The organism is Pseudomonas trutticola BRTCR10 (assembly GCF_056155105.1).
Map to the genome: position 1 here is coordinate 4,535,255 of NZ_CM149552.1, position 111,848 is coordinate 4,647,102.

Consider the following 111,848-nt stretch of genomic DNA (forward strand, 5'->3'; position numbering starts at 1 on the left):
GCGAAGAATTCCTCCGTCCGGCGATTACCGGCGAGCAGGTCGGCTGTATCGGCGTCTCCGAAGTCGGCGCCGGCTCGGACGTCGCCGGGCTGAAAACCACCGCACGCAAGGACGGCGACGACTACGTGATCAACGGCAGCAAGATGTGGATCACCAACTCGCCGAGCGCCGACTTCATCTGCCTGCTGGCCAACACCTCCGACGACAAGCCACACATCAACAAGTCGCTGATCATGGTGCCGATGAACACACCCGGCATCAGCCTCAGCTCGAATCTGGACAAGCTCGGCATGCGCAGTTCGGAAACCGCCCAGGTGTTTTTCGACAACGTGCGCGTGCCACAACGCAATCGCATCGGCCACGAAGGCGCGGGTTTCATGATGCAGATGCTGCAGTTTCAGGAGGAACGCCTGTTCGGTGCGGCGAACATGATCAAGGGCCTGGAATACTGCATCGACAGCACCATCGAGTACTGCAAGGAGCGCAAGACCTTCGGCAATGCGCTGATCGACAATCAGGTGATCCACTTCCGCCTCGCCGAATTACAGACCGAAATCGAATGCCTGCGGGCGCTGGTCTATCAGGCCACCGAGCAGTACGTGAAAGGTCAGGACGTCACCCGCCTGGCGTCGATGGCCAAACTCAAGGCCGGGCGCCTTGGCCGTGAGGTCAGCGACAGTTGTCTGCAATATTGGGGCGGCATGGGCTTCATGTGGGACAACCCGGTGGCCCGCGCCTATCGCGATGTGCGGCTGGTGTCGATTGGTGGCGGCGCCGACGAAATCATGCTGGGGATCATCTGCAAACTGATGGGCATCCTGCCGGGGAAAAAGAAATGAGCAGGCTGCCCGATTGCCAGACGCTGTTGCTGGAACTGCATGGCGGCGTGCTGCACATCACCCTCAATCGCCCGCAAAGCCGTAATGCGATGAGCCTGCAGATGGTCGGCGAGTTGCGCGCCGTGTTGGCCGCCGTTCGCGATGACCGCGCCGTGCGGGCCTTGGTGCTCAGCGGCAGTGGCGGCCATTTCTGCGCCGGTGGCGACATCAAGGACATGGCCAACGCCCGCGCCCAAGGGGCCGAGGCTTACCGTGATTTGAACCGGACGTTCGGCGCGCTTCTGCAAGAAGCCCAGCACACGCCGCAAGTGCTGATCTGTCTGATGCAAGGTGCGGTGATGGGCGGCGGGTTTGGTTTGGCCTGCGTCAGCGACATTGCGATTGCCGATCACCAGGCGCAATTCGGTCTGCCGGAAACCAGTCTCGGCCTGTTGCCGGCGCAGATCACGCCATTTGTAGTGCAGCGTATCGGCCTCACCGAAACCCGCCGACTGGCCCTGACCGCCGCACGTTTCGACGGCCATCAGGCGCGGCGTCTGGGGCTGGTGCATTTTGTCGAGCAGGACGCGCAGGCGCTGGCCGAACGGCTGGATGAAGTGCTGCAACATGTCCTGTGTTGCGCGCCACAGGCGAATGCGCTGACCAAGCAGTTGCTGCTGGCGAGTGCCGGGCAGCCGTCGAGTGAGCTGCTCGATGAGGCAGCGCAATGGTTCAGCGAAGCGGTGACCGGTGCGGAGGGCATCGAGGGGACCCTGGCGTTCATGCAAAAACGCAAACCCGGGTGGGCCACCTGACCCTGTGGGAGCGGGCTTGCCCGCGATGAGGCCAGCACATTCACCGTTAAAACTTCAGGAAGATCACCATGCCCGCCATCCACAAAATCCTGATCGCCAACCGCGGTGAAATCGCCTGCCGCATCCAGCGCACCGCCCAGGCTTTGGGCTACCGCACCGTCGCCGTTTTCAGCGACGCCGATGCCGATGCTCTGCACGTACAAATGGCCGATCAAGCCGTGCACATCGGCGCCGCGCCGGTGCAGCAGTCCTACCTGAGTATCCCGAATATCCTCGACGCCGCCTGCCGCAGCGGCGCCGATGCAATCCATCCCGGCTACGGCTTTCTTTCGGAAAACGCCGAGTTTGCCCGCGCCTGCGAACAGGCCGGCCTGACCTTCATTGGCCCGAGCCCCGACGCGATCGAACTGATGGGCAGCAAACGCCTGTCGAAAATCGCCATGCTCGACGCCGGCGTGCCCTGCATCGCCGGCTATCAAGGTGCAGCGCAGGACGACGCGACATTGCTGCGCGAGGCCGAACGCATCGGTTATCCGTTGATGATCAAGGCCAGCGCCGGGGGCGGCGGTCGCGGCATGCGTCTGGTGCACAACGCGGCTGAATTGCCAGCGCAGTTGCGCACCGCACGTTCTGAAGCACTGAACGGCTTTGGCAGTGACGAATTGATCCTCGAACAGGCACTGGTCGAGCCGCGCCATGTCGAAGTGCAGTTGTTCGGCGACCACCACGGCCACCTGATCTACCTCGGCGAACGCGACTGCTCGATCCAGCGCCGCCATCAGAAAGTCATCGAAGAGGCGCCCTGCCCGGTGATGACGGCCGAGTTGCGCCAAGCCATGGGTGAAGCCGCGCTCAAGGCCGGGCGCGCGGTGAATTACGTCGGCGCCGGCACCGTGGAGTTTCTGCTCGATGCGCGTGGGCAGTTCTACTTTCTGGAGATGAATACCCGCCTGCAAGTGGAGCATCCGGTGACCGAGCTGATTACCGGGCTCGATCTGGTCGCGTGGCAAATATCGGTTGCCGAGGGCTTGCCTCTGCCCCTGACCCAGGAGCAAGTCCAGCTCACCGGTCATGCCATGGAGGTGCGGCTGTATGCCGAAGATCCGACGCACGACTTTCTGCCGCAAACCGGCCGCATCGAGGCCTGGGAACCGGCGTTCGCGCACGGTGCGCGTATCGATCATGGCCTGTGCGAAGGTCAATCGGTCAGCCCGTTTTACGACCCGATGCTCGGCAAACTGATCGCCCACGGTGCCACCCGTGAAGAGGCGCGGCGCAAACTGCTGCGCGCGGTGCAAGACACCGTGTTGCTTGGTGTGCAAAGCAATCAGCGACTACTCGAAAGCCTGCTGCAACATCCGCAGTTCATCAGCGGCGATTTCAACACCGGGTTCATCGCCCAGCATTTCAGCGATCACCCGTGCCTGCACACCTACACGCCGAGCGCTGAAGAGCTGGCCATCGCCGCTGCGCTGTTTTATCTGGCCTCCGCGCAACAGCATCGCGCGCCGTTGAGCCACTGGCGCAACAACGCCAGCGTGCCGCTGCACTATCGGCTTGGTGTTGATGAACAAAACTGGAGTGTGCAACTGCTCAAGTGCCCGGGCGATCTGATTCAGGTGCAAATCGCTGGCCGCACCTTCGAATTGAAGCTCATCGATCACAACGCCACCTCGGTAACGCTGGAAATAGACAGCCTGCGCCAACGTCATGCCTATCGCCACGACGGCGGGCACCTGTGGCTGTTTACCCATCCCGGCAGCCTGCGCCTGGAGGATCGAACTCATGCCGTGATCGGCAGTCAGACCAGCGTCAGCTCCGGCACCTTGAAGGCGCCGATGGACGGTGCCATCGTTGATGTACTGGTCAGCGAAGGCAGTCCGGTCAGCAAAGGTCAGTTGCTGGTGGTGCTGGAGGCAATGAAAATGGAGCACCCGCTCAAGGCCGGCATCGACGGCGTACTCAAGCGGGTGCAGGTCAAGGTCGGCGATCAGGTAAAAAATCGTCAGGTTCTGTTGCAGGTCGAGTAGTCATCCAGGCGCAAACGCAGGGTTTGACTACGCTCTGAATAATCAGAACGCGGAAATCAGGAACCCTGCGATGCCCCACTGGCTGGTCATTGATCTGGAAGCCACCACCGACGAGGGTGGCTGGCCGGTCACGGAAATGGAAATTATCGAGATCGGTGCCACGCTGGTCGATCGCGCCGGACGCGAGCAGGACCACTTTCAACGTTTCGTCAAACCGACACGACGGCCGTTGCTGACGCCCTTCTGTCGCGAGCTGACGCACATTACCCAGGCCAATATCGATACGGCGCAGCCCTTGAGCGAAGTCTGGCCGGCATTCGAGCGCTGGCTCGCTCAACATCAGACGCGCCTTGAGGGCTGGGCCAGTTGGGGCGATTACGACCGCAGGCAGTTACTTCAGGAATGGCAGCGGCTGCAACTCGACAGCGCACTGAGTCGAGTGCCCCACATGAACCTCAAGCAACGTTTCGCCAAGGCCCGGCGCCTGGAGCGGCCGCTGGGGCTCAACGGCGCACTGCAACTGGCGGGGATGCAGTTCAGCGGTCAGCAACATCGAGCGCTGGAGGATGCCCGCAATACCGCGCGGTTGCTGCCGCTGGTTCTGCCGCTTTAGGGGCGTGACGGCGCCAAAAGCCTTGTGCATACTGGCCGCCCCACTTTTTAGCCCTTTTCGAGGAATCGCCCATGTTTAAAGTCAACGAGTACTTCGACGGCACCGTCAAGTCGATCGCCTTTGGCACGCCTGAAGGTCCGGCAACCATCGGCGTCATGGCCCCGGGCGAATACGAATTCGGCACCAGCCAGCGTGAAATCATGCATGTGGTGTCCGGCGCCCTGACCGTCAAACTGCCGGACAGCAGCGACTGGGAAACCTTCGCCGCCGGCAGCCAGTTCAACGTCCCGGCCAACAGCAAGTTTCAGCTGAAAGTCGCCGTCGACACCGCTTACCTGTGCGAGTACCGCGGCTAAACCCACGGCTTTCATCGCACCAAAAAAAATGCCCGTGTCCAACGACACGGGCATTTTTTGTTTGAGCGACGGCTTACTCGAGAATTTCTACCGGCATCCCGACCTCAAGACGACCGTTGCGGTCGTTCACCAGGTTCTGCCCGAACATCGCCCCGTCCGCTTGGGCGCGCGTCTTCTGCAACGTCGCCAGCGGTTCGCGATCCGCACTGCGCTCACCGGTTTGCGGGTCGATGGTGGTGAGAATGCAGCGTGAGCACGACTTGACCACGCGGAACTCGACATCGCCAATGCGAATACGCTTCCAGCCATCCTCGGCGTAGGCCTCGCTGCCCTCTATGACCAGATTCGGGCGGAAACGCAGCATTTCCAAAGGACGTCCGACCTTTTGCGAAAGATCCTGTAGCGACGCCTCACCAATCAACAGCAATGGGAACCCATCGGCGAACGCGACCTGATCGTCATCGTTTCCGTAACCCGCTTGAGTCATACGCGCACGATCCAGCGGCACTTGCACCAGGCGGGTCGGTTTACCGATGAAGTCGCTGACCCAACGGGCCGCTTCATCGCCAGCGTCAGGGACACGCAAGGTGTCACGCCAAATGGTCACGCCACGCAGTTCGGCATCGTCGCCGGGCAAGGCGATTTCGATTGAAGCCTGTTCCGGTGCGCTCAGAGTCAAACCGCCCTGAGCATTCCACAGCGCCGATAACTGGCTCATTTTCGCTTCGGCGCGTTGGGTCAGAAAACGGCCACTGGCTTCATCCACCAGCATCCAGCGTCGATCGCCCTCAAGCCCCAGCTTGTCCAGGCCGATGCCTTGCAGAACCTCGCCTTTGCCGGATTTCAACGGGTAACGATAAAGCGCGCTCAGACGCAGCATGGCCAGCTCCCTGACGGACAAAAACGCCACCCTATACGAGCTTTATCGGCGAATCAAAGGCTGAGTGAATCCACTAGAAGATGAACACCCGTGGCGAGGGGATTTAACCCCCAATGGGTTGCGGAGCAGCCCCTCTTTCGATTTCAAGAAAGGGACCACTCCGTAGCGCATCGGGGATAAATCCCCTCACCACAAGGTAATTGCAGCAGGTATCAGGCCGGCACTTCGTCGAGCATCAGACGCTGACGCACCACGTCGACCAGTTTGTCCGGCTGGAATTTGGAGAGGAAGTTGTCACAACCGACCTTCTTCACCATCGAGTCGTTGAAGCTGCCGGACAACGAAGTGTGCAGTACCACGTACAAACCACGCAGGCGCGGGTCGTTACGGATTTCGGTGGTCAGGCGGTAGCCATCCATTTCCGGCATTTCCGCGTCGGTGAACACCATCAGCAGTTTGTCGGTCATGTTCACGCCGGTGTCGGCCCAGGCCTTGAGCATGTTCAGCGCCTTCAGACCATCGCTGGCAATGTGCATTTTCACGCCGAGCTGGCCGAGGGTGTCGCGCAATTGCGACAGTGCCACATTGGAGTCATCCACCAGCAACACCTCGCGACCACGGGCGCGCTCCAGCACCGGATCATCCAGCTTGTCGCGCGAGACCTTGGCGTTGTACGGGACGATTTCGGCGAGGACTTTCTCGACGTCGATGATTTCCACCAATTGATCGTCGACTTTGCTGATGGCCGTCAGGTAGTGCTGGCGGCCAGCGCTGGTCGGCGGCGGCAGAATGGCTTCCCAGTTCATGTTGACGATGCGGTCTACGCCGCCGACGAGGAATGCCTGCACCGAACGGTTGTATTCAGTGACGATGATGGTGCTGTTCGGGCCCGGCACCAGCGGACGCATGCCGATTGCCTGGGACAGATCGATCACCGGCAAGGTCTGCCCGCGCAAATTGACCACACCGCAGACAAACGGGTGACGCTGAGGCATCAGGGTCAACTTCGGCAGTTGCAGCACTTCCTGAACCTTGAACACGTTGATCGCGAACAATTGGCGCCCGGCCAGTCGGAACATGAGAATTTCCAGGCGATTCTCACCCACCAGTTGCGTGCGTTGGTCTACCGTGTCGAGAATGCCGGCCATCAATGACTCCTGGGCTTGTTCTGATGAATTCACTAGAAAGGGTTATCGGCTGCGCGTAGCGAATCTTGATCCCCGCAAAGTTCGCGATCAAAATGCCATATGCGGGCATTGATGTCACATTAACATCATGCTTTACTGGCCCCGTGATTTTCATCTGCTACAGTCTTTGCGGCGCGACCTCGGTTTGCACGGTAGGTTCCCGCGTCTAAGGGATTCCCCTAGTAACAATCAGGCCCAACCTGATATTCGCAATATCCAATAGCCATTAATGTGACGCCATTCTCATTGCATGAACGGAGTCAGGCTATTGTGTGCGATCGCAGTTCAGCGGAACCAAACCCTCTGCAACCCCTCAGCCTGTGCACCTGCACGCCTGGGCGCGATCTCCCGTCGATCCATGATCGTCGCCACACACGGCATTCCCTCATCAGACATGACGGTGTGGAGATAAGCATGCCAATCGACCGTAAAGAGTGGGCGCAACGCTTCCCCGAATTTCTTGTCGAGGCTGAAACGCTCCTGGCGAAGTCCGAAGAATGCCTCAGCCATCTGCAGTTGATCAGCAACGACAAGGACGCCATCGACTGCATGCTCAGCACCCTCCTCAAGCTTGCAAGCCGGGCTGAAGCCCTGGCGCTGGAGGCGATTTCCGAGTTCTCCCTGCACATTTACGGCTTGCTCAATCTGGCACAGGATCACGTCGACCTGCATGAACAGGCCCTGACTGCCTTGAAGGACTGCTTCACACTGATGGCCTGGCAACTTGAGCTGGTGGATCAGAGCACCGGACAATTAAGCCTGGATGACAGTGAACAGACCTCGCTGATCGAAGCCTTCGCCTTTCAGGTTGGTCAGCCTCAGTTTCAGCCTGCGCTCACACCCAAACGTTTGCCACTGCTGTCCTACCCTTCGGAACGGCAGGCCTGAATCGGCACGTATCGAGGGGCGCGAAACACCACCACTGCATGTCGTATTTGAATAGTTCATACCTGCCAGCGACAAATCGAATTAAATAATCTCACCTGACAGCAACGGATATTTCCAGCCGGGCTCAGGGTTTGCCTGTGTCCAAAGAGTACAACTTCAGGCAATGTCGATATCTGTCGAACACAATAAATCGACTTTTTTCCATTATGGAACTCACGTCCAATATGGCTTGAGTCCTGACCCACTGGACATATATAGCAAACGCGACCAACGGTATCTTAAGTGGTATTATGCCGCCCACTAATTGCTCTCATATTAATGGCACAGTGATTTCAGACATAGGCATCGGTTGAAGTTGGCGGTGGAATACATTCACTGAACCACGTTGAAACCAATAACATAATTGACAGCATTTTCAGACAGAGACTCGCCTGCCACCGGCCGGTCTGCCCGCAGCGAACATCCATTGGCTCCATCCGTTATGTACGCCAGCCTCAAGTCAATCACTACATGGCCACCCTCCCGGGAAAACGCACGCCGGTTCACACTCATAATGTGTGTCGCGGCAACGCTTGGCAGCTTGCTGACCTATGGTTTTTCCGCGCAGCTTTGCCTCGGGTTGCTGCTGTTGAACATCGCCGCCACTGCCTGCGTCTGGGTGCAATATCGGTTGTCGCGCAAATCGATCAAGTTCCAGCCACAGGAACTCGCTGACCGTTTGCTGGAAGTTCAGGAAAACGAGCGCCATCGACTCAGCCGCGAGTTGCACGACGATATCGGTCAATTGCTGACGGCGGCCAAGCTGCAGAGCGACTGGCTCAAGCGACGCATGCCGGAAGATCTGCAGGAACACTGCACGGCGCTGTGCGAAACACTTGAAGAAACGCTGAACAAGGTGCGCGACGTTTCAGCCATCCTCAATCCACGCCAGTTGACCAGCCTGGGTCTTGAAGCCAGCCTGCGTGCGCATCTGCTCAAGACATTGACCAACACCAGCGTGCACTGGAGCCTCGATTGCCAGCAGCGCCTCAACGGCCTCCCGGAAGAAATGGCGGTCGCCGCCTTTCGTATTACTCAGGAGGCCGTTACCAATATCCTGCGTCACGCGCAGGCGAAGAATCTGCTGATACGCGTGCAACGCCTGCCAAAGGGCCTGACATTGCTCATCAGCGACGACGGGCAGGGATTTGCCCCGGCGGCTAATCCGGGTCGCGAAGGACAACGTGGCATGGCCGGGATGGCTGAACGAATCGAACAATTGGGCGGCACCCTGAGCGTTATCAGCGAGCCGGGCAAAGGCACACAAATCGAAGCACTTTTCCCCTGGGCGCCCCGTGCACTCGAGCGGGCCAGTACGAATAAGGTTATGCGTTGACTTGTAACTTACTCCTGGTGGATGACCACTCGCTGATCAGGGCCGGCGTGCGCGCTCTGGTACTGGATATTCCCGGTTACGCGGTGATTGGCGAGGCCAATGACGGCTCGCAGCTGCTCGAAATGGTCGAGCAACTGAACCCCGACATCGTGCTGCTGGATATTTCCATGAAAGAAACCGGCGGCCTCGAAGCGCTGCAACGTCTCAAGCGCGTACGTCCGCAGAGCAAAGTACTGATCCTGTCGATGCACACCGACCCGGCGCTGATCATGCAAGCGCTGGAGTCCGGCGCGCACGGTTATCTGCTCAAGGACACCACAGCCACCGAACTCGAACACGCACTCGAAGCCCTGCGCAACAACGAGCGCTACTTGAGTCCGGCCATCGCCCACACAGTGATCAACCAGGCACTGACGCGTAACCAGAAGCAGCAGCCGGAAATCGCCGACTCGCACAACCTGACCGCACGCCAGCTGGAAATCCTGCGCTTGATCGTGCGCGGGAAATCCACCCGGGAAATCGCCAATGGCCTGGGCTTGAGCATCAAGACCGTCGAGACCCACCGCTCGCAGATCATGAAACGTCTACAGATCTACGATGTGGCGGGCCTGGTGCTGTTCGCCGTGCGCGAACAGATCATCAGTCTGGACGATTGACAGCCGATTTAACGCTCAACAGTGGCGAGTCTTTCGGCAGATGGATCTGCAGCGCCGCCGGCCTCGCCTCAAACCGCATGCTGTCGCCTTCCAGCGGTTCACCATCAAGATTGATATAAAGCCCCTCCGCGACTTTGATTTCGACCCAAGGCAAACGGGTCCGGACAAACATGTTGTCGATGCCAAAACCATCGCTCAGCAGACTCTTCAAGGTGCCGACCAGCTCCTGGGGCGCCGGCAGGATACTGATATCCAGCAAACCGTCGTCAGCCAGTGCCTGCGGACACAAAACATGCCCGCCGCCAGCCTGACGGCCATTGCCAATGCCCAATGCCAGCAGCTCGCCGCGCCAGTGGAAATCCGGCCCTTGCAACTCGCCATAAGCGGCATGCAGTTCGCTGAATCGGGACAGGCCAGTGAACAGATAGGCCGCACCGCCCAAAACCTTTTTCAGATCCTCCGACGTATTGGCCGTGACCTGACTGCCGAAGCCGCCGGTGGCCATGTTGAGGAAAATCTGCCCGCCTACCTCACCCAAATCAATGTCACACGCAGGTACGTCCAGCAGCTCGAGCGCTGCTGCCGGTTCCAGCGGCACTCCCGCCGCGCGGGAAAAATCGTTAGCGGTTCCCAATGGCAAAAGGATCAGACTGGCTTTCCTCGGATGTGCCGCGAGGGCTTCGGCGATATCGCGCAAAGTACCGTCGCCGCCGCCGGCAATAATCTTCGTATAGCCATCCGCCAACGCTTGCTCCACCCAACGCTGAGCATCTCCCGCCTCCCAGGTCAGGCGCACCGCCAGCTCCCAGCCTTGCTTGCGTTTGTCCTCGACCGCAGTGCGAACCTCCTCGTTCGCGGCTTGCTTGCCATGCAGAATCAACAGCGCTCGGCGCTCACTCATAGCGTCACTCCCTGAATTGAATCGGTTGATTCATCTTGACCACTGCGGCACGCAAAAAAGCCGCAAAAAATGACAATTAATTCAAGCGCCTGATCGACGCGTCCTACACACCGGTATTTTTTCTTACAAAACATGCGGAATCGGCTTAATTGACCCTGCACGATCATTGGGTCACCGTGCGCTGGCGGTATCAATCATCAATCCAACACCACAAGGACGTGCATGTAATGAGTGGATACACCCCGAAGGCTTTTAAAAGCCCAAAAGATGCAACAGGTCACCAACGTACTTTGGAAAATACCGGTGGGTACTTCCATGCAAAGCCATGAAGCCAGAATGCCAGTGAGTCCGGTTGCCCCTCTCGCCGAGAATCGTGCGAATCACAAGTCCGAATTCAGGAACAGCGCCAAGACCACTGGAGAAGTTGATATGGAACCTCGTGTTATCGAATTGGAGGCTCACCTCAAATACATTCGAAGAGACATGGATGAAGTCCGAAGTGACGTCAAGACGATCAAACACCGCCTCGCCTATTCGGCGGGTGCAACAGCGGTAGTGCTGGTTCTGCTGGGTTGGGTAGCCAACAGCCGATTCGACCAGTTGGTAGCGCTGATCAGCAACTGATCGAATGAAACCGCGCAGGCATCGACCGGATCAGCCGACGCCTGCGTTTGCAAGACAGGACTCAGCCCAGAAGATCACTCAGAGGAATGAAAACCACCTCCTCACCTTCAAGCAGCGTCCTGCCCTCCAGCACTTCCACCAGACCGTCAGCCCACGCAGCACTGCGCAGCACACCCGAGCTCTGGTTGCGGTAGATCGTCGCCCGCCCTTGCTCAAGACGTCCGCGCAAGTATTCACGCCGATTTCCGGCAACAGGCCAGGTGAATCCTGCCGGCACCCTGAACCTCAGAGGTTCGACGTCCTTTACGCCCTGACGGCGCAACAGGTAAGGCCGGGTCAGCAAGGCAAAGGTCACCAATGTTGAAGCCGGATTACCTGGCAAGCCAATGACCGGTACATTGCGGAAATGGCCGAATGTCAGCGGCTTTCCGGGTTTGATAGCCAGTTTCCACAGCGCCAGTTCGCCCTCTTCGCGCAGAGCGATACCGAGGAAATCCGCTTCACCCACCGATACGCCACCGGTGGAAAGAATCAGGTCAACATCCTGCAAGTCACCCAAACGGGCGCGAGTGGTGGCCAGGTCGTCCGGAAGAATACCGGCATCGATCACTTCACAGCCCAGACGCTGCAACCAACTGCACAACACCACCCGATTGCTGTTGTAAATCTGCCCCGGGCCCAGAGCCTGACCTGGCTCGACCAATTCGTCGCCGGTGGAAATCACTGCCACTCGTACCCTGCGAACAACATTCAGCCCGGCGCAGCCCAGCGATGCGGACAAGCCTTGCTCAATCGGACCAAGTCGGGTGCCGGCCGGCAGAATCAGCTCGCCGACCTTTGTTTCCTGGCCTTGCGGGCGAATGTTCTGACCGATCTTCATCGGTTCGATGAAGCGCACACGCCCATCGGCCTGAACATCGGCGTTTTCCTGCATTTCCACGCAATCGGCGCCCGCTGGCACCGGCGCTCCCGTGAAAATCCGCGCACAGGTACTCGGTTGCAAGGGCTCGGGCGATTGCCCGGCGAACACCTTTTGACTGACTGGCAGCGGTTCGCCCTTCCAGTCAGACAAGTTCAGGGCATATCCATCCATGGCGCTATTGGGCCATGGCGGCAGATCCAGAGTCGAAATCAGATCTTCTGCCAGCACTCGGCCCTCGACTTGAGCCAGCGGCAAATACTCGCGCTCGACAATGGGCGTGGCTTCGGCCATTTCCAGCAGACGCGCGAGCGCAACTTCTACCGGCATCAGCGAGCCTGTCTTGCCCGGCTTACCCACGGGATTCACAAGGCGCCGCCTGTTTCAGATGAGGCACGAAATTGCACGGGCGGTGGCGTGCGTCCAGTTGCTCTCCAAGAATGCCATCCCAACCGGTGCGCACGGCGTTGGTCGAGCCCGGCAAACAGCAAACCAGCGTGCCATTGGCCAAACCGGCCAGCGCACGGGATTGCACAGTCGAAGTACCGATATCGGCCACCGAAATCTGCCGGAACAACTCGCCAAACCCATCCACTTGCTTGTCGAGCAGACAGGCCACCGCTTCCGGCGTGCTGTCGCGACCGGTGAACCCGGTGCCACCGGTGATCAGCACAACCTGCACGACATCGTCGGCGATCCAGTTGGCGACTTGCGCACGAATTTTGTAGAGATCATCTTTGAGCAGTACCCGCGCCGCCAGATGGTGGCCGGCAGCCGCCAAACGGTCGACGAAGACCTGGCCTGAGGTATCGGTTTCCAGGGTTCGGGTATCACTGACAGTCAGCACCGCAATATTCAGCGGCACGAAAGGTACATCAGCCTTGGCTTTCATAGGCTCGTCCAGTTGTAGGAGAAACAGCCCGGTGTTATATCACAGCGCCCCATTTTTTCGCCGCCCCTCTGGAGAGTGCCATGACCTTGAATACGCAATTGCCGCCCTGCTCCATTCTGCTTTTGGCAGGCGGACGCGGCCAACGCATGGGCGGTCAGGACAAAGGTCTGGTGGAATGGCAGGGCGAACCGCTGATTGCACATTTACAGCGCAAGGCGCGCCCTCTGACCGATGACTTGATCATCTCGTGCAATCGCAATCGAGAGCGTTACGCGCCGTATGCCGATCAGTTGGTAGTGGATGACCAGGACGATTTTCCAGGGCCGTTGGCCGGCATTCGTGCAGGCCTGAAAGCCGCTCGCCATGGGCATCTGCTGGTATTGCCCTGCGACGTCCCGCGAATCGACGGCGCCCTGCTGCAGGACATGCGTGAAGCCGCCCGACAGAATCCTGAAAAACCTTTAATGTTGCGTCATGACGGGCATTGGGAACCTCTGTTGTGCGTGATTCCGGTCGCCCTGCTTGCGGCATTCGAAGACGCCTGGAACGCCGGTGAGCGCAGCCCCGGACGGATCATGCGCAACCTCGGCGCCACGGCACTGCAATGTCCCGACAATGACCCGCGACTGGCCAACCTCAACACCCCCGAACTGTTAAATTCGCATAACACTGTGTCAGACTGACACCATTCAAGGAACTCTCACGCCTTGTATACGTCTCAAGCTCAGTAACCAAAAGAATTCCCATTCGGAGACACACTCATGACTCAACGGACCCTCGCCACTTTCATGCTCGCACTGGGCCTGGCTACCCTCGCTGGTTGCTCCTCGCCAACAGTGATCACCTTGAATGATGGTCGCGAAATCCAGGCCGTCGACACCCCGAAATACGATGACGATTCGGGCTTCTACGAGTTCAAACAGCTGGACGGCAAAGAAACTCGCATCAACAAGGATCAGGTTCGTACCGTTAAAGAGCTGTAAGCTCTGGGTCGACGCCAGATACAGAAAAGCCCGCATTAATGCGGGCTTTTTCATGGGCATTCCAAAAGGCTGCAATGTCACCACTGCAAGGTGATGCGGCTTTCGAATTCGCGCGCCTCGCCGGTGACCGGGTCGATAAAACGCAGTCCCTGTGCGAGCAGTTTCAGCGGATTGGCGTAATCATCCTCGACGTCTTTCAGCGCATCCGGATAAAACGGATCGTTGCAGATACTCGCCCCCAACGCAGTCATATGGACACGCAGTTGATGCTTCTTGCCGGTCACCGGATAGAGGCCATAGCGCCAGAGATCGCCGTTCTTCTCTCGAACCTCCACGGCCGTTTCGGTATTGCTGACACCCGGGCCTTCCTGCATGCGGAAAAACGGCTCGCCATCGACCAGACGACTCTTGTGGACCAAAGGGAATTCCAGCCCAGGCAATGCCGGGGCAATCGCTTCATAGCGCTTGTCGATCTGCCGCGTCGGAAACAGCGACTGATAGGCGGAACGGGTTTGCGGATTGGCCGAGAAAATCACCAGCCCCGCCGTATGCCGGTCAATTCGGTGCAGGGGCACCAGATGGGGATTGTCGAGGCGACGGATAAGTCTGCGCAGCAAGGTCTGCTCGACATATTCGCCGGCCGGCGTCACCGGCAGGAAATGCGGTTTGTCCGCCACCACCAGATGCTCATCGGCATAGAGGATCGACTCGACCACCGGAATCGGTTTTTCATCCGGCACTTCACGAAAATAGTGAATCCGCAGGCCTTCCTTGTAGGCCAGGTCCAGCGCAATCGGCTGCCCCTGACCATCCAGCACCCGGCCCCGAGCGATTCGGTCCAGCCATTGTTCGCGGCCAATGGCACTGAAATGCTCGCACAGGCAGTCGAGTACGGTCAGCCAAGGCCCCGGCGGCAGATAAAGCGTACTGGCCTGACTCTGTGCAGCAGAAAATGTTGATATGGACATACGGAAATTCGAACCCTCAAGGCAGGCCGGCATTATCCAACACTGCCGAGAACGAACCTAGTCTTCAGGCAGGAATCGATTTGAGCGCCGCCGCTTCAGTGAATTCCTTGAGCCAGCGCAAGACGTCGACAGCCTCCCAGCGGCCCGGGTCATACAAGGCGTAAAGCAGCCCCTGATAACCGACCACATCCAGTTGCCGGTGATAGCCGGCGCGCTGAAACAAGGCTTCGATCTCGGCAAAGCAGGTGTTGAAATGCAGTTTGTTGAATGGCGTCTTGCCTTCCGTGACCAGCCCGTCCAGGCGCAATTCGAGAACGGCCTCGCGCACCACGTCAACCGACATCCGGTTCACGCTGTTCTTCAACTGTTCGACATTGACCACGGTTCATCCCTCTGACCCAATTACTGTATGAACATACAGTAACCGAATAAACCGCAAAGTGCCAAGGGATGGATTGGCAGTGGCGACCAGCGGAATGAGGCAGAAATCGCATCAACCAAGAAATGCCACAACCTGATCGGCACTGAACGGCCAACCCAGTTCCGCCCCGGTATCGACTCGGCGCAGGACTGGAATCCGCAGGCTGTAAGCCTCGTACCAGGACTCGTCATCAGCGATATCCACCAGCTCGACGAGCAAGCCGCGCTCGACGAACTCCATCAGCATGGCTTCCGCGACTTCACACAGATGACACCCCAAAGTACCGAACAACTGACATTCAGGCAGCATGATTGCTCGACCAAAAAAATAGTGCGCCTATTCTAGGCCGCCGCAGAAAACCCGTCGAGCCAGCGCCGCCAAAAGGCTGCAGCGCATTTGTGGCGTCTCACTCGCAAAACCCTGACGCAAATCAGTCCGGTCAAATACCAATTACGCGATGCTCCCCGACTTTTTGCCTCTACGCTTGAGAAGCCAGAGCCTGACATCGGAGTGTCTAGTGTTTGCCAACCTGTTGATCATCCTCGCCTCGTCCCTTGTGGTGATTGCCCTGTTCCGTCGCCTGCGACTGCCACCGGTATTGGGTTACCTGTGCGTGGGATTGCTGGTCGGGCCAAGTGCATTCGATTGGGTCAACGAGAGCGAACATCTGCCCGATGTGGCTGAACTGGGCGTGGTGTTCCTGCTGTTTTCGCTGGGTCTGGAGTTTTCCCTGTCGAAAATGATTGCGCTGCGCCAGGTGGTGTTTCGCCTGGGCAGTCAGCAGGTACTGATCACAGCGGTGCTGTTGGGTCTGCTGTTGATGCTGCTGGGGATGCCGATGACGCCCGCTCTTTTGCTCGGTGCCGGACTGTCGTTGTCGTCCACGGCGATCGTCACCAAAGAGTTGGGCAGCCTCGGTGAGGTGTTCAGCAGCCACGGCCAGAATGCCGTCGGCGTTTTGCTGTTCCAGGACGTGGTTGCGGTACTGCTGCTGACCCTGGTGCCGGTGTTCGCCGGAAGCAGTGATCAGGCCTGGTACTGGGCACTGCCACTGACCCTGGCGAAAACCGTGGTGCTGTTTGTCGGGCTGCTGCTCGCCAGTCGCTGGCTGTTGCCTCGGCTGTTCCATGAAGTCGCCGCCTCGCGCTCGGCAGAACTGTTTGTGCTATTGGCGCTGGTGATTGTGCTGCTGACCGCATGGCTCACCCACCTGCTCGGCTTGTCCCCTGCACTGGGCGCATTTCTCGCTGGGATGCTGCTTGGCGAAAGCCATTACCGGCATCAGATCGAAGCCGATATCCGGCCCTTCCGCGACATTCTGCTCGGGGTGTTTTTTGTCAGCATTGGCATGCTGATCGACCTGCAATTGTTCGTCAGTCACAGCCTCTTGATCCTCGGCCTCACCCTCGGTCTGATGGTGATAAAGGGCATCATGGTGGCGCTGCTGGTGAAGTGGCGCGGCAGTGACAGTGAAACGGCATGGCGCAGCGGTCTGGCCTTGGCTCAGGGTGGCGAATTCTGTTTTGCGCTGATGGCGCAGATGCAGCAAAACAATCTGATGCCTGCCGAGTTGGGCGCTCTGTTGCTCGCGGCGACATTCTGCTCGATGCTGCTGACACCGCTATTACTGCGCGCGGCGCCACGCATTGCTTTGGCCCTGCACCGCAAGCCCAATCAGGAAGCACAGATCGAGGAGATCAGCGCGCTGAACGCCGACCTCGACAAGCATGTGGTGATTTGCGGATACGGGCGCGTCGGTCAATCCATCGGGCGCTTCATGCGTAACGCGAAGCAGCCTTATATCGCCCTGGACAACGACCCGGTGCGAGTTCAGGAAGCGGCCGCCGGGGAAAGTGACGTGCATTACGGCGACTCTTCACGCGCCGATCTGCTCACCGCCGTCGGCCTCTTGCGCGCACGTTTGCTGGTGATCGCCGTGGACCAGAGCGACATCGCCTTGCGCATCCTCAAGGAAGCCCGCCGCCTCAATGCGCATGTGCCGATCCTGGTGCGCACCCGCGACGACAGCCAATGGGCCGAACTGAAAGCCGCCGGCGCCACCGAAGTGGTACCGGAGCTGTTGGAATCGAGTCTGATGCTCGCCTCGCACGCGCTGATCATGCTCGGTCTGCCGGCGCATCAAGTGCAGGAGAAAGTCGATCAGGTGCGCATCGATCGCTATCGTCTGCTGCACGGTTTTTATCCGGGGGCCGACGATGAGGAAACCTAATCCTGACTCACGGCGCCGATCTTGTGCAGCGAAAGGTCAGCGCCGTAATACTCTTGTTCCTGACTCAGGCGCAGCCCATGCAGCGCCTTGATCACACCGTAAACCACAAAGCCACCGATCAGCGCTACCGCGACGCCGAGCGCGGTGCCGATCAACTGGCTGATCAGGCTGACGCCGCCGAGGCCGCCAAGTGCGGTCTTGCCGAAAATACCGCAGGCGATCCCGCCCCACACACCGCACAAGCCGTGCAACGGCCACACACCCAATACATCATCGATGCGCCATTTGACCTGCGCCGCGGTGAAGCACCAGACAAACAGCGCACCGGCGATGCTCCCGGTCACCAGAGCGCCGACAGGATGCATCAGATCGGAACCGGCGCAGATCGCCACCAGACCGGCCAAGGGGCCGTTATGCAGAAACCCCGGGTCGTTGCGCCCGACGATCAACGCCGCCACCGTGCCGCCAACCATCGCCATCAACGAGTTGACCGCTACCAGGCCGCTGACACCTTGCAAGGTCTGCGCGCTCATGACGTTGAAGCCAAACCAGCCGACAATCAGAATCCACGAACCCAGCGCCAGAAAAGGAATACTCGACGGCGCGAAGGCCACCAACCGGCCATCGCGATAACGCCCGTTACGCGGGCCGAGCAACAACACCGCCGCCAGCGCCAGCCAGCCGCCCATGGCGTGTACCACTACGGAACCGGCGAAGTCATGGAACGCCGCCCCGAACTGCGCCGTCAGCCAGGCTTGCAGGCCGAAGTTGCCGTTCCAGATGATCCCTTCGAAAAACGGATAGATGAATGCCACGATCAATGCCGTCGCGCACAACTGCGGAACGAAACGCGCACGTTCGGCAATGCCGCCGGAAATGATCGCCGGGATCGCTGCGGCAAAAGTCAGCAGGAAGAAAAACTTCACCAGACCATAGCCATGATCGGCGCTCAGGACGGCAGCCGGCTGCATGAAGGTCACGCCGTAGGAGATCCAGTAGCCTATAAAGAAATAGGCCAGGGTCGAGACGGCAAAATCGCTGAGGATTTTCGACAACGCGTTGACCTGATTTTTCTGCCGAACCGTGCCGACTTCGAGGAAGGCGAAGCCGGCGTGCATCGCCAGCACCATCACCGCGCCGATCAAGATGAACAACGTATTGGAGCTGTGAACCAGAGTCTCCACAGCGCTTTGCAGATTTTCCATAAAGAGGCAGACCTGAAAGGTAAAAAAGCACCAAAGCAGTTCATGCGGGCATTTCATGCACCAAGATGCGACCAAGCAGTCACGGATCCGCAGGTCCGATGAACCGCTTTGGCGCACAAGGTCGATGTCCTGACACGAACCGGGATTATTTGAGTTAAGGTTTTGCGGCTTGCACGCCCGGCAACAGCGCACGACTACCGGGCAACGCACCACGACATAGCAAAAGCTGTACCAGTCATTTGTACTGAACCTTCGCACAAGGCTCATACTCGAACGCTTCAGACGCCACTTACGGAGATCCAAACATGGCCAGCATCAAGGCAAAGACTGCTCAAGACATTCTGATGAACGATTTCCAGACACTGGTTGCCGACACCGAACGGTTGCTCGAACACACCGCCACTCTGGCCGGTGATCAGGCGGATGAGCTGCGTGAGCAGATCCACGAAAGCCTGTTGCGGGCACGGGAAACCCTGAAGCTGACCGAAGAAACCGTACGCGAACGCGGTCAGGCTGCGGTCACCGCCACCGAAGATTACGTATCGGCCAACCCTTGGCAGTCCGTCGGCATCGCGGCCGGTGTCGGCTTCCTGATTGGCCTGCTGGCTACTCGGCGCTGATCATGTCGATCGGTGAATCCGGCCCGACTGCGGGCACCGCATCCTCCACGCGGCGTCTGGGCGCCGCCGTTCTTGGCTTGTTGCACAGCCATGTCGAGTTGTTCGGCATCGAGTTGCAGGAGCAGAAAGCACGCACTGTCAGCCTGTTGCTGTTTGCGGGTCTGGCGCTGGTGTTTGCCCTGCTGTTGCTGGTCGGTTTGTCGACCTTGGTACTGATCGTGTTCTGGGACACCTATCGCCTGCCCGCGATCATCGGCCTGTGCGTGTTCTATACCCTGGCGGCGGCCTTCTGCGGCTTGCGTTTGAAGGCTGCGGTTTTCGATGAATCCTCGCCCTTCCATGGCACTCTGGAAGAATTGGCCAATGATCGGGAGCGCCTGCTGCCATGAGCCTGCCTGAACTTCCACACAACAGCTCACGCCGGGAAATGCGCAAGGCGCTGATTCGTCTGCGCATGGAAATGCATCGGCAGGAAATTCGTCATGAAGCCGGGCAAGTGCTGCAACCCCTGCAGCGCATGCGCGGCATGACGCAAAACCTGCAAGGTGGTTTCGGCATCAAACACGCCCCGTTGTGGGGAGTGGCCGCTGTCACGCTGCTAGGTTTTATCACCGGTAAGGGCGCGAAAAGTGGCGGTGTCGGTGGCCTGACGCGGTTGGTTCGTCTCGGCACCAGCCTCGGGCCGCTGATCAGATTGGTCATGCAGAGTTCGGGCAAGCGCTGACCTGACGCATCTGGCTACATTCTTGCAATGACGGCGGGATGAACCTCTTTATCCAGAGGTTCAATCCCGTGCGCCTACCCGGTCGACGGGGTTCAGTCAGAACAAGAACGACTAAGGAGGCCCCGTGATCGACGGGCAACCGCTCGCCTGCTTTCAACCTTTTATAGATACCGCCACCGGACGCATTGCTGGCGTCGAAGCGTTGGGCCGCCTGCGCCAGGCCGATGGGCAACTGACGTCAGTCGGGCCGCTGTTTGCCGACCCGCGCACGCCGGCCATCGCTTTGCGTCGCCTCGACCGGCAGATTCGTGACAACGCCCTCGGCCGTTTGCACGAAGCCCCGGCGGACTGGTTTCTCAGTTTGAACATGTCGCCGCGCTGGATCAGCCGCCTGCGTTCCGACCAAGCCCTGCCCAGCCTCAAGCAGATGGCGCGGCACGGCGTCGATCCACAACGCATCGTGTTTGAAATCACTGAACTGGGCGGCAACAGCCAACGCCTGGCCGAAGTGGTGGCGCGGTATCGCGAGGCTGGTGCGCGAATCGCCATTGATGATTTTGGTGCCGGTTATTCGCAACTGGATCGCGTGCTGGCGCTGCAACCGGACATCCTCAAACTCGACATGCGCCTGTTTCAGGCCGCAGCCCTCGGCGGACCGAGCAGCGACGTGGTCAAGGCCCTGGCGCAGATGGCCGAGAAGACCGGCTGCTGGATCATTGCCGAAGGGGTCGAGACCGAGGCCCAACTGAATTTCGCGCTGGAGTGCGGGTCGCGTTATGTGCAGGGTTTTCTGTTCGCCCGGGCACAAGAGGCGTTTTACCCCACTGACGCGTTCGTGCACCGCTTCGCCGAACTGCGCCAACGCTATGTCCGGCAGAAACTGGCAGAACGCGGGCGTTTGATGCAAATGCGCCAGCAACTCGGCGAGTTGATGACGATCCTGCAAAGTTGGGCCCAAGCCCGTGCGCCGCTCAGCGCATTGCCACAACTGGAGGCCTTCCCATGGCTGCTGCGGTTTTATCAGTGCGACCGCCACGGTACGCAACTGACGCCTAACCTGGAATGGCGCCATAACGGCTGGATCGCCGATGACCGCTATCTGGGGCACAACTGGTCATGGCGGCCGTACTTCTACCATTTGCTCGCCGAAGGCTGGGAAGAGCGTCGCCTGACCCTCTCAAACACCTACCGCGATGCCACCAGCAACCAGTATTGCCTGACGGCCGGGCAGTTCTTCGACAATGGCGAACGGCTGCTGCTGATCGACATTGATGCAGCGGGATTGTAGTTCCGCTTGCAGGTGCAAGGCCGAACCCGGAAGCTAGGGCAATTCAGCCATCAGACGGAGAGAATCAGCCTTGGATTGGCATACCCTGCTCAACCGCGAACGCCTCGGAAAGCCGCTGCACAGCCCGCAAGAACTCGGCCGCAGCCCTTTTCACAAAGATCACGACCGCATCATCTTCTCCGGCGCTTTCCGTCGCCTGGGACGCAAGACACAAGTCCACCCGGTGACCAGCAACGATCACATCCACACGCGTCTGACCCATTCGCTGGAAGTCAGTTGTGTCGGCCGTTCACTGGGCATGCGCGTTGGTGAAACCCTGCGCGGCGCCCTGCCGGAATGGTGCGACCCCAGCGATCTGGGCATGGTCGTGCAATCGGCATGTCTGGCTCACGACATCGGCAACCCACCATTCGGCCATTCCGGTGAAGACGCCATTCGCCACTGGTTTCAACAGGCCGCCGGGCGCGGCTGGCTGGACGGCATGAGCGAAGCCGAGCGCGGTGACTTCCTCAATTTCGAAGGCAATGCCCAGGGTTTTCGGGTGCTCACTCAGCTTGAGTATCATCAGTTCGACGGCGGTACCCGCCTGACCTACGCCACCCTCGGCACTTATCTGAAATACCCGTGGACCGCCCGTCACGCCGACTCTCTCGGCTACAAGAAACACAAGTTCGGCTGCTATCAGAGCGAACTGCCATTGCTTGAGCAGATCGCTCACAAACTGGGTCTGCCACAACTGGAAGACCAGCGCTGGGCGCGTCACCCGTTGGTGTACCTGATGGAGGCTGCCGACGATATCTGCTATGCGCTGATCGACCTCGAAGATGGTCTCGAGATGGAGTTGCTGGAGTACGCCGAAGTCGAATCGCTGCTGCTCGGGCTGGTCGGCGATGACTTGCCGGAAACCTATCGTCAACTGGGTCCGCAGGATTCGCGGCGGCGCAAACTGGCGATCCTGCGCGGCAAGGCCATTGAGCATCTGACCAATGCGGCGGCGCGAGCCTTCGTCGAGCAACAGGACGCACTGCTCGCTGGCACCTTGCAGGGGGATCTGGTCGAGCATATGCATGGCCCGGCCAAACGCTGCGTGCTGAACGCCAAAGACATCGCCCGCAAGAAAATCTTTCAGGACAAACGCAAAACCCTGCACGAAATCGGCGCCTACACGACGCTGGAGATTCTGCTCAATTCGTTCTGCGGTGCTGCGCTGGAACAACACAACGGGCGCACCCCATCGTTCAAGAGCCGTCGTATCCTCGATTTGCTTGGCAACAACGCACCGGATCCACAGGGTTCATTGCACACGTCCTTTTTGCGCATGATCGATTTCATTGCCGGCATGACCGACAGTTACGCCAGCGACATGGCGCTGGAAATGACCGGTCGCTCCAGTCACTGATCACACAATATTCAACTGGCCGGCAAGATCGGCCAGTTGACTACATTACAATCACTTGCAACGTCCGATATTAGAGTCGCCGCTCGCGTTTTCAGCGATTTGATGACGCAATGTAACTACATGATACAAACAACCAACTTTTCAGCAGCCACAAGCTTTAAACACCTACAAAAAAGTCTGTCATAGCCAGCATTTGCAAAACATTCAAAGCAAACTATAAACCGCTGCAAATCCCGCACTTCCTTACGTCGAACCTAGTTTGACCGTAGTCCCTTTCCTCATTAATTGTAGGATTAATCCGATAGCACGACTGAAGCGATGTCAGTTCATGCGAGTGCTCATTCATCTGAGCTAAGGTGCGCGCTTTATTCGTGCTTGTATGGGATTTGATTATGAACTCCGTTTTTATTGTCGACGATCACCCGGTCATCCGTCTCGCCGTTCGCATGCTGCTCGAACATGAAGGTTATAAGGTCGTCGGTGAAACCGATAATGGGGTCGATGCCATGCAGATGGTGCGCGAGTGCATGCCAGACCTGATCATTCTCGATATCAGCATCCCCAAACTCGACGGCCTGGAAGTGTTGGCTCGCTTCAACGCAATGAGTTCGCCATTGAAAACCCTGGTGCTGACGGCCCAATGCCCGACCTTGTTCGGTATTCGCTGCATGCAATCCGGCGCTTCCGGTTATGTCTGCAAGCAGGAAGACTTGAGCGAGTTGGTCAGTGCGATAAAAGCGGTACTTTCCGGTTACAACTATTTCCCAAGTCAGGCATTGAATCCGGTTCGCAGTGACGACATTCGTTATACGGAGCTGGAGCTCTTCAAGTCCGTCAATGATCGCGAATTGATGGTTTTGCAATTGTTTGCCCAGGGTCGTACCAACAAGGAAATCGCCAAGGGCATGTTTCTCAGCAATAAAACCGTCAGCACCTATAAAAAACGCCTGATGCAAAAACTCAAAGCCAAATCCCTTGTAGAACTTATCGAGATGGCCAAACGCAACGCACTCGTGTGAGACCCCGCATGCCCAGTCGTTTAAAGGACTATTTAATGACATTGATCGCCGGCCTGTGCCTGAGCGCCAATGTGTTCGCCATGCCGGTTGCTTCACCGGGCTATGCCTTGCTCAGCCGATCGGCGAGCGAGTCAGTGCCCGTCGCGTTCGAACAGTCTCAACGACAGTGGCTGCAAACCCGTAGTGAGCTGATATTGGGCACTTCCGCGCCGGACTATCCCCCCTTCGACATGACCGTCAGCGGACACGATTATGAGGGCCTGACCGCCGACTATGTCGGCCTGCTCAGTCAAAGCACCGGTTTGCCGATCCGGGTCAAACGCTTTCCCTCGCGCGATGCCGCGATTCGCGCACTGGTCGACGGTCAGGTTGACCTTCTCGGTACGGCGAACGGCTATGAAGCGAATAACGCCAACCTCGCGCTTTCCGCACCCTACGCCAATGATCAGCCCGTGCTCGTCACCCGCGAAGACGATACCCGCTCCCTGACGAATGGGCTCGCTGGATTGCGCTTGAGCATGGTGTATCACTACCTGCCCTTGCACGAGGTCAAGGCGCTGTATCCCAAAGCGCTCATTACTTGCTACCCCTCCTACCAGAATGCAATCAACGCCGTCGCGTTCGATCAGGCCGATGTGTTTCTCGGCGACACCATTTCCACCCACTACATGATCAACAAGGGCTACCTGAACAACGTGCGCATGGCCAATTTCGGCAAGCAGGACGCTCACGGATTCAGTTTCGCCATACGTCGCAACAACCCGCAGTTGCTCGACATCGTCGACACCGTGCTCAAAGCCGTGCCACGCAGCGAACGCGAGAACATTGCCAAACGCTGGAGCGCTGGCAGCGATCTGCTGCTGACCGATCAAAAGCTGCAACTGACCGAACGTGAAGAAACCTGGCTCAAAAAGCACCCCGTGGTGAAAGTGGTCGTGAACGAGGCTTATGCGCCGCTGACGTTCTTCGACAGTGGCGGCAATTTTCGCGGGATCAGCGCCGATCTGCTTGAACTGATCCGCCTGCGCACCGGCCTGCGTTTCGAGATCCATCGCAGTCGAAACGACGCCGAAATGATCAGACAGATAGACAGCCATCAGGCCGATCTCATCGCTGCTTTGCTACCCACTGCCGAGCGGGAGAAAACCCTCGATTTCAGTCGACCCTATCTGGAAAACTCTTATGTCCTGCTGACGCGCAAGAGCGCCGACAGCCCGACAAACCTGGGTCAGCTCAAAGGCAAACAACTGGCAATCGCCCAAGGCAACCCGATGGTCGAATACCTGCGACGCGAGTTTCCACGGATCCAGTTGATCGAAACAGCAGACACCTTCAGCGCTGTCTCGCTCCTTGCCGAAGGTCATGTCGACGGCGCGGTGAATTCACTGGTGATCGCCAACTACTTCATTTCTTCGCGGATCTTCGAGCGAGCGCTCCAGATCACTACCACCATTGGCACCGGTCAGGCTGCTTTTTCTCTGGTCACCGCACGGGACAACACCGACCTGGGTTCGATCATCAACAAAGCGTTACTGAGCATTTCCCCGGAAGAACTGGGCGTGATCAATGGCCGCTGGCGCGGTTACTCCACCGCTTCGCAAAACATCTGGCGCAATTACCAGCGCCAGTTCTATCAAGTGATTATCGGCGCCTGCCTGCTCCTGCTGCTCTTGCTGGCCTGGAATGCCTACATGCGACACCAGATCAAGCAACGCAAGGCCGCCGAACGGGCCTTGAACGACCAGTTCGAATTCATGCGCTCGCTGGTCAACGGAACGCCGCATCCGATTTACGTCCGCGACCGCCAGGGTCTGCTGCAAAGCTGCAACGACAGCTACCTCGAAGCGTTCAATGCCAAGCGTGAGGACGTTATCGGCAAAAGCGTCATTCAAGGCACCTTGAGCAACGCCTTCGAAGCTCACGCCTTCCACGCCGATTATCAGCGAGTGGTTGCCGAAGGCACGCCGCTGCTGCTCGACCGACCGCTGCACATCGGCAACCGGCGCCTGACGATCTATCACTGGATACTTCCCTATCGCGATTCCAGCGGCGATGTGCAAGGCATCATCGGTGGCTGGATCGACATCAGCGAACGCCGTCAGCTGTTCGAAGAGTTACGCACCGCCAAGGAGCAGGCCGACGAGGCCAATCGCGCGAAAAGCACGTTCCTGGCCACCATGAGCCACGAAATCCGCACTCCGATGAATGCCGTGATCGGCATGCTCGAACTGACTCTGAGACGCATGGATCAACAGCATCCGGATCGCTCCTCGATCGACACCGCCTACCATTCGGCCAAGGATCTGCTCGGGCTGATCGGCGATATTCTCGACATCGCACGGATCGAGTCCGGTCGCCTGAGCCTGTGCCCGGAACGAGTCAATCTGGTCGACACGGTGACGTCCGTCGCGAGGATCTTCGACGGCCTCGCCCGGCAGAAGAATCTCGCCCTGCAAGTCATCTTCAATCCGCCGGATATGGCGGTCGATGTTCATCTTGATCCGTTGCGCTTCAAGCAAGTGCTGTCGAACCTGGTGAGCAATGCCATCAAATTCACCGAACAAGGCCACATCAGGATTACCGTGGATCTCATGACCACCGACATGACTGAGCGCGCGCTGATGCAACTGAGCGTTCAGGACAGCGGTATCGGGATCGCCGCAGAGGATCAGCAGCGCTTGTTCGAACCCTTCGCCCAAGCGGAAAACAGCCATCAGCAGGCCCGCAGCGGCGCAGGGCTGGGGCTGGTCATCAGTCGCAACCTGTGCGAAATGATGGGAGGTCAGTTGCAGTTGAGCAGCCAGCCCGGCATAGGCACGCAAGTCTGTGTTTCGCTGCCGCTGGAAACCTTGCCTGCACAAGCCAGCACAGCCAAGGACGAGCCCTCGATAAAGACCTCCCAGACGCCCCTGCGCGTGCTGGTGGTGGACGACCATCCGGCCAACCGGTTGTTGATGTGCCAACAACTGGAGTTCCTCGGCCATCACTTCAGCATCGCCGAAAACGGCCGCAGCGGGCTGAAACTGTGGCAGGAAGGTGGCTTCGATCTGGTGATTGTCGACTGCAACATGCCGTTGATGAATGGCTATGAACTGACTCGCGCCATTCGCCAGCAGGAGCTGCAGAACCGCTGCCCACCCTGCATCGTGCTGGGCTTCACGGCCAACGCCCAACCCGAGGAAATCCAGCGTTGCAAACAGGCCGGCATGAACGATTGCCTGTTCAAACCCTTGAGCCTGAGTCTGCTTAGCCAGTGGGTCGATGGCATCACCCCGGCGTCTCGCCCCCCCGTTTTCAACCTGCAAAGCCTGAACATGTTGACCGGCGGCAGTCCTGCGCAGGCCAAACGACTGTTGGTTGAACTGCTCAAAAGCAGCCGTCTCGATCGCCAGGAACTGCTGGGACTGTCGCCACAGCAGGATCGCGGCGCGTTGGCGGTGGTCGCCCACAAGATCAAGGGGGCGGCGCGCATCGCCCAGGCAGTGCGCGTGATCGAATGTTGCGAGGCCCTTGAACAAGCCTGTGCACAGGCAATGGACACCGATGAGATCAATCGCCGTTGCGAGGCGAGCAACCGGGCGATGGTCGAACTGGAGCAAGCCTTGCAGCAACAATTGGCATCGTCTGATCGAGGCGCAATGAGCTTGCCTTAACTATGCTTTGGCGCTGAGCAGTGAGTTAAACCATCATGGAGAACCGGAAATGCCCAGCCCACTGCGCCCGGAACAACGCCGGTTCCCGCTGCACGCGCACATCAGTGTCATGTTCACCTTTCTCCTGCTGCTCACGGGCGTGGTGCTGGGACTGTTCAATTACCGCCAGACAACGCAGATCATCCTGTCGAGCAGCGAGAAGCTGTTCGACAGGATCGAACAGGACGTGCGCCTGGACATGTCCGCGACCTATCAACCGATCCGGCACTTGCTCAGCCTGCTGGCAGACAACCCCGCGACCCAGGCTGAGCGCCTCGAACAACGCTTGCCGTTGCTCAGGCCGTTCAGCCAGTCGCTCACGGACAACCCGAACCTCGCCTCGTTGTACCTGGGGTATGCCAATGGCGATTTCTTCATGGTCCGCCCATTGCGCAGCACCGCCCTGAAGACGCTGCTCAAAGCTCCGGACGCAGCGGCGTATCAGGTCTGGAGCATCGAGCATGGCCCGCAAGGCAACCTGCGCTCGCAATCGCTGTTCTTCGATCAGGCACTGACGCTGATCAGCCGCCAGGACAATCCCGAGGAACCCTACGATCCGCGCAGCCGCGCCTGGTTCGTCAATGCCCGTCAGCACAGCGAACAGATCACCACCGAACCCTACGTGTTTTTCTCCACCCACAATGTCGGTACGACCCTGGCCCGGCGCAGTGGCGAGAATGCGGTGATCGGCGCCGACCTGACACTGGCCACCCTGTCTGCCACCTTGAGCAAACATGTGGTGACGCCGTCCACCGAAATCGCCCTGTTCGATGCCGACGGCAATGCCGTGGCCTACCCCGACAGTCGCCGTCTGATCGTCGATGACAGCACCGCGCATCTGGCCAAAGCGGCCGACTTGAGCCCGAGTCTGCACGCGCTGCTGTCCGGTGCACGCACGGGCAATCGCCTTGAAGCGGCTGGCCGCCAGTGGATTGTGGCCCGCAGCAGCATTGCCGAAGGCGGTCCGAAAGGCCTGCAATTGGCGTTGCTGGTGCCGGAGGACGAACTGCTGGTCGACGCCTATCGCATGCGCTGGCAGGGCGCGCTGATCACCTTGGCCACCTTACTGCTGTGCCTGCCATTGGGCTGGGTGATCTCGCGGATTCTGGTCAAGCCGTTGCACGCATTGGTCAAGGAAGCCGACGCAATCCGCAGTTTCGACTTCAATTTCCCGCTGACCCGACGCTCGCCGGTGCTGGAAGTCGACCAATTGAGCGTGTCGATGGCGCGCATGAAAGACACGCTGGCGAGTTTCTTCCGCATCACTGACACCCTCGGCGCCGAAACCCGATTCGCCCCGCTGCTGCAACGGGTGCTGTTCGAAACGGTGCAGATTGCCCAGGCACAGGCCGGACTGATTTATCTGCGAGAAAACGACGGTACGCGCATGGAACCTTACGGTCTGGTGATCGATGGCATACCGCATGCACCGGAGGCGTTCGAGATCCAGGGTCACGATCTGCAAAACAGCAAAGGCCCGGTGTGGTTCGAGCAGTTGGTCGGCAGCAACAATGTAGTCAGCAACTTTGGCGTTGATCAGGCCGGTGACCTGCAGAAAGTCTTGTTCGCGATGGCCTCACCCCGCGTACATCTGATCGGCATTCGCCTGCACAACCGCCATGACCAAACCATCGGCCTGCTGATCCTGCTGGTCAACGACAGCGGCACCGCGGCCGATCTGGAAAAACTGCGACCCGACCGCATCGCTTTCCTGCAAGCAGTGTCCGGCGCCGCCGCAGTCAGCATCGAGAGCCAGCGCCTGCAAGCCCGGCAGAAGCAACTGCTCGATGCTTTCATTCAGTTGCTCGCCGGCGCCATCGACGCCAAGAGCCCGTATACCGGCGGGCATTGCCAGCGCGTGCCGGAACTGACCCTGATGCTCGCCCAGGCAGCTGCGGCGAGTCAGGCGCCCGCCTTCAGTGCCTATCAGCCCACCGAAGACGAGTGGGAGGCCCTCCACATTGCCGCGTGGTTGCATGATTGCGGCAAGGTCACGACGCCGGAGTATGTGGTCGACAAGGCGACCAAACTGGAAACCATCAACGACCGCATCCACGAGATCCGCACGCGTTTCGAAGTGCTCAAGCGCGATGCCTGGATCAGTTACTGGCAGGCACTGGCTCTGGGTGGAGACGAACTGTCAATTGCCGCATTGCGCGATGCGACCCTGACGGCACTGGACGAGGACTTTGCCTTTGTTGCCCGTTGCAACCTGGGCAGTGAAGCGATGGCCGAGGCCGATCTGCAACGACTGAATGATCTGTCCCAGCGCACCTGGATGCGCACCCTGGATGACCGCCAGGGCGTGTCGTGGGAAGAAAACCGGCGTCAGGCGCTAACACCCGCGCCGACCTTGCCAGTCAGCGAAAAGCTGCTCGCAGACAAGCCCGAACATCTGCTTGAACGTGACAAAAACGAGTTGATCCCGGAAGACAATCCGTGGGGGTTCAAGCTGGACGTGCCGCGTTACAAATATAATCGCGGTGAGTTGTACAACCTGAGCATCACCCGCGGCACGCTGACCCGCGAAGAGCGCTACATCATCAATCACCATATGGTGCAGACGATCATGATGCTCAGCCACCTGCCCTTCCCCGGCCACCTCGACAGCATTGCCGAGATCGCCGGTGGTCATCATGAAAAAATGGACGGCACCGGTTACCCGAAACGCCTCAAGCGCGAAGAAATGAGCCTGCCGGCGCGGATGATGGCGATTGCCGATATTTTCGAGGCACTGACCGCGGCCGATCGCCCGTACAAGAAAGCCAAGACATTGAGCGAAGCGTTGGGGATCATGGCGACCATGTGCCGCGAGGCGCACATCGACGCGCAGCTGTTCGGACTGTTCATCAGCGATGGCGTGTACATGCAGTACGCCGTGCGTTTTCTCGATCCCCGGCAGATCGATGCCGTGGACCCGGCCAGCCTGCTGCACAAGGCTGGCCTTGCCGCGTGATCAGCAATCGGTCAGACGCAGGAAAATCGCCGCAAGTTGCTCGATACCGGCCTGATCATCCGCGCCGAAACGGGCGAGCTTCGGGCTGTCGAGATCGAGCACGCCGATCAGACGCCCCTCTTTGACCAACGGCACCACCAGTTCACTGTTCGAGGCACTGTCGCAGGCGATATGACCGGGAAACGCATGCACGTCTTCAACCCGCTGCGTCTGCAGGCTGGCCGCGGCAGCGCCACAGACACCGCGACCGAACGGAATGCGCACACAAGCGATCTGGCCCTGGAACGGGCCGAGCACCAGCTCTTCGTTGCGATTGAGGTAAAAACCGGCCCAGTTCAGATCATCGAGCTGGTTGAACAGGAATGCCGAAAACTGCGCGGCGTTGGCGATGAAATCGCGCTCGTCCGCCAACAGCGATTCCAGTTGTGCGGCCAACATGCCATAGCCTTCGAGGCCCTGGCCGCTTTGTTGCAAATCAATCATGCCTTGTGCTCCAACAATTTCAGTCCCACCCAGTAACGGGCGAATTGATACGCGCAACGTCCGTTGCGATTACCGCGGCCGGTGGCCCAACGTACGGCGAGGATATCCAGTGCTTCGTCACGCTGCCAGCTCAGGCCGGCCTTGGCGGCCAGCTGGCCGATCCAGTGCTCGACGACATTCAGGAAGTGCTCTTGAGTAAACGGGTAAAACGACAACCACAGACCAAAGCGGTCCGACAACGCGATCTTGTCTTCCACCGCTTCGCTGGGATGCAGTTCGCCATCGACGCGCTTCCAGTTCTCGTTGTCGCTTTCCTTCTCCGGCACCAGATGGCGACGGTTGGAAGTGGCGTACAGCAAAACGTTGTCCGGTGCCTGCTCCAGCGAGCCGTCGAGCACGCTTTTGAGCACACGGTAATCGCCTTCCCCGGATTCGAACGACAGGTCGTCGCAGAACAACACAAAACGTTGCGGCAGTTTGGCGATCTGCTCGACCACTCGCGGCAAGTCGGCCAGGTGATCGCGCTCGATCTCGATCAGCCGCAGGCCTGCGCCGGCATGTTCCGCGAGCAATGCGCGTACCAGCGAGGATTTGCCGGTACCGCGCGAACCCCAGAGCAACGCGTGGTTCGCCGGCATGCCATCGAGAAACTGCTGGGTATTGCGGCCCAGTTGCTCCAGTTGCCGATCAACGCCGATCAGGTCGGACAGGCGCATGTCGAGGCTGACTTCCAGTGGCAGCAGGTACCCGCTGCGGCCGTCACGCTGCCAACGCGCGGCCAGGCAAGTGCCCCAGTCGATCACCGGGCGCGGTGCCGGCAACAGCGGTTCGATCCGCGCCAGAACCGACTCGGCGCGTTCAAGAAAAGCATTCAATCGGGAATCCACGTCTTCTCCTCGGGCACGTTCACAGTAATGATGACGATCCAGCGACGACACGCAGATCAAAATTCTCGCCCCGCGCCTTGTTACAAGGCGATTCGGGAACCTCGGTATCGATACATGATCGACTATGCTTGAGCAGCGAAGGGAAACGGAAGTGGTTCAACACCCCATGGATATCAAATTCACCCACCGGCTGTCGTACAAGCAAGCCAGGCTTACTGTGCTGGTCGGGTTCATTCTGGGCACGCTGCTCAGCCTGCTGCAAATCGGCATCGATTATGCCAGTGAAGACGCCTCCATCAACCGTGAAATCCTGTCTTTGCTGGAAATCAGCCATAACCCGGCATCACGCATCGCCTACAACATCGATGCCGAACTGGCTCAAGAACTCACGTTGGGCCTGTTACGTTCCCCGGCCATCATTTCTGCGCAACTGACCGACAACAACAATACCGTGCTGGCCAGCGTCAAACGTCCCGAGCTGCAAAGCGGCTATCGGCTGATCAGCGACTTCCTGTTCGGCGCCAAGCGCCAATTCGAAGATCGCCTGTATCTGGATCATCTGCCCAATGAATCGCTGGGAGTCCTGAGCCTTGAGGTTGACACCTATGCGTTCGGCAGCCGCTTTCTGCGTCGCGCCGAAGTCACCCTGCTCAACGGTTTCGCCCGCAGCCTGATCCTCACCGGCATCCTGTTGGCGCTGTTCTACGTGATGTTGACCAAACCGCTGGTGCGGGTGATCCGCGAACTCAGCGGGCGTGATCCGCGCAGCGCCGAACCGACCACGCTGGAATGCCCGAGCGGCCACGGCAATGATGAAATCGGCGTACTGGTCAAAGTCGCCAATCAGCAATTCGAGAACATCGCCACCGAGATCCAGCAGCGACGCAATGCCGAAAACCGTCTGACCGACTACCTCGGCCAACTGGAAAACATCGTTTCGGCGCGAACCGCCGAACTCAAGGCGATCAACGCCCGGCTCAGCCAATCCAATCAGGAACTCGAAGTCGCCCGCAGCACCGCGCTGGAAATGGCTGAAGCACGCTCGGCATTTCTCGCCAACATGAGTCACGAGATCCGTACACCGCTCAACGGTCTGCTGGGGATGATCGCGCTGTCGCTCGACGGGCCACTGAATGCCGAACAGCAGCAACAACTGTCGATCGCCCACGACTCAGGCAAGGTGCTGGTGGAGTTGCTCAACGACATTCTCGACCTGTCGAAATTCGACGCAGGGCAACTGGAGCTTGAGCACATTCCCTTCGATCTCGGCTCATTGATCGAAGACACCGCCAACCTGCTGTCGCAGAACGCGGCGCCCAGCGTCGAGTTGACCTGCCTGATCGATCCGCACTTTCCGGCGCTGGTGCTGGGCGATCCGACCCGGGTTCGGCAGATCGTCAGCAATCTGCTGTCCAACGCCCTGAAATTCACCCGTTTCGGCCGGGTGGATGTGCGCTTGTCGACCTACAAGGATGGCGTACGAATCGAGGTCTGCGACACCGGTATCGGCATCGCGCAGGAAGCCCAGGTGAAAATCTTCCAGCCGTTCACCCAGGCGGGTGCCGGCATCACCCGCCAGTACGGCGGCACCGGGCTGGGACTGGCGCTGACTTACAACCTTTGCGAAGCGATGCAGGGGCGCCTGACCATCAGCTCCGAGACCGGCTTCGGCAGCCAGTTCTGCGCCGAACTGCCACTGCCCTGCCATACCCGCGCTCTGCCGCCGACGCAGCTGCACGGCAAAGTTCTCGCCATTACCGCAGCCAGCAGCGGTCTGGCGGAGTTGCTCCGCAGTCTGCTGCCGGTCTGGGGACTTGAATACGAACAACGCACGATCGACGACTCGCTGTTGGGGCTGACGCCAGATGTGCTGATTACCGATTGTCCGGAGTGCCTGTTCGGGCTGCGTCCAACCCTCACCGCGCCCATCTTGCTGGTAACTGCCTATGGCAGTTTTCTGCCCAGCGAAGAAGCGGCGGCGCTCGCCCCTCTGCAGCAACAGGCGCGACCGTTGGCGCGTAATGCGCTCTACCAGAATCTGCGACGGACCCTGCATCCCGAGGTCGCCACCATCAACGATACGCAGTTGGAAACGACGCCATTGGTACGCCGCGGAAAAGTGCTGCTGGTCGAGGACAACCCGGTCAATCAACTGGTGGCCAAAGGCATGCTCGGTAAACTCGGCTGTGATGTCGTCGTCGCCGCCCATGGCGCCGAAGCGCTGGATCAACTGGAGTATCACGCCTTCGATCTGGTGCTGATGGACTGCAATATGCCGGTGATGGACGGCTACGAAGCGAGCCGGCAAATCCGCCAGAGCGGACGCTGGCCAAACCTGCCGATCGTTGCCCTGACCGCCAACGCCATGTCCGAAGAACGCGAGCGCTGCCGGGCGGCGGGCATGAGCGACTATCTGGCCAAGCCGTTCCGCCGTGAAGAATTGGCGGCCCTGCTGGATCAGTGGATTGCGCCTACGACAGCGCCTTGATCTGCCCGAGCAGTTGATCGAGACCGTCGCGCAAGGCATTGAGCTGGTCCAGGTCCACCCCGCTGTCGCAAAGCAATCGCGCCTTGAGCGGCCCGACCTGTTCGCGAAGTGCCAGCCCGGCAGGTGTCAGACTCAGATGCACTTCACGCTCATCACGCGCCGAACGCTGACGCTGAACCAGTTGCAACTGCTCCAGGCGCTTGAGCAACGGCGTCAGCGTGCCGGAGTCCAGCGCCAGACGCTCACCCAAGGCCTTGACCGTCGGCTGCTCCGGCGCACTGTCCTGCCACTCCCACAACACCAGCATGGCCAGGTATTGCGGGTACGTCAGGCCGAGCTGATCGAGCATCGGCTTGTAGCCACGAATCACCGCCCGCGAAGCGGCGTACAACTTGAAGCACAACTGACTGTCGAGCTTCAGCGAATCAACCGACAGTTTATTCATTTGAGCAGAGCTTCGATCTCGCGGCTCAGATCCTGCGGCTTGGTAGCAGGGGCAAAGCGCTTGACCAACTGGCCATCCTTGCCGATCAGGAACTTGGTGAAGTTCCACTTGATGCCTTGCGAGCCGAGCACGCCCGGAGCACGTTTTTTCAGTTGTACGAACAGCGGATGGGCGCCTGCACCGTTGACTTCGATCTTCTTGAACAGCGGGAAGCTGACGCCGTAGTTCAGCTCACAGAACTCGCTGATCGCGCCCTCGTTGCCCGGCTCCTGTTTGCCGAACTGGTTGCACGGGAAACCCAGCACCACCAGGCCCTGATCCTTGTAGGTCTGCCACAACTCTTCCAGACCTTTGTATTGCGGAGTGAAACCGCACTTGCTGGCGGTGTTGACCACCAGCACCGCTTTGCCAGCGTAATCGGCGAGGGTCTTTTGCTCGCCCTTGATATTGGTGACAGGGATATTCAGCAGGTTGTCGCTCATGGGTCGGCTCCGCGGGTTATCGGGAAAGGCCAAACATAGCGAGCAATTAAATTGTGCGCAATTTAATTATCCGAAAGGCGACCCGCAGGTCGCCCACTCAATTACTCGCGTGGTTCGAGATTCAGGCACACCGAATTGATGCAATAGCGCAAACCGGTCGGCGCCGGGCCGTCCGGGAACACGTGCCCCAAGTGTGCATCGCAGCGGGCGCATTTCACTTCGGTACGGATCATGCCGTGGCTGGTGTCGCGGATCTCGGTCATGGCACTTTCACCGATCGGCGCGTAGAAGCTCGGCCAGCCGCAGCCGGAATCGAATTTGGTCTTGGAATCGAACAGCGCTTCGTTGCAGCAGACACAGTGATAGACACCATCGGTCTTGGTGTCGTTGTATTTGCCGGAGAACGGTCGCTCGGTGGCGCTCAGACGGCACACGTTGTACTGCTCGGGGTCGAGCATGGCTTTCCATTCTTCCAGGGTTTTTTGCAACTTTTCCATCATCACACCTCAGCGGCTGAAAAAGCCCGATCTGTACCTTTTCCACGGATCGGGCGGCACGTATGATTGCGCCTCGTCACGCGCCAGTCTGGCAGCCAGACCGGGCGCATTCAAACGGATTCTCGGCGCCAAGGCGCAAGACTTCGCCTGTGTGAAGACGCAGGAATCCCAGTACGGTTGTCCATCCGCCGCCTGGATCGTTCATTTTCGGGATCACATCGCCATGCAGTTCAGCAAATCGAACAAGCTCGCCAACGTCTGCTACGACATTCGCGGCCCGGTGCTCAAGCACGCCAAACGTCTGGAGGAGGAAGGTCAGCGCATCCTCAAGCTGAACATCGGCAACCCCGCGCCGTTTGGTTTCGAAGCGCCGGACGAAATCCTTCAGGATGTGATCCGCAACCTGCCGACCGCGCAAGGCTACAGCGACTCCAAAGGCCTGTTCAGCGCGCGTAAGGCGGTGATGCAGTACTACCAGCAAAAAAATGTTGAAGGTGTCGGCATCGAAGACATCTACCTGGGTAACGGCGTGTCCGAGCTGATCGTGATGTCGTTGCAGGCCCTGCTCAACAACGGCGACGAAGTGCTGGTGCCGGCCCCGGATTATCCGCTATGGACCGCTGCCGTGAGTCTGGCCGGTGGTAACGCCGTGCATTACCTGTGCGACGAAGGCGCCGACTGGTTCCCGGACCTGGCCGACATCAAGGCCAAGATCACTCCGAACACCAAGGCGATGGTGATCATCAACCCGAACAACCCGACCGGCGCGGTGTATTCGAAGGAAGTGTTGCTGGGCATGCTGGAACTGGCCCGTCAGCACAATCTGGTGGTGTTCTCCGACGAGATCTACGACAAGATTCTGTATGACGACGCCGTACACATCTGCACCGCTTCGCTGGCCCCGGACCTGCTCTGCCTGACCTTCAACGGTCTGTCGAAGTCCTATCGCGTGGCCGGTTTCCGCTCCGGCTGGATCGCGATTTCCGGGCCGAAACACAATGCCCAGAGCTACATCGAAGGCATCGACATGCTCGCCAACATGCGCCTGTGTGCCAACGTGCCGAGCCAGCATGCGATCCAGACCGCGCTTGGCGGTTATCAGAGCATCAACGATCTGGTGTTGCCGCAGGGCCGCCTGCTGGAACAGCGCAATCGCACCTGGGAGCTGCTCAACGACATTCCGGGCGTGAGCTGCGTCAAGCCGATGGGCGCGCTGTATGCATTCCCGAAGATCGACCCGAAGGTCTGCCCGATCCACAACGACGAGAAATTCGTCCTCGACCTGCTGCTCTCCGAGAAATTGCTGGTGGTGCAGGGCACCGCGTTCAACTGGCCGTGGCCAGACCACTTCCGCGTCGTCACCCTGCCCCGCGTCGATGATCTGGAAATGGCTATCGGTCGTATCGGCAACTTCCTCAAGTCCTACCGCCAGTAACTGCCCATCAGTGCGCAACGGCCCGAACGTTGCGCACTGTCTGATTCAGCAACACTTCTGCGTTCCCCGCCTCCGCGCGCCTTCTACACTTGCGATTCGTACCCGTCACTTGCGTCTGACGCAATGGCGACGGGTCGCGGCTGTCCGTCGTCCGTGTCGGAGTCTGTCGTGGGAAATGGGTCGTGCGCCGAGGAAACCGCTGTAGGACACAGTTTGAAATAGTCACTCGGTTGAATAGCCCGGTGCAGCACCTTATATACCCCGCAGTACGCTACATCTTTAGCTTGAGGAGATTTCTACAACCATGATGCGCATCCTGCTGTTTTTGGCCACTAACCTGGCGGTCGTGCTGATAGCCAGCATCACCCTGAGCCTGTTCGGCTTCAACGGGTTCATGGCGGCCAACGGGGTTGATCTCGACCTCAGTCAGCTGCTGGTTTTCTGTGCGGTCTTTGGTTTCGCCGGCTCGCTGTTCTCGCTGTTCATCTCCAAGTGGATGGCGAAGATGAGCACCGGCACCCAGATCATCAGCCAGCCACGTACCCGGCATGAGCAATGGCTGCTGCAAACTGTCGAGCAACTGTCCCGCGAAGCCGGGATCAAGATGCCCGAAGTCGGTATATTCCCGGCCTACGAAGCAAATGCCTTCGCCACCGGCTGGAACAAGAACGACGCACTGGTCGCGGTCAGCCAGGGCCTGCTCGAACGCTTTTCGCCAGACGAAGTGAAAGCCGTGCTGGCCCACGAAATCGGTCACGTGGCCAACGGTGACATGGTCACTCTGGCGCTGATCCAGGGCGTGGTGAACACCTTCGTGATGTTCTTTGCGCGGATCATCGGCAACTTCGTCGACAAGGTGATCTTCAAGAACGAAGAAGGTCAGGGCATCGCCTATTACGTGGCAACCATTTTCGCTGAACTGGTCTTGGGCATCCTGGCCAGCGCGATCGTCATGTGGTTCTCGCGCAAACGCGAATTCCGCGCCGACGAAGCCGGTGCTCGCCTGGCCGGTACCAGCGCAATGATTGGCGCTCTGCAGCGTCTGCGCGCCGAACAGGGCCTGCCGGTACACATGCCGGACACCCTGAATGCGTTTGGCATCAACGGTGGCATCAAACAGGGCTTCGCCCGCATGTTCATGAGCCACCCACCGCTGGAAGAGCGTATTGACGCCTTGCGTCGTCGCGGTTGATTCAACCGATGAAACAATGAAAAAGGCCCGCAGTGATGCGGGCCTTTTTTGTTGGCTTGATTAACGGGATGTTCCTGATGGCCCCATCGCTGGTTAGCCAGCTCCCACAGGGTCCAGGAGGTTTTCAGTATTTCCGATACACCACAGATCACTGTGGGAGCTGGCTTGCCAGCGATGGGGCCGGCAATTCCAGTAAAATTCTACCGCCCGGAAACCCGATAAACCCGCTCCTCCAGCCGCGTCACGCCAGCCTGCAAGAACTTCCAGCTCTCGCCCAGCACATCCTGATCTTCCAGCTTCTGGACCTGCCAGTCATTCCCCAGCAAGCGCTGCGCCTCAGCATCCGGCACGGCAAACGGTGGCCCGGGCATCTGCGCCTGATCGTAGTCCAGCGTAATCAGCAAACCCTGCAAGCCTTCCGGCAAGATACTCAGCAAATGCGCCGCGTATTGCTCACGCATCGCTGGCGGCAACGCGATCAACGCGGCGCGGTCGTACAGCGCCGTGCAATCAGCGACATCCTCGGCCTTTAACGCAAAGACATCACCGCACCACAACTCGATAGCTCCCGCGCGATAGACCTTGAACGCGCCGTCTTCGCTGACTTCAGGTTGCAAATGCTGCTCGCTGAAAAAATCCTCGACGGCCTTTTCCGACAGTTCGATGCCCAGCACCTGATGGCCGCGCCCGGCCAGCCACAGCAAATCCAGACTTTTCCCACACAACGGCACCAGCACGCGAGCCTGCGCTGCAACCGCCAGATCCGGCCAGTGCCGCTGCAAATACGGGTTGACCTCGGGCTGATGAAAGCCGATCTGGTTCGATTCCCACTTCTTGTGCCAAAACTCAGGCTGCATGTATCACTCCCAAAAAATCGATCAAAAAGCGTTAAAACTTATATTAGATTTAGATCAATGATCTGACTGAAGATGGGCCATCTTAACGCTCAGGAACCCATCATGTTTCCCAGCCTGTTTATTTCTCATGGTTCACCCATGCTTGCGCTGGAACCCGGCGCCAGCGGCCCGGCATTGACGCGACTGGCTGCCGAACTGCCCAGGCCGAAAGCCATCGTGATTGTCTCCGCACACTGGGAGAGCCACGAACTATTGGTCAGCAGCCATCCGCAACCCGAGACCTGGCACGATTTCGGCGGCTTCCCCCGGGCACTGTTCGAAGTGCAGTACCCGGCGCCGGGTGATCCACAACTGGCTGCTGAAGTCGCCCATCTGCTGAGCGCCAGCAACCTGCCGGCACGTCTTGATCCGCAACGACCGTTCGATCACGGCGTGTGGGTGCCGTTGTCGCTGATGTACCCGCAGGCGGATATTCCGGTGGTACAGGTTTCGCTGCCGAGTCGCGGTGGCCCCGCGCTGCAAACCCGGGTTGGCCGTGCGTTGGCCGGCCTGCGCGAACAAGGGATTCTGCTGATCGGGTCCGGCAGCATCACCCATAATCTGCGCGAGCTGGACTGGCACGCCGGTCCAGAGAGCGTCGAGCCGTGGGCGCGGGACTTCCGTGACTGGGTGATCGACAAGCTTGCGGCCGATGACGAAGCAGCCCTGCATGATTACCGCCAGCAGGCACCAAATGCAGTGCGTAGCCATCCGAGTGATGAGCATTTGTTGCCGTTGTATTTTGCGCGGGGTGCGGGAGGCGAGTTCAGCGTGGCGCATACAGGCTTCACCATGGGTGCGCTGGGCATGGATATTTATCGTTTCGGCTAACGCGATCGCTGGCAAACCAGCTCCCACAGGGTTTTGTATAAACCCAAACAGCAGGCAAAAAAAATCCCCGAACCAGTCGGGGATTTTTTATGTTCGATCAATCAGCCCAAGGGCCGATCAATCTTCGCGATAGCGACGCAGCTTCAACTGCTTGCCAGCAACGCGAGTGTCCTTCAGCTTGGTCAGGAGTTTGTCCAGACCATCTTCCGGCAGCTCGACAAGGCTGAAGCTGTCACGCACCTGGATGCGACCGATCGCTTCACGGGCCAGACCGCCTTCGTTGAGGATGGCGCCCAGCAGGTTTTTCGCAGCGATACCGTCACGCGCACCCAGCGCGGTACGGCAACGAGCACGACCTTCGCCCAAAGGCATTGGCGCACGACGCTCGCGATCACCACGATCCGGACGATCACCGGAACGCTCAGGACGGTCGCCACGCGGTGCGTTGTTCGGCACCAGTGGACGCTCCTTCTCGATCGCTGCCAGGTTCAGCGCTTGACCGTTGGTAGCCTTGCGCAGCAGCGCAGCAGCCAGAGCACGCGGCGAGCAGCCGATGTCAGCGGTCAGACGATCGAGCAACTCACCGTGAGTCGATTCGGCATCAGCAACCAGCGGCGACAGGCTGTTGGTCAGCTTCTTGATGCGCGCATCGAGAACGGCCTGAGCGTCCGGCAGGCGAACTTCAGCAACCTTCTGACCGGTTACACGCTCGATCACTTGCAGCATGCGGCGCTCACGCGGAGTCACCAGCAGCAGTGCTCGACCTTCGCGACCGGCACGGCCGGTACGGCCGATACGGTGCACGTAGGACTCAGGATCGTACGGCATGTCCACGTTGAACACGTGAGTGATACGCGGAACGTCCAGACCACGAGCAGCTACGTCGGTCGCCACAACAATGTCCAGACGGCCATCTTTCAGCGAGTCGATGACGCGCTCACGCTGGTTCTGGGCGATGTCACCGTTCAGCGCAGCGGCTTTGTAGCCTTTGGCGTCGAGGGCACTGGCCAGGTCCAGAGTTGCTTGCTTGGTGCGCACGAACATGATCAGCGCGTCGAAGTCTTCCACTTCCAGCAAGCTGAGAACGGCCGAAGTCTTCTGGTCAGCGTGAACCAACAGGTGAGCCTGTTCGATCGCGGTAACGGTTTGAGTCTTGGTCTGGATCTTGACGTGTTGCGGATCGCGCAGGTGGCGTTCGGCAATGGCGCGGATCGACTGCGGCAGGGTAGCCGAGAACAAAACGGTCTGACGGGTCGCTGGCAGAGCCTTGAAGATGACTTCCAGGTCATCCATGAAGCCGAGCTTCAACATTTCGTCAGCTTCGTCGAGAACCAGGTGGTTCACGGTCGACAGGACTTTCTCGTCGCGACGCAGGTGGTCACACAGACGACCCGGAGTGGCGACAACAATCTGTGCGCCGTTACGGATAGCCTTGAGCTGCGGGCCCATCGGCGCGCCGCCGTAAACGGCGACAACGGTAACGCCTGGCATTTGCTTGGCGTAGGTTTCAAAAGCGGTTGCTACTTGCAGCGCCAACTCTCGGGTTGGCGCCAGGATCAGGGCTTGCGGTTCGCGCTTGGCAGGATCGATGCGGTGCAGAATAGGCAGTGCGAACGCGGCGGTTTTACCGGTACCGGTTTGCGCCTGGCCAATCATGTCCTGGCCGGCCATGATGATCGGGATCGATTGCTGCTGAATCGCCGAAGGCTCTTCGTAGCCGGTCGCTGCGACGGCTGCAAGAATATTCGGGTTAAGATTAAAAGCGGCGAATCCGCCGGTTTCCTGGGTCATGGGTCTGCCTCTAAGTGCATCCGCAAAGACCCATGCTCCAAAGCTGCGCATGCCGTGTTGAGACTCAAGAGTCGCCCTGGCAGCTTTGTCGGCGGGGATTTGCGAAAACGTATGAATGAAAAAAAGAATCGTCCGGGAAGAGCCCGCAATGCGGACGTGCAGCCGAAGCTGACTTCGGGAAATTGCGCTACCTAAACGCGGCCCGGTTAAAGGCCGGCGCGCACTATACCGGATTTTGCCCAAAAAGGGAGCTTTTTTTATCGTCTGAATGCGTGTGTCACCGCTGTGTAACGGGGTTTTGCGCATAATCGTGCGAAGGTCTATTTTTCAAAGGCCCCGCCCTGCGGGTGATGACGCTTAAACGATTCACCGATGTGCGGCATACCGTCGCTGCACCCGCCCTTCCCGCCCGAGGATTTATCCATGAATCAGCCCTGCCCCGGCCGCGTCAGCCGTGAACGTCGTGGTCATGTCCATCTGATCGGTCTGGACCGAGCGGCCAAACGCAATGCTTTCGACCTCGACCTGCTCAATGACCTGAGCCTGGCCTATGGCGAGTTCGAGGCCGACAGCGAGGCGCGGGTAGCGGTGGTGTTCGGCCATGGCGAGCACTTTACCGCCGGCCTGGATCTGGTGAATGCCAGCACCGCACTTGCTCAAGGCTGGCAGGTTCCGACCGGCGGTTGCGATCCGTGGGGTGTTTTCGTCGGGCCACGGGTGAGCAAACCGGTGATTGTTGCGGCGCAGGGTTACTGCCTGACCATCGGCATCGAGCTGATGCTCGCCGCCGACATCAACCTGTGTGCCAGCAATACCCGCTTCGCACAAATGGAAGTACAGCGTGGGATCTTTCCTTTTGGTGGCGCGACTTTACGCTTTCATCAAGTGGCGGGATGGGGCAATGCCATGCGCTGGTTGCTGACCGGGGATGAGTTCGACGCGCACGATGCGTTGCGACTGGGCCTGGTGCAGGAGGTGATGGCCAGCGAGGACTTGCTGCCACGGGCGGTTGAACTGGCCGAGCGCATTGCGCGCCAGGCACCGCTGGGCGTGCAGGCGACGCTGATGTCGGCGCGACAGGCGCGTTATGAGGGCGAGACGGCGGCGGCGCAGGCGTTACCGGCGCTGGTGAAGAGGTTGCTGGGCAGTGAGGATGCCAAGGAAGGAGTGCGCTCGTTGGTGGAGCGGCGCCCGGGCATCTTCAAAGGGATCTGAAAAATGTTGTGACTATCAGGACGCCTTCGCGGGCAAGCCCGCTCCCACAGTGACCGAGTTGTTCACACATTTTGTGTACGGCGCGAACTCTGTGGGGCTTGCCAGCGAAGGGGGCATTATTGGCGACTCAAGTCGCCGGGCGAATCGCCTTGATCAACGACTGCAACGAATAACCCAACTGCGGCGCCAGCGCCTCGGCCCGGGCGGTCAACGCCTGCATGTCCAGTGCCTGATCCAGATCCGCCGGTACAATCAGAATCACATTGCCCTCCTTCACCGGCAGCTCCCAGTAATGCCGGTGATAGAGCCCGCGCAACAACGCGGCACCGAGCGGCTTGCCGTCATCCGTGGCCCATTGATTGATCACCAGCCAGCCACCCGGATTCAGGCGCTTCTGGCAATCGCCGAGAAAGCTCCAGGCCAGATGCCCGACTCCCGGGCCGACGTCGGTGTACAGGTCGACGAAGATCAGATCCGCTGGCTCCGCCGTCGGCAGCAGCTCCAGCGCATCGCCGACGCGGATGTACAGGCGCGGATCGTCATCCAGCCCAAGGTATTCGATGGCCAGACGCGGCACGTCGGGACGCAACTCGATGGCTTCGACATCTTCCAGCGGCAGAAACCTGAGGCAGGCCTGCGTCAGCGTACCGGCACCCAGCCCGAGGAACAGCGCACTCTCCGGTTGTTCATGACACAACGCACCAATCAGCATCGCCCGGGTGTAGTCGTACTCCAGCCAGCTCGGGTCGGCGGTGAACACGCAGCTCTGCTCGATGGCATCGCCGAACTCCAGAAAGCGGTAATCGGCCACTTCCAGCACGCGAATCACGCCGAACTCATCCTGTACTTCGGCGAGCAATAGCTCGACGCGCTCCTCAGTCATTTCGTCTCCTGGTGGTCACCGGGCGCGGTGACGCGATGACGCCGCTATGGCGCCGTGGCAAAGCGGCAATTGTCGGCGATGGGGCAGGAACAGGTCACGCACTAATTTGCTGATACCATGGCCTTCCGTGCGTAGAAAACTCGAGACCGTGATGAGCCAACCGTGGAGCCCTGACAGCTGGCGTGCCCTGCCGATCCAGCAACAACCCCAATACCCCGACGCCGCGCATCTGCGCCAAGTCGAGCAAACCCTGGCCAGCTACCCGCCATTGGTGTTTGCCGGCGAGGCGCGTGAACTGCGCCGTCAGTTTGCCGAAGTGACTCAGGGCCGGGCGTTTCTGCTGCAGGGCGGCGATTGCGCGGAAAGCTTCGCCGAATTCTCCGCAGCAAAGATTCGCGACACCTTTAAAGTGTTGCTGCAAATGGCGATTGTCATGACCTTCGCTGCCGGTTGCCCGGTGGTCAAGGTCGGGCGCATGGCCGGTCAATTCGCCAAACCACGTTCGGCCAATGACGAGACCATCGATGGCGTGACCCTGCCCGCCTATCGTGGCGACATCGTCAACGGTATCGGCTTCGACGAAAAGAGCCGCGTACCGGATCCCGAGCGTCTGCTGCAGTCCTATCACCAGTCCACCGCGACGCTGAACCTCTTGCGCGCCTTCGCTCAGGGCGGCTTTGCCGATCTGCATCAAGTGCACAAGTGGAACCTCGATTTCATCGCCAACTCGGCGCTGGCCGAGAAGTACAGCCACCTCGCCGACCGCATCGATGAAACCCTGGCGTTCATGCGCGCCTGCGGCATGGACAGCTCGCCGCAACTGCGCGAAACCAGTTTCTTCACCGCCCACGAAGCGCTGCTGCTGAACTACGAAGAAGCCTTTGTGCGCCGCGACAGCCTGACCAACGATTACTACGATTGCTCGGCGCACATGCTGTGGATCGGCGACCGCACCCGTCAGCTCGACGGCGCTCACGTCGAATTCCTGCGTGGGGTCAACAACCCGATCGGCGTCAAAGTCGGCCCGAGCATGAACCCCGACGATCTGATTCGCCTGATCGATGTGCTCAATCCCAGCAACGATCCTGGGCGTCTGAACCTGATCGCACGGATGGGCGCGAACAAGGTGGGCGATCACCTGCCAGCACTGATTCGCGCCGTGCAGCGTGAAGGCAAGCAAGTGCTGTGGAGCTCCGACCCGATGCACGGCAACACCATCAAGGCCAGCAGCGGCTACAAGACTCGCGACTTTGCGCAGATCCTCGGCGAGGTGAAGCAGTTCTTCCAGGTGCACGAAGCGGAAGGCACTTATGCCGGCGGGATCCACATCGAAATGACCGGACAGAACGTCACCGAGTGCATTGGTGGAGCGCGACCGATTACTGAAGATGGTTTGTCGGATCGCTATCACACCCACTGCGATCCGCGGATGAATGCCGATCAGTCGCTGGAACTGGCATTCCTGATTGCTGAAACCCTGAAGCAAGTCCGCCGCTGAGGTTGGACATCTTTATCGCCTGACCTGACCCCATCGCTGGCAAGCCAGGCTCCCACAGGATTTGCGTCGTACACAGATTCTGTGACCGAACCGATCACTGTGGGAGCCTGGCTTGCCAGCGATGGCGTCCGCTCAGTCGCTCCCGATCTGCGTCAATGCCACCCGCAACCGCCCCGCACTCTCGCGCTGACAATTCAACTGCACCCGCTCAAGCCCCAACCAACTCGCCATCTGCCGCAAATTCACGGCCAACGCCAGCATCCCCTCCTCATCCAGCCCCGACTCCTCCTCATGCACCGCATGTACCGCCAACCGTCCCGACGCCCGCTCGGCGCGCAAATCCACTCGCGCCGCAATCCGCTCATTGTGCAGAAACGGCAACACGTAATAGCCGTAAACCCGCTTGTCCTGCGGCGTGTAGATCTCCAGCCGATAGCGAAAATCAAACAATCGCTCAGTGCGGCTGCGCTCCCAGATCAGTGAGTCAAACGGCGACAACAGCGCACTGGCCGTGACCTTGCGCGGGACCTTGGGCTCCGGCAGGCAATAGGCGATCTGTCGCCAGTCGGCGACCTCGCACAGCAACAACTGCCCGGCCTCGACCAACTCGGCCAGACGCGGACGCGCGTCAGCCGGACTCAAACGGAAGTAATCGCGCAGATCCTTTTCCGTGCCAACCCCCAACGCCTCAGCCGCATGCACTAACAGTCCACGCTGCGCCTCGGCCTCATCCGGCAATGTCTGCTGCAGGATCGTGGAAGGAATCACCCGCTCCGGCAAATCGTACAAACGCTCAAACCCACGGCGCCCGGCCACGGTCACTTCACCGGCGGCAAACAGCCACTCCAGCGCATGCTTTTCTGCGCTCCAGTCCCACCATTGCCCGGGCTTGTCTTCACGGGTCGACAAACTGCCCGCACCCACTGCGCCGCGCTCTTCGACCGCACTCAACACCCGGCGAACAACATCCTGCTGCTCCAGACCAAACTTTGCCAATTGCTGATAGATGCCTCTGCCATGTCTGGCTCGCTGCATGCGCCAGTTCATCAACGGATACATCGACAACGGCAACAGCGACGCTTCGTGGCCCCAATATTCAAACAAGGTGCGACGTCGCCCCGAACTCCAGGCAGCCTGGTCGAGCAATTCGGAAGAATAGGAGCCCAGACGGGAAAACAGCGGCAGGTAGTGCGAGCGCACCACAGCGTTGACGGAGTCGATTTGCAGCAGGCCCAGCCGTTCGATCAGCCGGTTGACGTGCGTTGCCTTGACGGTCGGCGGCTGGCGCCCGTTGAACCCTTGGGCAGCCAGCGCCAGACGTCGAGCCTGTTTGAGGGAAAAGGACAGTGTCGCGGGCATGAGCATCTCCTTGTCTGCTCGCAACCTACCTCAGTCCAGAAGGTTTTGTGTAGCGATGGCCTCATCATTTGTGCATCGGATCATCCCAGAATGGCCGAACCGACTCGTGCTCGACGTCGGCACGACTGACCCCGATGTCCTTCAACGCTTCGTCGCTCAGACTGGCGAGCATCTCGCGTTCGCGGTGAAGTTCGTACCAGCGGCTAAACTTGTGCAGCAAGTCGGAAACCATATGGCCATGGCCGGAAAATTTTTCTTCGTCTACATACTCTCTTTGACCTTTCATCGTGTTGACCTCCGTTGTGGATGGCTCAAGTCTCGCGCCAGCGCTAAGATCAATCCAACGAATGTTTCTGATGGCATGCATCACGGAGATTCATCAATTGTCGGCCTACCCCAGTATCGATACCGATGTCTTGCGCACCTTTGTGGCGATTGCCGATCAGGGCGGTTTCACCCGCGCCGGTGAAATGGTCAACCGCACCCAATCGGCGGTGAGCATGCAGATGAAGCGTCTGGAAGAAGACGTGTTGCAGCGCCAATTGTTTGAACGCGACGGGCGTCAGGTGCGCCTGACCGCTGAAGGCCAGGTGCTGCTGGGATACGCGCGACGCATCCTCAAGCTGCACAGCGAAGTGTTCAACACCCTGCGCGAACCGCACATGGTCGGCACCGTGAAGATCGGTACGCCGGATGATTACGTGATGCGCTTTCTGCCGGGGATCTTGTCGCGATTTGCGCAGTTCTATCCGCTGATCCAGATCGAAGTGCATTGCGAATCGACCAAACAGTTGTTGCAGCGTACCGATCTGGACCTGTCGATTGTCACCCGCGAACCGGGCAACGAGATTGGCCAGTTGCTGCGCAAGGAGCGCTTCGTCTGGGCCGAGGCGCAAAACTTCAGCGCCCACGAGCAGACGCCGTTGCCCTTGGCGATGTTCAACAGTGACTGTTTCTGCCGCTTGTGGGCCTGCAATGCGCTGGACGCCATGGGCCGCGAATACCGCATCGCCTACAACAGCACCAGCCTTTCGGCGCTGATGGCGGTGGTGAGCGCGGGTCTGGCGATCACCGCGCAACTGGAAAGCCTGATCACCCCGGACATGCGCATTCTCGGCGCCGATGAAGATCTGCCACTGCTGCCCGAGGCCAGCATCATGCTGATCCGCAACCTGAACAATCCGTCGCCGATCACCGAATGCCTAGCCGAGCACATCGTCGAAGGTTTCAAACTTTAAACGCGAGCATCACTGCACACAGCACCAGAAACCCGCAGAACAGCCCACGCAAAAGTTTTTCCGGCATCGCGTGGGCGACTTTCACACCCCAACTGATGCTGGCCAGGCCGCCGATGGCCAGCGGCAGGCCGATCATCCAGTCCACTTCGTGATGCACCGCGTAGGTCACCAACGTCACCCCGGTGCTCGGCAGTGCCAGCGCCAGCGACAGACCTTGGGCAACGACTTGGCTGGTGCCGAACAGGCTGGTCAAGACTGGCGTCGCGACCACTGCCCCACCAACACCGAACAACCCGCCCATGGTTCCCGACGCCGCGCCGAGAACACCCAGCCACGGCCACGAATAACGCATCTCGGAGGTCGGTGCCGGGCGCTTGCCGAACATTTTCAGCAGGTTGTAGGCCGACAGCACAACGAGAAACGCGACAAATCCGATGCGCATGGTTTGCGCATCGATACCCACAGCCCAGATCGAACCGATCCACGCAAAGCAGAATCCCATCGACGCCAACGGCAACGCATGACGCAATTCAATACGATTGCGTTGGTGATAACGCCACAGCGCCAGCATCACGTTTGGCACCACCATCACCAGCGCCGTGCCTTGGGCAATCTGCTGATCGAGCCCGAACCACACGCCGAGCAGTGGAATGGCGATCAAGCCACCACCGATGCCGAAGATGCCACCGAGTGTGCCAAGGGCGGCGCCGAAAACCAGATACAACAAAAACTCCATCACAGCCGAATTCCTCTTACGTCAGGCGATTCATCCTACGCAGTCACGGCTGGTGGGGAAACGCACAGCAACGCACAATGGCTGTGCCGAATTCGCACAAGCATTGAAATGACATGAATCCCAATCAATTGACCGAACAACTCGGGCTGTTTCTCGATGTGCTGGAAAGCGGCAGTTTTTCCGCAGCGTCTCGTCGCCATCCGTTGACGCCTTCGGCGGTCGCGCGGCGCATCGATAGCCTGGAAAATGCTGTCGGCAGCCAGCTATTTATTCGCAGCACCCACGCGGTACTGGCCACGCCTGCGGGGCTCGCGTTTGCCGAGCGGGCACGGCGGATCGTCGCCGAGTTGCAACTGGCCCGAGCCGAAGCGGTTTCCCTGAGCAATGCGCCGGAAGGCTTGATTCGCATCGATGCCCCGGCAGCGTTCGGACGCAGACACCTGGCACCGGTGATTGCCGATTTTCTGGTTTTGTATCCGGGATTGGACGTGCAGTTGCATCTGATCGACAGCTTTGTCGACATGCACGGCTCGAATCTGGGCAAGGTCGATCTGGTGTTGCGCGCCGGTCAACTGGCCGACACTCGATTGGTTGCCACGCCACTGGCGAGCATGGTGCGCATCGCCTGCGCGAGTCCTGACTATCTCAAACATCGCGGTGTACCCAGCCATCCCGCGCAATTGAGTGAACACGACGGTCTGGACTGGGACGGCCTCGCCCCGCCCTTCGCTTGGCGTTTCGAGCTGGATGGCCAGATGCAACTGCACCGTCCGGCCCGCATCCGCATGAGCGCCAATAATGCCGAAGCCTTGGTCTGCGGCGCGTTGGCGGGGCTGGGGATTGCGCATCTGCCGACCTGGTTGGCCAGTGAATATCTGCTGCGTGGCGAACTGCTGCCGCTGTTTTGCGAAAACGGCCTGCCGAAACCAGAGACCACCGGGATCTATGCGTTGCGGATGGAACAGCAGACGAATTCGCGCAGCCGCTTGCTGCTGGAGTATCTGAAAACCCGCTTTAGCCCGGTTCCGCCGTGGGATCTGGCGTTACAGCGGGATTTTGGCCGGCACTAGCCCCAGATAATTGTCTGGCGCATTAAACATTCGGGCGCTAGATTCATGCCCATCACCGATCAAGGCTTTGACATGACTTCCGAACGCGACACCTGCGATGACTTGCTCCTGGACAACCAGGCCTGCTTCGCCTTGCATTCCACTTCGCTGATGATGACCAAAGTCTACAAACCGATGCTGCAAGCCATTGGCCTGACCTATCCGCAGTATCTGGCGATTATGGTGTTGTGGGAGAAAGATGGTTTGACCGTGGGAGAAATCAGCACACGACTGCTGACGGATCCGGGATCACTGACACCACTGCTCAAGCGCCTGGAAGGCGAAGGTTTGCTCAGCCGGACCCGCAGCCGCGAGGATGAGCGAGTGGTGATTGTCGAATTGACTGAACAGGGCCGCGCTTTGCAAACCAAAGCCCGAAGCATCCCGCAATGCATTCTCGGTGCCAGCGGCTTCACGATCGAGCGTTTGCAAAACCTGCAATCAGAACTGCAAGCCCTGCGCAGCCACCTGCAAGACAGTCTGGTCTGAGCCCTCAATTCCAGTTGCCCTACAAAAACCTGTGGGAGCCGGGCTTGCCCGCGATGGCGTCCTGTCAGCCGTCATGATTTCGACTGACACGCCGTTATCGCGAGCAAGCCCGGCTGCCACAGGGTCCTCATTTGCTGATGAATGCTTGTCCGACTGAATTTTTTTACAGTCAGCCTCCTTTCCGTACAGCGCTCTAGATCAATGCTTGCAGTGCAGTAATGCACCACGCCGCGTCATGCATTCTCACTTTTCTCCGAAATTTATCTTGCGCGCAAAATATTAGCGAGCTACATTCAGCTCGCACTTACTTAGCGCGCAAACAATTAGCGCGACACATAACACTCTACGAGGCCCACACCATGCAAACTCTTTACACCGCAATCGCAACGTCCACTGGCGGCCGTGACGGTCGTGCGATCTCCAGCGACAACATCCTCGACGTCAAACTGGCCACCCCGAAAGAACTCGGTGGTGCTGGCGGCGCGGCGACCAACCCTGAGCAACTGTTCGCGGCTGGGTACTCGGCCTGCTTCATCGGCGCGCTGAAATTCGTTGCCAGCCAGACCAAACGTAAAATCCCGGACGATGCTTCGATCACTGCTCACGTCGGCATCGGCCAAATCCCTGGCGGCTTTGGTCTGGACATCGACCTGCACATCAGCCTGCCGGGTCTGGAACAAGCCGATGCACAGAGCCTGGTTGAAGCGGCGCATCAGGTTTGCCCGTACTCCAACGCCACCCGTGGCAACGTTGACGTGCGCCTGCACACCACCGTTTGAGATAAATGCAAAACCCCTGCTCGCGAAGGCGTTCTGTCAGACAACGCTTCATTGGATGTCACACCGCATTCGCGAGCAGGCTCGCTCCCACAGGGGATAGGTGTTGAAGGTGAAATTGCAGGCACAAAAAAGCCCGACTCAATGGTCGGGCTTTTTCTTTCCGCAAAAAGCAGTGCTTATTTGGCACGGCCTTTGTAGGAACCGCCTTCGCGGGTGTCGATCTCGATCTTGTCACCGATTTCGATGAAGTCAGCAACTTGCAGCTCGGTACCGTTGCTCAGCTTGGCTGGCTTCATGACTTTGCCGGAAGTGTCGCCGCGAGCCGAACCTTCGGTGTAGTCAACTACGCGCACGATGGTGGTCGGCAGCTCTACGGAAACCAGACGCTCTTCGAAGAACACGGCTTCGCAAACGTCGGTCATGCCTTCTTCAACGAAAGGCAGAACGCTTTCGATGTCTTCGGCGTTCAGTTCGTACATGGTGTAGTCAGTGGTGTCCATGAACGTGTAGGTGTCGCCGCTGATGAAGGACAGGGTCGCTTCTTTGCGGTCGAGGATCACGTCGTCCAGCTTGTCGTCCGCACCGTAAACGGTTTCGGTCTTGTAACCGGTCAGCAGGTTCTTCAGCTTGGTCTTCATGATCGCGCTGTTACGGCCCGACTTGGTGAATTCAGCTTTCTGAACCAGCCAAGGATCGTTGTCGATACGGATCACGGTACCGGGTTTGAGTTCTTTACCAGTTTTCATTGCGAATATCCGAATTTGGATGGGATTTACAAAAATCTAGGCCGCGTATCATATCCAATTTAGGTAAAAGTTTACATAAAAGTGGGCAATGAAGACTGAGCGGGCATCCTATCGGGATCATTGGGCGTCGTAAAGGCCCTTGTAACAGCCTTGGTGCAGGCCTTGTCGCTACCTTGTGCCCGACTACCAGAGGCGCCCGCATGTGCGCGATAAGGACCCATGCGGGCGCACGATAAGGCTCAGGCGCGAGGGTGGCACGGGGGGAGCTGTGGGCTGTAAAGACATTGAGGTGGTCATTCAGATTTTTCTGTCAGATTCTCAAGGACTGGCCCTGCGTTTTGCCTCAAGCCCCGCCAGCATGACTATTGCGGAAGCCGTTAAATGCAACCCATAGGCGACAATCTCTGGATCGACAGTCCTAATCTCTTCACCCTGGCCGTGTCCACCGTTCTTGTTTCTCAGCGTAGGTATTCCGCTGGTGAGAACATTGACCAATGCTTGGAGTTGGGCTTCGTTGTAAGCGGGCATGAGTTCAGCATCCCTGCACGCTAAGATCAACTTCGAAGCGGTGTCACCAGCACCATAGGGTTTTTGGTTGGTGGTCAATATGACCTTCATGGTGCTCTCAAAGGCCTTGAGCGCGTCGACCAATGCTTCTTCGTGGTTGCCGTGGCGGTAATGATCATATGCCCCCAAGAATTCCTCGCGTGGGCCTGAAAACTTTTCAGCATTGAGGAACCCAATGGCGGGCTTCACGACTTCTGAATGAAGAAGCTGCGAATCTATACGCACGATTCGCCAGTCAATCAATTCGTACCCTAATCCCGCCTCTTTGAATCTCTCGTTCAACTCTTCTACACATGCATCAACATGTGTGCTCGCGTTTGCTCGACCCGCATAGGTACGCGTGCGTGCCACCCCATCGGCGACTCCGTAACATAGCTCGATGGCATCAAGACATTTTTCGATGTCCGGCTCTTGGAGTAGGAAATTATGCAGCTCCGTGAGCGGGTCAGTATGATGAATCTTGACTAAGCGCTGCCGGCCGTACTCTTTCCGCAGTATCCTCACGATTTCCCTATAGGCATCTCGTGGTGGAAAGTTACTGTTGTAGCTGTCCATGTCCCCCAATAAATCTTGGATCATATAAGTCAGCTGGACTCGAAAGGTGTCAGGAAAGGCGTCATAGGTGTAGACATCATTCACTTCACCGCGTGAACGTCTTTGACGCTTAGAGTACAAATCAAACACTGCCATTCAAATCACCCAAGCCGCCTTAACCAGAGTGGCATCATAGCCGCAGCACGATCACTCAGCACAACCTTCCAGTAAAACGCACACGACCTTCCCAAAACCTTCGAAGAGGGGACCTCCCTGAGCAGCTCCAAGAGTGACAAGGAGTAAACCAAGAAATCGGTAGGTGACACGTTGGGTAGCCAGAGTGCGGATTACAGCAACACAGGTCTTCCACCGTGTATTCATCGCATAGCCCTCCTTGAGCTGTAGGGTTAGGTGGATGATAACCACCATCTATAAAGGCCCTTTAAGGCCTCTCTGTATCAGGGGGGGGCCCCCCCCCGGGGGGGGGGAATCACCTTACAAGTAACCTTAAGTCCCCTCTGCTTATAGTGGGGGTATTTGGAGGCCTTGTAGACCGGGCCTCTCAGAGGTGGCCATTTTGAAAAATAAGGGAACCCGTTAAGGTCCCCTTTGAGTTACCAACCCATATAGTTGGTGGTTGTGCCGTCTTCTTCGTACTGCATCGTTACGTCTCCCATGACCATCTGGCGATGATCCTCGAAGCCCATCAGTGGGTTTTCCATGTGGGACATCAAGAATTCTTCGAGCATCTCTGAGGCGCCCACGTCGGAATCCTTCTCCATGGCGTCAGTGAAGAACTGCACACCAATTGCTAAGGCATCAAGTCGGTCATCGTGAGCCAGTGAGCCCCGATCTTTTGTGATGCGTGTGAGCTGGTAAAAGCCGCTGTACTGCACGTCAGTCGTACCGTCGATGTTCAGGGCGGTCTCATAGTCCTTCGCTACGACATCCTCCGAGACAACGAGCTTGTGACTACCCAGCACCGGCTCCAGCACGTCGCAGATACGGAGTTCCTTTTGACCTTTAGACTTAACCTCAGTGACGGCGCAGCGGTGCGTGCGGGTCATCACAGGGGTGAACAGCTTGACGTACATGCCATCACCGAAGTTACCTTCAATGACGACCTCGTTGACCTTGAACTTCTTCCCGATGTCGGCAAGGGACTGCAAGGTCTTGTCATCGTAGCCACCACGGAATCCGCCCCAGTCCATCAGGAAGATGTAGCCGTTGAGCATATAAAGGACGGCGTAACCTGTTTCGTCCTTCCCTCGCCCGCTTGGGTCGATTACGAGAATCTTGGCTGTATATGGCGCCGAGGCATTGCCTACAGTCTCGTATCGGTGGAACCGGTCACCTTTGAGGCCCACGTTAGGAAGGCCCTTGGCTTCGTTGTTGCCGTTAGGCAGCCACTGGAAGGTGGTAGGAGCCGTGTCGAGACTGAAGCGACCAACGATGAAGTCCCGAAGCTTGAGAGGATACTTTTCGGCATCACTCAGGTTTGGGTTGAGCATGAACTGTAGGGCAAAGCCGCCCTTGCCGTATGACAGTTCCCGTTCACGCAGGTCCGTATCATCGAAGCGCACAGGGTCAGTGGGTTGCCAATACAGCGTGCCATCTGCATCCAGCTCGCCGGCAATCATCGGAGCAAGGCGATGGCCGTAACTTTCGCGATCCTTCAAGTCCTTCGGATAGCGTGCAGGCCAGATAGTCGTCACATAGCCACGCTTCTCAAGCTCGCGATACAGCGTCATTTCAGTCTGAGGCGTGCCCAGATAGATAATCGTGGAGGCATCACCCGGCTTTAGGATCGCATCGAACTCCTTCACGAGTTCGCCCAGGTGTTCACGGGCAACTTGAGTGGCTGAGTTGTTTGGAACCTCCACGTCATCCGCAATAAGGATGTCTGCACGGGAACCTGCCAGTTGGCCGGTGATACCCACAGATTTCACAGAGGGAGAGTGGTCGGGCTTAGCTGGCCCCACGTCAAAGCTCAGGGAGCTGTCACGCTGGCCGGGACCTGTCTTCAGCTCTGAAAGGAAGGGTAAGAGGTCGATGATCCTCTTGATGAAGATCGAGTTGGCATCTGCACGCTCTTTTGAAGCGGACACGATGAGGAACTTGAGTTGGGGGTTGTTCCATAACTTCCACACCACGAAGGCGCAGGTGATGAAAGACTTCCCGATGCCCCGAAAGGCTTGAAGAATAAAGCGACGCTGTTTGCCATCGCTTAACGTGCGTGCCATGTCTATCTGGCACTTGGTGGGTTTAGGGAGGTTTAGGGCGCGCCACAGGACAAACAAAAAGGCCACAAAGGACCTTTTCATTAATGCTATGTCCTGCTCGCCAGTGCGAACAGGTTTGGTCATTTAATACCACCACCTTGAAGCTCCTTTACGGCTTTCTGAAGGCCAGTTACTTGGGCGTCTGCCCGCTGGGCTTGCTCGATAAGGAATCGAGAAGTGTTGTCTGATAGCTCGGCGCGGCCATTAGGGACGGGTCCACAACTACCTGTGACTGCACACACGCGGGCGTCGGCAAGTTCGACTGACAGGCGGATACCGTCATTGCGCAGCCGATCAATAGTCCCTTGAGACAATGAAGACTTCGTAGCGAGATACGCTTGCCATTGCTGCGAGATATCTGCCAAAGCTTTTTGAGATTGCTCACGTTCTTCCTCCTGTTTTTGCCGGAAGACCAAAGCGGTCTTGTTGGCCTCGTTGAGGTGTTTCTGATCCGAGTCGCTATATCCCTTGAAGTAAATCCCGAGGAAAAGTAGACAGGCACACAGAAGCCCCAAGAGACCCTTGGTTAGGGTGTTCATGGTGGGCTCCTTAGTGGTGGGTTTCGCCGGGACCGTAGAGTTCTTCGTCGGTCAACTCGGGGACTTCATTGAGTGCGGCTGCGAGGTCACCCAAAAGCGAGGCATCGGGTTGCAGCTTGGCGATGGTGAACTTGTGTCGTTCGAGGAACTTGCCGACAGCGTTGTACAGTTGAGGGGTTCGCTTCGCTTCGTCTTGAAGATCCTCTAAGAGGCTCTTTGCGGTCACCGTGTCGATGGCCGTTAGAAGCTGGCGAAGTACGTCTTCACTCATTGGTTACTCCTTGTTTTTGCGCTTCTCCTCCATGACGGTCCTGAAGACCATGACAACGGTTTGAGCGACTGTGTAAGTGATAAGAGCGACATAGAACCAGTCACTCAGGGAAAGGCCAGCAAAGCGACTTGCAACGTCAGCACCTGCGCCAGCGGCCACAGGGACGTACTTGACGACCCCATTTTGAAAGTCCATTTCAATGCTCATCCGGTCATCTCCTTGATTTGCAGTCGCAGGGATTTAGCCAAGGACATTTCGTCAGGCGTTGCGAGGCCCAAGAGAACATCCGGCATGAGCTTATCCAGCTCGGCTTGTAGGTCTTCAGGGGTCACCTCGGGTCTCACCCAAGGCCCCACTGGTTCAGCAGCGAGATGCTTGAAGATGTCTCGACCGTGCTCCTCTACGTCGCTGGGGCTTGCCGTGAAGGGCACGTCACCGAGAGCTTCAAAGGTAGCCGTGACATTGATTAGGGTCTGTTCGCGGTTAGCCCAGTGGGCCCCCGCAAGGGATAGCAGCGTGATGCCGTTATCCCAAGTGGTTGGAAATTTCATTGAGTCCTCCTTATGCAACACGAATCCAAACGGATACGCCTTGGTTATTCGCCCAGCCGAGCTGTCGCCATGTCCCCTCGGGGGCAGTGCCGGATACGTTGTTATGAGAAGAGAGGCGCAATTGCCCGCCGCTAAGCAATCCGTTTTGGCCCACGTTGGTGCCCGAAACGTTTTGAAGGAAGCAATAAGAGCCAATCTGGTTTGCCGAAAAGTATTCAGCGGAGCGCGCTCGGAAGCTGCCCAGAGAGATGAAGTTGTTGTTTACCCAGTTCGATAGCCAACCGCCCCAAACGCCACCGTAGAGGTTCCCGTCTGTAGCGAGGTAGGCCCCGCCATTTCCTGAGTGGACATTACCCGCCACGACAATATCGTTGGCTGTAATCCGTCCCGTGAAACCTGCTGACGGTGCCATAATGTGGCCGTTGTAGCCTGTGTTGCCCGCAGCGTAGAACACGACATGTTCGCGGCCTGCTAACTGGATGTGGTAGTTGCACGCATTGTCCATGTACAGAATGCCCCGATTAGATCCATCGGAGTGGTAATGCCAAGTATGGGTATTTGCCGTGGGGCTCGTCGCTTGGACGGCTATCAACCCCGAATTCGAACGAACAGCCCCGCCCGCAGTGAGCGTACTTGGGATATCCAGTGTCCCACCTGTGCCAAAGTTAGCGCGGAGTGTGTTCGACACGTCGTCAATTAGGAGCATCTGACGGGCCGCGTTTCGTGTCCAGCGCATGGTGTTCGTACCGTTTGCGGCGGTAAAGAACATATTGGCATCCCCATCGGAACGCACCGCGAAGGCGCCCCGAGCGCAGACCGCAGCCTTAAATTGAACCGCATTGTCCAAACTTATCGACTCAATGGTCCCCGCAAAGCTGTTTATGTTCCCAAGCTTGTCAGCCTCCGTTTTGGCACGGTCAGCCTGAGCCGTTGCGGTGCTCGCGGAACTTGCCGCCGCTCCTTGGCTTGCCGCCGCCGCTTGCCGCGAAACTTCAGAGGCGCTCGCGGAATTTGCCGAGTTGGTTGCCTGTTGTTGCGCCGCAACGAGGTTCTGGTAGGACTGCTCGTTGTTCGTGCGGGAAGCCTTATTCGAAGCCTCGGAAGCAGCCGCAGAGTTCGCAGAAGCAGCCGCAGAGTTCTGGGAGTTAACGGCAGATTGTTGGGACTGTAAGGCGCTTATCGCCGCCTGCCTGGCACTCTCTGCTGAGGCCAAAGCTTGGTTCAGTGCGGACCCTGCCCATGTCTTCTGTTGCCGCAAGTTCACGGCGTCACCATCAAGAACACCGTCAGCTAAATTCACGATCTTCCGGCCTCGTGCATCGAGGTCACCGTTGTTGTTCACGCCGATGGTGTCAGCGGTGAGGTCTCTCGCCTCCTCAGCAATGTGGAGAGACTGGACCTGAGACGTGTTCAAATCGTAAGCCCGCAGAATCGAGCCATCGCTAAAATCAACGAGGCGTTCGGTGGCAGATGTCACACGTCGAACTTCGATAAGGTCAAACCCTTGGGCGGGCCCCAGCGCGGCATTCGTCGTGATCATTTTGCGGGTTGAAAAACGGTAGTCCGTGTTGAGCGTCAGTACCTTTCGGGTAGCGCCGATCAATGTCACGACCACGAATTTTCTTGCGAGATACTCAAACGGAATAGGAAAGTCCTTCAAGGCCCCATTAAGGGGATACGTGAGGACGGTTTTAGGTGCGGCCATTAATACCTCCTTTCAGATAATAGAAAGCAGGACAAAGTGACCCCGTAAGGTTTCTGTCCTGCTTATAGTGGGTGGTTTTAACGAATCTCTACGCCCTGCCCTTCCATCATCATCAGCAACAACTTCTGGCTGACTGGATCGTTCGGCACGAGCCCACGAAGACCGTTGAAAATGCCTGTCATGTACTCTTGGTCAGCGCGCCGGGAATCCGTACCAGATGCCCCAAACGCGTTGTAGCCAACCTGCCCAGCACTGGAGAGAACCCCGTAAGCGGGAACCTGTTCAGCTAATCGACCGAGTACCGCTGTAGTTCGGTCGTCCTTCGTAGCGGTGTACTTCATGGCGCCTTGTGGGCGTTGCTCTTTAGGCCCTCGTGGGAGAATCGAGGAACGGACCATTGCGGCCTGATCGAATCCTAAAGGTGCCGCTACGATGTTCGCCAAGCCCAGAGGAGCGCCTATATGGGAACTACGCGAAACAGCCGCATAAGCCAACATATTGGGATCAAGGGATTGCTGTAGAAATTTCTCACGCTGGTCCTTAGGCATCCCGGAGGCTTGGCTGTACTTCATTGCGACATAGCCAGACATAGCCAAACCAGTCGAAAGGACGGCTTGCACAGTTTGGTCAATCGCTCGCCCATTTTTCGTCGCGTCGTAATAGCCACGGATGAGCCTGGAGTTGACTGAGCGCATCGTGAAGTTCTTGAACTGCATAGCCATCTTCACGCCAGCGCCATAGGCCTCAGTGTCCGTCGATGAGAACTTGTGAGGTCGGAGAATGGTTTCGTCAGCGATCTTATCGCCCATTCGCCACAGGTCCATTGTTCGGGGATCACGCTGGAAAGCTGCACGGTCGGTGACCTTATAGGACCCGTCAGGTTGCTTCTTAACGTAAGTCGAAATGAGGTCCTTCATCCCCGCGAACTGCTCAGGGGTTACAGACATAGACTTCAACCGCTCAGGTTCAAACAGCTTTGAGCTGCGGCCCGCTACAACGTGGTTAACGAAGTCCGACAAGACACCTTGCCGCCCAGCGTCAGCAATGTAGTTGGACGACTCAGTGAGGAACTTGGTGAACGGCGAACGCGCCGCCAATTCCTGAGTGCCGTACTTGATCGTGCCCACGATCTGAGCGAGCGTCGGGTTAGTTTCAGCATGGTCCCGAAGACGCTGGATGATGTCCTGCCGCGATGGGCGAATGTGGTTATCAAGCTCCCGCCCGAAGACCATCAGGTGCATGTCCTCAAGGTCGTTAGCTTTGATCTTGGAGCCCCATGTGGTCATGTCCTTCAGGAGTGGAACGCCCTTTAGAAGCATTCGGGTATGCCCCTTGGTCACCATTGCAGCAACCTCAGTGATGGACTGCACACCCATGTACGCGTTCTTCGCGAAGAAACTCATGTCTGTCAGGGAGCGAGCCGCAGTTGCAAGCGCGCCTTCAGGGACTCGACGTGCCCGCCCTGTCAGAATCTTTACGGACTCTTCGAGGGCCTTACGCTCGGATACCACAGGGGTTTTCACCTTAGTGATGTCGTGGAGGAGTTCCGCTGTGGTTCTCCCTGTAGCGCCCATGATCCCAATGTCACCATTAACACGGCGGTCATAGCTTGGAGTGATGCGCGATAGATCGAACTCACGAAGGTCATTAACGGCGAACTGAGAACCATCCGACAAAGGTACGGCCATGTCTGAATCAAACAGGTGGCGTCCTTCGAGGAAGTTGTTGGAGGCCAGTCCCATAGAACCGGGGATGCTTCCTTGGTCACTCAGGGATAGAAGGTTCGACGCATCGAAGTCTTCCGACTTAGCGACACCGAAAGCCTTCCGAGTGGCGTAGTCCTCTACCAGCTCATCCAAGATTTCTTCACGAAGCTTCACGGCGTCCACCGGCACCGGAGGCTTCTTACCGACCGGCTTGGGCATCCGCACCTTCAGCTCTTTCTCAACAGCAGCCTTCAGGTAGTTATCGACACGAGATTTGACATGGGGACGAGCCGCATAGCTGGCCAACCACGATTCCTTAATGGCGTTCTGAAGGCCGTCCTGACCGCCAAACTTTTGAAGGTGAAGGTTCTTGGCGGCGCTCGAATAAATGTTAGGAATGTAGGAACCAGCATGACGCGTCTCGGGCAACACAGGGCGAGCCTTGCGGTTGCCAAACTGAGCCGGTGCGGCCAGATAGTCACCCTTGAGATCGTAGTGGCTCTTAACGGTGTCCATAAGCTTTCGCTCGCCTGCTGTGAGTTGAGTCAGCTTGTTACCCGACACCTCCTCAATAGCCTCAGCGACACGGCGAAATGCACGCTCAATGTGAGCCTGACGGCCTCCATCGGTCATCGCATAGCTCGGGTCTTTAATGGCCTCCAAGACCTCTTCCGACATCTTGTTGTAGGTCACATGGTCCTGACCTTGGATGCGCTCAATGATGTCCGACGCGGTTGCCCCGAATTTCCCGTTAGATCCGGTGACGGTCCCTGTAGGCGAGCGGAACAACTGACTACCAATCGCCAAGACTTCCGGGCTTTCCGAGCGATTGAGCGTGTAGCCGATCTCTGTAAAGCCACCCATCGAAACACCTTTAGCGGCACGGTCAGGCATGACCTCAGCGGCCTCAGCCAGTAGCTTTGGATTGAGCGGGTTAGTGGCCGACAGAATGGAACCATCTTGTAAGCGGACAGCGCCCGGTTCATGGGGGTGTTCCACGTAGTTCACACCAAACGCTTCTTTCGGCTCCTCACCGGCCAGCCATGGGAACCGTGAAGGATCTTCCTGACCCAACTGACGGGCTGTCTCGCGGGCCTCCAAGCGCATGCTCTGAGCTGCAAAATCGTTAAAGTCAGGCTCCATCTCAGGATGCAGACTAACGCGTTCGTTCGGTAAAGCAGACTCGCCATGCCGCGCAAGAATCGCTTCAAGATCCCCGTCAGCCATCTCAGGACGTGGGGCACTTTTAGACGCGGCTCTAAAAGCTTTATCAAAGAGAACTGTAGCGCCTGCACCAAATAGGGCCCCACCAACCAATGCGGTTCCATAGTGGCCCTCAATACCCGTCATGTTTTCTCGAAGACGCTCAGACGCCACGGCGGCAGCGCCTGAATACATTGCACCTTGCGCAACACGGGAGATGAGACGGAGACCTGAAGTCCCAGGCAGCGGCACGTAGGTCATTGGGTCGAGGCCAGCTCCTGCAAACCCGCTCACAATTTGCGAGCCCGTACCTGTCGCGTAGATGCGCCGCTCGTACTCCATGTTTTCCTTTGCCATGGCGATGGCGCTTGGCAGATTGGCCCGATTGCCTTTGGCGTAGTCCTGCACGAAGCTGAAGTATTGAGGATCTACACCTTCCTTGCGGATCGTGTCGTAATCCTCAGCGGTCCACTGAGAGTTGTCTGTAGAGCTAACCCATTCGAGCGGGTCATGATCTTCCTGTGTGGCATAGCGGAAAATCGAGGCCATTGGAGAAGTCGCCAGTGCGGCAGCAGTAGCATCACCCAAGCCCTCAAAGGTGTCCTTATCGGGCTTCCCAATGTGGTCTTTGAGCGTGATGTAATCCTGTTGCGTTTGCGGCGCTGTACCACCATCAAGATTCATGTTCCCCAGTTGGGGCAGGTTTTCACCTACACGAACCTTCGAGGTTGCCGCCACACCCTGAGTTGCTTCCTCAAAGGTGACGGCTTGAGCCTTTGGGTTGATGCCGGGATTGGTCACCTCCTGCGCATCGAACCACTGACGAGATGGCGAATCACCGGAAACGTCCAGCAGCTTGCGCATGTAGTTCTGCCCTTCTGGACTGATCTTCGTGAAGTCACCTGTGTCCAGCGCAGCCAATTGCGGAGAACCTAAACGGCCCTGACCTTGGTTGTAGGCCAATGCGGTTTTCAGCAAGTCGCCCTTATAGGCACCACTGAGGTCTTTGAGGTGACGTGCAATTGCGGGGACTGCTTTCTGCGGGTCCATACGATCTTCAGGAGTCATCAAACCGTAGGCTTTACCGGTCAGCTCTGTGAACTGTCCGAGACCCAAAGGGCCTTTAGGAGATTTGGCGGTTGGCTCAAAGCTGGATTCGTTAAAAATCAGCTTATGCATGAAGTCGAAGGGGATGTTGTTGCGGTCAGCTTCTTGTCGAATCAGGCTGTCATATGGCGTGCCTTTGGCCTTCACCGATGCGTAATCAGTCATTCGTTTCTCCTATTAGGTCATTGTTTGCGGGCTCCTCCGAGGATGTAACGCTCGTGGATTTCTTGAGTTTTCTGAGCGGCCTCAACGTTCTTATCGAAGAGTGCTTGCTGCTGCTGGGCTGCACGGTCGCGTGCAAGGTTTCCGAGAGCCTCCTTGCTGAGCCGGAGACGGCGCCCGGTGAGTGACTGAATGATGATGTTCCCTTGGGTTGAAGTAACCGTGAGGCCACCAGCCCCCCAATCGGCATCCTTCTTGAGACCCTGCATCGTTTCGTCAACGATGGACTTGCCGGTCTCCCATGAGTTGACATCGTTGACGTCAGTCATAAGGTCCCGCTTACTCACCATCCCGTGGAAGCTCGTTGAATCGGTCCAGCCGCCTGAATCTGTGAAGGACACAGCGGTCTTCGAGAGATAATCAGAGACGGCCTTTGCGGCGTTGGGAGAATCCCCTGATCGAAAATTCATAGCGTTGTAGACCTGACGTGCTTGGGCCTCAAATTGATTCGGGAGGTACTTCAGCTCCTTATAGCCGCTGTCGTTCTTCACCGAAGCCCAATCGAGGTCCCGCGCTTTCTGTTCGTCTTGACTAATTCCCCTCTTCGACTTTTCGTCATCAATGAGAATCTGCGGGTCAATCCCTGACTCAGCGGAATAACGAAGCTTCTCAAGAAGCCCAGCTTGATCGGGGAAGAGCTGAGCGATGGTTGAAGGGTCTTGCTGATAGGCGGCTTGAAGCTCCTTCAGGCGGGGCATTTCTTGGGTCGGCTCAGGGTTGAGCAAAGCGCCCTGCCACTCCCGCGAGGCGTCTGTAAGGAGCGCCCTGAAGTTCTCTTGAAAGGGTCCCTTGTCGTAATCCGCTCGCAGCAAAGCCGTCTTCATCTCGGACTTATTCGACTCAGGAATGTCCATGGCGTTGATCTGATTCAGCTTGTTGGCCGCATAGGTCGCCATGTCGCTTTCTTTGAATTCGCCTGTGCTGTCATTCACTGGGAGAAACTTAGGGGAAACCGCCACGTTCTCTTTTGCCATCCGACGCGAATAGGCGTCATCAATGACAGCTTGCCGGTTGTCTGCCTGAGCCGACTGCTGCAACTTGAGGAGCCCTGCTTGAGATTGCTGGGAAACCTTGGCGATCATCTGAGCTTTGGCAGCGATGAGTTTCTGCCGTTGCGGCGTCATCTGCTCACCTGTCTGAATCCAGTCGTTGCCCTGCTCAAGCTTATTTAGTTTCTGCCAGCCGCTTGCAGGGTCTGCATCACTCACAGCGTTAGCCAGGCCAAGCTCAAACGTTTCGTTACGCTTGGAGTTCCGAGTGTATGCAGATGTCGCGGCCTTCATCTTCAGGTTGTCCAGCATCTCAGGACCCAACAAGTCCGCCACGCGGCGTTGCCCGCCGTAAACGTTGAGGGTTTTGTCTCCGAGATTGTCCAGAAGCGTCACACCGCCCTCTTTGTCCACGGCGGCAGAAGCCACACGTTGGAGCGCTTGGACCGCATGGCCATCGCTCGGGAAGATGCCTGTCTTCAGTCCGTTGTTGAAGTAGCTCGTGAAGTGGTCCGCCGATGCCGGATTACTGAGGGTCTTCGGGTCATCAAGCATCGGTTGAAGGTCAGCTTGCGTTTCAAGGACCGCCTGCGTTTCAAGGTTTTTCGAGAGGTATTGTGAGTGCAGGTCGTAGACGGCAGCGTTGCGCCTTGTGATGTCCGCGTTGAAACCTTGCTGATACGTGGTGTCATTTGGATCAATGCCCGCCATCTCCGCATAGCTTTTCGCCTTCTGCTCCATGCGGGCTTGACGCCATTCGTCCAGCTCCTGACGGGATCGGAATGACCCTTTCTGGATTTCCGTCTGGACCTCGTTATCCACCTCATAGGCAGCATTACGGCCAGACTTTAGGCGCAGTTGCTGCATTGCGTCCGGGTCATCTGCGTAGAGCAAAGTACCCTCTCCGATAGCTTGACGGCGCTGCTCGGGAGTCAGCTTGCGGATAATCTCGTTAGAGCGTTCGTCCGCCTGTGCCTGTCGCTTTTCTGCGTAAGTGCCGTAGGCCCCCGCACCTGCCTTCACGAAGTTCCGCATGGCATCGCCAAGAGAGTTGTCCGTGGTCTCTGCCTTGATACGAGCCGCTTGGTAACCTGCCCCTTGCCCAGCTTTGAAACCTTGACGGCCACCTGTGGACTGAGCGGATTGGTTTAGCGCTTTTGCAATCTCATTGGCCATCATTTACCTCCTTTAACGTTCTTCGCTGTATTAGCCGAGGTCATGCTTTCGCCAGCCGCGTAGCCAGCACCGCCAGCCGACACGATGTTGAGAGCGTTCGCGATGTTGTTCACCTTGTATTTATTACCGCCCAGACCACGTACAGCGGCCTTGGAATTCTCGGAGCTGCCCACGCGATTCGCGAAGATGGCTTGATAGTCGCGTGTGTAGTTGTCCGTGATGTTCATCTTCTGAGCGGACGCGTCATTTGCCACTGAGTTCTTCAGGCGGTCCATCGAGTTGCCTGCAAGGCCAGACTCACCGACGGCCGTGTTAATAGTCCCTTGGTTCCGCATGGCCTGTAGATTGACCTCCGTGAGCTGGCGCCGGGCCTCATCGTTCTTATCTACAGTGGCAAGCTTTTGATCGTTCTCGGCGAAGTTTGCTTGCTTGACGATTTCGTTCTGTTGCTTGCGCTCGTTGTCGGTCATCTGACCCTTGGCCTTGGCCCCTTCAGATGCACTCATAGCTGCACCTGCGACGGCTACGATAGCCATGCCGATGCTTACGGGTTCGCACATGGGGCGATTCCTCCTATAGCCAGAATTGTTTAAACGCAAATCCGGCAGGTGACATAAAGAGACCCTCATCGAAAGAGGCCCCCAACTTTGTCAGCAGTCGGATATGCGCGTGGTTGTCTACTGAAACCCAGTTTGTTTTAGGGCTTGGTGAGCGGCGCTTGACCCACTCCAAGTTGTCTTTGAGTAACCGATAGAACTGGAAGCGCTCGGCTTTGGTCAGCATGTGAACCACGTTCGTGGTGACAAACCAGATACCCAAATTTGTATGGCCTCCCACGGCGAGAACCAGAGAGCCAACAACGATGGCCTGAGCGTTCTCATCAAGAGCCGCTGGTAAGACATCGCGTGGGTTTCTTCCAGTTTTCATGCAGTGAAATTCTTGGAGGTCCGACGCGCATAGGTCGTCAGCAGCGGCCTTCAAGTGAGCCTCCGTGGCCTTGATTAGGTGCATAGCGTTTTAAATCCTCCGCATGAGTCATAGTTATAGTGGGGGGTTTTGACGTCCCCACCAGTTGACTCACACGCCGCTTGAGCGCCTCAGATAGTTACCTTCCCAGCCACACCCGATAATGTTCAGAGGGACCGGCGAGTAAGACGAAACGGTGACCCGCTGTGCCTTGGCGTTGCCTGTTACGGGGAATTTGTATTGGCCTGTCCCAAGAGTCAGCTCACCCATCATCACCTCAGTTCCGAGGCGCCCTCCTGCCATCACATAGACGTACTCAGTTGAGCCGTTATTGACGTTGATTTCGAAGGCGCCCGAGGTGTCGTAATTGACCCATGCACGGCGAAGCTGAAGGCGCCCGATGTCCTCCGTCGAGGTTGTTCCGTCGTCGGCCGTTTGCTTGATGAGGAACTTGGAAAACTCATATTGGAAGCCGTATTCACGACCAATAACGAACGTCGTGCCCATCCGATTTCCAACGAATTTGATACGGTCGTCCACGTTCCAGTTGGCTGACTCGTGCCGCTCAAGAACTCCTTGAGGGTCCAGCGTATAGAACACAGAGGCCGAGTCAGGCACGCCGCCATATACAGCACTCAAGCTCACATAGGATTCATTGAGGTCCTCGTTGTAACTCGATGGAGCCATCAGCTTTTTCATGTCCATGTAGGCGCGATAAGGCTCCTGCACGTAATCCACGGTGTCGGCTGTGAACTCAATGCGCTCCAGGCACAAGCCGACTCCCAGACGCTCATTAAGCAGGTACATGTAGGACCCAATGCAGTCAGCCGCGAGGACTCGGTTATTCAGTCCGAATTCCCAGTGGGACCACGACTGCTGTACCAGTTCTTCTTTCAGATAAAGGAATTTGTAGATGTAGACCTGATTCTCGGCATGGTCAGAAAGCAGCGAAACGAAGTTCTCCGTACCCGAACCGTGAATGTGGTAGATGGTGTTCTGCAAGTAGCTCGGAACGTGCGCCGAGACATCCTCAGCGGACTTAACGTCGCTCACGTCCTGCACTGCGTAGTAACGCTTCAGACTCGTATAGCTGGCCCGAGGCGCTGCAAAATAGACCCCCCGACCGATCCCGAAAGGGCGCGCGCCGTCGCTCACGTCGAACTCTGTAGTGAGGTCCAATTGAATTGTCTTGCTCGAAAGGATGCCCTGAGAAGACAACACGAACTGAGCTTGGTCGGACCACAGCAACAACTGCTCAGAGAATGGTACGGCGTACTTGAGGATACTTACCCGGTTGTGGCTGATCGCTACGTCAATCGGATCGTCATCACTGATCGCGCTCACAGACGCAGGGAAGAAATTGAAATACTTGGAGGTCCGGGACATCACCACGTTTTCCCCTGAGAGAAAGCCGAGGCGGTTCCGAAAGAAGAAGATGTCGTTGATCTTGTCCCCGATAAAGGACGGCATAGGGTTCGTGTTGTCGTCCCCACAGGTCCGTTCGGCCCATGTCAGAGGCGTCCAATCAAACTGGCCATCAGCGGCCCGAACGAGGGCATGCGGCATTGATGTAGGCTCGATCCCGGTGATGATCCCCGGTTTGACTGTCTCCCGCCACACCAGACCAGCCGCGTCGTAGCGGACCCAATAGTTGTCCCCAGAGCGTGAAGCCTCTCCCGTTACCTCCACCAAATACCCATCGGCACATTGCGCTGGAAGCTTCGAGAATGTCTGTACTTGGTAAACGAAAGAGTTAAGAAGCTGATTGGCATAACCGTCTTCGGTGGCAATGGTTCTAATCGTGTCATTCCATGGAGCGGTCAGCATGATCCAGCCTTGACCGGCTTGCGCATACCAGCCGGAAGGCCCGAGTTGTGTATTGATCTGGTTCGCGAACTGAGCGGCAATCCAGCCAGCGTCTGTCTGTTCTACCTGCGGCGGATTGGTCGCAGTTGCGTCGCCAATTGGCATCTTCAAGGTGAACACCGCGCCACCGTTCAAGATGATCTTCAGGGTGCGCCCGTACTGACCACCTCGCACGTTGATGATGCAGCGTCCATTCAAGCGTGGGTATCCGGCTTGTGTCAGTGTGGATTGCATCGCGGTGACCCTGCTGCGGTTCGTGACAAACGTGTAGTCGGCTACAGTGATAAGCCGTAGGTCAGTGCGCGGGTTTGCGCAATTTGCGTAACCGTTGTATCCCCGGACTGCGTAGGAGTTACCTTTAAGGTCAACCACGGCGACACCTTGCCCTGTAAACACCATGTAGTACTGCTCGGCGCTATCCCGATTAACAAGGTGAATAAGAGGCTTTGCGCCATACATGCCTACACCACCCAACCGTTTCACAAAAGTCGTCGGAGAGCGCTTTTGAAGTCCTTCAGTTTCTGAGGACCAACCATTGATTTGTGCTTCGCCCTGATTACTGAAACGAAGAATGTCCGGTTGTTGTGAAATACCTCCTTTGAGGTTTTTAACTGATTGCGAAACAAGACCCATAGGACCCTCCTTGGTTTAATTAACGGGAGATTCGGCCACCGGTCCATGCATCACCATCGAGCATGTTGTAGTTACCGTAATCAAGTTCGTATTCTTGGCACTCGGCCCACGCAGTCTCTTCTTGCTCCTGCAAGGAACCTTCAATTTCGCCAGCCCCGAAGAACCGGATATTGAAACGTCGTGATGCCTTGGCGACGATGTAAGAACGGAAACACTCAGGCATCTCTTGGTATTCCCGAAGACGCACAAGAGTTACTGTTACTGGCTGAGTAAATACGTCTGTCTTGGCCGTGCGGTCGTAGAGAAACCCACCACGATTTGAATAGGTCCCGGTAGTTATCTTGAGGTAATCAGTTTGGTAGTTAATAAGACCCGAAAAACTATCAGGAACAAGCGAAGCATCCTCTTCGAGATTGAAGGCCCATCCTTTTGATTGGACTTCACGATTCACTTGATTGAGCAAACGACGGCAATTAGCCACGTCAGCATTAGGGTCGCCTTCAAGGGAACTTACAGGGGACTCACCAATAGAGGCGAGCATGTCATTAACGGCCTGTAGTTCCTGATCGGACTCAATGCTGGATTCAAAGTCTGCCATTAGGCCTCCATTAAATTGGGTGAATAGAAAGCAAAAAACCCCTCGCCCCATAAAGAAACGGGATGAGGGGTTTTAAGTGGTTATGGAGCTGGGACAGTCACTGCACATGTCTTGGCAAAAGAACCATCGACAGTTGTGGCGGTGACAGTAGAAGTTCCTTGTGCAACGGCCGTAACTACTCCCGCAGAACTCACAGTCGCCACAGCGGTATTGCTGGACGTCCATGTAACGGAGGTATTAGTGGCCTCAGCAGGCGCAACAGTAGCGGTCAGCGTCTTAGTGTTTCCGATTTGGAGACTCATAGTTGCTTGGCTGAGTGTTACGCCAGTTACTGAGGTCAGGCCGCTGTGAAAACCAATGCGCCCGCAGCTTCCATACGAAGGCCACCGTGACCCATTGCGTAGCGACCGATGATTTGGTCCGCTTGGTACTCAGGACGGCGCGCACGCTCCAGAGCCATATCACGCAGTTTCACTGTACCCACGGCAGAACGGTGGTTGAACAGCCCCACTACGTTGTCCAAGGCCACACGGACATCACCAGTAGCAGTCGCAGGAAAGGCGTGCTTACGGTTAGTACCAGCGAGGTCATCACCAGCACCGCCAGCGGTCAAGTGCGGAACTTCGATTACTTCAAAGCCCATAACGTTCTTGATGTTGCCAGTTTCAGGATCAGTCAGCGCCGAGAAGTTCGCAGCGTTCGGCAACAGAGCAGCCAGAACCGCGCTGTAGTTCTCAGGAGTCGTGTAGAACTTACGATCAGTCGAGGGCACATAATTACGGGTCAACTTACCGCGAGCAGTAGTAAGACCTTTCAGAATCGCTTTACCCATCGCTTCCGCATCAGCTTCAAGTGCAGCCTTTGTGCCGATTGGCAGAACAGTCGCAGTACCCAGACCGGCAATGTTTTCGTTTGCAGCGGCTGGCATGTTGCACAGCTTTGCCATCTCGGCCAGAACAGCACCGTCAGCAGCAATCGCCAGAGCCTCGCCAAGTTGCGCAGAGTATTCAGCTCGAACATCGTAGTGGACCATCGCATCTTCGATGTCGTAAATCAATACATCGGAAGCCAACAAGCCATCAATCTGAATAACTTTCTCAGAGTGTTTGATTTCACCACGCTTGTCATCCAAGCTCTCACCGGCTGCGAGGTAGTAACCCGCAGTTCGGCCCATTACTGGGAAAGAGGCGGACTTGCCGTTTTGGATGGTACGAACCATGTGTTTGTCCATGGTTACAGCACGACGCATGAAAGCAGTCAGAACTTCACCACCGAAAACTTTCAGAAAGTTAGCAAGCTTGTCGGCATCGGTTTGACCCTTACCTTGGTTCTTGCCGATTTGTTGACCACCTTGTGCGTTTGCCATGTAATAGTTCTCCTTATGCAGTTATCTCCGGGCACAGGAAAACCTCAGACGGAATGTCCGAAAGTATCTTCCTGTTATAGTGGGGGTTTTTAAATTCGGGGTCGCTAAGCGTTACCAGTTAGCGTTATGAACTTTCGCTTCAACTTCAGCGGTATATGCTTTATCACGGCCGTAGCGTTTATCGCTCATTGCCTTCACCATCTCGTTTTGAGACTCGAAGCCCTGAACTTTGGCCGGAGTAGTGCGACCGGCTGGAACAGCACCACGGCGGTTTAAAGTCCGCTCAGGCTGCTTACCGAACTTCTTGGTTTGGCTTGCCATTCCCAGATTGATAACGGTTCGCACGGTGTTCAGGTCTTGGCGCTCCATGGCGTCATAAAGAGCATCCATAGAGTTCGGGGAGTTTGCTTTGAGGTGCGCAACGACTCGGTCAAATTGTTCCTTGCCGCCTGCATAACCAACGATCTTCGTGATGTAAGCCTCGGCGACGGCTTCTTGACCTTGGAGGAAAGAATTGACGAAGCCAGCCGAATAGCCAGCCTTGGCGAGCTGCGCGTAGGAGTCATCCGAGAGGTGACCATCAGCTTCGTATTCTGCTTCGATGCGGGAAGCTACAGCTTCAGGAAGACCGGCCTTGATGGCCTGATTGCGCATCTCATCAAAGCCCGAGGCGTAATCGTCAAGCTGCTGAGAGGCTTTGGTCAGCTCTTCATCAGGCTCACCGAGAGGTTTGAATTCTTCGCCCTCGCCGACATCCTCCAGGTCACTTTCAGATTCGTCGTTGTCAGCCTCTTCGTCCTGATTGGTTTCCCCTTCCTGCTCTTCGTTTGGGAGGTCAGCAGGGTCCACAAGGTCAATCGAGGCATCACCGTCGCGAGTCGCAACGTTCAGCTCAAGCATGTTCTGCTCGTGTTCAGCGGGGTCACTGGACGACATCACGGCGCTATTTACGCCAAAGGATGCATAGACGTCGGCGGATTGGTAAACGTGGCCGATAGCCAAGGCCAGCATGTTGAGTCGCATAGAGTCTCCTTTCTGAATTGAAATGAGCAGGCACACGGAGTCGTCTCAGCTATTCGCTAAGGTTCCGTGTGGGCCTGCTTTTAGTGGGTGTTTCTGTCAGGCGGCGATTGGGCCTGCTTGTACGCCAGCGGTATCCATTGCCGCTTGCATGTTCTCGGGGCTTGCAGTGGCCTGAGCGGCAGCACCTGCACCAAGTCCAGCAGCAGCGGCTTGACCGCCCTGAGCGACCATCGCTTCGGCCTGCTTCTTGGCCTTGTCGGCATCGGTGAGCAGTAGCCCAGCGGTGTCCATACCAATGGCGTTCGCAAGGCGAATCTTCAGGTTGCTCATGTTGATATCCGGGTCTTGCATCAGTGGTGCAATCGCTTGCAGACCATTGAAGAACTGGGTCAACTTATCGAGGTCTTGCCCACGGCCCAGTGCTTCCAAGCCAGTGCTTACAGTCGGCTCAACGGCTTCCTTGGGCATGTCTGGAATCTGAGAGGTGGCTTGAAGCTGATTGAGCAGGATGCGTACAAGGGGTAATTGCAGCTCCTGCGAAAGGATCGAGTAGACACCGCCAAGGGTGTCCTCAAGCTCGCTCGCCACGTACCGAATTTCTTCAGCAGTCACACGTTCACCCGACCGCTGCACGGCTGAGTTCAACATGAAGACGTAGGCAAGGCGCCCTTCGATTGCATCAGCCACGGACTTAGCGACTGAGAAGTCTGCTGTCTTTTCGAGCTGAAGGAATTCGATGTCCTGCTTACGGCCTGCAACGAAGTCGCCTGTCTGTGCTTTGGTCAGTCGACGTACTTGGGTCATCCCGTTAGGGTTCACTAAGCCAACCACCTTCGAGGCGATCATGGAAAACTTAATCATCGACTCATGGAGGTTCTCAAGGGACGTCAAGTCGCCTATGTATTCCTCACAGTGCGAGCGGCCATAGTTCTCACCGTCGCGCTTGGTCCACCGTACCGCGATCCACGGAACAGCATCTGGCGGATATTGCCCGTCAGTGCCCTCCACTTCCTCACCGTCCACTTCCTGATAACTCAGAAAATCCCCGGACTCATCGTCAAGGTAAACGTGGGTGTAGACCTCAACTTGTTCATCCGGCTTCTTGTCACCCCCGTCGCTGATTGAGTTGCGCACGTCCTCAGGGAGAGCGGCGAAAGCCACCTTGTCCAGTGTGATTATCTGCAAGACGTTCCCGAAGGAATCTCGCTGCACCACGTAGGAGCTGAGGGGGTAAAGCTTCATCGGGTTGTATCCCGTTGAGCTGGCATCAGGTTGCGGTAGGTGTAGGCATCCATTGCCGGCAAGGGCCAACTGTCGGATCAGCTCAAAGAGCGTCACTCGGTAGCTGTTAGCCTCCATGAAGGACATCATGATTCGCTCAACCATGCCTAAGCCTTGGTCTACAATCGCGAGCTGTTCTGGGTCCGTGACCAACTGCTTGGCCTGCCACTCAGACACCTTCAGCTTCATCCAGCTTTGCAGCGGGAACAGGGCGAGCATCACCTTGGCGGACAGGTTGTTTAAGCCACGCGCACCCACTGCCTGCCACGGAGTCGTGTAGTCAGTTGAGGCGTTGTCAGAGGATTTAGGAAACAGCGAGGGGATTGTTACTTTTGCGCAGTTTTCAGCGCGGGTCTCGTAGGGAACACGGTCATTCTTTAGGCGGTCGTAGACTGCTTTAGCCGATTCCTCTCCAAGCCCTGTTCGAGCCGTTGAGGCCATTTAGACCTCCTTAGATGTTCAGACCGGTCCCCGAGCTGCGAGCGACTGAAAGACCACGCTTTCCCTTGGCCTTAGCGGCGCGTTTTGCTGCTTCGCTGTCACTGTCCTCGTCGGTAGTGGTGTCCTCTTTCGGGGCTTCGACCTGAGCGGCTGCGCTGGCTGGAGGTGGTGCGTTCACCGGGGCGGCTACAGGTGCGGCCTCTTTCGGCTTTTCATCCTTGTCACCACCCAGCACGCCCAACGGGTCACCCCCAGCCTTGCTAATGACCTTCGTTACTTTCTTGAATGCTTTCTTAAAGAAACCCATAGGTCCTCCTTACATTTTTCGTTTGATGGCGCGCTTAACGGACGCGTTTTGTGTCTTTTTCTTAGGGGTGATTCCGGTATCCACAGCGACCGATGCCGACTGCGTACCCTCACCCTGTTCTTCCTTCTTGATCTTCAGATCCTTAAGGCCGTCTGTGGTATCCGAGCCATCGCTATTACTGTCGTCACCAAACTCAACGCCTTTCGGGGCGTCCTCCATTACGGGAGCAGGTGCGGCGATGGTCTGGGGATTAACTTTTGGCTGTTTTGCTTTGCTGCTGAAGCACATGAGGCCTCCTATCAGTCGTCATCGGTTGGCGTGTTCCGCTGCTCCTGCATCAGCTCCACGATTTCTGTAGCCGCGTTGAGACCATCGATGAATCCGAGAATGTGGTTTTCAGAGAAACCAGCCTTACGGAGATCGTCGATAGCACCAGTTCGGATTAGATAGGCAGCGTTACAGCGGACTTTGAGGTATTGCGCAGAAGCGTTCGGGATATCAGGAATGTTTTCAGGATCACTGATTACCGCTTGAATATCGTTTAACAATCACACCTCCAATTAATGGAGACGAAGAGGTCCCTTACGGAGAAGAAACTTTCAGTCTCCAATGGTTATAGTGGGGGGTTTTAAAGCTACGGCCAGACGACAGCAGCGACGAGAATGCTCAACGTAATTAGCGAGCAGATACCCTTTACGGCTTCCAAAGGATTGGGCTCTTTGCCTCGTAGTCCCAGTCGGACCAGCGAAGAATGCGAGCGACTTGGGCCTGCTGCAATAGCTCAGCCTCGGACATGCCTTTAGAAGCAGCCAGCGAGACCATGCAGTCCCACAGCGTCTCCTCCTCGGTAGGCTCTCGGGATGTCCAATAAGCGACTTCCTGCCCCTTCCGTGGGCCCGATTTCATTACCTTCGTAGTTTCAAAGCAGAACCGTGGAGCCTCCAAGAATTTCTCAGCCTCCACAGGACCAATCCCCGGAATCCCGGTGTACCCGTCAGTCGTATCACCGATCAGGGTTTGGTACATGTGATAACGGTCGGCAGTCTCGAGGGTGTTCCTGACGACCTTGTTAGGGGTCAGCCACATGAACATTCCGGGAACTGTGTTGAAGTCTTTATCACAGCTCGCGGAGACCACAACGGTGCAGTCAGCAAGACCGGGATTGGTCATCAAGATCCCGCAAACGTCGTCCCCTTCAACGCCATCCCACCGATACGAGCGGTCGCCGTAATACTGCATGCAGGACTCAACGAAGGCCGGGTATCCCACAGGCTTACGCTTGCCTTTGCGATTTGCTTTGTAGGTCTCAAGGACCTCCTTACGGAAGTTGTTATCGCCCGAAATGATGCACAACGGCACCAACTCAAACGGCTTCTTGTTCTTCTTGCGGATGTCCGCTTCGATATCCGCGAGGATCGACTTAATGGTCCCACCAAGAATGTCCCGAGCTTTCGCGTGGTCACACTCAAGGGTCCAAATGTCGTTCCCCCAGTCCATCTCAGTTTCACTTGCGGACATCGCGGAGAAGATCAGGAAGTCCATGTCGAGCGCTACGCCGATACGAGCGGTCATACAGCACCTCCGTGTTTCTTGAGGAACAGTTGACCGGCAGTGGTCAGCGACCAAACGCCCATGTTGCGGCCATCAGTAGACACACAAGAAATATGGCCTCGGGAGGCAGCTTCGGAGACCCCGTGAGCGTTCTTGCGGTAGAAGTCAGATTGAAACGTACGGGCTTCCTTTTTGATGGCGTAAAGCATCCGAATGTATTCACCCATCAGGCCACCACTTGGGTGCGTACTGGGGACATGCGGGTGACGAAAAGATTTTTCAGAGAGCCTTGCAGTTCTTCCTTAACGGCGTTCTTGAAAGATTCTTTCAGCAGGAAAACGCACATTTCTTCATCAGGCAGGTACAGCATGAGTTCGACCAGCCGCAAACCCGCTCGGGCCAGCGCCGCTTTCTTCGCGTCCTTACTTGCGGACAGCAGTTTGAGGCTACCGAGTTGGTCGTGAAGGCCTTCGCGAATGTCCAAAATGTCCTGAGTGGAAAGCACAGCGCGAGTGTTGAAGGTGTGGTGCAGATTCAGTGTGATAGCCATATGGCCTCCTTTTAGAGGCCCCGAAGGGCCAGGTTAAATTAGTGACATTCACGCCATGTAGGGCCAATCTTTCCTTCTGTGTCGAGGACACAGCGGAAGTCGAACGACTCGCCTACGTTGCGAATGGCTTGTTGAGCAGCGGCCACGCAGATTTCCCCAATCGCTTGGGTGCGGGCTGCAATTTGGAGTTCGTCGTGGACCCATGCCATGAAGCAGAAGTCGCCGTCCCAGCCGTGGATAAGGCCGTGGTCATCCATAAGGAGCCTTTCGGTTTCCACTACCCACGCCTTGCAGATGAGCGCACCGGCTGACTGAAGGAGTGTGTTAAGTGCGGAGTGCGGCGAGCGGACGTGGATCTTTCGGCCATCGAGACCTTTGATCCAACGGCGCTTCCATTTGATGTCGAACTTCTTAAGCGCTTGGTTCCACTTCTGGGAGGAGATGAGCGATTCTTCGAGGGCTTCACGCAGGGATTTAATGACCGGCGTACCTTCCAAGAAGGCTTTCTTCAGCTCCTTGCCCCGCTTCGCGCCACCACCAACGATCGATCCAATCTTGGCGTCACCTGCTCCGTACAGAAACGCATAGATGAACGTCTTGGCCATGTCGCGCCAACGGTCGTGTTCGTGATTCGCCTTGTCCCGGATGGTCGCCTGACAGATGCCAGCAGCGACACCGTTGGCCCAATGCACGTCACCGTTAAGGACCTGATCGGCATAAGCGCCTTCGTCATATTTGGCGCCGAAGTGGCCCAAACAACGCAGCTCAAGGCCACTCGCATCGACACCGACTTGAACGCAGTTTTCCCAGCCTTTGAACCGCTTCTGTGCGAACACAGCGCCAAACAGAGCGCGACATTCAGGACCATAAGGACTCTTCGCGCTGGGCACTTGGCCCATGTTTGGATAGCTGTGCGTAGCTCGCCCGGTAACCGCTCCGTTAGGGTTGATCGAACCATGCATAGAGCCGTCTGAATGGACCAAACGCATCCACGCGTTATCACCCTCAGCCAACATCCCGATTCTCTTTTGGATCATCAGGTAGTCACGAACCAGCGCAATGCATGCCTGAGCGTTGGGGTCATCGACGGTCACGCCTTCAAGGGTCTCGTCATCGACCTTCGGGGCACCCTTATCGGTGAACTCAGTGGGTTCCCACCCTGCCTCTTTGAGGACCTTGATGAGGTGCTGGCCCGACGCAGGGTTAAACGTGACGAATTCGACAGGCGTGTACGGTGCGCCCACGAAGGTTTCCCGTGTGTCCCGCGTCTTGCCGTTCTTCAGGAAGATGCCACCAACCTTCGGATATTTGACCCGAGGCATAGGGCGCCCGTCAGACCACTTTTCGAGAGGCTTGCCGGTCTTCGGATTGCGGAATAGCTCGGTGCCGCCCTTGGCTTGATACCAAGACCCGAAGGTCTGAATGAGCTTTACCAAGAGGTCAGAGCGTTGTCCTGCAAGGTCCGCATAGAGCCGCTCGGCGCCGTCAGAATCGAACGGGAAACCGTTGCGCTCCATCTGGGCCAAAGCCCACGCGGTGTCATGCTCAAGGTGGACTGCACGGATGGACTGCATCCAATGCTCACCATTTGGAGCCAGACCAGACGGGAAGTAGTAAGGATCGGACATCAGCTTTGTTACGAGCTTCGTCGTCACAACTACGTCCTGGACGCAATAGTCCTGCATGGCCTGTGACCAGTTGAGCCACTCCATGCCCTTCACGTAGGTCGTGCCATCGGCCAGACAGTGGGCTTTGAAGTCGGTCGTGTACTCGCCCTTCATCTCACCCAGTCGGTAACCCCAAGCTTCCAACGCATGGGACCCAAAACGGTTGCCGGGGAGCTTCCCTGTTCGGAGAAGGCCACCGTCAGTGTCGCGAAGGTTTGCGTGGATCAGACGGGACAGGACAAGGGTGTCCATTACTTTCTTGCGGGGGATATTCAAGCGCTTGCCGAAGTACTTGCGCTTCAGCTTGTCGAGTACCGGGATGTCGTACTTGATCCCGTTGTGAAACACGAGCAGGCCATCGGGCTTGGCTGCTTCGGCTTCGAGCTGAGCGATGTATGCCTTGAGGTCATTAGGCCCGTACTCGAAGACCTCGCCGGTGAAGTAGTCCTTGCTGACACCACAGTGGAACTTGCTGACATCCTCTAAGAGACCATCCGTCTCAATGTCAGAAGTCAGCATTGGACGTTACCTTGATGCAGCTCAGCGGCAGCCACAAACCTTGTGGACGTGACCCGACGTCGAAGTAGAAGTGAACAGCCCAACCCGAAAACCCTTTCAGCTTCTCGGACTGAGGGGATTTTTCCGCGATCCATTCAGCGGATGTCGCCCTGAAACTCATGTGACGGTACATATACGCTTGAAGGAAGTGTCCCGCAGGCAACGAGGTGACGCTGAAACGGGCGCCCTTACGCACAGGACATTCCCGTTTCTCAGGAGGCGTAATGAGTTCTTGAAGCTGCTCTTTGAACAACTGCAATTCGCTTTTAGCTGGGGCAAGCCAAAAGGTCGGCGTGCCAGCTTCTTGTTCATAGCGATACCCGAGCGATTCCAGCAGCGTTACAGCCAGTTCACCTTTGCGCAGGTGTGCGCGTACTTTTTGATTGTCCACAGTGAATCCTCCAAAAGAATTGGTGACGGGTTGGGTGTTTGAAGTAAGGTTGAACGAAGGGTCCCCAGAACGGAGACCCTTGAGTCACTCTTAGATCAGAGCGGAAACTTTGCGGGCCTCTTCGGCCAGCTTGTTGGACTCAGCAAGTGCAGCCTCGCCGCTCTTGTAGGAAGCAGCGGCCCGTTGGAACAGCTTGGTGGACTCTTTGGCCTTCAATGTCGAAGTCTTAGTCAGAGCAGCGGCCAGTTTCGACAGGGCGAATTTGTACAGTTTGATAATGGGCATAGAGGTTCTCCTTAATAGTCGGTTGGGGTTGATAGCTCTTTCTCTTCGCCCGCCCAGCCGGTCTCACCCTCAGGTGTCCAGCCATCGGGGGTCTCGTCGAGCCATCCAGTTTCTTTGTTGTAAATGAGGTAACCGGCTACGCCTGTGTCCCCAGTGAAGCGGCACTTCAAGACCCTGATCGTGACCACGTTGGGGAAGTCCCCTTGCTGGTTTCGCTCCATGGCAATGATGGTGTCGCTGAGTTGACGCAGAGACCCAGAGCCACGCAGGTCCGTGATGGAGACCTGACGGCCTTCTTCGTGAGCCTTACCTTTCTCGGGGTTCTTCAGGTGACAGATAACGACCATGAGGATGTCGTTGGTCTTGGCGAAGGTCTTCAGCTTGGTCATAAGGCGGTCGATGGTTTTACGCTCATCGCCGTTGTCATCCATGCCCGAAACCACAATTGAGATGTGGTCCAGCACGATCACTTTGCAGCCCTGCCCCTTGACCATGTAATGCAGCTTCGACATCAAACGGTCTTCTACGGATTCCGCGAAGGAGTCATAGAGGAACAGCTTGTCCGTCTCGAAGATGGCGTCAAAGGCCGCGTCAAACTCCTCCTCAGTCGTACCATCAGGGTTCTGGCGATAACGACGGCGAAGGTGCAGGCCCACAAGGTCCTCAACGGTTTCCTCAACGGACTCTTCGAGCATCGCAACGCCGACTTCAAGGCCGTGCGCTTGGAACCAGTTGTAGACGTTCTGCCTAACGAATGTTGACTTGCCCATGCCCGACCCGGAGGTCACCATCAGCACTTCGCCAGCTCGGGAATCCTTGGTCATGCGGCGCAGTTCGGTAGGGCCCGCCAATGGAATCCGGGGAATGTCCTGCTTGTTCTTGATGCGGTCCTTCAAGGACTTCGCTGAGACCACACCGTCAGGGATGAATGGAGCAGCGTTCCACATGGCATCCATCACAGCCTTAGCCTGGCCGTTCATGACGCACTCATTGGGGTCCTTCATGGGCAACACAGCAATTTTTACTTTGCCAGCCGGAAGAACCTCAGCCGCATCCATTGCAGCCGCTCGGCCTACATCATCCATGTCGAACATCAGAATGATTTCGTCGAACGTATCGAGGTACTCGTAGTTTTTCGCGCAAGATTTACGAGCTGAAGGAGCGCCAGTCGGCAGCGACACAACGGGGTATTTCCCGCCCTGCAACTGGGCCACGGTGAGGCAGTCAATCTCCCCTTCCGTGATGATGATCTTCTTGCCACCCGACCACAGATGCTTGCCGAAGAGGCAGTCAGCACCGTGTTTGCCGGTAGACGAAAAGTTCTTGTCAGCGTCTCGAATCTTCTGGCCGACCAAGTTCCCGTGTTCGTCGCGGTAGTCGGCAACCTGAATATTCTTCCCGCTGTGGGTCTTGCCTACCCAGTATCCATACTGTTTGCAGATAGCCTGTTGAAGGCCCCGCTTCGGCAAGTCTTGGAAGCGTCCTTGATGATCCTGCATGGACATCGTGCCGTCAGCGCGCTTGGTGTTCGCTCGGGTACTGTGCCCCTCGGAGCCATCGCCCGGCGTGCGGTGTTGGCACACAAAGCAATACGTGTGGCCGTCCGAGTAAGTGGCCATGCCGTCACTGGATGAACACTCCTCAATATTCGTGCAGGGGCCTTTGTGCAGCAGCTCGCTTTCGGGGTATTCAGTAGAGTCCATCAGGACCACCGACAGGCGCGTCTAAGGACTCCCCGGTGGCCCGCCGCCAAGCAAGGTCAAACCACTTCTCTTCCATCTTGGCCGCACGCTGACCACGAGCGTCATCCCGTAGACGGACCAGATTGGACCAGTGATGGTCGCCCATGAAACGCACATATGCCGCCTCGATCCCCCGGTGAATCCCAACGATGGCGAACTGATTCAGGTTGTAATCAAACTTTTGGATTGCCTCAGACACACAGTCGGTGTCGTACAGAATCACGTCGATGTCACAACCTTCGATCTTCCAAACACCCGCCAGACGGTCCGAGTCGGAGCCTGTGTGGTACTTGGGGAATTTCTTGAAGTCGAGAGCCGCACCTTCGAGAACTTCAGTTACTTTCTCGTGGTCGACACCTGCGCAAATTACGTCGACATCCTTTGGGGCAACTCCAAAGAAGATGTCACGAGCAGCACCGCCAGCGATAATCGCGGAGACTCCGTGAGAGTGAAGCAGTTGGACGATATCGAAAGCCCCTTGCAAAGTTGCCCGATTAACAGACATAGATAATCCTCCTAACTTAAGAGGTGAAATTGCTGTTAAAGCGAGCCAAGAGGCCCGCCTAACAATTGTGTTTAATGCTTAGTGCGGGACTTGAGCCAAGTTGCAACGTCAAAAGACGGGCAGGCTTTACCGCTATCAAGATCGCGATGTCCGCAAATACGAGCATTCGGATACAGGACGGTGGAAACTTCCGAGACGAGGCCTTCAAGGGCTACCCATTGGGCGTCCGTGAAGTTATTTTGCGGTGTACCTACATCGTCAATACCACCAACCATGCAGATTCCCAGAGATTCAAAATTGTGCCCCTTTACATGGGACCCAACGACATCATGAGGACGGCAAGTTTCTACAGTGCCGTCGCGTCGAATGATGTAGTGATAGCCAACATCAAGCCAACCTTGTTGCACATGCCATTGGCGAATCTCACGCAGACCAATATTCATAGAAGGCTTGGTTGCTGCGCAGTGAATAACGATAAGGTTCGTCACCTCCCGCTTATTGAATTGGACACGAGCCATACTTACGCTCCTTTCTCTTTCAGAACCCCTTCAGGAATCTGTTTCTTCTTCTCCTTCATCCAAGCCAATGGAACTAACTTGTCTGCGAATTGAATACCATGTTTCTCACACCACGCACCGTAGGTAGTAGGTGAACCCTTGTAGAGCTTGGCCCTGCTCGACGAGAAGACCAGACGGATATCAAGCTCGGGATACTGTTCACGAAGCAACAAGTGTTTCTTGCGGTCATCAACTTCCCATATGCCCTTGCACTCAATGATTATTCCGTTACCCAGAATGAAGTCCGGTAGGTACTTAGCAGTTCTGGCGGGGATCGTGTAATTGATCCAATGTTGTTCAAAGGTGTAGGGAATACCGTGCTTGTCCATCAATTCGCTGTTCTTCTCTTCCAGACCCGAACGGAAGGCCGCTTGTGAAGCCCTCCGGGGTCCGGCATAGCGGCCACAACCGGCCACTATTAGAAGTCGCCGTCGTTGTCTGGGATATCTTCATCGACGTGACCGCGAGGGCCTTCTGACCGATCTTCTTGCCACTCACCAGAGTCATCACTCGAATAGCCACCCTCCTCAGCCTCATCGCCCCAGTCGTCTCCACCTGCGTATTCCTTCAGAGTAATCAGCATCACGCTGTCAATTTGCAGCTTGACGGAAGCACCGGCCACGTTCGACCAGCCATAAGGGAGCAGAGAGAGCTTTACTTTCAGCTCAGAGCCACCTGCAATGGCGGGAACGTTGTCGATACGTTTGCCTTTTGCGTCCACAACTTTAAGCGGAAGCGCTTTGGATTGTGGGGGCTCAGTTTTCTTGTCCAGATACGAGGCGTAACCTTTAATCTTGAAGGTCACTGTGCCGTCATTATTTTCGGAGAACGGCATGTCACCTTCATATGGTTCCAGCAGTTTCTTGCCGCGCTGAAGTTTCTTTTCCAGTTCAGGACGTTCTTCCTCGAATTTCTTTACGAGGGCAGCATAGTTAACTTCGTGAGCCTTAATGATCCTGTCGATCAATGGTTGAGCGTCACGAGACGGAACAGTCAAGTTAACTTTCCACTCGCCACGAGGATTAGCGAAACCACGATCAGGATTGCCGTAGTCGGGCTTTTGAATGGCGCAGTATGGTTCTGCGATACCCTTTGGAGTTGTGAGAATTTCTTTGCGTGGACCTGCCATAGAGTTATGCCTCCTTGTTAAATTAAGAACACAGAAATCCACCGAGACAAACTAAGTCTCGGAATGGTCTGCTTTAAGTGGGGGTTTTTGTTGTTACCGGAACGATGGGCGCTTGATGCCTACCGTCTGCTCTTGGAGTTCTTCTCGGCTGATCGCCATTGAGATTTCTTGAGCCGGGGACTTTTTGATAGATCGATACACGGAGTACACGACCGACTTGAAGTGCAAGTTGAGGAAGGGTTTAGGAAACCTCCATACATCGTGCTTAAAATGAGGTTGAATCTGTGACACTTGGGCAAGTTCCAACAGGGTCAGCTCTACTAACTCACGTTGCTTATCGGTCATCAGGCGTTCATATAGAACACCAGCCAGACCACTTTGGCGAACATGACTGTAGTTATTGAGGTGCAAGAAGCCATCCGGCTTTGAGCGGGTGTTACCTTGGGCCAGCCTCACAGCGTCACCGTGAAGCGTGAAGTATCAGGCGCTACTACAGGGCGAATACGTGTTACTTTCGCGTTGGTAAACATAGTTTCGGTTTGGGCCCATGCAGAGTCCAGGCTAACCGCATAGACAGTTACTTCATCTACATGGTCGTCAATCTGCACAGTGGCCTTAAAGGTCTTCATAGCTTGTTCCATTAGTTGATTACTCCCTGTTCTTTAAGTTGGTCGAGCATTGCCCACGGCTCTCCGAGGCGATTCACTACAAGAGCGTCGAAGGGATGCGCCATCAGGGCGATGTCAGAAATGTGATAGGTCGGATCGTCAACGCCGGGGATGAACCAGTCGCGGACAATTCGCACTGTGCGCACCTTGGGAATACTCCAAGAGAACGCATGAGGATTTGGCTGCTTGGTATGCGGGCCTTTCGTTAGCGCCTCAAATTCGTTCGGCAAACGCAAATCAGTAACCACTACATGATCCACACCGAGGTCGAGGCCTTTGCGAACCTCACTCATGCCAAGGTCAAGCCAGACGTTCGGTTCCTTGCAGAACTCACGGCAAAACTCGGTTCCGTACTTTTGAAGGTGCCAGCGAAGTGACCTTGGAGCATCACAGTCTTCAGCGTGTAGGAAGTTCCGGTAGTCGCTTGGTGGTAGGGAGTGGATGCGAAGTTGTTCTTGAGGTTTGTCCTTAAGGCTCTTGTGCATGGCCTTCTCATAGACCACGGCGAGGGACTCTTCGGAACCTGCCAGAACGGCCGCACATTGCTTCTTCAGGATGTCCGCAAAGGCAACCCGAAAGACCGTGCGACCTTCGGACTCCAGCAGACCAATTAGGGTGTCCTTGCCGGACTTCCCACGGATGCTGTTCAAGGCCAGTAAGTCAGTCATTCACGACCTCCTTAATGACCTTCCAGACCAGCGCACAGCGGGCCCAATTACCTGTGTACGGCGTTAGCTTCACTCGGCCCAACTTACGGGCGTTCGCACAAGTCGCTTTGGTCACGAGGAACGTATCGCCGTCGCTCGCGTCCTTGAGGACCTTGTTGTATGGCTTCAAGGCCACATGGTTGATTGCCCGGTTGATGCGGACCGTATAGGCCAGCGCTTTAACGCCTTTGTTGTGGTGCAGGAATGTTTCGGCCACGCAGGGACCTCCTTCGGGTAGGTGATGTGGTTGGGTGCTTTAAGTTGATTCAGTTACGGCGCGGGTCTTTCCGATCATCCGTACTGAACGCAATGCACTGCACGATCAGGCCGTAGAACAGAAATGAGCCAAGAGCGATACCGCCGATGTCGTACATAGTCACTCCTTGATTCTTGGGTCCGAGATGCCCCGGAAAGAATCGAAAGATGGGTGACGCAGAGAACCGTCCGGGTAGCGCTCCATAAAGGTCACCTTTACGGTGTGGCCTTCGTAGGGGTTTAAGACATGAGGCTGGGCTTCTCGGAAAACCGCTTCGTATTGCGTCGGGTTGTTCCAAGTGGCCGCAATCACTGCCGCTGTGAACTCCTCCATGAGCTTCTTGCTGATCTTGCAGGCATTCACAACGTGCCCAGACTCAAGGAGAACCTCGAAGCCGATCACCTTGCCCTCATTAGCCAGGCCTTCAGAGCCCCAGACCAGACCAACCACCTTTCCGTCTTCGTTATCGTTCGGGGTCATCTTCCACATGCCGTTAACCTTCGAGCGCTTCCAGACACCGTTAGGGTCCTTCAACACGATCCCTTCAAGCTTCCGCTCACGGACTGCGCCATAGAACGCCTCGACCTCGACCATGCTGAAGCAATCGAGGGACTCAACGACTGACCACGCGATTTCAGGGAAGCGCTCTTGAAGCAGCTTCACTTGATACTCAACGTGGTACTTCATGACGCTGTGCGTCACGTCGTAAGTTTCACCGGAGCGAATTACAGACATCGGGACGATCCCGAAAACGATAACTTTCAAGCGGCTCAGACTGATGTCTTCATGACGGCGCAAAGTCCCGGAGATGTCTTTGCAGGGCAAGTCATCAATACGCAACTCAGCGTCCAGCATGAAACCTTCAGGAAATAGCGCCTCGTCGAACTCAAAGAACTGGCCCCAACGCTCGTCGAACGACAACGGCTGATGATGGTTTTCAGCGAGTAACGCTGGGAAGTGTTTACCCTCACGAGAGAGCCAGTCCGTACCCCAGTAACCGTCAATATCAGGGCGAACACACAAGTTCAACCTGACCCCATCTTCTTTTACATCAGCGATCAAATAGGTTTCTTCGAGAATCTTCAAAAGCGCCTTTTCGTTGAAGTCCACTGGACGATGTGGATTAGTTGCAATGATTACTTCTTGAGCGGCCATTATTTAGCTTCCTTGCTGAGGAGTTGAACCTTCGTGATGGTGTTCGAGATGGCGCGTTTAACTTTCATCTCAACGGTGTCATTCAGAAACTTTGCAAACTGCTCGCAGCGGTTAGCGTCGTTCTTGGCTGTAATAAATCGAAGGGAACGAAGTTCACGCTTATCGACAAGCTGTGTCTGCGGGACACCTTGCGCACCTTGAACAGTGATAACCGTGTCGAAGCGGAAGGTTTTCTTGTCGAGCTTTGAATACGAAGTGCGGACAGTGATTTGGCTCATTCTGCCGACTCCCAGTTATGGCGGGCTTGACGCTGCACTTTGTTCAACTTACCGCGACGGCTCCGTACTGCTTCCATCTCTTCTTCTGGACGGCGCTTAGAGGTGCGGGCATTGCGTTGAACGGCTTGAGTGGACTGCATCGAAAAAACTCCTGAAATAGGGAAAGGTTGGTTGTGCTTTAAGTGGGGGTTTTTAAATTTCAGGCACTAAAAAGCCTCACGAGACGGTTAATCTCAGTGAGGCTCTGTTGTGCTTTTAGTGGGGGTTTTTAATTAGGCGAACGCAAATTCGCTCTCCAGAATCTTGGAGATGTCCAAGGTCCCTTTGGTTGGCAGCGGCGGCATTTTGTCCAATTGTGTTTCGTGTAGCTGCTCCATGAACTGTTCACGGAAGTCGTCGAGGACATCGTTTTCGGTGTACGTCTCAACCATCGTTTCCCGTACGGCCTTGAACATCTTCCCGGCCTTCGCTGGGATGGTGCCGAAGCTGTCATGGATCAACGCGAAGAACTCTACGCCGTAGCACTCCGAAGCCTTTACGACTGTCTTGCGAAGGTGGGACCCGTCTTGGCTGTGTACGAAGTTCGGAGAGATACCCGACTCCTGCTTAGGCCCGTCGATTACGTCCGAGTCCTTAATATTCACAGTGGAGCGCAGGCGGATTGTCCCGAGAAACATCAGCTCAACCCGGCGTTGGATTGGCTTCATGTACTCCTGCCACACAGGGAACCCGTCGGGCGTCACCCAGTAAACAGGCATGCAAGGCTTCAGGATTTCCGGCTCAGGGTTCTTCTTGGTCTTCTTGGTCGCAGTAACCTCAGTAGCCAGTAGCTTTGCCGCTTTCTGTAGCCACAGCATGGCCTCAACGGCCTTCACCACGACCACACTCACAGAGTCCCAAATCATATTGGCCATGTAGCGTGCACACTGCTGTGCATCAGGGAACCACTGAGCGCCGTCACCTTCGTCAATCGCTGGCTGAATAATGTCGTCGCGGACCTGATCGGTGAACCCGAAGGCCTTTGAGCCATACGCCAGTGTCATCACAGAACGCTTGGTCACCTTGCGGCTGATCCCGTAGCCCATCCAGCCCTGTGCAAGTGTCCGAGCACCCAGAATGCGGCGCTCTGTAATCTCACCGGTCTTTTCGTTGGTGATGAGCTGCACACTGTCTTCGGTGCCTTCGATCAGGTCCTTTTTGACCTTCTCAATGACCTCCTCAGCCACCAGCCGATAGATGTCCTGCACTTCATCAGAAGGAAGCAGGTTCACCGCGCGACCGCCCCGCTCGTCTCGCAACATTGCCGAGAAGTGTTGAATTCCCGAGCAGGAGCCATCAAACGCAATCGGTAGAGCCGACTCCCAGAGTTCACCATGCTCGACCACACCAGCCCACTCAAAGCAGAACGCCAAGAAGCAGAACGGGGAATCCATCTTGGTCCACTCAGGCTGGCCAAGCGGGTCCCGAGCAATCTCAAGAATCAGCTCTTCGTTGTCCTCAACCCACTTCTTCCGCTGACTGAAATCAACCTTATCGACGCCCGCACAGTTGGCTCCGTGGATCTTGAGCCACTCGATCCCATCCTTGCCTACAGGCTCCGCAACGGAAGCCATGAGCATCCCCTTCGTCATATCGTTGCCCTGGGGGTTGAACGACGGGATTGCGTAAACACGGCCACGCCAATCGAGGTTGTACGGGAAGTAGATGGCCTCGTAATCAGCAAACTTCTCGGCCTGCTCAATGATGAACTCATAAGACAGGCGACGGCTTACACGGGCACGGTCACGGCGATAGACACCGGCTGCTTCTTTCTTCCACGCCTTCAGAACCACAGGGTCATCGCCCATGCCCTCAGGCTGGATCGGCAGTTCTTCACGGTCAGCAGTTGGGAACTTGTCGATAGGGACGTGTTTCCACTTCATGACCGCTTTGGCGACTTCAAGAACCTTCGTGTTGACCTTCCATGCAGAGGCCTGCGCGATGTTGACCGCCTTATAGACCTCGGGCATGGACACGTCACGGTAACGCTGAAGGGCACGCTTCGAGCGGACACGAATCAGTGGGATAGGCTTGCGGCCCTTGGCCCAGTAGCCCCCCCCAATCATCTTGGTCCACTCTTTTGGTGGGACAATCATTGGCTGGTGACGTGGAGTAATTCCGGCCAGAGAGAAGGCCCGGTTGCACAGCTTGTCGGCCCACGCTTGGGTCAGGTAGATGAACTCCCCGTCCAGCTTTATGTTGCCGGCGTTTTCACGCTTCATCTCGACCAGCTGAGTGGACTCAATGAGCAGCTCTAACAGGCGGATGCCCATGTGGTACGCCACGTCATTGTCAACGGAGTCCCATGAGGTCCACGACGATTCAATCTCGTTAGCCTCCTGCATGTGCGCCTCAACCTTCTCAAGGAATTTGACCTTGTAGGTGTGGCCGTTGCGCTTGTTGAGAGCCTTGCGGATGTTCTTGTTGAAGTGTTCGGCCTCCTGCTCACGGATTCGGCCAAAGCGGGCTTCCTCCTCAAGACCACGACCCAGCGCTACGGCCAGACTCTGCACGCTTTGAGGGCCCTTCTTAGCCACGGTGTTCAGCACGATTTTCACAGTGATGGCCGCGACGTTTTCCGACTTGACCATTTGGAAGAACTGAAGACCTACATGCTTACGGCGAACCTTCGTTACTTGGTGTTCAACCCAGTTATCAAAGGCAGTCATCATCATGGGAACAAGCGAGGTCAATACGTGTTTTGCGGTCGCGTTATCTGCAAACTCACCGCGATCAATCTGACGCTCAAGTGCTTTATGAAAGCGGTCTTCGCCAAGCGTGTAGGCTTCATGCTCAAGAGAGAGCTGGGTTGCAGCAAGTTCAGGCCCGTACATCCCTGAAAGAGTTTCAAAAGCCCATGAAGCCTTGTCTTTAATATCACTGAAGTCGTGTTTAGTTGGTTGAATTTGGCTTTCTGCGGACATGGAGATCCCTTAGAGGCCCTTTAAGGCCTCCAACTAATTAGTTAGGTGTTTTGCTGAATCGAGAGCGCAGAGGTCCGCAAAGAGGACTTAAAGAAGTCTCTAAGGGTTAAGGCTCATAGAGGGACAGCGGTTTTAGTGGGGGTTTTTAAACCGGCGGGATTGGATCAGATAGAAACTGCCTCGATGCGACCAGTGATGTCAGTGATTAAGTAGATGAACTCTTTGAACTCGGGTTCGCCGTATGGAGTTAAGGCTTGCACTGCGTAGCTCTCTTGGGAAATCGTCAGAAAGTTTGGCGACATCTCACACCAGAGACGCGTTACATAACGACCACACGGACCTACTCCCAACTTGAACTCACAACGCTCTACACGCGAAGCGAACTCCCCACGACATTCTTGGTATCGAGGTATTGCCGCCAAGAAACGAAGTTTAATTACAGGCTTGCCAAATGGTGGCGCTATGCTACCCTTTGGTTTCGTCACTGTTTGCTCCGCTCTTAGTTGGGTGTTGCACTGGTGCGTCTTGATGAAGCTTCCCGAGACAAAAGAAGGATTCATTTAACTTCGCTCCAATGAACCAACAAGTTCCGCTCACCTGCCGTTACAGGCATTCCGTAGTGCCGATTAGCTTTACCGTTAAAGAACATCCCATGACCTACAGGCAACTGCGGGACCATGATGTTTTCCGTAAAGGGACCTGTATGAACCAAAGTTCCGCCGCCCTCGTGAGTTGCTGTTAGTGCAACCACCAGAGTTACGTCCGAGTCTTTATCGTTGTGCCAGTGGCCACGCGGAGTGTTCTCAGTCGTGTACTGCGCTGCCTGAATGGTCTTGATAACGCTCGGGTCTTGACCCATCAGAACCTTGGCTAAAGGAATCGCCGCGTTTGCCCAGAGGCTGTACAGGCAGTCAAACAGGGGGCGGCACTCAGTCAGAAAGGTGACTTCAGGAATCTGTGCCTCTACTGGCTCCTCCTCGTTCACGCTGTACTCCATGCAATCCAGCTCAAGCATGAGGTCCTTGCAGAACGCCTCAGAGAGGTACGGAAAGGAGTAGATGCCGTGGCCGTGATGGGTGACCACGTTTAACGCTTGGGCCCATGCAGAAGTCGCCGAGTAATCAGCAGCGCTCAGAGGCTCAACCTCTTCAGCGTGGTCAGCCATCTCCTTGATGATGTCGAGAACGTCTCGAAGATCTTTGTGATACTTGTCGAGCGATGAATAGGCCGTCAGGGCCTTGCTCAGTACATGGTTTTGTCCGTGGTGCATGTGATCCTCTCTGCTGTATGAACGTACATGTTAATGCATTTACGCAATGAATTTATGCACTTATGCATATTTTCGATCAAAGCCCTCGGCCCGATCCCCTACGAAGCCCTTTAGCGGAAACCCCAGCCAGTTACAGGCGCGCTGAAAAAATGTTGAGGCTTTGCGTTTTGCTTCCGCTTCGCGAGCGTCCAGGATGATGTCCAGTGGATGAGCTGGCAGGCGATACAGAGCGGCATTGAGTCCAGAAAACTCACGTTCATCAGCACGCGACCAATGGAACAGCGCCGCTTTCAAAAGGTGGTGACCAATCTCCTGCATGGTGTCCGTGAGGAACTGAAAATAGAGACGGTTGTCGTCGTCCCGCTTGATGTCCACGCGCAACCACTGACGGTCACGGCGATTAGTGACGTACTGAGCGAGGCCGGTCTTCAAGGCGTCCTGCATGGCCCCGAGGATGTTGTTGGCGACTTTGGCGCTGGTGAAGTTGGTCAGGTTGTAAATCTGCATGGGTATTGCTCCTAAGAGGCCCCGATCAACGCATCAAACGTGTTTATCAGGGCGTAGCTATCCCGGTTTCCCGGCGCGATTCTGTATTTAAAGGTGGCTGTGGCTTACTGAGTTTTATTGGTGCTGTAAGGCAGGAAAACGTGGACGTAAAGGCCGTCTTTGAGGTACCCAGCTACGGTTTCTGTGTAGCGGTTGTCAGAGGCAGGAACCCAACCAAGTTTGGCGCACAGAGCCTTGGCGGCTGCGATGTGGTTGCCCTTGATGCTAAGGCCGTTATTCCAAGTTACGACCACAGAGCCAGCCTCGGCGGTTGCTTTGATGCGGGAGGCCTTTGTGTTGGTTGGCGAAACGAATTTGGTAGTGATTGCTTGCATGGACTAACCCTCAATACACGCACAAAACGTGTTTATCTAAATGTAGTAAGCGGGCCACTTGCGTGGTGAGCCGCCAATGTACGCACGAAACGTGTTTATGTCAACGCACAAAACGTGTTTATCTACATAAAATAAAACCCGCTCGACTCCTACAGGGTTTCGGTGGGTTTTTACGCTGCTTTTAGTGGGGGTTTTTAAATCAGCATCAGTAGATTGGGTGCTTTTCTAAGGCAGCACAGAGCGCTAAACGGGTCTCCTCACGGGTCACCCTCATGGATAACGCCAAGCAAAGCCACGAGCCAAACTCAATGGCCCGATAGGCCCTCCCGTACGCGTCTTGGTAGCTGAAACGCTTAGCGACCATCACACGCCCAGCCATCCAAGTCCCGCCCATTTCGTGAAGCACACCACCATGCACGAGGTCGTCTAAAGCCTTGTCGATAGTCCTCAAGAGATCGGAATGGGTCCTAACACTTGGTGAGCGTTCATGAAGTGTCAGTGAGTCCATGTGCAGTATGGGTTGAGGTGCTTGCATGTCTTCAAAATCCTAATAGAGCTGTCATCCGTGGGAAAGCTTGAACGAGCTTAATGACCCCGTAGAGGACAGCGGCACTGAGGACCCATGCGGCGACTGTAAGTGCTCTATCCATGGGTCACTCTTGGTGCAATGTGAATGCTTGAGCAGTACCGCCCAGCACGTACCAACAATTTCGGTTAAGGCCTGACTCTTTGGAAATCTTCACGGCTGTGATGCCATCAGCGCCTTGTGCGTAAGCTGCGATCTTAAGATCTGTTAGGACAGCAGCCTCATTAGGTGCCTCCTCCACAAAACTCCTGTGACATCTCCCCGCTGAGACCTCATTCACCACTTGGGCGCCTGTAGGCAGAGCGTCGTAGACCTTAACGGTTCGGACCGCCTCTCTCTGATCCTTCAGGCTCGCATACGATTGCTCATTGCCGACTTGCAGATTAGAGGAGTGGCTTCCGCATCCTTGTAGTAGGCCAATTACTAAAGCAGCAAGGCCAACAGCAGATAAGCGCATCAAATGAAGCTCCCTAATTAGAAAGCCTCGGATGATATCAGTCAGGCACTGAGAGGTGCGACGGGCTTAAATACTCCCTCAATGACATCCGCCAGAGTCCCTACCGGAATAGCAGATCCTCCGTAGGTATCGTATGCCAATGTGCCACTCGAATGACCTAAGAGAGCCTGTGCGAATGCTACGGGAACGCCTGCAACCTTGAAGGATGAGGCCATGTGGTGACGGAGAGAATGCAGGGTCTGATTCTCTGACTTGTTAGGGAGGACCTCGCGAACCATCACACCGAGAGCTTTGCGTGCCTGGATGTTGTTGACCTCGGCATAGACAGGTAGAGGCGGCTTCGGGCCCTTCAAGGCCTCAGAGAACGCCTTAAGGTCGAAGCCCAACACGCCATCCACCAAGGGCACTACACGGACGCTGTATTTGTTCTTAACGGACTGCCCCTCTTCCTCCTCTCGAATGCTTATGCAGAGATGTCCATCAACCTCAGGGAAGTCATTGCGCGTCAGTTGGGTAATTTCACGAGCCCGAGCGCCTGTGATGGCCAGCAATGAGAGGCCCCACCGCTCCCAACTATCGTTAGGGAGAGTATTAGCGTGAGCCATTAGGCTTTCTACTTGGGAGCGCTCAAAAGGGATCCGAGAGCTTTCAGCGCCCTTCGTGAGCTTGAGCTTGGAGGTGTAAGCCTTTGAGAGATAGTCGTTATCGACTGCCCACGTCATCACCGTCGTAAACTGAGTGATTAGATTGTTCACTGTCGAGGCCTTACGGCTCTCTAACAGCTCATCACGCATAGCTACGAGGTCAGCTCGCGAATGCCTCCTAAGGTCCGACGTCCCAGTCACCTCAAACGCCTCGCTAACCTGTTTGTAATTGGTTTTGTAACCATCAATAGTGGACTTCTTAACGTCCCCTTCTTTCTCCTTCAGGTAAACAGGCCATAGGTCGTCCCAATGGAGAGCTTCACGAGTAGCTTTAAGAGATTCTGCCGGTCCAGCGCCTACGATCCCATCGAGGCTATCAACAATGTCTACGAGGTCCGCTGAGTCGCCATAGAGTCTCTTGGTGGCTGCTTCGAGAACACGCTTAGCTCCGACGACCCCTCTGTGTTGATTCATGGTCAAGGGAAGAGTTGAGGCCGCATTGCTTAGGCTCACACTTAGGTCCGTGTAGATAGTCTCGTAGGCCACCAAGGACTTATCGGTATGAGCAGCGGTTAGGGCCTCTTGAGCGACAACCGAGAGACGTGTGTGGATGTCTGCCCATGATGTCTCAGGGTTGCCCAAATGGAATACTGCAAGGGCTGCAAGGATGTCTTTACTCAACTCTGTGGCTCGTGTGCGCTCTGTGGTGCGTAAGGATACCGTGAAGAGGTTCTTTGTGGACCCTACAGGGCGCATACGCAGGTAGTAGACCCCTTCCCGCCTATACAGATAGGGACGGGCAAGGACAGTTTGTAACAGTGTTGTGTCTCGCTTGGCGCTCATTGAGGATTCCACCATGTATCCATTGGGTTTCCTCACTGCCTCACCAATTTAGGTAAAACTGTACCAGCGCCGTGGCAAGATCCGCCTGCAAGCCTTGTTCCAGACACCATGCTTCGGCATTTTCCTTTAGTTCTGGCCAATGTTTACGGGCCTCGAGCCAATGTCCGCCGATCGGCTGACCAGCGCTCCACGCCTGCCATAGACCGTTCATCGCCTGAGCCGCTGCTGGCGAAAGACCTTTCGAATACAACGCGAGGAAGGCATCGAGCTTGTCCAGATGGATGTCTTCGTCCTGCTGGTAGATGTGCCAGAGCATCGGTCGCCCCGCCCACTGCGCCCGGACGAACGAGTCTTCGCCGCGCACCGCATTGAAATCGCAGCACCAGAGCAGATGATCGTATTGATCCTGACGGACGAACGGCAGCACCTGCACGGTCAGCGCCTGACGCACATGTATTGCCCCGACGCTGAGAGTCTCGACCCCGAGCCAACACGCGACGTCACCGAGAATCCGCCCTTCCGGCACCAGCAAGTGAGTCGGTGTCGCGTCGGCTGCGAGTACATCCAGCCAGCTGGCCAGCCCGGCATTCTCGTAGGCAAACAGCGAAATCAGCTGAGCGCCCGCCGCGCGCTCGATCCCCAAACCTTGCAGGAATTGTCGCTGAGCTTGGGGATCCTGCTGAAATTGCCGACGCTGCTCGAGTAATCCTCGCTCACGCAGCAGTCCGCCCGTGCCCGGCTGAAATCCCGGAAAGAAGAAGAACTTCTGCACTGACTTGTATTTCACCGACGGCAATCCGTGGCAGCCAATCACCCACTCCTCGGCGCTGAGATAGTCGAGGTTCATCCACAGAGGCGGCTTTTCGCGCTCGGCCATGGCGTCCATGTAATCGCCGGGCAACTGACAGGCGAACGCGGCGATCACCACATCAGCGGCTTCTGTCTGCGGCCACTCGCTTGGCCAGTGCCGCGCCTCCACGCCCTGCTGCCATTGTTGTGTGGCGGTGCTGTCGATCTCTGGACAGATGCGTTCGAACGCACGCAGATCATCGACCCACAGTCGCACCGCCAGTGAATGCTCCGCCACCAATTGCCGGGCCAGGCGCCAGGTCACGCCGATATCGCCATAGTTATCGACGACAGTGCAAAAAATATCCCAGCGGGTTTTCAGTTTCGACATTCAAGACTCCCGTTGGCAAAAGCACCGATTGTCCGCATAAATGACCCCGTGCAGAAGAGCCGACGCCGATTAATCTTCGTGCGACAATCGCGACTTGCCCGCAACCATCCGCCAGGAGGCAGCCATGCCCTATCGTCCCAATCCGCGTCGTCCCTTGCCTGTTCAACTCAGCGCGCTGCATTTGACCGGCAGCATTGCCTTGGGCATGTGGCTGGGCTTTCTGGCGATCGCGCTGACCTGCTGGCTGCTCTCGCGCTTTTTGTTCAACGAGCAACTGGCGCCGGTGGCCCAGACCGTGCAGCATCTGGCCAACCCGCCGGCGGCCCAACCGGTGCCGAATATTCCGCCGCAGAGCCCGTTGTTCGATCAATACGAGGAAAACCTGCGCAAGAACGAGCAACAGAATCGGCTCGATCAGGCGCGCAGCAGCAGCCGTAATCAGGCGAATCCGAAATGCCAGTTCTGGCTGCAACAGGACCAGAATGCGCCCAGCGAAAAGAGCCGCGCCAACGTTTTGCAATTCTGCGACTGATCATGAACAAACCCACGGTCCACCAATTGATTCTCGACAAACTGCGCATCGACCTCGATATCGCCGAACGCGCCGCGCAGACCGCTTACGAAACCGCGACCCACGAAGAGAACATCGCCGAAAACAAGTACGACACCTTGGGACTTGAGGCGTCTTATCTGGCGGCCGGGCAAGCAAAACGCGTCGATGAAATTCGTCAGTCACTGGCGCTGTGCCAGGCGCTGACGCTGCGCGCCTACGACGAGAACCGAGGCATAGAAATCGGCGCCCTGCTCGGTCTGGAAGACGAAAAGGGTCGCGAGCAATGGCTGTTTCTGGCGCCGGATGCGGCGGGACTGAAAGTCGACGTGGTCGGTCAGCCGATTACCGTCATCACCCCGCGCTCGCCGCTGGGCAAAAGCCTGCTGGGCAAGTTCGAGGGGGACGAGGTGGAGATTCTGGTGGCAGGCACCCGGCAACAATTTGCTGTCACCGAGGTGCTTTGACGCGGGGACTTAGTGGACAGGCAGCTCGACGCCGTCGAACAGCTCTTCCAGCTCTTGCTTGTTGTGACACTGAATGGCTTTGGCCATCACTTCGCGGGTCAGGTGCGGGGCAAACTTCTCGATGAAGTCGCACATGAAACCACGCAGGAACGTACCGCGACGGAAACCGATCTTGGTGATGCTCGATTCGAAGAGCTCGCTGGCATCCAGCACCACCAGATCGTTGTCGAGTTTGGTATCGACGGCCATTTTGGCGACGATGCCCACACCCAGACCCAGACGCACGTAGGTTTTGATCACATCGGCGTCAGCAGCGGTGAAAACCACTTTCGGCGTCAGGCCACGATGGCTGAACGCTTCGTCGAGTTTCGAACGACCGGTGAAGCCGAACACGTACGTCACGATCGGATATTCGGCGAGCGCTTCGAGGGTCAGCTTAGGCAGCTTGGTCAGCGGGTGCCCCTGCGGCACGACCACACAGCGGTTCCAGCGATAGCATGGCATCATCACCAGGTCGCCGAACAACTCCAGCGCTTCGGTGGCGATGGCGAAATCGACGGTGCCGTCAGCGGCCATCTCGGCGATCTGCATCGGCGAACCCTGGTGCATGTGCAGTGCCACGTCCGGATATTGCTTGATGAAATTGCTGATCACTGGCGGCAGCGCATAACGTGCCTGGGTGTGAGTGGTGGCGATCGACAGGGTGCCTTTCTTCTCGTTGGAGAATTCCTGGGCAATCTGCTTGATGCTTTCGACCTTGCGCAGAATCTCACCGGCAGTGGTGATGATGCGCTCGCCCGCCGGGGTGACGCGGGTCAGGTGCTTGCCGCTGCGGGCGAACACTTCAACGCCGAGTTCATCTTCCAGCAGGCGGATTTGTTTACTGATACCCGGTTGCGAGGTGTAAAGGCTTTGGGCTGTAGCGGAAACGTTGAGGTCGTGGTGCGCCACTTCCCAGATGTAGCGCAATTGTTGAAGCTTCATATGTATCCCTCAAAGCAGGTAGACGCCACGGGCATCAGCGACGGTATATAACTATATTAATGGTTTGAATAATAAATCTAGAACTTTTTTATCAAAGTGCCATTAATCCTGACTCAGCGATCCTCCCGCCGCCGACGCTCCACCAGTGGCACCAGATAAACCGGGACCTTGGCCAACTGCAGGACCCGCGCCGCCGTACGGCCCAACGGCGTTTCCGCGCCCACCCCGTGGCTGTGACTTCCTACGATCAGCAAATCGACAGAGAGTTTCTGCACCTGGTCAAGAATCACCTGCGACGGATCGCCCTGCACCACGCGTACCGCGCGAATGCGCTGCAGATCCTGCTCGCCCTCGTCCCCCAGTTCTTCGCGAAAGCTCTCCAGTACCCGCTGTTCGATGTTGGCGATGACTGTTTTCAGACCCTGACTGTGAAATTCGTTCAATGCCTGCTCGTCGAGATAACTCTGCAACACCGACTCGGCAAACAATCCCATCGGCTCCACCGCGTGCACCACATACAAGTCGGCATTGAACGTTCGCGCCAAAGCCAGGGCATGCTGCATCACTAACGGTGCGTACAGACCGAGGTCAGTGGCATACAGCATCGAACGAATCATATGACCTCCTCGCAAGCCAACATGGCGGAGATTTGATTCAGCTTAGCAGTGCCTTGACGAGTACGACGTGCGACGCAACGTCTTGAAGCACAGGGGCTTTAGATCGACGGTTCGTTGCTGATGCCGTGGGGCACGTGGCCGGTGGCGACCACTTCGCGGGCAAGTTCGCAGTGGCCGGCCTGATCGTCGAAGAACACGTCGGCGGCAAACGCTTCGAGAAACGCCGATTTGGTCAGGCCACCGAGGAACAGTGATTCGTCGAGGCGAATGTCCCATTCCCGCAGCGTACGGATCACTCGCTCATGCGCCGGCGCCGAACGTGCGGTGACCAGTGCCGTGCGGATCGGGCAGTCGTCGTCGGGGAACTCGCGTTGCAACAGATTGAGCGCCGCCAAAAAGCCCTTGAACGGCCCACCGCGCAATGGCTCGCGTGCGGCCTCACGCTCCTTGGCCTGAAACGCTTCGAGTCCGCCGGACTGATAGATCCGTTCCGATTCGTCGGAAAAAATCACCGCGTCGCCGTCGAAGGCGATGCGCAACTCATCGCTGGCCGCTCGGCTGGCGCCCCCGGACAGAATCGTCGCAGCGGCAAAACCTGCATCCAGCGCTGCGCGTACATCCTCGGCGTGGGTCGAAAGAAACAGGTCGCAGCCAAAGGCTTTGAGATACGGATAAGGACTGCGCCCGCCCACAAACGCTGCGCGGGAAATCGCCAGGCCGTAGTGATGAATCGAGTTGAACACGCGCAACCCGGTGTCGGCGCTGTTGCGCGACACCAGAATCACCTCGACCCGGGCGCGGCCGAGGCGACTGTTCAGGCTCAGGAGTTTTTCCACCAGGGGGAAGGCATCGCCGGGCGCGAGGATCTCGTCTTCGTGCTCGATCTGATATTGCCGATAGGCTTCGACGCCGCTCGACAGGTAGACCTTGTGGCTCTCGCTCAGGTCGAACAAAGCGCGCGACGAGATCGCCAGCACCAGTTTGTCATCAATGTTTTTCGCCATGTTTTCCCCCAGCACCCGCAAAAAAACGACTCAAGTGTTGCGTCGATCAATAAAGCTCAATGTTCGATACAGCGCCTCGATTCGCGGCAGTTCACACCCCGCCGCTTTGGCGGCCGCCAGTGGTCGGGCGTAGATTGCCTCCAGCTCCAGCGGTCGTTTATGCAAAAAGTCGTGATGCATGCTCGGCCAGTAATCGGCCATTTTCTCGGTCATCGTAAACAGGAAATCGGCATACCCGGCTGGCACTTCCACACCGCACGCCTTGGCGCCCTGCACCACTTCGGCCATCAACGCCTGAATCAATGCGCGGCTGTCGGCATCGGCCATCAGCGGCGTAGTGCTGGCGCCGAGCAATACCGAAAGACCGTTATAGGGGATGTTCCAGATCAGTTTCTGCCAGCGTGCCTGATGCAGATTGGGCATCGCCTGGGAATCGATGCCGGCGGCGTGGAACAGTTCCGAACCTTCCTCGATAAGCGCCATACGCGCAATGTCATCAGCCGCCGGGCCACTGTGGTAGCCGACGTTCACCGCGCCAAGTGCTTGGTGGGTCACCTGCCCGGGGCCCTCGCGATGCACGCAGATCAGGCACAGACCACCGAGCAGATGCAGCGACTCAGGCAGCCGTTCACGCAGGCTGTCCTCGACGTCGAGGCCGTTTTGCAGCACCAGCACTTTCGCATCGGGTTTTGCCGCTTGAATGATCGACGGCGCAAGGCTGGCATTGCTGGTGGTCTTGGCGCCCACCAGCAGCCAGTCGCACTTGGGCATGTCTTCAGCCGAAGAGTAGGCCTGCACCGGGTTGAGCGTCAGCAGACCATGCACCGCGCTATCCACCTGCAGGCCGTGCTCGGCCACCGCGGAAAACTCGCTGCGCAGCAGAAAATGCACATCGAAACCGGCACGCGCCAGCATCAGGCCGTAAAACCCGCCGATGGCACCGGTGCCGATAATCCCCACGACCGGTTTGTTGATTGTCCCCATTTATGGCAACTCCTCTGCAATTCGACTCAGTGCCTGCGCCAGCGCTGCGTTCAGCGCATCGGCCGTCAGGCGCGTGTGCAATGCCCCAAAGAACTCGCCGTCGCGCACGACAAACAGCGCCGGCAAATGAAAGACCTGATACCGCTCCACCAACCCGCCGTTGTTGCCAGCGTCGATCCAGCAAAGGCGATCAATCGCCAGCGCCATATCCGGCAACACTTCGCGGGCATAACGGCAACTGGCGCAGCCGACGCTGGTGAAAATCACCAGCGAAACGCCGCTCATCGCCAAAAGCCGTTGGTCGGCGTCGAAATCGGTCAGTTCGGATTCGACCACTATACTGGGGGAAACAATGTCAAATGGCCGACACAGGGAGTCTGTGCTCATGGGACGTTTCATTCCTCATCCGGACGAGGTGCCGGTTGAATTAACCTTGCTCACGCCTGAGTGCATCTCCAGGCAACAGCTGCACACTATCAGCCTCGGCGGCATCGCTTGCAATTACCACCGTGCCTGGCGCCATGGCACGGCCCTGCAAGTGCGCATGCCGACGCTCAATGCCGACATCTGTTATCCGGGCTATGTGGCGTGGTGTCTGCGTCGTAAAAAAGGTTATCTGGTGGGGATCGCGTTCACCGACGAACAAACGCTGTTCAGCGCGCGAATGGGTGAGCAGGTGTGTCAGATCGAACGCTACTGCCGCATGAACGATGCCCACGATGACCTGCAGGATATCCAGGCGCTGGCCCTGCAATGGGTCGAACAACATGCCGATGAGTTCTCCCACGACAGCGTTCGCAAGGCTTTTGCCCAGCCAGTGCTGGATTAAAGCGGCGTTTGCCCATTGTCGAGCAGGCGCGTAACGCGCTAAGGTTCCGCTCCCCGACGCGCTTAAATCTGCTGTGCTCCGCCGCGCGGGGATCGCTGGCGGCCGGCACCCGTGACCTGACGAGTAAACGATGGCTGATTTACCGATCAACGACCTAAACGTCGCCTCTAACGAGACCCTGATCACTCCCGATCAGCTCAAGCGTGATATCCCTCTGAGCGGTGCTGCCTTGCGCACCGTCACCAAGGGCCGTGAAGTCATTCGCAACATTCTTGATGGCACTGACCACCGTCTGTTCGTCGTGATCGGCCCGTGCTCGATCCACGACATCAAGGCTGCCCACGAATACGCCGACCGTTTGAAGGTGCTGGCTGCGGAAGTCTCCGATACCTTGTATCTGGTCATGCGCGTGTATTTCGAAAAGCCACGCACCACGGTCGGCTGGAAAGGCCTGATCAACGATCCGTATCTGGACGACTCGTTCAAGATTCAGGACGGTCTGCACATCGGTCGCCAGTTGCTGCTGGATCTGGCCGAAAAAGGCCTGCCAACCGCCACTGAAGCCCTCGACCCGATCTCCCCGCAATACCTGCAGGACCTGATCAGCTGGTCGGCCATCGGCGCACGTACCACCGAATCCCAGACTCACCGCGAAATGGCTTCCGGCCTGTCCTCGGCGGTAGGCTTCAAGAACGGCACCGACGGCGGCCTGACCGTGGCGATCAACGCCTTGCAGTCGGTTTCCAGCCCGCACCGTTTCCTCGGTATCAACCAGGAAGGTGGCGTGTCGATCGTCACTACCAAAGGCAACGCCTACGGTCATGTGGTGCTGCGCGGTGGTAATGGCAAGCCGAACTATGATTCGGTCAGCGTTGCCCTGTGCGAGCAGGCGCTGAACAAAGCGAAGATCAAGCCGAACATCATGGTCGATTGCAGCCACGCCAACTCCAACAAGGACCCGGCCCTGCAACCGCTGGTGATGGAAAACGTTGCCAACCAGATCCTCGAAGGCAACCAGTCGATCATCGGCCTGATGGTCGAGAGTCATCTGAACTGGGGCTGCCAGGCGATTCCGAAAGATCTCGCCGACCTGCAATACGGCGTGTCGATCACCGATGCGTGCATCGACTGGTCCGCCACCGAGAACACCCTGCGCAGCATGCACGCCAAGCTCAAGGATGTTCTGCCGAAACGCCAGCGCAGCTGATACGCGTTTTACAGGCATAAAAAAACGCCGGGCAATGCCCGGCGTTTTTGTGTGTGCGATTCAGATTTTCGCGGCGCGCTTCTGATGGCGTTCCATGTAGCGCTCGACGTAGGAGCACGACGGGATCACCGTGTAGCCCATTTCTTCGGCGTATTGCAGCGCGCTTTCAGTCAGCGCCGCGGCGATGCCACGGCCACGCAGGGCGTTGGGCACGAAGGTGCGATAGATATCCAGGGTCTGTTTCCCCAGATCCATATAGGTCAGGTAGGCACGATGACCGTCCACATTGGTCTCGAACTGATGACCAGCCTGGTCATGGTGGATGGACAACGCCTCGCTCATCACTACTCCTCGCGGGTCTTGAATTCTGACCCCTACCTTACCGATGTTTTTCCGGCGAAGGAACATCTACGCCACCCCGTGCCTGATGGACACCGAGAAGAGCCACACCGATCTCGCGCAACCTGGCACCTGATAAATAGTAGGCACCATTGGCAAAAATGCTCAAGGTACGCTCGTCATCAAGCGAGTTGACGGGGGTTGCTCCGATGGACGCAGGGTGGGCCTGGGAAAAGATCTTCCCGGGCTGCTCACCTGAACATTGCCGGATGTTGAGACTTAAGACGTGCGGCCTTTTTTAAAGTCACCTCAACATGCAGAAAGATACGCGAAGCAGTGCGCAAAATCGGAACAAAAGTATGGACGTATTCATCTAGACAGACTTTAGCCAAGACTGCAAAAACAGCACGGAGCAACGGGAACTTTTTCTCATTAACTCGCTCATCTCGGGGCTTGCAGCTGGATATTTTTTAAACAACGCAGTTAAAAGTTGCTCGAAAAAGAATCAACGCCTACAATTTTTTTTGCTTCTTGCCTTACGTCAGTTTACTTACTACAAGTAATGGGTAGTATGTACGCCGGCTATTTCCTCAATCGGAGGAGACAGCCACTTAATTGAAAGTCCTTGAAGGGGAACACGATGAACAACGTTCTGAAATTCTCTGCTCTGGCTCTGGCCGCAGTTCTGGCTACCGGTTGCAGCAGCGCATCGAAAGAAACCGAAGCACGTCTGACCGCTACTGAAGACGCAGCTGCTCGCTCCCAGGCTCGTGCAGACGAAGCTTACCGTAAAGCTGATGAAGCTCTGGCTGCTGCTCAAAAAGCACAACAGACTGCTGACGAAGCTAACGAGCGTGCTCTGCGCATGCTGGACAAAGCTAGCCGCAAGTAATAATCCCTCGGGATTGTTATCAAGCCGACCCATTTTTTGGGTCGGCTTTTTTATGCGCGATGCTTTTGTCCGGGCATTAAAAAACCCGCCGATGCTGACACCGGCGGGTTTTGTTTCTCAGCTTACTGCTGCAGGTCGATCGGTGCGCTCGAGACAATCGGCGCCGAGGTGCCCGGCGTGCCGATTTCCGTTGGCAGGCCATCCTCGGCCGCAACCACGTCACGCACCACGTCCCAGTTCATGCGCAGGTTGTTGGTGATGTCCTCACGCTTGAGCATCGCGTTGATCACCGCGGTGTGCTTGTCGACTACCGAAGGGTTGCCCTTGTCGTCGATCGGCGTGTGCGCTTCCAGATAGACCTTGCCGCCACTGCGCCCGAACTTGTAAGCATCGTTGAGGATGCGCACCGAGGTACCGACCGGGACCATGCCGGCCATCTCCAGCACGTTGTTGTTGAACATGCGGAAGCAGCCGTGGCTGGTGCGCATGCCGATGCCGAACTTCTTGTTCGAACCGTGGATCAGGTAGCCCGGCGTGCCGAGGGTGAACTTGAACGGCCCCAGCGGATTGTCGGGACCGGCCGGCACCACGTTCGGCAGCGGATCACCGTCGGCGGCGTGTTCAGCCTTGATCGAGGCTGGCGGAGTCCAGGTCGGGTTCGGTGTCTTGGCAGTGATCGAGGTGTGCGCAATCGGCGAACCCCACCCTTCACGGCCGATACCCAGGGGGAAGGTGTACACCACGTTCCGGCCTTTCGGGAAATAGTAGAGGCGGTATTCGGCAAGGTTGATCACGATGCCTTCGCGCGGGCCCGGCGGCAGAATGAAGCGCGTCGGCAGAACGATTTCGGTGCCGGCACCGGGCAACCAGGCATCGACGCCCGGGTTGGCCGCGACCATTTCCGAATAGCCCAGATCGTACTTTGTGCCCAGGTCGGCGAAGGTGTCTTCGTACTTGGCTTTGATCACCTGCACCTGGCCGATGATGTCTTCACCGGGTGGTGGCAGGGGAAACTCCAATGCAGCAACGGGACCGGCCACACACAGGGCGGCAAGTGACAGGCAGCGGGTGACGGCAGGAAAGCGCGGCAACATCCGGAAAATCCTTCGCATGATCAACAAGGGTATAAGAGCGCGATTGTACACCGCACTTTGAATATTCGGGGAGACACGCCGATGGGCAGCCAGAACTCTTCATGCAGGAGCTACCGCAGGCTCGGGCCGCGATCGGACGATCTTTTGATCTTAAAGCTCGAATCGCAACTCAGGCCAGATCGGCGACGTGCCGCGCTTCTGCGACTCCAGAATCGCCCGGCACAGCGAGCATAGGCGCTGATCCTGAAACACCCGGCGATCCACGCTCGACCAGCGCGGCTGCGCCGGCAGCAGACTGCCGCAGAGGGTGCGATCGGCCGAGCCGCCGAGTTCGAGTTGACGGGTCACCAGATGCACCCGCACTTCCTGGCAGGCGAACAGATCCAGCTGCTCGTCAGGCTCGATCAGTTGGTAGGCAAACAGGGACCAGGCAGAACGCGACATCGGGGGCTCCAAATAAGGGGGCGCCACATTAGCCGAAAGCCTGCCCTTAGAAAAGCCTCATAACAGCGGTTTTAGCGTCGGCCAGACATTTTCCAGCAACTTGCCCTGAGCCCCGGCCGCCGGGTGCAGACCATCGGCCTGCATCAAGTCCGGATGACCGCCCACGCCGTCGAGGAAAAACGGCACCAGCGGGATCTTTTTGTCGTTGGCGAGTTTGCCGTAGACCTCGGCGAAGGCGTCGGTGTAGCGCTTGCCATAGTTGGGCGGCAATTGCATGCCGAGCAACAGTACCTTGGCGCCGCTCTGGCGGGAGCTGTCGATCATCGCCGCAAGGTTTTGTTGCAATTGAATGGGCGGCATTCCGCGCAGGCCATCGTTGCCGCCCAATTCGAGGATCACCAGTTCCGGCTTATGCTCTGCAAGCAGCGCCGGCAGCCGCGCCTGGCCCCCGGCACTGGTGTCGCCACTGATGGAGGCATTGACCACTTTGTCGTCAAAACCCTCCTTCTTGAGCCGTTGTTCGAGCAACGACACCCATCCCAAGCGGGTATCCAGTCCGAAACCGGCGCTGATACTATCGCCAACGATCAGGACAGTACCCGCCGCTGCGTTCTGGGCCATGCACGTCAAGGCCAGGCCAGCACTCAAAAACCACACACGCATCGGATTCTCCATGGGCGCAAGCATTCTCACCGCGAAGAACCTCAGCAAAGTGGTTCCCAGCGCGGAAGGTGAACTGACTATCCTGCACCAACTCAGCCTGGAACTGAACAAGGGCGACAGCCTGGCCATCGTCGGCGCGTCCGGTTCCGGCAAATCCACCCTCCTCGGCCTGCTCGCCGGCCTCGACCTGCCCAGCAGCGGCGAAGTCACCCTCGCTGGCCAGAGCCTGAGCAACCTCGATGAAGATCAGCGCGCACGTATCCGTGCCGAGCATGTCGGTTTTGTCTTTCAGTCGTTCCAGTTGCTCGACAGTCTTAACGCTTTGGAAAACGTCATGCTGCCGCTGGAACTCGATGGCCGCAAAGACGCCCGCGAGCGTGCCACCGAATTGCTCCAGCGCGTCGGCCTTGGCCAGCGCCTGACGCATTCGCCGCGCCAGCTCTCCGGCGGCGAGCAGCAACGTGTGGCGATTGCCCGTGCGTTTGCCGCCGAGCCTGACGTGCTGTTCGCCGACGAGCCCACCGGCAATCTCGACAGCCATACCGGCGAGCGCATCAGCGACTTGCTGTTCGAGTTGAACAAGGAACGCGGCACCACCCTGGTGCTGGTGACCCACGACGAACGCCTGGCCCATCGCTGCCGGTGCCTGATCCGTCTTGAAGCCGGGCTGTTGGTTGCCCCTCTGGAGCCTTGATGGCACGTTTGCCGCTGTTGCGTCTGTTCAGCCTCGCCATTCGCCAACTGCTGCGCGACGCCCGCGCCGGGGAATTGCGGGTGTTGTTCTTCGCGTTGGTCGTGGCGGTGGCGGCGAGCACTGCCATCGGTTACTTCGGCGCCCGCCTCAACGGCGCGATGATGCTGCGCGCAACCGAGTTTCTCGGCGCCGATCTGGTGCTGGAAGGCAGCTCGCCGGCCCGTGACGAGCAGATCAGGAGTGGCACCGAGCTGCGCCTGAAGCATGCGCAAGTGGTGGAATTCTCCAGCGTCATCGCCACCGACAATGGCATTCAGTTGTCGAGCATCAAAGCCGTCGACCGTGCCTATCCATTGCGCGGCGAACTTAAAAGTGCGCCAGCGCCCTTTGCCGCAGAACAATCCGGCGGTGAACCACAACCCGGCGAAGCCTGGGTCGAAGCACGCCTGCTGACAGCGCTGGATCTGAAGATCGGCGACAGCATCGATGTCGGCATGAAGACGTTGAAACTGACTCGCGTGCTGACTTATGAACCGGATCGCGCCGGCAACTTCTATAGCCTGACACCTCGGGTGATGATCAATCTCGATGACCTTGCCGCCACTGGCGTGGTGCAGCCCGGCAGCCGCGTGAGTTTTCGCGAACTGTGGCGTGGCGAACCACAGGCGCTGGAAACCTATCGGCAATTGATCAAACCGGGCCTGGCGGCGAACCAGCGAATTCAGGATGCCCGCGACGGCAATCGGCAGATTGGCGGCGCGTTGGGCAAGGCTGAGCGCTACCTGAACATGGCCAGTCTGGTCGCGGTTCTGTTGGCCGGTGTGGCCGTGGCGTTGTCGGCGAATCGTTTTGCCAGTCGGCGTTTCGACGCCAGTGCCTTGTTGCGTTGCCTTGGTTTGTCACGCCGGGAAACCATGCTGCTGTTCAGTGTGCAACTGACCGTGCTGGGGCTGTTCGCCGCACTCAGTGGCGCGTTGCTCGGCTGGCTGGCACAACTGGGATTGTTCGCGCTGCTGCATGATCTGCTGCCCAGCGATGTTCCACCGGGTGGTGTGTTTCCGGCGATTGCCGGGATCGGCACCGGGCTGGTGGCCCTGGCAGGTTTCGCCCTGCCGCCGCTCGCCGCGCTGGGTCGGGTACCGCCGTTGCGCGTATTGCGTCGGGACATGCTACCGATTCCATCGAGCACCTGGATGGTTTACGGCGCCGCATTGGGCGCGCTCGGTCTGATCATGTGGCGCTTGAGTCTTGATCTGCTGCTGACGTTTGCCCTGCTCGGTGGCGGTGTTGTCGCCGCGGTCATCCTCGGCGGACTGCTGCTGTTGCTGCTGAACAGCTTGCGCCGCCTGTTGGCCCGCGCTTCGCTGCCATGGCGTCTGGGTCTTGGCCAACTGTTGCGCCATCCATTGGCGGCCGCCGGGCAATCGTTGGCGTTTGGTCTGATTCTATTGTCGATGGCGTTGATCGCCCTGCTGCGCGGCGAATTGCTCGACACCTGGCAAAACCAGTTGCCGAAAAACGCGCCGAACTACTTCGCCCTGAACATCCTGCCGGCGGACAAACAGGCGTTCACCGATCATCTGATCAAGGTATCGGCGCAAGCAGCGCCGCTGTACCCGGTGGTTCCAGGGCGACTGATCAGCATCAACGGCGAACCGGTGCAGCAAATCGTCAGCAAGGATTCGGCGGGCGACCGTGCGGTACAGCGCGACTTGAGTCTGACCTGGGCGGCGGATTTGCCGGCGGGCAACAAGCTCACTGCCGGCCAATGGTGGCAAGATCAGCCAACCGACGATGTGCCGGGCGTTTCGGTGGAAGGCAAAGTAGCGGAAAGCCTCAAGCTCAAGCTCGGCGATCACATGGTGTTCAGTGTTGGCGGCGTCAATCGTGAAGCAAAGGTCACCAGCCTGCGCGAGATCAACTGGGACAACTTCCAGCCGAACTTCTTCATGATCTTCCAGCCCGGCACCTTGAAGGATCTGCCGGCAACCTACCTGACCAGTTTCTATCTGGCGCCCGGTCATGATCAGCAGATTGTCGAGCTGTCGCGGGCCTTCCCGGCGGTGACCATTCTTCAGGTCGAGGCGCTGCTCGAACAGCTGCGCAGCATCCTCGCTCAGGTCACTCTGGCGGTGGAATATGTATTGTTGTTTGTCTTGGCGGCCGGCATGGCGGTGCTGTTTTCCGGCTTGCAGGCAACGTTGGATGAACGCATTCGCCAGGGCGCGCTGTTGCGGGCACTCGGCGCCGAGCGCAAGTTGCTGATCAAGGCCCGACGCATCGAGTTCGGCCTGCTCGGCGCGGTCAGCGGTTTGCTTGCGGCCATCGGTTCGGAAGTCGTGAGTCTGGTGCTGTATCGCTACGCGTTCGACCTGCCGTGGCACCCGCATCCGTGGCTGCTGGTGCTGCCGCTGATTGGCGCGGCGCTGATTGGCGGTGCCGGGGTGTTCGGCACGCGTCGGGCACTCAACGCAAGTCCGCTGACAGTGTTGCGCGAGGGTTGATAGACTCCAGCCGTCTTAATCACAAGAAGTTGCCATGAGCCGTTATCGCCCTCCCCGCACCGCCGGCACCGCGCTGATCACCCCTGAAGGTGAAGCGCGGATGCGTGCTGAATTCCATGAGTTGTGGCATGTGCGCCGCCCGCAGGTGACGCAATCGGTCAGCGAGGCGGCGGCGCAGGGCGATCGCTCGGAAAACGCCGAATACACCTACGGGAAGAAGATGCTGCGCGAGATCGACAGTCGCGTGCGCTTTCTGACCAAACGCCTGGAAGCATTGAAAGTCGTCAGTGAAAAACCCAGCGATCCGAACAAGGTCTACTTCGGCGCCTGGGTGACCATCGAAGACGAGGACGGCAAGCAATCGCGCTACCGCATCGTCGGCCCGGATGAACTGGATCTGAAACTGGGCCTGATCAGCATCGACTCGCCATTGGCCCGCGCCTTGATCGGCAAGGCGCTGGATGCGGAAGTGCGGGTGCAGACGCCGACGGGCGAGCAATTCGTCTATATCGTGGCGATCGAATACCTGTAAGGCGTATCAGCGGCGAGTGATCAGGCCCTGTCGTGCAACGCGGGTCAGTTGCTTGATCATCTCCGGCGCATCTTGCGCACACGGCGCCTGAATCACCGCCAGATCAAAACTGTCACTGGCAAAGCGCGCCAGCGACTCGCCGTCTTCAACAAACTGGATCAGGAACGCGGCAGGACCACCACTGCGACGTGGCCAGCCATCGAGATAACGCAACAGCGTCGGCTGATGTTTACCGCCAAGGAGGATTTTCGGGTTGCGCTGGGTGATGTGTGCCGTGATCGGCGCGGGACGTGCTGGAGGGCGTAGTGCATTCATCGTGTCGTGTCTCTGCCTCAAAAGTCTGCATGGCAGGTGAGAGGCAACACCGAACCAGCGCTTTAGCGGTATTTCGAAGCCCTGTTCCGGCTTCTGACGGCAACTGTTGAAGTCACCTGGCGCCCCGCAAGTAGCTGTTTAAATCGGCGCATGGGCAACATCCTAGAGAACGTGACCGATCAGTGTCAAGAATCAGCCGCAACAAAAAAGGCCCGCACAATGCGGGCCTTTTGGCTTGACCTAGAGCGCTCAACCGGCGATGGCGCGATCCACCGAAAGCTTGCCGGCACCTTCGATCAGTACGGCGAGGCTGCCACCGAGCAGGGCCAGTGCGAACTCGTAGCCGTTGTTGGCCATGAACAAGCCGTTGCTGATGTGCACGGTGAAGATTGCCACCAGCGACAGGAAGGTCAGACCCAGCGCGGCCGGACGCACCAGCAGGCCGATGATCAATGCCAGGCCAGCGAAGAATTCAGTGCCGCCAGCCAGCGTAGCCATCACGTAGCCCGGGTGCAGGCCAATGCTGTCCATGTACTGCGCGGTGCCCGCCAGACCGTAACCACCGAACAGACCGAAAAGCTTCTGCGAACCGTGGGCGGCGAAGATCACGCCGACAGCAATGCGCAGAATGGTCAGACCGTAACCAGCGCGGGTGAACAGTACTTTGTTGATCAGAGAGCTCATGGGGCGTTCCTTGTTTTTGCGAGAAGTTGTGTGTGTTGGTTGGCCGCTATATTAATCAGTTAATTTCATGTTAAAAGCGCAAATATTCCGCCATAACAATCAAATTATTCGATCATTTTCGTGAGACGACTTTCTGCGCCCCGGGCTCCAACGACTCCCGCTCCCGGTCGAACGCCAAGTAATACTTGTTCACGCTATTAACATAGCTGACGGGCCCCATTCCCACCTGCTCCATGGCGATGCGCTCGACCTGGAAGAACCACTGGTTGGGATTCAACCCACGCCGGCGGGCCTCGGCACGCATGCCCTGCACTCGCTCGGGGCCGATGTTGTAGGCCGCCAGCGTGAACGCCATGCGCTCGCGCTCATTGAGTTTTGGGCTGTTGAAGAATTTGCGACGGATCATTGCCAGGTACTTGGCTCCGGCCTGCACGTTTGCATCGAGATTCTGAATATTGTTGACGCCGACCCGTTGCGCGGCGGACGGGGTGATCTGCATCAGGCCGGTCGGGCCACTGCCGCTGCGGGCATTGGGTTGCAGCGCCGATTCCTTGAACGCCAGTGCTGCCAGATTCAGCCAATCCATGCGCTGTGCTTCGGCATGCTTTTGCAGGGTTGGCCGCAGTTTTTCCAGACGCTGGCGATCAGCCTTGGCCAATGGATAGTGAACTTGATAGAGACGGCGATAGATGCGCAGGAACGCCGCGTCTTCGTTCGCCGGTTTCTTGTAACCGGTGAGGAAGCGATCAATGCTCGCGCGCAGCATCGAAGCATCCCGGCGCACGAACCAGTATTCCTCGCCCGGTTCGCTGATCATCACCTGTCGATCAAATCGCAGTTTTGGCAGGATCTTGCCCCAGCGCTCGGCAATCGGTTGCTCGACGATAGTCAGGTGAAAGATTCCGCCCTGGACCATTTCCAGCACGTCTTCGACCGCCAGTGTCGGGTCGACCCATTCGATCTTGATCGGCGCCAGTTTGTGCAAGGCCAGTTTCTGATTGAGCTGGCTGACCGCTTCGCCCGCCGCACTGCCGGTGGGCAACGCGAGGGTTTTACCGGACAGTTGCTCGACCTTGGTGTAGCGCCGCTCGCCCTTGATGCCAACCAGCACCAGCGGCACGTTGCTGGCGATCGGCTCACTGCTGGCTACCGCGTGCCCCGGTTGCAGCTCAAGCAATTCACCCGGCGCGACCAGATCGCCTTCGCCGCGCTGCAATGCACCGAGCAATTGATCCTTGGCTTTGGGAATGATCTTGAGAGTGATTTCCTGACCGTCACGGGCATGACCGTTGAGGTATTGCTCGAAGGCGCGCAGGCGATGGTATTCGATACCGATGGACTGACCCTGGACTTCGCCGGAGCTGTTGCGGCTCTGGTTGACCAGCACCCGCAGCACGCGACTGCTGCGAATTTCCGCCAGATCGCGGACTTTCGCTGCCGGCACGGCTTGTAGCGGCCCGGGCAGGCGCGCAACCGCCGTCATCGGCAGTAGCAACGATCCACACAACAGCAACAAAACCGAGGGACGAACCATCCACTCTCCGAAAAGAATACGGGGCGATTTCACCGCTGAACGGTCGAAATCACCGACGAAAACAGAGCGCCATGAGCGCTGGCAAAGTGCGAGAGACTGGCACAGTAGTGGCAACTTTGCCAAACCGGGCTGCGTCGCGGCATCAAAAGACAGCTATAACTCGTTGTAGTTCTTGGCTTTTCTTATGAATCTACAGCTCTGGTATGCTTTCCGGCCTTCGGCCCGAGGTAGCAACCATGCAACTCATCGATATCGGCGTCAACCTGACCAACCCAAGTTTCGCCGACAAACACCAGGCCGTCCTCGACCGCGCCTATGCGGCCGGGGTCTGCCAATTGGTGCTGACCGGCACCAGCGTCGAGGGTAGCGAGCAAGCACTGGAGCTGTGCCAGCAACTGGATGACGGCGGGCAACGCCTGTTCGCCACCGCAGGGATTCATCCGCATTCGGCCAGTGACTGGAATGCTGACAGCGCCCGCCGTCTGCGCAGTTTGCTGAAGGAAACCAACGTGGTGGCGGTGGGTGAATGCGGACTGGATTTCAACCGTGATTTCTCGCCGCGCCCGCAGCAGGAAAAAGTCCTGGAAGAACATCTGGCGCTGGCCGTCGAACTGCAACTTCCAGTGTTCCTGCATGAACGTGACGCCAGTCAGCGCCTGCTGGAAATCTTGAAAGACTTCCGCGATCACCTTCCCGCCGCCGTGGTGCATTGCTTCACAGGCGAGCAAAAGGCGCTGTTCAGTTATCTCGACCTGGACCTGCACATCGGCATTACCGGCTGGATCTGCGACGAACGCCGGGGCACGCACTTGCATCCGCTGGTCAAAGAGATCAAACGCGGACGGCTGATGCTAGAGAGCGATGCGCCGTATCTGTTGCCGCGCACCTTGCGCCCGAAGCCGAAGAATGGTCGCAATGAACCGGCGTATCTGACCGAAGTGCTGCGCGAGGTGGCGTTGCATCGGGGTGAGACCGAGGAAGATCTGGCGGCGCATAGCACTGCGTGCGCCCGCGCATTCTTCAAGCTCCCCAGTCTCTCCTGACACACCAGAATTCCCCCTGCAGGAGTGAGCCTGCTCGCGATGGCGGCAGCTCATTCAACTTTGAGGCGACTGACACACCGCCATCGCGAGCAGGCTCACTCCTACAAAGGTGGGACCCCATCGTCTGTTGACCCATATCAAGATCTGCAGACCTGCGTAGCGGCACAATGCTGGCACCTTGCCAAAACTGTTTCCGCTATCAGAGAAGACCTCCATGGGTGCCTGGCTTAGCAATATCTCGCTGAAATACAAATTCTGGGCGGTCAACGCGGTCGCCTTCGTCACCACCCTGCTGCTGGTGTTGTACGCCGTGCAACTTGAACAGCAGGCCCGCAGCCACGCGGCGCGGGCGTCCGCTCAGGCTCAGGCGCAAT

At 57.3% G+C, this 111,848-nt stretch carries 118 protein-coding genes (2 of these 118 running past the window's edge); 40 read left to right on the top strand and 78 right to left on the bottom strand.

The window, feature by feature from the left end; translation table 11 throughout:
* The 5 genes from atuD to ppnP form a co-directional block, all read left to right on the top strand.
* A protein-coding gene (gene atuD / locus ACVVH8_RS20505; protein WP_475226004.1) for a citronellyl-CoA dehydrogenase crosses the window boundary here: on the top strand, positions 1-839 show its 3' portion. It extends 319 nt beyond the left edge of the window; only the last 839 of its 1,158 coding nucleotides appear in the window; the start codon falls outside the window, past its left edge; it ends in the stop codon at positions 837-839.
* A complete protein-coding gene (locus tag ACVVH8_RS20510) occupies positions 836-1,633 on the top strand; it encodes an enoyl-CoA hydratase/isomerase family protein (protein WP_475226006.1) in 798 nt (265 codons plus the stop codon). The genes atuD and ACVVH8_RS20510 overlap by 4 nt, the downstream gene beginning before the upstream one ends.
* Before the next feature lie 68 nt (positions 1,634-1,701).
* Positions 1,702-3,663 (top strand): acetyl/propionyl/methylcrotonyl-CoA carboxylase subunit alpha, encoded by a 1,962-nt coding sequence (locus ACVVH8_RS20515; protein WP_475226008.1) that lies wholly within the window; start codon positions 1,702-1,704, stop codon positions 3,661-3,663.
* 70 nt (positions 3,664-3,733) lie between these two features.
* Entirely contained in the window at positions 3,734-4,276 is a 543-nt protein-coding gene (locus ACVVH8_RS20520; protein WP_103304780.1) for a 3'-5' exonuclease, read from the top strand.
* A 71-nt stretch (positions 4,277-4,347) separates the two neighbouring features.
* Positions 4,348-4,632: a pyrimidine/purine nucleoside phosphorylase gene (gene ppnP / locus ACVVH8_RS20525; protein ID WP_201237383.1), complete on the top strand. Its 285-nt coding sequence runs from the start codon at positions 4,348-4,350 to the stop codon at positions 4,630-4,632.
* A gap of 73 nt (positions 4,633-4,705) precedes the next feature.
* Here ppnP and ACVVH8_RS20530 read toward each other — a convergent pair whose 3' ends face one another.
* Complete coding sequence (locus tag ACVVH8_RS20530; RefSeq protein ID WP_315445888.1) at positions 4,706-5,512, bottom strand: MOSC N-terminal beta barrel domain-containing protein; 807 nt, start codon at positions 5,510-5,512, stop codon at positions 4,706-4,708.
* 212 nt (positions 5,513-5,724) lie between these two features.
* Positions 5,725-6,660 (bottom strand): chemotaxis protein CheV, encoded by a 936-nt coding sequence (locus tag ACVVH8_RS20535; protein ID WP_003226705.1) that lies wholly within the window; start codon positions 6,658-6,660, stop codon positions 5,725-5,727.
* 453 nt (positions 6,661-7,113) lie between these two features.
* Here ACVVH8_RS20535 and ACVVH8_RS20540 point away from each other — a divergent pair, with 453 nt between their 5' ends.
* The 3 genes from ACVVH8_RS20540 (at position 7,114) to ACVVH8_RS20550 (ending at position 9,618) form a co-directional block, all read left to right on the top strand.
* Complete coding sequence (locus ACVVH8_RS20540; protein ID WP_213026187.1) at positions 7,114-7,587, top strand: hypothetical protein; 474 nt, start codon at positions 7,114-7,116, stop codon at positions 7,585-7,587.
* A gap of 481 nt (positions 7,588-8,068) precedes the next feature.
* Positions 8,069-8,962, top strand: coding sequence for a sensor histidine kinase (locus ACVVH8_RS20545; protein ID WP_103304776.1), 894 nt, complete (start codon positions 8,069-8,071; stop codon positions 8,960-8,962).
* Positions 8,959-9,618 carry a response regulator gene (locus ACVVH8_RS20550; RefSeq protein WP_103304775.1) on the top strand — a complete coding sequence of 220 codons (660 nt, stop codon included), beginning with the start codon at positions 8,959-8,961 and terminating at the stop codon, positions 9,616-9,618. Before ACVVH8_RS20545 ends, ACVVH8_RS20550 begins: the two co-directional genes overlap by 4 nt.
* On the opposite strand, the gene yegS is transcribed toward ACVVH8_RS20550, so the two are convergent.
* Entirely contained in the window at positions 9,602-10,519 is a 918-nt protein-coding gene (gene yegS, locus ACVVH8_RS20555) for a lipid kinase YegS (protein ID WP_103304774.1), read from the bottom strand. The genes ACVVH8_RS20550 and yegS overlap by 17 nt on opposite strands.
* 315 nt (positions 10,520-10,834) lie before the next feature.
* On the opposite strand from yegS, the gene ACVVH8_RS20560 reads away from it, so the two are divergent.
* A complete protein-coding gene (locus ACVVH8_RS20560) occupies positions 10,835-11,143 on the top strand; it encodes a hypothetical protein (RefSeq protein WP_103304830.1) in 309 nt (102 codons plus the stop codon).
* Between the two features lie 61 nt (positions 11,144-11,204).
* Here ACVVH8_RS20560 and ACVVH8_RS20565 read toward each other — a convergent pair whose 3' ends face one another.
* Together ACVVH8_RS20565 and moaB are read right to left on the bottom strand one after the other, a co-directional pair.
* On the bottom strand, positions 11,205-12,431 hold the full coding sequence (locus tag ACVVH8_RS20565) for a molybdopterin molybdotransferase MoeA (RefSeq protein ID WP_475226011.1): 1,227 nt from the start codon (positions 12,429-12,431) through the stop codon (positions 11,205-11,207).
* Positions 12,415-12,954, bottom strand: a complete 540-nt coding sequence (moaB, locus tag ACVVH8_RS20570) for a molybdenum cofactor biosynthesis protein B (protein WP_315445886.1) — start codon at positions 12,952-12,954, stop codon at positions 12,415-12,417. Before moaB ends, ACVVH8_RS20565 begins: the two co-directional genes overlap by 17 nt.
* A gap of 80 nt (positions 12,955-13,034) precedes the next feature.
* Here moaB and mobA point away from each other — a divergent pair, with 80 nt between their 5' ends.
* The gene (gene mobA, locus ACVVH8_RS20575) at positions 13,035-13,637 is read left to right on the top strand and encodes a molybdenum cofactor guanylyltransferase MobA (RefSeq protein WP_213026190.1); all 603 of its coding nucleotides are present in this window, start codon (positions 13,035-13,037) and stop codon (positions 13,635-13,637) included.
* Positions 13,638-13,715: 78 nt separating this feature from the next.
* Positions 13,716-13,937 (top strand): YgdI/YgdR family lipoprotein, encoded by a 222-nt coding sequence (locus ACVVH8_RS20580; protein WP_007908660.1) that lies wholly within the window; start codon positions 13,716-13,718, stop codon positions 13,935-13,937.
* 77 nt (positions 13,938-14,014) lie between these two features.
* Here ACVVH8_RS20580 and ACVVH8_RS20585 read toward each other — a convergent pair whose 3' ends face one another.
* The 3 genes from ACVVH8_RS20585 to ACVVH8_RS20595 all read right to left on the bottom strand — a co-directional run bounded on the left by ACVVH8_RS20585 (position 14,015) and on the right by ACVVH8_RS20595 (position 15,635).
* Positions 14,015-14,905, bottom strand: coding sequence for a pseudouridine synthase (locus ACVVH8_RS20585; protein WP_213026191.1), 891 nt, complete (start codon positions 14,903-14,905; stop codon positions 14,015-14,017).
* 64 nt (positions 14,906-14,969) lie between these two features.
* Positions 14,970-15,287, bottom strand: a complete 318-nt coding sequence (locus tag ACVVH8_RS20590) for a transcriptional regulator (RefSeq protein WP_095189592.1) — start codon at positions 15,285-15,287, stop codon at positions 14,970-14,972.
* 111 nt (positions 15,288-15,398) lie between these two features.
* Positions 15,399-15,635, bottom strand: coding sequence for a glutaredoxin family protein (locus ACVVH8_RS20595; protein WP_213026192.1), 237 nt, complete (start codon positions 15,633-15,635; stop codon positions 15,399-15,401).
* 208 nt (positions 15,636-15,843) lie between these two features.
* Here ACVVH8_RS20595 and ACVVH8_RS20600 point away from each other — a divergent pair, with 208 nt between their 5' ends.
* Complete coding sequence (locus ACVVH8_RS20600) at positions 15,844-17,556, top strand: cation:proton antiporter (protein WP_475226013.1); 1,713 nt, start codon at positions 15,844-15,846, stop codon at positions 17,554-17,556.
* On the opposite strand, the gene ACVVH8_RS20605 is transcribed toward ACVVH8_RS20600, so the two are convergent.
* Entirely contained in the window at positions 17,553-18,761 is a 1,209-nt protein-coding gene (locus ACVVH8_RS20605) for an ammonium transporter (protein ID WP_475226016.1), read from the bottom strand. The two genes, ACVVH8_RS20600 and ACVVH8_RS20605, sit on opposite strands and share 4 nt — an antisense overlap.
* Before the next feature lie 305 nt (positions 18,762-19,066).
* Between ACVVH8_RS20605 and ACVVH8_RS20610 the strand changes: the two genes are divergently transcribed.
* The 8 genes from ACVVH8_RS20610 (at position 19,067) to ACVVH8_RS20645 (ending at position 30,459) form a co-directional block, all read left to right on the top strand.
* Positions 19,067-19,381 (top strand): ElaB/YgaM/YqjD family protein, encoded by a 315-nt coding sequence (locus tag ACVVH8_RS20610; protein WP_103304766.1) that lies wholly within the window; start codon positions 19,067-19,069, stop codon positions 19,379-19,381.
* A gap of 2 nt (positions 19,382-19,383) precedes the next feature.
* Entirely contained in the window at positions 19,384-19,770 is a 387-nt protein-coding gene (locus ACVVH8_RS20615; protein ID WP_103304765.1) for a phage holin family protein, read from the top strand.
* Positions 19,767-20,105 carry a hypothetical protein gene (locus ACVVH8_RS20620; protein ID WP_103304764.1) on the top strand — a complete coding sequence of 113 codons (339 nt, stop codon included), beginning with the start codon at positions 19,767-19,769 and terminating at the stop codon, positions 20,103-20,105. Before ACVVH8_RS20615 ends, ACVVH8_RS20620 begins: the two co-directional genes overlap by 4 nt.
* Before the next feature lie 124 nt (positions 20,106-20,229).
* Positions 20,230-21,393 carry an EAL domain-containing protein gene (locus tag ACVVH8_RS20625; RefSeq protein WP_475226019.1) on the top strand — a complete coding sequence of 388 codons (1,164 nt, stop codon included), beginning with the start codon at positions 20,230-20,232 and terminating at the stop codon, positions 21,391-21,393.
* A 70-nt stretch (positions 21,394-21,463) separates the two neighbouring features.
* A complete protein-coding gene (locus ACVVH8_RS20630) occupies positions 21,464-22,792 on the top strand; it encodes a deoxyguanosinetriphosphate triphosphohydrolase (protein WP_103304762.1) in 1,329 nt (442 codons plus the stop codon).
* Positions 22,793-23,184: 392 nt separating this feature from the next.
* Positions 23,185-23,811 carry a response regulator transcription factor gene (locus ACVVH8_RS20635; protein WP_103304761.1) on the top strand — a complete coding sequence of 209 codons (627 nt, stop codon included), beginning with the start codon at positions 23,185-23,187 and terminating at the stop codon, positions 23,809-23,811.
* A gap of 8 nt (positions 23,812-23,819) precedes the next feature.
* Positions 23,820-27,464, top strand: coding sequence for a transporter substrate-binding domain-containing protein (locus tag ACVVH8_RS20640; RefSeq protein ID WP_475226022.1), 3,645 nt, complete (start codon positions 23,820-23,822; stop codon positions 27,462-27,464).
* 49 nt (positions 27,465-27,513) lie between these two features.
* Positions 27,514-30,459 (top strand): HD domain-containing phosphohydrolase, encoded by a 2,946-nt coding sequence (locus tag ACVVH8_RS20645; RefSeq protein WP_475226024.1) that lies wholly within the window; start codon positions 27,514-27,516, stop codon positions 30,457-30,459.
* Here ACVVH8_RS20645 and ACVVH8_RS20650 read toward each other — a convergent pair whose 3' ends face one another.
* Both ACVVH8_RS20650 and ACVVH8_RS20655 read right to left on the bottom strand, forming a co-directional pair.
* Entirely contained in the window at positions 30,460-30,942 is a 483-nt protein-coding gene (locus tag ACVVH8_RS20650) for a GAF domain-containing protein (protein ID WP_103304758.1), read from the bottom strand. It lies immediately after the preceding gene.
* Complete coding sequence (locus ACVVH8_RS20655; protein ID WP_103304757.1) at positions 30,939-31,829, bottom strand: ATP-binding protein; 891 nt, start codon at positions 31,827-31,829, stop codon at positions 30,939-30,941. The genes ACVVH8_RS20650 and ACVVH8_RS20655 overlap by 4 nt, the downstream gene beginning before the upstream one ends.
* A 166-nt stretch (positions 31,830-31,995) precedes the next feature.
* Here ACVVH8_RS20655 and ACVVH8_RS20660 point away from each other — a divergent pair, with 166 nt between their 5' ends.
* A complete protein-coding gene (locus ACVVH8_RS20660; RefSeq protein WP_213026199.1) occupies positions 31,996-34,317 on the top strand; it encodes a hybrid sensor histidine kinase/response regulator in 2,322 nt (773 codons plus the stop codon).
* Here the strand turns inward: ACVVH8_RS20660 and ACVVH8_RS20665 are convergent.
* The 3 genes from ACVVH8_RS20665 to msrB all read right to left on the bottom strand — a co-directional run bounded on the left by ACVVH8_RS20665 (position 34,301) and on the right by msrB (position 35,741).
* Positions 34,301-34,762: a MarR family winged helix-turn-helix transcriptional regulator gene (locus ACVVH8_RS20665; RefSeq protein WP_103304755.1), complete on the bottom strand. Its 462-nt coding sequence runs from the start codon at positions 34,760-34,762 to the stop codon at positions 34,301-34,303. The genes ACVVH8_RS20660 and ACVVH8_RS20665 overlap by 17 nt on opposite strands.
* Complete coding sequence (locus ACVVH8_RS20670) at positions 34,759-35,244, bottom strand: glutathione peroxidase (RefSeq protein WP_315445871.1); 486 nt, start codon at positions 35,242-35,244, stop codon at positions 34,759-34,761. Before ACVVH8_RS20670 ends, ACVVH8_RS20665 begins: the two co-directional genes overlap by 4 nt.
* Before the next feature lie 101 nt (positions 35,245-35,345).
* Entirely contained in the window at positions 35,346-35,741 is a 396-nt protein-coding gene (gene msrB, locus ACVVH8_RS20675) for a peptide-methionine (R)-S-oxide reductase MsrB (protein WP_103304829.1), read from the bottom strand.
* Positions 35,742-35,964: 223 nt separating this feature from the next.
* On the opposite strand from msrB, the gene ACVVH8_RS20680 reads away from it, so the two are divergent.
* Both ACVVH8_RS20680 and htpX read left to right on the top strand, forming a co-directional pair.
* Positions 35,965-37,176, top strand: a complete 1,212-nt coding sequence (locus tag ACVVH8_RS20680) for a pyridoxal phosphate-dependent aminotransferase (protein ID WP_103304753.1) — start codon at positions 35,965-35,967, stop codon at positions 37,174-37,176.
* A gap of 304 nt (positions 37,177-37,480) precedes the next feature.
* The gene (htpX, locus tag ACVVH8_RS20685; RefSeq protein WP_007908619.1) at positions 37,481-38,368 is read left to right on the top strand and encodes a protease HtpX; all 888 of its coding nucleotides are present in this window, start codon (positions 37,481-37,483) and stop codon (positions 38,366-38,368) included.
* Between the two features lie 200 nt (positions 38,369-38,568).
* Here the strand turns inward: htpX and ACVVH8_RS20690 are convergent, their stop codons facing one another.
* Positions 38,569-39,225, bottom strand: coding sequence for a thiopurine S-methyltransferase (locus ACVVH8_RS20690; RefSeq protein ID WP_475226027.1), 657 nt, complete (start codon positions 39,223-39,225; stop codon positions 38,569-38,571).
* A 102-nt stretch (positions 39,226-39,327) separates the two neighbouring features.
* Between ACVVH8_RS20690 and ACVVH8_RS20695 the strand changes: the two genes are divergently transcribed.
* A complete protein-coding gene (locus ACVVH8_RS20695; RefSeq protein WP_475226029.1) occupies positions 39,328-40,095 on the top strand; it encodes a DODA-type extradiol aromatic ring-opening family dioxygenase in 768 nt (255 codons plus the stop codon).
* 117 nt (positions 40,096-40,212) lie between these two features.
* Here ACVVH8_RS20695 and ACVVH8_RS20700 read toward each other — a convergent pair whose 3' ends face one another.
* Positions 40,213-41,886, bottom strand: coding sequence for a DEAD/DEAH box helicase (locus tag ACVVH8_RS20700; protein WP_103304750.1), 1,674 nt, complete (start codon positions 41,884-41,886; stop codon positions 40,213-40,215).
* Positions 41,887-42,309: 423 nt separating this feature from the next.
* On the opposite strand from ACVVH8_RS20700, the gene ACVVH8_RS20705 reads away from it, so the two are divergent.
* The gene (locus ACVVH8_RS20705) at positions 42,310-43,101 is read left to right on the top strand and encodes a crotonase/enoyl-CoA hydratase family protein (RefSeq protein WP_213026202.1); all 792 of its coding nucleotides are present in this window, start codon (positions 42,310-42,312) and stop codon (positions 43,099-43,101) included.
* Between the two features lie 127 nt (positions 43,102-43,228).
* On the opposite strand, the gene ACVVH8_RS20710 is transcribed toward ACVVH8_RS20705, so the two are convergent.
* Positions 43,229-43,984 carry a spermidine synthase gene (locus ACVVH8_RS20710; protein ID WP_103304748.1) on the bottom strand — a complete coding sequence of 252 codons (756 nt, stop codon included), beginning with the start codon at positions 43,982-43,984 and terminating at the stop codon, positions 43,229-43,231.
* Positions 43,985-44,135: 151 nt separating this feature from the next.
* Between ACVVH8_RS20710 and ACVVH8_RS20715 the strand changes: the two genes are divergently transcribed.
* Positions 44,136-45,482: a class II 3-deoxy-7-phosphoheptulonate synthase gene (locus ACVVH8_RS20715; RefSeq protein ID WP_103304747.1), complete on the top strand. Its 1,347-nt coding sequence runs from the start codon at positions 44,136-44,138 to the stop codon at positions 45,480-45,482.
* 132 nt (positions 45,483-45,614) lie between these two features.
* Here ACVVH8_RS20715 and ACVVH8_RS20720 read toward each other — a convergent pair whose 3' ends face one another.
* Both ACVVH8_RS20720 and ACVVH8_RS20725 read right to left on the bottom strand, forming a co-directional pair.
* Positions 45,615-46,841 carry a winged helix-turn-helix domain-containing protein gene (locus tag ACVVH8_RS20720; protein ID WP_475226032.1) on the bottom strand — a complete coding sequence of 409 codons (1,227 nt, stop codon included), beginning with the start codon at positions 46,839-46,841 and terminating at the stop codon, positions 45,615-45,617.
* A 64-nt stretch (positions 46,842-46,905) separates the two neighbouring features.
* Entirely contained in the window at positions 46,906-47,127 is a 222-nt protein-coding gene (locus ACVVH8_RS20725; RefSeq protein ID WP_103304745.1) for a DUF1127 domain-containing protein, read from the bottom strand.
* A gap of 97 nt (positions 47,128-47,224) precedes the next feature.
* Here ACVVH8_RS20725 and ACVVH8_RS20730 point away from each other — a divergent pair, with 97 nt between their 5' ends.
* The gene (locus tag ACVVH8_RS20730; protein WP_177431414.1) at positions 47,225-48,079 is read left to right on the top strand and encodes a LysR substrate-binding domain-containing protein; all 855 of its coding nucleotides are present in this window, start codon (positions 47,225-47,227) and stop codon (positions 48,077-48,079) included.
* Here ACVVH8_RS20730 and ACVVH8_RS20735 read toward each other — a convergent pair.
* Positions 48,069-48,818 carry a sulfite exporter TauE/SafE family protein gene (locus ACVVH8_RS20735; RefSeq protein WP_177431413.1) on the bottom strand — a complete coding sequence of 250 codons (750 nt, stop codon included), beginning with the start codon at positions 48,816-48,818 and terminating at the stop codon, positions 48,069-48,071. The genes ACVVH8_RS20730 and ACVVH8_RS20735 overlap by 11 nt on opposite strands.
* A gap of 110 nt (positions 48,819-48,928) precedes the next feature.
* Here ACVVH8_RS20735 and ACVVH8_RS20740 point away from each other — a divergent pair, with 110 nt between their 5' ends.
* The 3 genes from ACVVH8_RS20740 to ACVVH8_RS20750 all read left to right on the top strand — a co-directional run bounded on the left by ACVVH8_RS20740 (position 48,929) and on the right by ACVVH8_RS20750 (position 51,192).
* Positions 48,929-49,885, top strand: coding sequence for a LysR family transcriptional regulator (locus tag ACVVH8_RS20740; protein ID WP_213026204.1), 957 nt, complete (start codon positions 48,929-48,931; stop codon positions 49,883-49,885).
* 72 nt (positions 49,886-49,957) lie between these two features.
* On the top strand, positions 49,958-50,413 hold the full coding sequence (locus ACVVH8_RS20745; RefSeq protein WP_475226034.1) for a MarR family winged helix-turn-helix transcriptional regulator: 456 nt from the start codon (positions 49,958-49,960) through the stop codon (positions 50,411-50,413).
* Positions 50,414-50,772: 359 nt separating this feature from the next.
* Complete coding sequence (locus ACVVH8_RS20750) at positions 50,773-51,192, top strand: organic hydroperoxide resistance protein (protein ID WP_007964807.1); 420 nt, start codon at positions 50,773-50,775, stop codon at positions 51,190-51,192.
* Positions 51,193-51,368: 176 nt separating this feature from the next.
* Here ACVVH8_RS20750 and ACVVH8_RS20755 read toward each other — a convergent pair whose 3' ends face one another.
* From ACVVH8_RS20755 to earP, 46 genes are all read right to left on the bottom strand, one after another.
* Positions 51,369-51,938, bottom strand: coding sequence for an elongation factor P (locus tag ACVVH8_RS20755; protein ID WP_025113141.1), 570 nt, complete (start codon positions 51,936-51,938; stop codon positions 51,369-51,371).
* A 318-nt stretch (positions 51,939-52,256) separates the two neighbouring features.
* On the bottom strand, positions 52,257-53,195 hold the full coding sequence (locus ACVVH8_RS20760) for an STM4504/CBY_0614 family protein (protein ID WP_475226036.1): 939 nt from the start codon (positions 53,193-53,195) through the stop codon (positions 52,257-52,259).
* Between the two features lie 51 nt (positions 53,196-53,246).
* Positions 53,247-53,468 (bottom strand): gp19.5 family protein, encoded by a 222-nt coding sequence (locus tag ACVVH8_RS20765; protein ID WP_475226039.1) that lies wholly within the window; start codon positions 53,466-53,468, stop codon positions 53,247-53,249.
* A 185-nt stretch (positions 53,469-53,653) separates the two neighbouring features.
* Positions 53,654-55,405, bottom strand: coding sequence for a phage terminase large subunit (gene terL, locus ACVVH8_RS20770; protein WP_475226042.1), 1,752 nt, complete (start codon positions 55,403-55,405; stop codon positions 53,654-53,656).
* Entirely contained in the window at positions 55,402-55,860 is a 459-nt protein-coding gene (locus tag ACVVH8_RS20775) for a lysis system spanin subunit (RefSeq protein WP_475226045.1), read from the bottom strand. Before ACVVH8_RS20775 ends, terL begins: the two co-directional genes overlap by 4 nt.
* Positions 55,861-55,870: 10 nt before the next feature.
* Positions 55,871-56,131, bottom strand: coding sequence for a hypothetical protein (locus ACVVH8_RS20780; protein WP_475226047.1), 261 nt, complete (start codon positions 56,129-56,131; stop codon positions 55,871-55,873).
* Between the two features lie 3 nt (positions 56,132-56,134).
* A complete protein-coding gene (locus tag ACVVH8_RS20785; RefSeq protein ID WP_475226050.1) occupies positions 56,135-56,338 on the bottom strand; it encodes a phage holin family protein in 204 nt (67 codons plus the stop codon).
* Complete coding sequence (locus ACVVH8_RS20790; protein ID WP_475226052.1) at positions 56,335-56,682, bottom strand: hypothetical protein; 348 nt, start codon at positions 56,680-56,682, stop codon at positions 56,335-56,337. The genes ACVVH8_RS20785 and ACVVH8_RS20790 overlap by 4 nt, the downstream gene beginning before the upstream one ends.
* A gap of 10 nt (positions 56,683-56,692) precedes the next feature.
* The gene (locus ACVVH8_RS20795) at positions 56,693-58,387 is read right to left on the bottom strand and encodes a phage tail fiber domain-containing protein (protein WP_475226055.1); all 1,695 of its coding nucleotides are present in this window, start codon (positions 58,385-58,387) and stop codon (positions 56,693-56,695) included.
* A gap of 77 nt (positions 58,388-58,464) precedes the next feature.
* Complete coding sequence (locus tag ACVVH8_RS20800) at positions 58,465-62,568, bottom strand: transglycosylase SLT domain-containing protein (RefSeq protein ID WP_475226058.1); 4,104 nt, start codon at positions 62,566-62,568, stop codon at positions 58,465-58,467.
* Positions 62,569-62,585: 17 nt separating this feature from the next.
* On the bottom strand, positions 62,586-64,790 hold the full coding sequence (locus ACVVH8_RS20805; RefSeq protein ID WP_475226060.1) for a hypothetical protein: 2,205 nt from the start codon (positions 64,788-64,790) through the stop codon (positions 62,586-62,588).
* Positions 64,790-65,350 (bottom strand): virion core protein, T7 gp14 family, encoded by a 561-nt coding sequence (locus ACVVH8_RS20810; protein ID WP_475226062.1) that lies wholly within the window; start codon positions 65,348-65,350, stop codon positions 64,790-64,792. Before ACVVH8_RS20810 ends, ACVVH8_RS20805 begins: the two co-directional genes overlap by 1 nt.
* Positions 65,351-65,363: 13 nt before the next feature.
* Positions 65,364-65,717 carry a phage protein Gp13 family protein gene (locus tag ACVVH8_RS20815; protein ID WP_475226065.1) on the bottom strand — a complete coding sequence of 118 codons (354 nt, stop codon included), beginning with the start codon at positions 65,715-65,717 and terminating at the stop codon, positions 65,364-65,366.
* Positions 65,718-65,867: 150 nt separating this feature from the next.
* Positions 65,868-68,255 (bottom strand): phage nozzle protein, encoded by a 2,388-nt coding sequence (locus tag ACVVH8_RS20820; protein WP_475226068.1) that lies wholly within the window; start codon positions 68,253-68,255, stop codon positions 65,868-65,870.
* A 19-nt stretch (positions 68,256-68,274) separates the two neighbouring features.
* Positions 68,275-68,853 (bottom strand): hypothetical protein, encoded by a 579-nt coding sequence (locus tag ACVVH8_RS20825; RefSeq protein ID WP_475226071.1) that lies wholly within the window; start codon positions 68,851-68,853, stop codon positions 68,275-68,277.
* An 80-nt stretch (positions 68,854-68,933) separates the two neighbouring features.
* Positions 68,934-69,212, bottom strand: a complete 279-nt coding sequence (locus tag ACVVH8_RS20830; protein ID WP_475231210.1) for an Ig-like domain-containing protein — start codon at positions 69,210-69,212, stop codon at positions 68,934-68,936.
* The gene (locus tag ACVVH8_RS20835) at positions 69,191-70,219 is read right to left on the bottom strand and encodes a major capsid protein (RefSeq protein ID WP_475226073.1); all 1,029 of its coding nucleotides are present in this window, start codon (positions 70,217-70,219) and stop codon (positions 69,191-69,193) included. Before ACVVH8_RS20835 ends, ACVVH8_RS20830 begins: the two co-directional genes overlap by 22 nt.
* 111 nt (positions 70,220-70,330) lie before the next feature.
* Positions 70,331-71,242 (bottom strand): capsid assembly protein, encoded by a 912-nt coding sequence (locus ACVVH8_RS20840; RefSeq protein ID WP_475226076.1) that lies wholly within the window; start codon positions 71,240-71,242, stop codon positions 70,331-70,333.
* Positions 71,243-71,338: 96 nt separating this feature from the next.
* On the bottom strand, positions 71,339-72,964 hold the full coding sequence (locus ACVVH8_RS20845) for a portal protein (RefSeq protein ID WP_475226078.1): 1,626 nt from the start codon (positions 72,962-72,964) through the stop codon (positions 71,339-71,341).
* 10 nt (positions 72,965-72,974) lie between these two features.
* Complete coding sequence (locus ACVVH8_RS20850) at positions 72,975-73,271, bottom strand: hypothetical protein (protein ID WP_475226081.1); 297 nt, start codon at positions 73,269-73,271, stop codon at positions 72,975-72,977.
* Positions 73,272-73,280: 9 nt separating this feature from the next.
* The gene (locus tag ACVVH8_RS20855; RefSeq protein WP_475226084.1) at positions 73,281-73,559 is read right to left on the bottom strand and encodes a DUF5476 domain-containing protein; all 279 of its coding nucleotides are present in this window, start codon (positions 73,557-73,559) and stop codon (positions 73,281-73,283) included.
* An 11-nt stretch (positions 73,560-73,570) separates the two neighbouring features.
* Positions 73,571-73,819, bottom strand: a complete 249-nt coding sequence (locus tag ACVVH8_RS20860) for a phage protein (RefSeq protein ID WP_475226087.1) — start codon at positions 73,817-73,819, stop codon at positions 73,571-73,573.
* A 145-nt stretch (positions 73,820-73,964) separates the two neighbouring features.
* A complete protein-coding gene (locus tag ACVVH8_RS20865; protein ID WP_475226091.1) occupies positions 73,965-74,843 on the bottom strand; it encodes a hypothetical protein in 879 nt (292 codons plus the stop codon).
* Positions 74,840-75,049, bottom strand: coding sequence for a hypothetical protein (locus ACVVH8_RS20870; protein ID WP_475226094.1), 210 nt, complete (start codon positions 75,047-75,049; stop codon positions 74,840-74,842). Before ACVVH8_RS20870 ends, ACVVH8_RS20865 begins: the two co-directional genes overlap by 4 nt.
* Positions 75,049-75,372: a hypothetical protein gene (locus ACVVH8_RS20875; protein ID WP_475226096.1), complete on the bottom strand. Its 324-nt coding sequence runs from the start codon at positions 75,370-75,372 to the stop codon at positions 75,049-75,051. Before ACVVH8_RS20875 ends, ACVVH8_RS20870 begins: the two co-directional genes overlap by 1 nt.
* A gap of 38 nt (positions 75,373-75,410) precedes the next feature.
* Positions 75,411-77,558, bottom strand: coding sequence for a DNA polymerase (locus tag ACVVH8_RS20880; RefSeq protein ID WP_475226099.1), 2,148 nt, complete (start codon positions 77,556-77,558; stop codon positions 75,411-75,413).
* A complete protein-coding gene (locus ACVVH8_RS20885; protein ID WP_475226102.1) occupies positions 77,545-77,988 on the bottom strand; it encodes a hypothetical protein in 444 nt (147 codons plus the stop codon). The genes ACVVH8_RS20880 and ACVVH8_RS20885 overlap by 14 nt, the downstream gene beginning before the upstream one ends.
* A 90-nt stretch (positions 77,989-78,078) precedes the next feature.
* Entirely contained in the window at positions 78,079-78,273 is a 195-nt protein-coding gene (locus ACVVH8_RS20890; protein ID WP_475226104.1) for a hypothetical protein, read from the bottom strand.
* 11 nt (positions 78,274-78,284) lie between these two features.
* Positions 78,285-79,976 carry a DnaB-like helicase C-terminal domain-containing protein gene (locus ACVVH8_RS20895; protein ID WP_475226107.1) on the bottom strand — a complete coding sequence of 564 codons (1,692 nt, stop codon included), beginning with the start codon at positions 79,974-79,976 and terminating at the stop codon, positions 78,285-78,287.
* Entirely contained in the window at positions 79,963-80,520 is a 558-nt protein-coding gene (locus ACVVH8_RS20900; protein WP_475226109.1) for a hypothetical protein, read from the bottom strand. The genes ACVVH8_RS20895 and ACVVH8_RS20900 overlap by 14 nt, the downstream gene beginning before the upstream one ends.
* Positions 80,521-80,591: 71 nt before the next feature.
* Positions 80,592-81,038, bottom strand: a complete 447-nt coding sequence (locus ACVVH8_RS20905) for a peptidoglycan recognition protein family protein (protein ID WP_475226112.1) — start codon at positions 81,036-81,038, stop codon at positions 80,592-80,594.
* Between the two features lie 2 nt (positions 81,039-81,040).
* The gene (locus ACVVH8_RS20910) at positions 81,041-81,493 is read right to left on the bottom strand and encodes an endodeoxyribonuclease (RefSeq protein ID WP_475226114.1); all 453 of its coding nucleotides are present in this window, start codon (positions 81,491-81,493) and stop codon (positions 81,041-81,043) included.
* A gap of 2 nt (positions 81,494-81,495) precedes the next feature.
* Entirely contained in the window at positions 81,496-82,206 is a 711-nt protein-coding gene (locus ACVVH8_RS20915) for a DUF2815 family protein (RefSeq protein WP_475226116.1), read from the bottom strand.
* A 452-nt stretch (positions 82,207-82,658) separates the two neighbouring features.
* The gene (locus tag ACVVH8_RS20920) at positions 82,659-82,835 is read right to left on the bottom strand and encodes a host cell RNA polymerase inhibitor (protein ID WP_475226119.1); all 177 of its coding nucleotides are present in this window, start codon (positions 82,833-82,835) and stop codon (positions 82,659-82,661) included.
* An 11-nt stretch (positions 82,836-82,846) separates the two neighbouring features.
* A complete protein-coding gene (locus tag ACVVH8_RS20925) occupies positions 82,847-83,542 on the bottom strand; it encodes a hypothetical protein (RefSeq protein ID WP_475226122.1) in 696 nt (231 codons plus the stop codon).
* Positions 83,535-83,798 (bottom strand): hypothetical protein, encoded by a 264-nt coding sequence (locus ACVVH8_RS20930; protein WP_475226124.1) that lies wholly within the window; start codon positions 83,796-83,798, stop codon positions 83,535-83,537. The genes ACVVH8_RS20925 and ACVVH8_RS20930 overlap by 8 nt, the downstream gene beginning before the upstream one ends.
* A 159-nt stretch (positions 83,799-83,957) precedes the next feature.
* Positions 83,958-84,992, bottom strand: coding sequence for an ATP-dependent DNA ligase (locus tag ACVVH8_RS20935; RefSeq protein ID WP_475226127.1), 1,035 nt, complete (start codon positions 84,990-84,992; stop codon positions 83,958-83,960).
* The gene (locus tag ACVVH8_RS20940; RefSeq protein WP_475226129.1) at positions 84,992-85,270 is read right to left on the bottom strand and encodes a hypothetical protein; all 279 of its coding nucleotides are present in this window, start codon (positions 85,268-85,270) and stop codon (positions 84,992-84,994) included. The genes ACVVH8_RS20935 and ACVVH8_RS20940 overlap by 1 nt, the downstream gene beginning before the upstream one ends.
* A complete protein-coding gene (locus ACVVH8_RS20945; protein ID WP_475226131.1) occupies positions 85,267-85,410 on the bottom strand; it encodes a hypothetical protein in 144 nt (47 codons plus the stop codon). Before ACVVH8_RS20945 ends, ACVVH8_RS20940 begins: the two co-directional genes overlap by 4 nt.
* Before the next feature lie 132 nt (positions 85,411-85,542).
* The gene (locus ACVVH8_RS20950) at positions 85,543-88,233 is read right to left on the bottom strand and encodes a DNA-directed RNA polymerase (protein WP_475226134.1); all 2,691 of its coding nucleotides are present in this window, start codon (positions 88,231-88,233) and stop codon (positions 85,543-85,545) included.
* Positions 88,234-88,397: 164 nt separating this feature from the next.
* Positions 88,398-88,793 carry a hypothetical protein gene (locus ACVVH8_RS20955; protein ID WP_475226137.1) on the bottom strand — a complete coding sequence of 132 codons (396 nt, stop codon included), beginning with the start codon at positions 88,791-88,793 and terminating at the stop codon, positions 88,398-88,400.
* Positions 88,790-89,503, bottom strand: coding sequence for a 2OG-Fe(II) oxygenase family protein (locus ACVVH8_RS20960; RefSeq protein ID WP_475226140.1), 714 nt, complete (start codon positions 89,501-89,503; stop codon positions 88,790-88,792). Before ACVVH8_RS20960 ends, ACVVH8_RS20955 begins: the two co-directional genes overlap by 4 nt.
* Positions 89,504-89,563: 60 nt before the next feature.
* Positions 89,564-90,010 (bottom strand): hypothetical protein, encoded by a 447-nt coding sequence (locus tag ACVVH8_RS20965; RefSeq protein WP_475226142.1) that lies wholly within the window; start codon positions 90,008-90,010, stop codon positions 89,564-89,566.
* A 104-nt stretch (positions 90,011-90,114) separates the two neighbouring features.
* Entirely contained in the window at positions 90,115-90,384 is a 270-nt protein-coding gene (locus ACVVH8_RS20970; protein ID WP_475226145.1) for a hypothetical protein, read from the bottom strand.
* Between the two features lie 1,084 nt (positions 90,385-91,468).
* A complete protein-coding gene (locus ACVVH8_RS20975; protein WP_475226147.1) occupies positions 91,469-92,752 on the bottom strand; it encodes a tyrosine-type recombinase/integrase in 1,284 nt (427 codons plus the stop codon).
* 202 nt (positions 92,753-92,954) lie between these two features.
* Positions 92,955-94,094, bottom strand: a complete 1,140-nt coding sequence (gene earP / locus ACVVH8_RS20980) for an elongation factor P maturation arginine rhamnosyltransferase EarP (RefSeq protein WP_475226150.1) — start codon at positions 94,092-94,094, stop codon at positions 92,955-92,957.
* Between the two features lie 124 nt (positions 94,095-94,218).
* Here earP and ACVVH8_RS20985 point away from each other — a divergent pair, with 124 nt between their 5' ends.
* Both ACVVH8_RS20985 and ACVVH8_RS20990 read left to right on the top strand, forming a co-directional pair.
* A complete protein-coding gene (locus ACVVH8_RS20985; protein WP_475226153.1) occupies positions 94,219-94,626 on the top strand; it encodes a hypothetical protein in 408 nt (135 codons plus the stop codon).
* A gap of 2 nt (positions 94,627-94,628) precedes the next feature.
* The gene (locus tag ACVVH8_RS20990; protein ID WP_475226156.1) at positions 94,629-95,111 is read left to right on the top strand and encodes a GreA/GreB family elongation factor; all 483 of its coding nucleotides are present in this window, start codon (positions 94,629-94,631) and stop codon (positions 95,109-95,111) included.
* 9 nt (positions 95,112-95,120) lie between these two features.
* Here the strand turns inward: ACVVH8_RS20990 and cysB are convergent, their stop codons facing one another.
* From cysB to ACVVH8_RS21015, 5 genes are all read right to left on the bottom strand, one after another.
* Complete coding sequence (gene cysB / locus ACVVH8_RS20995; RefSeq protein ID WP_007908591.1) at positions 95,121-96,095, bottom strand: HTH-type transcriptional regulator CysB; 975 nt, start codon at positions 96,093-96,095, stop codon at positions 95,121-95,123.
* A gap of 113 nt (positions 96,096-96,208) precedes the next feature.
* Positions 96,209-96,712 carry a universal stress protein gene (locus ACVVH8_RS21000; protein WP_103304737.1) on the bottom strand — a complete coding sequence of 168 codons (504 nt, stop codon included), beginning with the start codon at positions 96,710-96,712 and terminating at the stop codon, positions 96,209-96,211.
* A 98-nt stretch (positions 96,713-96,810) separates the two neighbouring features.
* Entirely contained in the window at positions 96,811-97,716 is a 906-nt protein-coding gene (locus tag ACVVH8_RS21005; RefSeq protein ID WP_201237345.1) for a 5'-nucleotidase, read from the bottom strand.
* Between the two features lie 30 nt (positions 97,717-97,746).
* Complete coding sequence (locus tag ACVVH8_RS21010; RefSeq protein WP_475226158.1) at positions 97,747-98,700, bottom strand: putative 2-dehydropantoate 2-reductase; 954 nt, start codon at positions 98,698-98,700, stop codon at positions 97,747-97,749.
* Positions 98,701-99,087: a thioredoxin family protein gene (locus ACVVH8_RS21015; protein WP_103304734.1), complete on the bottom strand. Its 387-nt coding sequence runs from the start codon at positions 99,085-99,087 to the stop codon at positions 98,701-98,703. It abuts the gene before it with no gap.
* Between ACVVH8_RS21015 and ACVVH8_RS21020 the strand changes: the two genes are divergently transcribed.
* Both ACVVH8_RS21020 and ACVVH8_RS21025 read left to right on the top strand, forming a co-directional pair.
* A complete protein-coding gene (locus ACVVH8_RS21020; RefSeq protein ID WP_103304733.1) occupies positions 99,086-99,529 on the top strand; it encodes a PilZ domain-containing protein in 444 nt (147 codons plus the stop codon). The genes ACVVH8_RS21015 and ACVVH8_RS21020 overlap by 2 nt on opposite strands.
* Before the next feature lie 130 nt (positions 99,530-99,659).
* Positions 99,660-100,736, top strand: a complete 1,077-nt coding sequence (locus tag ACVVH8_RS21025; protein WP_103304732.1) for a 3-deoxy-7-phosphoheptulonate synthase — start codon at positions 99,660-99,662, stop codon at positions 100,734-100,736.
* Between the two features lie 60 nt (positions 100,737-100,796).
* Here ACVVH8_RS21025 and ACVVH8_RS21030 read toward each other — a convergent pair whose 3' ends face one another.
* Complete coding sequence (locus ACVVH8_RS21030) at positions 100,797-101,078, bottom strand: GNAT family N-acetyltransferase (protein ID WP_025113131.1); 282 nt, start codon at positions 101,076-101,078, stop codon at positions 100,797-100,799.
* Between the two features lie 637 nt (positions 101,079-101,715).
* Between ACVVH8_RS21030 and oprI the strand changes: the two genes are divergently transcribed.
* Positions 101,716-101,967: an outer membrane lipoprotei OprI gene (gene oprI / locus ACVVH8_RS21035; protein WP_003199355.1), complete on the top strand. Its 252-nt coding sequence runs from the start codon at positions 101,716-101,718 to the stop codon at positions 101,965-101,967.
* Between the two features lie 122 nt (positions 101,968-102,089).
* On the opposite strand, the gene ACVVH8_RS21040 is transcribed toward oprI, so the two are convergent.
* From ACVVH8_RS21040 to ACVVH8_RS21050, 3 genes are all read right to left on the bottom strand, one after another.
* Positions 102,090-103,061: a L,D-transpeptidase family protein gene (locus tag ACVVH8_RS21040; protein WP_103304731.1), complete on the bottom strand. Its 972-nt coding sequence runs from the start codon at positions 103,059-103,061 to the stop codon at positions 102,090-102,092.
* A 150-nt stretch (positions 103,062-103,211) separates the two neighbouring features.
* Positions 103,212-103,505: a hypothetical protein gene (locus tag ACVVH8_RS21045; RefSeq protein WP_007908575.1), complete on the bottom strand. Its 294-nt coding sequence runs from the start codon at positions 103,503-103,505 to the stop codon at positions 103,212-103,214.
* Between the two features lie 57 nt (positions 103,506-103,562).
* The gene (locus tag ACVVH8_RS21050) at positions 103,563-104,168 is read right to left on the bottom strand and encodes an arylesterase (protein ID WP_177431411.1); all 606 of its coding nucleotides are present in this window, start codon (positions 104,166-104,168) and stop codon (positions 103,563-103,565) included.
* 10 nt (positions 104,169-104,178) lie between these two features.
* Here ACVVH8_RS21050 and ACVVH8_RS21055 point away from each other — a divergent pair, with 10 nt between their 5' ends.
* Genes ACVVH8_RS21055 through greB form a run of 3 tightly spaced genes read left to right on the top strand, consistent with a single transcriptional unit; the run spans position 104,179 to position 107,898 of the window.
* Positions 104,179-104,862 carry an ABC transporter ATP-binding protein gene (locus tag ACVVH8_RS21055; RefSeq protein WP_475226161.1) on the top strand — a complete coding sequence of 228 codons (684 nt, stop codon included), beginning with the start codon at positions 104,179-104,181 and terminating at the stop codon, positions 104,860-104,862.
* Complete coding sequence (locus tag ACVVH8_RS21060) at positions 104,862-107,366, top strand: ABC transporter permease (RefSeq protein WP_475226163.1); 2,505 nt, start codon at positions 104,862-104,864, stop codon at positions 107,364-107,366. Before ACVVH8_RS21055 ends, ACVVH8_RS21060 begins: the two co-directional genes overlap by 1 nt.
* A gap of 34 nt (positions 107,367-107,400) precedes the next feature.
* Positions 107,401-107,898 (top strand): transcription elongation factor GreB, encoded by a 498-nt coding sequence (gene greB, locus ACVVH8_RS21065; RefSeq protein WP_008079921.1) that lies wholly within the window; start codon positions 107,401-107,403, stop codon positions 107,896-107,898.
* A 6-nt stretch (positions 107,899-107,904) separates the two neighbouring features.
* Here the strand turns inward: greB and ACVVH8_RS21070 are convergent, their stop codons facing one another.
* The 3 genes from ACVVH8_RS21070 to ACVVH8_RS21080 form a co-directional block, all read right to left on the bottom strand.
* Positions 107,905-108,213 (bottom strand): hypothetical protein, encoded by a 309-nt coding sequence (locus ACVVH8_RS21070; RefSeq protein ID WP_103304724.1) that lies wholly within the window; start codon positions 108,211-108,213, stop codon positions 107,905-107,907.
* 249 nt (positions 108,214-108,462) lie between these two features.
* The gene (locus ACVVH8_RS21075) at positions 108,463-108,897 is read right to left on the bottom strand and encodes a DoxX family protein (RefSeq protein WP_103304723.1); all 435 of its coding nucleotides are present in this window, start codon (positions 108,895-108,897) and stop codon (positions 108,463-108,465) included.
* 112 nt (positions 108,898-109,009) lie between these two features.
* Positions 109,010-110,431 (bottom strand): MltF family protein, encoded by a 1,422-nt coding sequence (locus ACVVH8_RS21080; RefSeq protein ID WP_103304722.1) that lies wholly within the window; start codon positions 110,429-110,431, stop codon positions 109,010-109,012.
* Between the two features lie 236 nt (positions 110,432-110,667).
* Here ACVVH8_RS21080 and ACVVH8_RS21085 point away from each other — a divergent pair, with 236 nt between their 5' ends.
* Complete coding sequence (locus ACVVH8_RS21085; protein ID WP_475226165.1) at positions 110,668-111,474, top strand: TatD family hydrolase; 807 nt, start codon at positions 110,668-110,670, stop codon at positions 111,472-111,474.
* A gap of 214 nt (positions 111,475-111,688) precedes the next feature.
* A protein-coding gene (locus ACVVH8_RS21090; protein WP_475226168.1) for a methyl-accepting chemotaxis protein crosses the window boundary here: on the top strand, positions 111,689-111,848 show its start. It continues 1,322 nt past the right edge of the window; the window shows 160 of its 1,482 coding nt (coding positions 1-160); its start codon is at positions 111,689-111,691; its stop codon lies off the right edge, out of view.

Excerpts from the sequence above, each read along its gene's own strand:
- ACVVH8_RS20955 (WP_475226137.1), bottom strand. The coding sequence starts at position 88,793 with ATGAATCCTTCTTTTGTCTCGGGAAGCTTCATCAAGACGCACCAGTGC.
- ACVVH8_RS20530 (WP_315445888.1), bottom strand. The coding sequence starts at position 5,512 with ATGCTGCGTCTGAGCGCGCTTTATCGTTACCCGTTGAAATCCGGCAAA.
- ACVVH8_RS20620 (WP_103304764.1), top strand. The coding sequence starts at position 19,767 with ATGAGCCTGCCTGAACTTCCACACAACAGCTCACGCCGGGAAATGCGC.
- ACVVH8_RS20850 (WP_475226081.1), bottom strand. The coding sequence starts at position 73,271 with ATGGGTTTCTTTAAGAAAGCATTCAAGAAAGTAACGAAGGTCATTAGC.
- ACVVH8_RS20820 (WP_475226068.1), bottom strand. The coding sequence starts at position 68,255 with ATGGGTCTTGTTTCGCAATCAGTTAAAAACCTCAAAGGAGGTATTTCA.
- ACVVH8_RS20520 (WP_103304780.1), top strand. The coding sequence starts at position 3,734 with ATGCCCCACTGGCTGGTCATTGATCTGGAAGCCACCACCGACGAGGGT.
- ACVVH8_RS21020 (WP_103304733.1), top strand. The coding sequence starts at position 99,086 with ATGGGACGTTTCATTCCTCATCCGGACGAGGTGCCGGTTGAATTAACC.
- ACVVH8_RS20670 (WP_315445871.1), bottom strand. The coding sequence starts at position 35,244 with ATGAGCGACAACCTGCTGAATATCCCTGTCACCAATATCAAGGGCGAG.
- ACVVH8_RS20920 (WP_475226119.1), bottom strand. The coding sequence starts at position 82,835 with ATGAAGACCTTTAAGGCCACTGTGCAGATTGACGACCATGTAGATGAA.
- ACVVH8_RS20720 (WP_475226032.1), bottom strand. The coding sequence starts at position 46,841 with ATGCCCGCGACACTGTCCTTTTCCCTCAAACAGGCTCGACGTCTGGCG.
- ACVVH8_RS20615 (WP_103304765.1), top strand. The coding sequence starts at position 19,384 with ATGTCGATCGGTGAATCCGGCCCGACTGCGGGCACCGCATCCTCCACG.
- yegS (WP_103304774.1), bottom strand. The coding sequence starts at position 10,519 with ATGAGTGAGCGCCGAGCGCTGTTGATTCTGCATGGCAAGCAAGCCGCG.
- ACVVH8_RS20710 (WP_103304748.1), bottom strand. The coding sequence starts at position 43,984 with ATGACTGAGGAGCGCGTCGAGCTATTGCTCGCCGAAGTACAGGATGAG.
- ACVVH8_RS20810 (WP_475226062.1), bottom strand. The coding sequence starts at position 65,350 with ATGTGCGAACCCGTAAGCATCGGCATGGCTATCGTAGCCGTCGCAGGT.
- ACVVH8_RS20805 (WP_475226060.1), bottom strand. The coding sequence starts at position 64,790 with ATGGCCAATGAGATTGCAAAAGCGCTAAACCAATCCGCTCAGTCCACA.
- ACVVH8_RS21010 (WP_475226158.1), bottom strand. The coding sequence starts at position 98,700 with ATGGGGACAATCAACAAACCGGTCGTGGGGATTATCGGCACCGGTGCC.
- ACVVH8_RS20870 (WP_475226094.1), bottom strand. The coding sequence starts at position 75,049 with ATGGGTGAATACATTCGGATGCTTTACGCCATCAAAAAGGAAGCCCGT.
- ACVVH8_RS20545 (WP_103304776.1), top strand. The coding sequence starts at position 8,069 with ATGTACGCCAGCCTCAAGTCAATCACTACATGGCCACCCTCCCGGGAA.
- ACVVH8_RS20845 (WP_475226078.1), bottom strand. The coding sequence starts at position 72,964 with ATGGCCTCAACGGCTCGAACAGGGCTTGGAGAGGAATCGGCTAAAGCA.
- ACVVH8_RS20950 (WP_475226134.1), bottom strand. The coding sequence starts at position 88,233 with ATGTCCGCAGAAAGCCAAATTCAACCAACTAAACACGACTTCAGTGAT.
- ACVVH8_RS20990 (WP_475226156.1), top strand. The coding sequence starts at position 94,629 with ATGAACAAACCCACGGTCCACCAATTGATTCTCGACAAACTGCGCATC.
- ACVVH8_RS20800 (WP_475226058.1), bottom strand. The coding sequence starts at position 62,568 with ATGACTGATTACGCATCGGTGAAGGCCAAAGGCACGCCATATGACAGC.
- cysB (WP_007908591.1), bottom strand. The coding sequence starts at position 96,095 with ATGAAGCTTCAACAATTGCGCTACATCTGGGAAGTGGCGCACCACGAC.
- ACVVH8_RS21005 (WP_201237345.1), bottom strand. The coding sequence starts at position 97,716 with ATGGCGAAAAACATTGATGACAAACTGGTGCTGGCGATCTCGTCGCGC.
- ACVVH8_RS20775 (WP_475226045.1), bottom strand. The coding sequence starts at position 55,860 with ATGAACACCCTAACCAAGGGTCTCTTGGGGCTTCTGTGTGCCTGTCTA.
- ACVVH8_RS20605 (WP_475226016.1), bottom strand. The coding sequence starts at position 18,761 with ATGGAAAATCTGCAAAGCGCTGTGGAGACTCTGGTTCACAGCTCCAAT.
- ACVVH8_RS21045 (WP_007908575.1), bottom strand. The coding sequence starts at position 103,505 with ATGTCGCGTTCTGCCTGGTCCCTGTTTGCCTACCAACTGATCGAGCCT.
- ACVVH8_RS20835 (WP_475226073.1), bottom strand. The coding sequence starts at position 70,219 with ATGGCAAACGCACAAGGTGGTCAACAAATCGGCAAGAACCAAGGTAAG.
- ACVVH8_RS21060 (WP_475226163.1), top strand. The coding sequence starts at position 104,862 with ATGGCACGTTTGCCGCTGTTGCGTCTGTTCAGCCTCGCCATTCGCCAA.
- ACVVH8_RS20935 (WP_475226127.1), bottom strand. The coding sequence starts at position 84,992 with ATGGCCGCTCAAGAAGTAATCATTGCAACTAATCCACATCGTCCAGTG.
- ACVVH8_RS20960 (WP_475226140.1), bottom strand. The coding sequence starts at position 89,503 with ATGCACCACGGACAAAACCATGTACTGAGCAAGGCCCTGACGGCCTAT.
- ACVVH8_RS20715 (WP_103304747.1), top strand. The coding sequence starts at position 44,136 with ATGAGCCAACCGTGGAGCCCTGACAGCTGGCGTGCCCTGCCGATCCAG.
- ACVVH8_RS20745 (WP_475226034.1), top strand. The coding sequence starts at position 49,958 with ATGACTTCCGAACGCGACACCTGCGATGACTTGCTCCTGGACAACCAG.
- ACVVH8_RS21080 (WP_103304722.1), bottom strand. The coding sequence starts at position 110,431 with ATGGTTCGTCCCTCGGTTTTGTTGCTGTTGTGTGGATCGTTGCTACTG.
- ACVVH8_RS20610 (WP_103304766.1), top strand. The coding sequence starts at position 19,067 with ATGGCCAGCATCAAGGCAAAGACTGCTCAAGACATTCTGATGAACGAT.
- ACVVH8_RS20855 (WP_475226084.1), bottom strand. The coding sequence starts at position 73,559 with ATGTGCTTCAGCAGCAAAGCAAAACAGCCAAAAGTTAATCCCCAGACC.
- ACVVH8_RS20515 (WP_475226008.1), top strand. The coding sequence starts at position 1,702 with ATGCCCGCCATCCACAAAATCCTGATCGCCAACCGCGGTGAAATCGCC.
- ACVVH8_RS20510 (WP_475226006.1), top strand. The coding sequence starts at position 836 with ATGAGCAGGCTGCCCGATTGCCAGACGCTGTTGCTGGAACTGCATGGC.
- ACVVH8_RS20915 (WP_475226116.1), bottom strand. The coding sequence starts at position 82,206 with ATGGCAGGTCCACGCAAAGAAATTCTCACAACTCCAAAGGGTATCGCA.
- ACVVH8_RS20705 (WP_213026202.1), top strand. The coding sequence starts at position 42,310 with ATGAATCAGCCCTGCCCCGGCCGCGTCAGCCGTGAACGTCGTGGTCAT.
- ACVVH8_RS20880 (WP_475226099.1), bottom strand. The coding sequence starts at position 77,558 with ATGCTGACTTCTGACATTGAGACGGATGGTCTCTTAGAGGATGTCAGC.
- moaB (WP_315445886.1), bottom strand. The coding sequence starts at position 12,954 with ATGAAAGCCAAGGCTGATGTACCTTTCGTGCCGCTGAATATTGCGGTG.
- ACVVH8_RS20700 (WP_103304750.1), bottom strand. The coding sequence starts at position 41,886 with ATGACCCAGGAAACCGGCGGATTCGCCGCTTTTAATCTTAACCCGAAT.
- ACVVH8_RS20875 (WP_475226096.1), bottom strand. The coding sequence starts at position 75,372 with ATGGCTATCACACTGAATCTGCACCACACCTTCAACACTCGCGCTGTG.
- ACVVH8_RS20945 (WP_475226131.1), bottom strand. The coding sequence starts at position 85,410 with ATGCAGTCCACTCAAGCCGTTCAACGCAATGCCCGCACCTCTAAGCGC.
- ACVVH8_RS20660 (WP_213026199.1), top strand. The coding sequence starts at position 31,996 with ATGGATATCAAATTCACCCACCGGCTGTCGTACAAGCAAGCCAGGCTT.
- ACVVH8_RS21030 (WP_025113131.1), bottom strand. The coding sequence starts at position 101,078 with ATGAGCGAGGCGTTGTCCATCCACCATGACCAGGCTGGTCATCAGTTC.
- ACVVH8_RS21040 (WP_103304731.1), bottom strand. The coding sequence starts at position 103,061 with ATGTTGCCGCGCTTTCCTGCCGTCACCCGCTGCCTGTCACTTGCCGCC.
- ACVVH8_RS20560 (WP_103304830.1), top strand. The coding sequence starts at position 10,835 with ATGCAAAGCCATGAAGCCAGAATGCCAGTGAGTCCGGTTGCCCCTCTC.
- ACVVH8_RS20900 (WP_475226109.1), bottom strand. The coding sequence starts at position 80,520 with ATGTCTGTTAATCGGGCAACTTTGCAAGGGGCTTTCGATATCGTCCAA.
- ACVVH8_RS20785 (WP_475226050.1), bottom strand. The coding sequence starts at position 56,338 with ATGAGCATTGAAATGGACTTTCAAAATGGGGTCGTCAAGTACGTCCCT.
- ACVVH8_RS20925 (WP_475226122.1), bottom strand. The coding sequence starts at position 83,542 with ATGACTGACTTACTGGCCTTGAACAGCATCCGTGGGAAGTCCGGCAAG.
- terL (WP_475226042.1), bottom strand. The coding sequence starts at position 55,405 with ATGACCAAACCTGTTCGCACTGGCGAGCAGGACATAGCATTAATGAAA.
- ACVVH8_RS21070 (WP_103304724.1), bottom strand. The coding sequence starts at position 108,213 with ATGAATGCACTACGCCCTCCAGCACGTCCCGCGCCGATCACGGCACAC.
- ACVVH8_RS21050 (WP_177431411.1), bottom strand. The coding sequence starts at position 104,168 with ATGCGTGTGTGGTTTTTGAGTGCTGGCCTGGCCTTGACGTGCATGGCC.
- htpX (WP_007908619.1), top strand. The coding sequence starts at position 37,481 with ATGATGCGCATCCTGCTGTTTTTGGCCACTAACCTGGCGGTCGTGCTG.
- ACVVH8_RS20895 (WP_475226107.1), bottom strand. The coding sequence starts at position 79,976 with ATGGACTCTACTGAATACCCCGAAAGCGAGCTGCTGCACAAAGGCCCC.
- ACVVH8_RS20645 (WP_475226024.1), top strand. The coding sequence starts at position 27,514 with ATGCCCAGCCCACTGCGCCCGGAACAACGCCGGTTCCCGCTGCACGCG.
- ACVVH8_RS20970 (WP_475226145.1), bottom strand. The coding sequence starts at position 90,384 with ATGCAAGCAATCACTACCAAATTCGTTTCGCCAACCAACACAAAGGCC.
- ACVVH8_RS20795 (WP_475226055.1), bottom strand. The coding sequence starts at position 58,387 with ATGGCCGCACCTAAAACCGTCCTCACGTATCCCCTTAATGGGGCCTTG.
- ACVVH8_RS20680 (WP_103304753.1), top strand. The coding sequence starts at position 35,965 with ATGCAGTTCAGCAAATCGAACAAGCTCGCCAACGTCTGCTACGACATT.
- ACVVH8_RS21000 (WP_103304737.1), bottom strand. The coding sequence starts at position 96,712 with ATGATTCGTTCGATGCTGTATGCCACTGACCTCGGTCTGTACGCACCG.
- ACVVH8_RS20825 (WP_475226071.1), bottom strand. The coding sequence starts at position 68,853 with ATGGCAGACTTTGAATCCAGCATTGAGTCCGATCAGGAACTACAGGCC.
- ACVVH8_RS20905 (WP_475226112.1), bottom strand. The coding sequence starts at position 81,038 with ATGGCTCGTGTCCAATTCAATAAGCGGGAGGTGACGAACCTTATCGTT.
- ppnP (WP_201237383.1), top strand. The coding sequence starts at position 4,348 with ATGTTTAAAGTCAACGAGTACTTCGACGGCACCGTCAAGTCGATCGCC.
- ACVVH8_RS20965 (WP_475226142.1), bottom strand. The coding sequence starts at position 90,010 with ATGCAGATTTACAACCTGACCAACTTCACCAGCGCCAAAGTCGCCAAC.
- ACVVH8_RS20755 (WP_025113141.1), bottom strand. The coding sequence starts at position 51,938 with ATGAAAACTGGTAAAGAACTCAAACCCGGTACCGTGATCCGTATCGAC.
- ACVVH8_RS21025 (WP_103304732.1), top strand. The coding sequence starts at position 99,660 with ATGGCTGATTTACCGATCAACGACCTAAACGTCGCCTCTAACGAGACC.
- ACVVH8_RS21085 (WP_475226165.1), top strand. The coding sequence starts at position 110,668 with ATGCAACTCATCGATATCGGCGTCAACCTGACCAACCCAAGTTTCGCC.
- ACVVH8_RS20985 (WP_475226153.1), top strand. The coding sequence starts at position 94,219 with ATGCCCTATCGTCCCAATCCGCGTCGTCCCTTGCCTGTTCAACTCAGC.
- ACVVH8_RS20535 (WP_003226705.1), bottom strand. The coding sequence starts at position 6,660 with ATGGCCGGCATTCTCGACACGGTAGACCAACGCACGCAACTGGTGGGT.
- ACVVH8_RS20740 (WP_213026204.1), top strand. The coding sequence starts at position 48,929 with ATGAATCCCAATCAATTGACCGAACAACTCGGGCTGTTTCTCGATGTG.
- ACVVH8_RS20540 (WP_213026187.1), top strand. The coding sequence starts at position 7,114 with ATGCCAATCGACCGTAAAGAGTGGGCGCAACGCTTCCCCGAATTTCTT.
- oprI (WP_003199355.1), top strand. The coding sequence starts at position 101,716 with ATGAACAACGTTCTGAAATTCTCTGCTCTGGCTCTGGCCGCAGTTCTG.
- ACVVH8_RS20690 (WP_475226027.1), bottom strand. The coding sequence starts at position 39,225 with ATGCAGCCTGAGTTTTGGCACAAGAAGTGGGAATCGAACCAGATCGGC.
- ACVVH8_RS20890 (WP_475226104.1), bottom strand. The coding sequence starts at position 78,273 with ATGCCCATTATCAAACTGTACAAATTCGCCCTGTCGAAACTGGCCGCT.
- ACVVH8_RS20865 (WP_475226091.1), bottom strand. The coding sequence starts at position 74,843 with ATGACCGCTCGTATCGGCGTAGCGCTCGACATGGACTTCCTGATCTTC.
- ACVVH8_RS21055 (WP_475226161.1), top strand. The coding sequence starts at position 104,179 with ATGGGCGCAAGCATTCTCACCGCGAAGAACCTCAGCAAAGTGGTTCCC.
- ACVVH8_RS21015 (WP_103304734.1), bottom strand. The coding sequence starts at position 99,087 with ATGAGCACAGACTCCCTGTGTCGGCCATTTGACATTGTTTCCCCCAGT.
- ACVVH8_RS20815 (WP_475226065.1), bottom strand. The coding sequence starts at position 65,717 with ATGAAAACTGGAAGAAACCCACGCGATGTCTTACCAGCGGCTCTTGAT.
- ACVVH8_RS20940 (WP_475226129.1), bottom strand. The coding sequence starts at position 85,270 with ATGAGCCAAATCACTGTCCGCACTTCGTATTCAAAGCTCGACAAGAAA.
- ACVVH8_RS20640 (WP_475226022.1), top strand. The coding sequence starts at position 23,820 with ATGCCCAGTCGTTTAAAGGACTATTTAATGACATTGATCGCCGGCCTG.
- ACVVH8_RS20650 (WP_103304758.1), bottom strand. The coding sequence starts at position 30,942 with ATGATTGATTTGCAACAAAGCGGCCAGGGCCTCGAAGGCTATGGCATG.
- ACVVH8_RS20840 (WP_475226076.1), bottom strand. The coding sequence starts at position 71,242 with ATGCGACTCAACATGCTGGCCTTGGCTATCGGCCACGTTTACCAATCC.
- ACVVH8_RS21075 (WP_103304723.1), bottom strand. The coding sequence starts at position 108,897 with ATGAGCTCTCTGATCAACAAAGTACTGTTCACCCGCGCTGGTTACGGT.
- ACVVH8_RS20760 (WP_475226036.1), bottom strand. The coding sequence starts at position 53,195 with ATGGCAGTGTTTGATTTGTACTCTAAGCGTCAAAGACGTTCACGCGGT.
- ACVVH8_RS20635 (WP_103304761.1), top strand. The coding sequence starts at position 23,185 with ATGAACTCCGTTTTTATTGTCGACGATCACCCGGTCATCCGTCTCGCC.
- ACVVH8_RS20585 (WP_213026191.1), bottom strand. The coding sequence starts at position 14,905 with ATGTCCATATCAACATTTTCTGCTGCACAGAGTCAGGCCAGTACGCTT.
- ACVVH8_RS20725 (WP_103304745.1), bottom strand. The coding sequence starts at position 47,127 with ATGAAAGGTCAAAGAGAGTATGTAGACGAAGAAAAATTTTCCGGCCAT.
- ACVVH8_RS20765 (WP_475226039.1), bottom strand. The coding sequence starts at position 53,468 with ATGGTGGTTATCATCCACCTAACCCTACAGCTCAAGGAGGGCTATGCG.
- greB (WP_008079921.1), top strand. The coding sequence starts at position 107,401 with ATGAGCCGTTATCGCCCTCCCCGCACCGCCGGCACCGCGCTGATCACC.
- ACVVH8_RS20695 (WP_475226029.1), top strand. The coding sequence starts at position 39,328 with ATGTTTCCCAGCCTGTTTATTTCTCATGGTTCACCCATGCTTGCGCTG.
- mobA (WP_213026190.1), top strand. The coding sequence starts at position 13,035 with ATGACCTTGAATACGCAATTGCCGCCCTGCTCCATTCTGCTTTTGGCA.
- ACVVH8_RS20665 (WP_103304755.1), bottom strand. The coding sequence starts at position 34,762 with ATGAATAAACTGTCGGTTGATTCGCTGAAGCTCGACAGTCAGTTGTGC.
- msrB (WP_103304829.1), bottom strand. The coding sequence starts at position 35,741 with ATGGAAAAGTTGCAAAAAACCCTGGAAGAATGGAAAGCCATGCTCGAC.
- ACVVH8_RS20790 (WP_475226052.1), bottom strand. The coding sequence starts at position 56,682 with ATGAAATTTCCAACCACTTGGGATAACGGCATCACGCTGCTATCCCTT.
- ACVVH8_RS20780 (WP_475226047.1), bottom strand. The coding sequence starts at position 56,131 with ATGAGTGAAGACGTACTTCGCCAGCTTCTAACGGCCATCGACACGGTG.
- ACVVH8_RS20580 (WP_007908660.1), top strand. The coding sequence starts at position 13,716 with ATGACTCAACGGACCCTCGCCACTTTCATGCTCGCACTGGGCCTGGCT.
- ACVVH8_RS20750 (WP_007964807.1), top strand. The coding sequence starts at position 50,773 with ATGCAAACTCTTTACACCGCAATCGCAACGTCCACTGGCGGCCGTGAC.
- ACVVH8_RS20595 (WP_213026192.1), bottom strand. The coding sequence starts at position 15,635 with ATGCTGCCTGAATGTCAGTTGTTCGGTACTTTGGGGTGTCATCTGTGT.
- earP (WP_475226150.1), bottom strand. The coding sequence starts at position 94,094 with ATGTCGAAACTGAAAACCCGCTGGGATATTTTTTGCACTGTCGTCGAT.